General features: G+C 72.6%; 103 protein-coding genes, 1 other RNA gene and 1 pseudogene (1 of these 105 only partly in view). 58 read left to right on the top strand and 47 right to left on the bottom strand.

Annotation, left to right across the window (positions count from 1 at the left end):
• Both RM572_RS12520 and RM572_RS12515 read left to right on the top strand, forming a co-directional pair.
• Positions 1-78: the 3' portion of a DUF397 domain-containing protein gene (locus RM572_RS12520; protein WP_311673390.1), read on the top strand. The gene continues 171 nt to the left of window position 1, outside the view; 78 of the gene's 249 nt are visible here — the last part of the coding sequence; its start codon lies off the left edge, out of view; it ends in the stop codon at positions 76-78.
• Positions 75-695 carry an SMI1/KNR4 family protein gene (locus RM572_RS12515; protein WP_311673389.1) on the top strand — a complete coding sequence of 207 codons (621 nt, stop codon included), beginning with the start codon at positions 75-77 and terminating at the stop codon, positions 693-695. Before RM572_RS12520 ends, RM572_RS12515 begins: the two co-directional genes overlap by 4 nt.
• Before the next feature lie 55 nt (positions 696-750).
• Here RM572_RS12515 and RM572_RS12510 read toward each other — a convergent pair whose 3' ends face one another.
• From RM572_RS12510 to RM572_RS12500, 3 genes are all read right to left on the bottom strand, one after another.
• Positions 751-1,440: a Tellurium resistance gene (locus RM572_RS12510; RefSeq protein ID WP_311673388.1), complete on the bottom strand. Its 690-nt coding sequence runs from the start codon at positions 1,438-1,440 to the stop codon at positions 751-753.
• Positions 1,441-1,592: 152 nt separating this feature from the next.
• On the bottom strand, positions 1,593-1,979 hold the full coding sequence (locus tag RM572_RS12505) for a VOC family protein (RefSeq protein ID WP_311673387.1): 387 nt from the start codon (positions 1,977-1,979) through the stop codon (positions 1,593-1,595).
• The gene (locus tag RM572_RS12500; protein WP_027763014.1) at positions 1,976-2,269 is read right to left on the bottom strand and encodes an ArsR/SmtB family transcription factor; all 294 of its coding nucleotides are present in this window, start codon (positions 2,267-2,269) and stop codon (positions 1,976-1,978) included. Before RM572_RS12500 ends, RM572_RS12505 begins: the two co-directional genes overlap by 4 nt.
• 269 nt (positions 2,270-2,538) lie before the next feature.
• Here RM572_RS12500 and RM572_RS12495 point away from each other — a divergent pair, with 269 nt between their 5' ends.
• Complete coding sequence (locus RM572_RS12495; RefSeq protein WP_311673386.1) at positions 2,539-3,717, top strand: Cmx/CmrA family chloramphenicol efflux MFS transporter; 1,179 nt, start codon at positions 2,539-2,541, stop codon at positions 3,715-3,717.
• A 28-nt stretch (positions 3,718-3,745) separates the two neighbouring features.
• On the opposite strand, the gene RM572_RS12490 is transcribed toward RM572_RS12495, so the two are convergent.
• Positions 3,746-4,750, bottom strand: coding sequence for a hypothetical protein (locus RM572_RS12490; protein WP_311673385.1), 1,005 nt, complete (start codon positions 4,748-4,750; stop codon positions 3,746-3,748).
• A gap of 218 nt (positions 4,751-4,968) precedes the next feature.
• On the opposite strand from RM572_RS12490, the gene RM572_RS12485 reads away from it, so the two are divergent.
• The 4 genes from RM572_RS12485 to RM572_RS12470 all read left to right on the top strand — a co-directional run bounded on the left by RM572_RS12485 (position 4,969) and on the right by RM572_RS12470 (position 7,518).
• Complete coding sequence (locus tag RM572_RS12485; protein WP_311673384.1) at positions 4,969-5,616, top strand: dihydrofolate reductase family protein; 648 nt, start codon at positions 4,969-4,971, stop codon at positions 5,614-5,616.
• A gap of 52 nt (positions 5,617-5,668) precedes the next feature.
• Positions 5,669-6,268, top strand: a complete 600-nt coding sequence (locus tag RM572_RS12480; protein WP_311673383.1) for a dihydrofolate reductase family protein — start codon at positions 5,669-5,671, stop codon at positions 6,266-6,268.
• Positions 6,269-6,613: 345 nt separating this feature from the next.
• A complete protein-coding gene (locus tag RM572_RS12475) occupies positions 6,614-7,021 on the top strand; it encodes a hypothetical protein (protein WP_311673382.1) in 408 nt (135 codons plus the stop codon).
• A gap of 272 nt (positions 7,022-7,293) precedes the next feature.
• Positions 7,294-7,518: a hypothetical protein gene (locus RM572_RS12470; protein WP_311673381.1), complete on the top strand. Its 225-nt coding sequence runs from the start codon at positions 7,294-7,296 to the stop codon at positions 7,516-7,518.
• Between the two features lie 254 nt (positions 7,519-7,772).
• On the opposite strand, the gene RM572_RS12465 is transcribed toward RM572_RS12470, so the two are convergent.
• The 5 genes from RM572_RS12465 to RM572_RS12445 are packed head-to-tail and all read right to left on the bottom strand — an operon-like array spanning position 7,773 to position 13,654.
• Positions 7,773-8,795, bottom strand: a complete 1,023-nt coding sequence (locus RM572_RS12465) for a LacI family DNA-binding transcriptional regulator (protein WP_311673380.1) — start codon at positions 8,793-8,795, stop codon at positions 7,773-7,775.
• Complete coding sequence (locus RM572_RS12460; RefSeq protein WP_311673379.1) at positions 8,792-10,441, bottom strand: glycoside hydrolase family 13 protein; 1,650 nt, start codon at positions 10,439-10,441, stop codon at positions 8,792-8,794. Before RM572_RS12460 ends, RM572_RS12465 begins: the two co-directional genes overlap by 4 nt.
• 47 nt (positions 10,442-10,488) lie before the next feature.
• Positions 10,489-11,319, bottom strand: coding sequence for a sugar ABC transporter permease (locus RM572_RS12455; protein WP_311673453.1), 831 nt, complete (start codon positions 11,317-11,319; stop codon positions 10,489-10,491).
• A 2-nt stretch (positions 11,320-11,321) separates the two neighbouring features.
• Positions 11,322-12,371, bottom strand: a complete 1,050-nt coding sequence (locus RM572_RS12450) for a carbohydrate ABC transporter permease (RefSeq protein WP_311673378.1) — start codon at positions 12,369-12,371, stop codon at positions 11,322-11,324.
• Between the two features lie 14 nt (positions 12,372-12,385).
• Positions 12,386-13,654 carry an extracellular solute-binding protein gene (locus tag RM572_RS12445; RefSeq protein WP_311673377.1) on the bottom strand — a complete coding sequence of 423 codons (1,269 nt, stop codon included), beginning with the start codon at positions 13,652-13,654 and terminating at the stop codon, positions 12,386-12,388.
• Positions 13,655-13,848: 194 nt separating this feature from the next.
• On the opposite strand from RM572_RS12445, the gene RM572_RS12440 reads away from it, so the two are divergent.
• Both RM572_RS12440 and RM572_RS12435 read left to right on the top strand, forming a co-directional pair.
• A complete protein-coding gene (locus RM572_RS12440) occupies positions 13,849-14,877 on the top strand; it encodes a LacI family DNA-binding transcriptional regulator (protein WP_311673376.1) in 1,029 nt (342 codons plus the stop codon).
• A gap of 93 nt (positions 14,878-14,970) precedes the next feature.
• The gene (locus RM572_RS12435; RefSeq protein ID WP_311673375.1) at positions 14,971-15,852 is read left to right on the top strand and encodes a phosphatase PAP2 family protein; all 882 of its coding nucleotides are present in this window, start codon (positions 14,971-14,973) and stop codon (positions 15,850-15,852) included.
• A 75-nt stretch (positions 15,853-15,927) separates the two neighbouring features.
• On the opposite strand, the gene RM572_RS12430 is transcribed toward RM572_RS12435, so the two are convergent.
• Complete coding sequence (locus tag RM572_RS12430; protein WP_311673374.1) at positions 15,928-18,945, bottom strand: bifunctional [glutamine synthetase] adenylyltransferase/[glutamine synthetase]-adenylyl-L-tyrosine phosphorylase; 3,018 nt, start codon at positions 18,943-18,945, stop codon at positions 15,928-15,930.
• A gap of 473 nt (positions 18,946-19,418) precedes the next feature.
• Entirely contained in the window at positions 19,419-20,780 is a 1,362-nt protein-coding gene (gene glnA, locus RM572_RS12425) for a type I glutamate--ammonia ligase (protein ID WP_311673373.1), read from the bottom strand.
• 279 nt (positions 20,781-21,059) lie between these two features.
• Between glnA and RM572_RS12420 the strand changes: the two genes are divergently transcribed.
• Positions 21,060-22,262: an FUSC family protein gene (locus tag RM572_RS12420; protein ID WP_311673372.1), complete on the top strand. Its 1,203-nt coding sequence runs from the start codon at positions 21,060-21,062 to the stop codon at positions 22,260-22,262.
• Positions 22,263-22,368: 106 nt separating this feature from the next.
• On the opposite strand, the gene RM572_RS12415 is transcribed toward RM572_RS12420, so the two are convergent.
• Positions 22,369-23,613, bottom strand: coding sequence for a S8 family peptidase (locus RM572_RS12415; protein WP_311673371.1), 1,245 nt, complete (start codon positions 23,611-23,613; stop codon positions 22,369-22,371).
• A gap of 184 nt (positions 23,614-23,797) precedes the next feature.
• A complete protein-coding gene (locus tag RM572_RS12410) occupies positions 23,798-24,883 on the bottom strand; it encodes a helix-turn-helix transcriptional regulator (RefSeq protein ID WP_311673370.1) in 1,086 nt (361 codons plus the stop codon).
• Positions 24,884-25,031: 148 nt separating this feature from the next.
• Here RM572_RS12410 and RM572_RS12405 point away from each other — a divergent pair, with 148 nt between their 5' ends.
• Complete coding sequence (locus RM572_RS12405) at positions 25,032-26,795, top strand: NAD+ synthase (protein WP_311673369.1); 1,764 nt, start codon at positions 25,032-25,034, stop codon at positions 26,793-26,795.
• A 37-nt stretch (positions 26,796-26,832) separates the two neighbouring features.
• On the opposite strand, the gene RM572_RS12400 is transcribed toward RM572_RS12405, so the two are convergent.
• A complete protein-coding gene (locus RM572_RS12400) occupies positions 26,833-27,753 on the bottom strand; it encodes an endonuclease/exonuclease/phosphatase family protein (RefSeq protein WP_394813594.1) in 921 nt (306 codons plus the stop codon).
• Positions 27,754-28,322: 569 nt separating this feature from the next.
• Between RM572_RS12400 and panB the strand changes: the two genes are divergently transcribed.
• From panB to RM572_RS12380, 4 genes are all read left to right on the top strand, one after another.
• Positions 28,323-29,219 (top strand): 3-methyl-2-oxobutanoate hydroxymethyltransferase, encoded by an 897-nt coding sequence (panB, locus tag RM572_RS12395; protein ID WP_311673367.1) that lies wholly within the window; start codon positions 28,323-28,325, stop codon positions 29,217-29,219.
• A 133-nt stretch (positions 29,220-29,352) separates the two neighbouring features.
• Positions 29,353-30,366, top strand: a complete 1,014-nt coding sequence (locus RM572_RS12390) for an ATP-binding cassette domain-containing protein (RefSeq protein WP_311673366.1) — start codon at positions 29,353-29,355, stop codon at positions 30,364-30,366.
• Positions 30,363-31,226, top strand: coding sequence for an ABC transporter permease (locus tag RM572_RS12385; protein ID WP_311673365.1), 864 nt, complete (start codon positions 30,363-30,365; stop codon positions 31,224-31,226). The genes RM572_RS12390 and RM572_RS12385 overlap by 4 nt, the downstream gene beginning before the upstream one ends.
• Before the next feature lie 28 nt (positions 31,227-31,254).
• Positions 31,255-32,070, top strand: coding sequence for a site-2 protease family protein (locus tag RM572_RS12380; RefSeq protein ID WP_311673364.1), 816 nt, complete (start codon positions 31,255-31,257; stop codon positions 32,068-32,070).
• Positions 32,071-32,107: 37 nt separating this feature from the next.
• Here the strand turns inward: RM572_RS12380 and RM572_RS12375 are convergent, their stop codons facing one another.
• Both RM572_RS12375 and npdG read right to left on the bottom strand, forming a co-directional pair.
• Complete coding sequence (locus RM572_RS12375) at positions 32,108-32,362, bottom strand: hypothetical protein (RefSeq protein WP_311673363.1); 255 nt, start codon at positions 32,360-32,362, stop codon at positions 32,108-32,110.
• A 117-nt stretch (positions 32,363-32,479) separates the two neighbouring features.
• The gene (gene npdG, locus RM572_RS12370) at positions 32,480-33,178 is read right to left on the bottom strand and encodes an NADPH-dependent F420 reductase (protein ID WP_311673362.1); all 699 of its coding nucleotides are present in this window, start codon (positions 33,176-33,178) and stop codon (positions 32,480-32,482) included.
• Positions 33,179-33,358: 180 nt separating this feature from the next.
• On the opposite strand from npdG, the gene RM572_RS12365 reads away from it, so the two are divergent.
• The 4 genes from RM572_RS12365 (at position 33,359) to RM572_RS12350 (ending at position 37,647) form a co-directional block, all read left to right on the top strand.
• Entirely contained in the window at positions 33,359-34,024 is a 666-nt protein-coding gene (locus RM572_RS12365; protein WP_311673361.1) for a hypothetical protein, read from the top strand.
• A 64-nt stretch (positions 34,025-34,088) separates the two neighbouring features.
• Positions 34,089-35,420 (top strand): MFS transporter, encoded by a 1,332-nt coding sequence (locus tag RM572_RS12360; RefSeq protein WP_311673360.1) that lies wholly within the window; start codon positions 34,089-34,091, stop codon positions 35,418-35,420.
• A 194-nt stretch (positions 35,421-35,614) separates the two neighbouring features.
• Entirely contained in the window at positions 35,615-36,037 is a 423-nt protein-coding gene (locus RM572_RS12355; RefSeq protein ID WP_311673359.1) for a hypothetical protein, read from the top strand.
• 134 nt (positions 36,038-36,171) lie between these two features.
• A complete protein-coding gene (locus RM572_RS12350) occupies positions 36,172-37,647 on the top strand; it encodes a SulP family inorganic anion transporter (RefSeq protein WP_311673358.1) in 1,476 nt (491 codons plus the stop codon).
• Positions 37,648-37,770: 123 nt separating this feature from the next.
• Here the strand turns inward: RM572_RS12350 and RM572_RS12345 are convergent, their stop codons facing one another.
• Complete coding sequence (locus RM572_RS12345) at positions 37,771-38,019, bottom strand: hypothetical protein (RefSeq protein ID WP_311673357.1); 249 nt, start codon at positions 38,017-38,019, stop codon at positions 37,771-37,773.
• A 61-nt stretch (positions 38,020-38,080) separates the two neighbouring features.
• Between RM572_RS12345 and map the strand changes: the two genes are divergently transcribed.
• Together map and RM572_RS12335 are read left to right on the top strand one after the other, a co-directional pair.
• Complete coding sequence (gene map / locus RM572_RS12340; RefSeq protein ID WP_311673356.1) at positions 38,081-38,938, top strand: type I methionyl aminopeptidase; 858 nt, start codon at positions 38,081-38,083, stop codon at positions 38,936-38,938.
• Between the two features lie 121 nt (positions 38,939-39,059).
• Positions 39,060-39,728 (top strand): biliverdin-producing heme oxygenase, encoded by a 669-nt coding sequence (locus tag RM572_RS12335; protein WP_311673355.1) that lies wholly within the window; start codon positions 39,060-39,062, stop codon positions 39,726-39,728.
• Positions 39,729-39,808: 80 nt separating this feature from the next.
• Here the strand turns inward: RM572_RS12335 and RM572_RS12330 are convergent, their stop codons facing one another.
• Both RM572_RS12330 and RM572_RS12325 read right to left on the bottom strand, forming a co-directional pair.
• Positions 39,809-42,004, bottom strand: a complete 2,196-nt coding sequence (locus RM572_RS12330) for a HelD family protein (protein ID WP_311673452.1) — start codon at positions 42,002-42,004, stop codon at positions 39,809-39,811.
• 240 nt (positions 42,005-42,244) lie between these two features.
• Positions 42,245-42,796, bottom strand: coding sequence for a TerD family protein (locus tag RM572_RS12325; protein WP_311673354.1), 552 nt, complete (start codon positions 42,794-42,796; stop codon positions 42,245-42,247).
• A gap of 278 nt (positions 42,797-43,074) precedes the next feature.
• Here RM572_RS12325 and RM572_RS12320 point away from each other — a divergent pair, with 278 nt between their 5' ends.
• Together RM572_RS12320 and RM572_RS12315 are read left to right on the top strand one after the other, a co-directional pair.
• On the top strand, positions 43,075-44,259 hold the full coding sequence (locus RM572_RS12320) for a phospholipase D-like domain-containing protein (protein WP_311673353.1): 1,185 nt from the start codon (positions 43,075-43,077) through the stop codon (positions 44,257-44,259).
• Positions 44,260-44,354: 95 nt separating this feature from the next.
• A complete protein-coding gene (locus RM572_RS12315) occupies positions 44,355-44,606 on the top strand; it encodes a DUF4190 domain-containing protein (protein WP_311673352.1) in 252 nt (83 codons plus the stop codon).
• Between the two features lie 79 nt (positions 44,607-44,685).
• Here the strand turns inward: RM572_RS12315 and RM572_RS12310 are convergent, their stop codons facing one another.
• A complete protein-coding gene (locus RM572_RS12310; RefSeq protein ID WP_311673351.1) occupies positions 44,686-46,269 on the bottom strand; it encodes an FMN-binding glutamate synthase family protein in 1,584 nt (527 codons plus the stop codon).
• Between the two features lie 426 nt (positions 46,270-46,695).
• Here RM572_RS12310 and RM572_RS12305 point away from each other — a divergent pair, with 426 nt between their 5' ends.
• Positions 46,696-48,075: a sugar transferase gene (locus RM572_RS12305; protein ID WP_311673350.1), complete on the top strand. Its 1,380-nt coding sequence runs from the start codon at positions 46,696-46,698 to the stop codon at positions 48,073-48,075.
• Between the two features lie 54 nt (positions 48,076-48,129).
• On the opposite strand, the gene RM572_RS12300 is transcribed toward RM572_RS12305, so the two are convergent.
• On the bottom strand, positions 48,130-49,113 hold the full coding sequence (locus RM572_RS12300; RefSeq protein WP_311673349.1) for a GDP-L-fucose synthase family protein: 984 nt from the start codon (positions 49,111-49,113) through the stop codon (positions 48,130-48,132).
• A 112-nt stretch (positions 49,114-49,225) separates the two neighbouring features.
• On the opposite strand from RM572_RS12300, the gene gmd reads away from it, so the two are divergent.
• The 4 genes from gmd (at position 49,226) to RM572_RS12280 (ending at position 53,842) form a co-directional block, all read left to right on the top strand.
• Entirely contained in the window at positions 49,226-50,239 is a 1,014-nt protein-coding gene (gene gmd, locus RM572_RS12295; protein ID WP_311673348.1) for a GDP-mannose 4,6-dehydratase, read from the top strand.
• Positions 50,240-50,376: 137 nt separating this feature from the next.
• A complete protein-coding gene (locus tag RM572_RS12290; RefSeq protein ID WP_311673347.1) occupies positions 50,377-52,479 on the top strand; it encodes a CBM96 family carbohydrate-binding protein in 2,103 nt (700 codons plus the stop codon).
• Positions 52,476-52,970, top strand: a complete 495-nt coding sequence (locus RM572_RS12285; RefSeq protein ID WP_311673346.1) for an RAD23 family protein — start codon at positions 52,476-52,478, stop codon at positions 52,968-52,970. The genes RM572_RS12290 and RM572_RS12285 overlap by 4 nt, the downstream gene beginning before the upstream one ends.
• A 14-nt stretch (positions 52,971-52,984) precedes the next feature.
• A complete protein-coding gene (locus tag RM572_RS12280; RefSeq protein WP_311673345.1) occupies positions 52,985-53,842 on the top strand; it encodes a glycosyltransferase family 2 protein in 858 nt (285 codons plus the stop codon).
• Here RM572_RS12280 and RM572_RS12275 read toward each other — a convergent pair.
• The gene (locus RM572_RS12275) at positions 53,790-54,974 is read right to left on the bottom strand and encodes a glycosyltransferase (RefSeq protein ID WP_311673344.1); all 1,185 of its coding nucleotides are present in this window, start codon (positions 54,972-54,974) and stop codon (positions 53,790-53,792) included. The two genes, RM572_RS12280 and RM572_RS12275, sit on opposite strands and share 53 nt — an antisense overlap.
• A 202-nt stretch (positions 54,975-55,176) precedes the next feature.
• On the opposite strand from RM572_RS12275, the gene RM572_RS12270 reads away from it, so the two are divergent.
• Positions 55,177-56,670, top strand: a complete 1,494-nt coding sequence (locus RM572_RS12270) for a hypothetical protein (protein WP_311673343.1) — start codon at positions 55,177-55,179, stop codon at positions 56,668-56,670.
• Here RM572_RS12270 and RM572_RS12265 read toward each other — a convergent pair.
• From RM572_RS12265 to RM572_RS12255, 3 genes are read right to left on the bottom strand one after another with little or no spacing between them, the layout of a single operon-like run.
• Positions 56,630-57,961, bottom strand: coding sequence for an MATE family efflux transporter (locus tag RM572_RS12265; protein ID WP_311673342.1), 1,332 nt, complete (start codon positions 57,959-57,961; stop codon positions 56,630-56,632). The genes RM572_RS12270 and RM572_RS12265 overlap by 41 nt on opposite strands.
• Entirely contained in the window at positions 57,958-59,736 is a 1,779-nt protein-coding gene (locus RM572_RS12260; protein WP_311673341.1) for a lipopolysaccharide biosynthesis protein, read from the bottom strand. Before RM572_RS12260 ends, RM572_RS12265 begins: the two co-directional genes overlap by 4 nt.
• Positions 59,733-61,022, bottom strand: a complete 1,290-nt coding sequence (locus RM572_RS12255) for a WcaI family glycosyltransferase (protein ID WP_311673340.1) — start codon at positions 61,020-61,022, stop codon at positions 59,733-59,735. Before RM572_RS12255 ends, RM572_RS12260 begins: the two co-directional genes overlap by 4 nt.
• Before the next feature lie 202 nt (positions 61,023-61,224).
• Here RM572_RS12255 and RM572_RS12250 point away from each other — a divergent pair, with 202 nt between their 5' ends.
• Positions 61,225-61,695 (top strand): adenylyltransferase/cytidyltransferase family protein, encoded by a 471-nt coding sequence (locus tag RM572_RS12250; protein ID WP_311673339.1) that lies wholly within the window; start codon positions 61,225-61,227, stop codon positions 61,693-61,695.
• On the opposite strand, the gene RM572_RS12245 is transcribed toward RM572_RS12250, so the two are convergent.
• Positions 61,652-62,398, bottom strand: a complete 747-nt coding sequence (locus RM572_RS12245; RefSeq protein ID WP_311673338.1) for a CDP-alcohol phosphatidyltransferase family protein — start codon at positions 62,396-62,398, stop codon at positions 61,652-61,654. The genes RM572_RS12250 and RM572_RS12245 overlap by 44 nt on opposite strands.
• Before the next feature lie 373 nt (positions 62,399-62,771).
• Between RM572_RS12245 and RM572_RS12240 the strand changes: the two genes are divergently transcribed.
• The 7 genes from RM572_RS12240 (at position 62,772) to RM572_RS12210 (ending at position 68,928) form a co-directional block, all read left to right on the top strand.
• Positions 62,772-63,032 (top strand): cypemycin family RiPP, encoded by a 261-nt coding sequence (locus RM572_RS12240; protein ID WP_311673337.1) that lies wholly within the window; start codon positions 62,772-62,774, stop codon positions 63,030-63,032.
• 224 nt (positions 63,033-63,256) lie between these two features.
• Positions 63,257-64,897, top strand: coding sequence for an alpha/beta fold hydrolase (locus tag RM572_RS12235; RefSeq protein WP_311673336.1), 1,641 nt, complete (start codon positions 63,257-63,259; stop codon positions 64,895-64,897).
• Positions 64,890-65,453: a hypothetical protein gene (locus tag RM572_RS12230; RefSeq protein WP_311673335.1), complete on the top strand. Its 564-nt coding sequence runs from the start codon at positions 64,890-64,892 to the stop codon at positions 65,451-65,453. Before RM572_RS12235 ends, RM572_RS12230 begins: the two co-directional genes overlap by 8 nt.
• Entirely contained in the window at positions 65,450-66,022 is a 573-nt protein-coding gene (locus RM572_RS12225) for a CypD family RiPP peptide-cysteine decarboxylase (RefSeq protein WP_311673334.1), read from the top strand. Before RM572_RS12230 ends, RM572_RS12225 begins: the two co-directional genes overlap by 4 nt.
• Positions 66,015-66,752, top strand: a complete 738-nt coding sequence (locus RM572_RS12220) for a class I SAM-dependent methyltransferase (RefSeq protein ID WP_311673333.1) — start codon at positions 66,015-66,017, stop codon at positions 66,750-66,752. Before RM572_RS12225 ends, RM572_RS12220 begins: the two co-directional genes overlap by 8 nt.
• Before the next feature lie 11 nt (positions 66,753-66,763).
• Entirely contained in the window at positions 66,764-67,381 is a 618-nt protein-coding gene (locus RM572_RS12215) for an ABC transporter ATP-binding protein (protein WP_311673332.1), read from the top strand.
• A 92-nt stretch (positions 67,382-67,473) separates the two neighbouring features.
• Positions 67,474-68,928, top strand: coding sequence for a hypothetical protein (locus RM572_RS12210; RefSeq protein ID WP_311673331.1), 1,455 nt, complete (start codon positions 67,474-67,476; stop codon positions 68,926-68,928).
• Between the two features lie 46 nt (positions 68,929-68,974).
• Here RM572_RS12210 and RM572_RS12205 read toward each other — a convergent pair.
• Positions 68,975-69,919, bottom strand: a pseudogene (locus RM572_RS12205) (cation diffusion facilitator family transporter); the annotation flags it as partial.
• Between the two features lie 301 nt (positions 69,920-70,220).
• On the opposite strand from RM572_RS12205, the gene RM572_RS12200 reads away from it, so the two are divergent.
• The 5 genes from RM572_RS12200 to RM572_RS12180 all read left to right on the top strand — a co-directional run bounded on the left by RM572_RS12200 (position 70,221) and on the right by RM572_RS12180 (position 76,966).
• Entirely contained in the window at positions 70,221-72,728 is a 2,508-nt protein-coding gene (locus tag RM572_RS12200) for a SpoIIE family protein phosphatase (RefSeq protein ID WP_311673330.1), read from the top strand.
• Between the two features lie 5 nt (positions 72,729-72,733).
• Complete coding sequence (locus RM572_RS12195) at positions 72,734-73,870, top strand: substrate-binding domain-containing protein (RefSeq protein WP_311673328.1); 1,137 nt, start codon at positions 72,734-72,736, stop codon at positions 73,868-73,870.
• 25 nt (positions 73,871-73,895) lie between these two features.
• Entirely contained in the window at positions 73,896-74,675 is a 780-nt protein-coding gene (locus RM572_RS12190; protein WP_311673327.1) for an ATP-binding cassette domain-containing protein, read from the top strand.
• Positions 74,669-75,871, top strand: coding sequence for a sugar ABC transporter permease (locus tag RM572_RS12185; protein ID WP_394813593.1), 1,203 nt, complete (start codon positions 74,669-74,671; stop codon positions 75,869-75,871). The genes RM572_RS12190 and RM572_RS12185 overlap by 7 nt, the downstream gene beginning before the upstream one ends.
• Before the next feature lie 105 nt (positions 75,872-75,976).
• On the top strand, positions 75,977-76,966 hold the full coding sequence (locus RM572_RS12180; RefSeq protein ID WP_311673325.1) for a hypothetical protein: 990 nt from the start codon (positions 75,977-75,979) through the stop codon (positions 76,964-76,966).
• A 60-nt stretch (positions 76,967-77,026) separates the two neighbouring features.
• Here RM572_RS12180 and RM572_RS12175 read toward each other — a convergent pair whose 3' ends face one another.
• Entirely contained in the window at positions 77,027-77,764 is a 738-nt protein-coding gene (locus tag RM572_RS12175) for a bifunctional DNA primase/polymerase (protein ID WP_027762970.1), read from the bottom strand.
• A 368-nt stretch (positions 77,765-78,132) separates the two neighbouring features.
• Here RM572_RS12175 and ddaH point away from each other — a divergent pair, with 368 nt between their 5' ends.
• Positions 78,133-78,996, top strand: a complete 864-nt coding sequence (gene ddaH / locus RM572_RS12170) for a dimethylargininase (RefSeq protein ID WP_394813588.1) — start codon at positions 78,133-78,135, stop codon at positions 78,994-78,996.
• A gap of 78 nt (positions 78,997-79,074) precedes the next feature.
• Here ddaH and RM572_RS12165 read toward each other — a convergent pair whose 3' ends face one another.
• From RM572_RS12165 to thrS, 4 genes are all read right to left on the bottom strand, one after another.
• Positions 79,075-80,313 (bottom strand): aromatic acid exporter family protein, encoded by a 1,239-nt coding sequence (locus tag RM572_RS12165; protein WP_311673324.1) that lies wholly within the window; start codon positions 80,311-80,313, stop codon positions 79,075-79,077.
• Positions 80,314-80,534: 221 nt separating this feature from the next.
• Positions 80,535-81,572, bottom strand: a complete 1,038-nt coding sequence (locus RM572_RS12160) for a small ribosomal subunit Rsm22 family protein (RefSeq protein WP_311673323.1) — start codon at positions 81,570-81,572, stop codon at positions 80,535-80,537.
• Between the two features lie 31 nt (positions 81,573-81,603).
• On the bottom strand, positions 81,604-82,224 hold the full coding sequence (locus RM572_RS12155; RefSeq protein ID WP_168711480.1) for an L-threonylcarbamoyladenylate synthase: 621 nt from the start codon (positions 82,222-82,224) through the stop codon (positions 81,604-81,606).
• A gap of 19 nt (positions 82,225-82,243) precedes the next feature.
• Positions 82,244-83,467, bottom strand: a complete 1,224-nt coding sequence (gene thrS / locus RM572_RS12150) for a threonine--tRNA ligase (RefSeq protein WP_311673322.1) — start codon at positions 83,465-83,467, stop codon at positions 82,244-82,246.
• A gap of 266 nt (positions 83,468-83,733) precedes the next feature.
• Here thrS and RM572_RS12145 point away from each other — a divergent pair, with 266 nt between their 5' ends.
• From RM572_RS12145 to RM572_RS12135, 3 genes are all read left to right on the top strand, one after another.
• A complete protein-coding gene (locus RM572_RS12145; RefSeq protein ID WP_311673321.1) occupies positions 83,734-85,110 on the top strand; it encodes an FAD/NAD(P)-binding protein in 1,377 nt (458 codons plus the stop codon).
• A gap of 322 nt (positions 85,111-85,432) precedes the next feature.
• On the top strand, positions 85,433-85,972 hold the full coding sequence (locus RM572_RS12140) for a cupin domain-containing protein (protein ID WP_311673320.1): 540 nt from the start codon (positions 85,433-85,435) through the stop codon (positions 85,970-85,972).
• On the top strand, positions 85,969-86,343 hold the full coding sequence (locus RM572_RS12135) for a rhodanese-like domain-containing protein (RefSeq protein ID WP_311673319.1): 375 nt from the start codon (positions 85,969-85,971) through the stop codon (positions 86,341-86,343). The genes RM572_RS12140 and RM572_RS12135 overlap by 4 nt, the downstream gene beginning before the upstream one ends.
• Here RM572_RS12135 and RM572_RS12130 read toward each other — a convergent pair.
• The 3 genes from RM572_RS12130 to RM572_RS12120 all read right to left on the bottom strand — a co-directional run bounded on the left by RM572_RS12130 (position 86,329) and on the right by RM572_RS12120 (position 89,652).
• On the bottom strand, positions 86,329-87,087 hold the full coding sequence (locus RM572_RS12130; protein WP_311673318.1) for an SAM-dependent methyltransferase: 759 nt from the start codon (positions 87,085-87,087) through the stop codon (positions 86,329-86,331). The two genes, RM572_RS12135 and RM572_RS12130, sit on opposite strands and share 15 nt — an antisense overlap.
• A gap of 103 nt (positions 87,088-87,190) precedes the next feature.
• Positions 87,191-88,351: a serine hydrolase domain-containing protein gene (locus tag RM572_RS12125; RefSeq protein ID WP_311673317.1), complete on the bottom strand. Its 1,161-nt coding sequence runs from the start codon at positions 88,349-88,351 to the stop codon at positions 87,191-87,193.
• Complete coding sequence (locus tag RM572_RS12120) at positions 88,324-89,652, bottom strand: multidrug effflux MFS transporter (RefSeq protein ID WP_311673316.1); 1,329 nt, start codon at positions 89,650-89,652, stop codon at positions 88,324-88,326. The genes RM572_RS12125 and RM572_RS12120 overlap by 28 nt, the downstream gene beginning before the upstream one ends.
• 364 nt (positions 89,653-90,016) lie before the next feature.
• Here RM572_RS12120 and RM572_RS12115 point away from each other — a divergent pair, with 364 nt between their 5' ends.
• The 5 genes from RM572_RS12115 (at position 90,017) to RM572_RS12095 (ending at position 94,447) form a co-directional block, all read left to right on the top strand.
• Complete coding sequence (locus RM572_RS12115) at positions 90,017-90,979, top strand: PhzF family phenazine biosynthesis protein (protein WP_311673315.1); 963 nt, start codon at positions 90,017-90,019, stop codon at positions 90,977-90,979.
• Positions 90,976-92,142 carry a lactate 2-monooxygenase gene (locus RM572_RS12110; protein WP_311673313.1) on the top strand — a complete coding sequence of 389 codons (1,167 nt, stop codon included), beginning with the start codon at positions 90,976-90,978 and terminating at the stop codon, positions 92,140-92,142. The genes RM572_RS12115 and RM572_RS12110 overlap by 4 nt, the downstream gene beginning before the upstream one ends.
• Positions 92,143-92,440: 298 nt before the next feature.
• Positions 92,441-92,866, top strand: a complete 426-nt coding sequence (locus tag RM572_RS12105) for an RlpA-like double-psi beta-barrel domain-containing protein (RefSeq protein ID WP_027762957.1) — start codon at positions 92,441-92,443, stop codon at positions 92,864-92,866.
• 17 nt (positions 92,867-92,883) lie between these two features.
• Positions 92,884-93,501, top strand: coding sequence for a cell wall protein (locus tag RM572_RS12100; RefSeq protein WP_311673312.1), 618 nt, complete (start codon positions 92,884-92,886; stop codon positions 93,499-93,501).
• Between the two features lie 19 nt (positions 93,502-93,520).
• Complete coding sequence (locus tag RM572_RS12095) at positions 93,521-94,447, top strand: MauE/DoxX family redox-associated membrane protein (RefSeq protein WP_311673310.1); 927 nt, start codon at positions 93,521-93,523, stop codon at positions 94,445-94,447.
• A 143-nt stretch (positions 94,448-94,590) separates the two neighbouring features.
• Here the strand turns inward: RM572_RS12095 and RM572_RS12090 are convergent, their stop codons facing one another.
• Both RM572_RS12090 and RM572_RS12085 read right to left on the bottom strand, forming a co-directional pair.
• Positions 94,591-95,169, bottom strand: coding sequence for a putative glycolipid-binding domain-containing protein (locus RM572_RS12090; RefSeq protein ID WP_311673309.1), 579 nt, complete (start codon positions 95,167-95,169; stop codon positions 94,591-94,593).
• A gap of 157 nt (positions 95,170-95,326) precedes the next feature.
• A complete protein-coding gene (locus tag RM572_RS12085; RefSeq protein ID WP_311673308.1) occupies positions 95,327-96,223 on the bottom strand; it encodes a S1 family peptidase in 897 nt (298 codons plus the stop codon).
• Between the two features lie 219 nt (positions 96,224-96,442).
• Here RM572_RS12085 and RM572_RS12080 point away from each other — a divergent pair, with 219 nt between their 5' ends.
• Complete coding sequence (locus RM572_RS12080) at positions 96,443-97,135, top strand: maltokinase N-terminal cap-like domain-containing protein (RefSeq protein ID WP_311673307.1); 693 nt, start codon at positions 96,443-96,445, stop codon at positions 97,133-97,135.
• Positions 97,136-97,247: 112 nt separating this feature from the next.
• Here the strand turns inward: RM572_RS12080 and RM572_RS12075 are convergent, their stop codons facing one another.
• Positions 97,248-98,237, bottom strand: a complete 990-nt coding sequence (locus RM572_RS12075) for a DUF3048 domain-containing protein (RefSeq protein ID WP_311673306.1) — start codon at positions 98,235-98,237, stop codon at positions 97,248-97,250.
• Between the two features lie 155 nt (positions 98,238-98,392).
• On the opposite strand from RM572_RS12075, the gene RM572_RS12070 reads away from it, so the two are divergent.
• Positions 98,393-98,824 carry a VOC family protein gene (locus RM572_RS12070; RefSeq protein WP_311673305.1) on the top strand — a complete coding sequence of 144 codons (432 nt, stop codon included), beginning with the start codon at positions 98,393-98,395 and terminating at the stop codon, positions 98,822-98,824.
• Positions 98,825-99,037: 213 nt separating this feature from the next.
• Here the strand turns inward: RM572_RS12070 and RM572_RS12065 are convergent, their stop codons facing one another.
• On the bottom strand, positions 99,038-100,006 hold the full coding sequence (locus tag RM572_RS12065; RefSeq protein WP_311673304.1) for a hypothetical protein: 969 nt from the start codon (positions 100,004-100,006) through the stop codon (positions 99,038-99,040).
• A gap of 706 nt (positions 100,007-100,712) precedes the next feature.
• On the opposite strand from RM572_RS12065, the gene RM572_RS12060 reads away from it, so the two are divergent.
• The gene (locus tag RM572_RS12060) at positions 100,713-101,276 is read left to right on the top strand and encodes a methyltransferase domain-containing protein (RefSeq protein WP_311673303.1); all 564 of its coding nucleotides are present in this window, start codon (positions 100,713-100,715) and stop codon (positions 101,274-101,276) included.
• 17 nt (positions 101,277-101,293) lie between these two features.
• Here the strand turns inward: RM572_RS12060 and RM572_RS12055 are convergent, their stop codons facing one another.
• The 3 genes from RM572_RS12055 to RM572_RS12045 all read right to left on the bottom strand — a co-directional run bounded on the left by RM572_RS12055 (position 101,294) and on the right by RM572_RS12045 (position 104,291).
• Complete coding sequence (locus RM572_RS12055) at positions 101,294-103,063, bottom strand: hypothetical protein (protein ID WP_311673302.1); 1,770 nt, start codon at positions 103,061-103,063, stop codon at positions 101,294-101,296.
• Positions 103,064-103,268: 205 nt separating this feature from the next.
• Positions 103,269-103,686: RNase P RNA component class A (rnpB, locus tag RM572_RS12050), an RNA gene on the bottom strand.
• Positions 103,687-103,715: 29 nt separating this feature from the next.
• The gene (locus RM572_RS12045) at positions 103,716-104,291 is read right to left on the bottom strand and encodes a Uma2 family endonuclease (RefSeq protein WP_311673301.1); all 576 of its coding nucleotides are present in this window, start codon (positions 104,289-104,291) and stop codon (positions 103,716-103,718) included.
• A gap of 183 nt (positions 104,292-104,474) precedes the next feature.
• Between RM572_RS12045 and yaaA the strand changes: the two genes are divergently transcribed.
• The 3 genes from yaaA (at position 104,475) to eda (ending at position 106,439) form a co-directional block, all read left to right on the top strand.
• Positions 104,475-105,272 carry a peroxide stress protein YaaA gene (gene yaaA / locus RM572_RS12040; protein WP_311673300.1) on the top strand — a complete coding sequence of 266 codons (798 nt, stop codon included), beginning with the start codon at positions 104,475-104,477 and terminating at the stop codon, positions 105,270-105,272.
• Between the two features lie 3 nt (positions 105,273-105,275).
• Complete coding sequence (locus RM572_RS12035; RefSeq protein ID WP_311673299.1) at positions 105,276-105,719, top strand: hypothetical protein; 444 nt, start codon at positions 105,276-105,278, stop codon at positions 105,717-105,719.
• A 72-nt stretch (positions 105,720-105,791) separates the two neighbouring features.
• The gene (gene eda / locus RM572_RS12030) at positions 105,792-106,439 is read left to right on the top strand and encodes a bifunctional 4-hydroxy-2-oxoglutarate aldolase/2-dehydro-3-deoxy-phosphogluconate aldolase (RefSeq protein ID WP_311673298.1); all 648 of its coding nucleotides are present in this window, start codon (positions 105,792-105,794) and stop codon (positions 106,437-106,439) included.
• A gap of 10 nt (positions 106,440-106,449) precedes the next feature.
• Here eda and msrA read toward each other — a convergent pair whose 3' ends face one another.
• The 4 genes from msrA to RM572_RS12010 form a co-directional block, all read right to left on the bottom strand.
• Entirely contained in the window at positions 106,450-107,100 is a 651-nt protein-coding gene (gene msrA, locus RM572_RS12025; RefSeq protein WP_311673297.1) for a peptide-methionine (S)-S-oxide reductase MsrA, read from the bottom strand.
• Positions 107,101-107,201: 101 nt separating this feature from the next.
• Positions 107,202-108,467, bottom strand: a complete 1,266-nt coding sequence (locus RM572_RS12020) for a bifunctional RNase H/acid phosphatase (protein ID WP_311673296.1) — start codon at positions 108,465-108,467, stop codon at positions 107,202-107,204.
• Complete coding sequence (locus tag RM572_RS12015) at positions 108,467-109,210, bottom strand: zinc ribbon domain-containing protein (protein ID WP_311673450.1); 744 nt, start codon at positions 109,208-109,210, stop codon at positions 108,467-108,469. The genes RM572_RS12020 and RM572_RS12015 overlap by 1 nt, the downstream gene beginning before the upstream one ends.
• On the bottom strand, positions 109,207-110,100 hold the full coding sequence (locus RM572_RS12010; protein ID WP_311673295.1) for a Nif3-like dinuclear metal center hexameric protein: 894 nt from the start codon (positions 110,098-110,100) through the stop codon (positions 109,207-109,209). Before RM572_RS12010 ends, RM572_RS12015 begins: the two co-directional genes overlap by 4 nt.
• Before the next feature lie 263 nt (positions 110,101-110,363).
• Between RM572_RS12010 and RM572_RS12005 the strand changes: the two genes are divergently transcribed.
• Positions 110,364-111,491, top strand: a complete 1,128-nt coding sequence (locus RM572_RS12005; RefSeq protein ID WP_311673294.1) for a hypothetical protein — start codon at positions 110,364-110,366, stop codon at positions 111,489-111,491.
• A 387-nt stretch (positions 111,492-111,878) separates the two neighbouring features.
• Here RM572_RS12005 and RM572_RS12000 read toward each other — a convergent pair whose 3' ends face one another.
• On the bottom strand, positions 111,879-112,778 hold the full coding sequence (locus RM572_RS12000) for a MaoC/PaaZ C-terminal domain-containing protein (protein ID WP_311673449.1): 900 nt from the start codon (positions 112,776-112,778) through the stop codon (positions 111,879-111,881).
• Positions 112,779-112,812: the final 34 nt, after the last annotated feature.

The following is a 112,812-nucleotide window of genomic DNA, read 5'->3' as shown; positions in this document are numbered from 1 at the left end:
GACCCCCACGGCCCACAGCTCGCGCTCTCCCCCACCACATGGCGTTCCTTCCTCCTCCTCACCGCGCAGGACGGATGACGCCACCGACCGCCCCGGTAGCCGAGTCCTGGGCGCGCATCGACGCATGGCTCGCTGCCAACGCGCCGGCCGCGCTGGCGCGGCTCCGCCCCGGCGCGGCACCGGCCGCGCTCGCCGCCGCCGAGCGGGCGCTCGGCATGGCGCTGCCCGCCGACCTCGCCGCCTCGCTCGCCTGTCACGACGGCAGCGAACCGGGCTCGGGCGTCCTGCCGTTCCGCGCGGACCTGCTGTCGGCCGAGGGGGTGGTGGAGCAGTGGGAACTGTGGAACGAGGTCTCCACCGAGGAGGACGAGGGCGAGGAGGCCTGGGGCGTCGTCGCGGGGCAGCGCCACTGGCATCGCCTGTGGGTGCCGGTCACGCACTTCCAGGGCGACCTGGAATGCCTCGACATGCGACCCGGCCCCGGCCGGGGACGCATGGGCCTGGTCCCGCACGACGGCCCGGGCACGTTCGACGAGGCCGCCGCCTGGCCTTCCCTCGGCGCCTACCTGGAGACGTTCGCCGACGTGCTCACGACCGGCCGCATGCCGGACCCGCCCCCGTTCGACCAGCCGCACGCCACCCCCACCGGCGAACTCGGCTGGGGCCGACCCACCGGTTCTTCGGCTCCGTCATGAAGCGCGGCGCCGTCCGGACGCGGACGGGCTCCTCGCCGTCTCCGCGCCCCTGGTGCTAGTCCTTCCGCCCGGGAGCCCAGCTCAGCCCCCAGCCGTACGCCTGGTCCAGCACGCGCTGGGAACCCTTGACGTAGCGGACCTCGCGCCGCACGGAAAGGCCCTCGGCGGTGTTCTCGATCAGCGCGACGCCGCAGATCCGGGCGTTGGGGTCGGCCTCGTCGAGCAGGACCTCGATCGGCGCCTGAGCCGGGGCGACCAGCGTCACGACCGCCCGCGCGGCCTCCCAGTTCGGCACGCCCTCGTAGATCATGGCGAAGACCAGGACCCGCTTGAGGGAGTCGATCCGGCCCAGGTCGATACGCAGGTTCTCGCCGCCCGCCACGGCACCGGAACGGTCGTCGCCGTCCAGCTGGAGCACGGTCCGGCCGGAGGAGTCCCGGGCCTCGAAGGCGTTGCCGACTGCCTGGACCGCGCCCTTGGAGCCGTCGGTGAACTCCCACAGACAGCCGAGGTCGAGGTCGATCCCGGACTTCGGCTGCAACGCCGTCTGCAGCTTGGAGAACAGGCCCCGCTTACCCGTCCCGCCTGCCGCGCCCTCGGCGCCACGGGCGTTCCAGTTGAGGTTCACGGTGAGTTCGCCGCCGGAACGGGGCTTGTCGAGTGAGACCTTGGGGGCACTCTTGGTGAGCGTGACCTTCCCGGAGGCGTCGCTTCTCACCGGACCGCCGCTGTCGGATTCCGCCATGTCGGACTTCCTTCCGTGCCGGACTGTACGCAAGCGTCGAGCAGGACACCGGCGCCGGTGCGGCCCGCGTAGGCACCGCCCCGACGGGTCGCTCTCCCCCGCACGGTACTCCCGCTCCGCCTCCGTCCGCCCTCCACGGCGCGGACCCGCAACTACTTGCTGTGCACGATCTGGATCAGGTTGCCGCAGGTGTCGTCGAAGACCGCGGTGGTGACGGGCCCCATCTCCAGGGGTTCCTGGGTGAACTGCACGCCGAGCTCGCGCAGCCGGCCTGCTTCCGCCGGTACGTCGTCCACGGCGAAGGAGGTGGCCGGGATGCCGTCCTGGACGAGCGCGGTCTTGTACGGCTGCACAGCGGGGTGCCCGGAAGGCTCCAGCAGCAGCTCGGTGCCGTCGGGATCCTCGGGCGAGACCACGGTCAGCCAGCGCGCCTCACCGAGCGGTACGTCGTGCTTCTTCACGAAGCCCAGCACCTCGGTGTAGAAGCGCAGCGCCGTCTCCTGGTCGTCGACGAAGACGCTGGACACATGGATCCTCATGGGGTGTTCTCCGGTGCGTCGGGCCGGAGCCATCGCGTCACGATGTGCTCCAGGGGTTCGGTGTTCAGGTCGTGGAACTTGTAGCGGCCCTGGCGCCGCGTCCGGACCAGACCCGCGGATTCGAGCACCGCCAGGTGCTGGCTCACGGCCTGGCGCGACAGCCCCAGGCCGTACTTGGTCACCAGCCGGGTGCAGATCTCGAACAGCGTCTGGCCGTCCCGTTCCGCCAGCTCGTCGAGGATGCGCCGCCGCGTGGGATCGGCCAGCGCCTTGAAGACATCCTCCGCCATGCGCCCACAATAGGCAAGTAGCGACTTGCCTATCAAGCCGACGGCGACGGAAACCGAGGAGCCCGGACGGCGGGCGTGGGGTAGCGTGCGGGCCATGTCGAGTCCCGAGTCAGACGAGATGGGGGCTTTCGGTCACGCCGTCAGCCCCCTGCACCACTGAGCTCACAGCCCTGCCGTTCTCCGCCCCGGCGGAGGACACGTGTGCCCGGGGCGGGCCGCGGTGACGAGATGACCCCTCTCGTTTCTTCTCCTCACCTCGGAGCCACTCGATGCCTCTCCCGCTGTACCTGCTCGCCATGGCCGTCTTCGCCATGGGCACCTCGGAGTTCATGCTCGCCGGCCTCCTGCCGGACATCGCCGCGGATCTCGGCGTCACCGTCGGGACCGCAGGCACGCTCACCTCGGCCTTCGCCCTCGGCATGGTCATCGGCGCGCCGCTCATGGCCGCACTGGCCCGCAACTGGCCCCGGCGTTCCAGCCTTCTCGGGTTCGTCCTCGCCTTCGCGACAGCGCACGTCGTGGGCGCCCTGACCACGAGCTTCCCGGTCCTCTTCGCCACCCGGGTCGTCGCCGCACTCGCGAACGCCGGGTTCCTCGCCGTCGCTCTCACCGCTGCCGCCGCGCTGGTCCCCTCCACCTACAAGGGACGCGCGCTGGCCGTGCTGCTCTCCGGCACGACCGTGGCCACGGTCGTCGGCGTCCCCGGCGGGTCGGTCCTCGGCACGCTGCTCGGCTGGCGGTCCGCCTTCTGGGCCGTCGCCGTGCTCTGCCTGCCCGCGACCGTCGGCATCCTGAAGGGCATCCCAGCCGGACGGGTGCACACGGAGGCTACGGGTCAGCCGCGCCTGCGCGCGGAGTTCGCCCAGCTCACCCGGCCACCGCTGATGCTGGTGCTGGTACTCGGTGCGCTGGTGAACGCAGCGACGTTCGGCGGCTTCACCTTCCTCGCCCCCGTGGTGACCGGCACCGCCGGGCTGGGCGCATGGTGGATCCCGGTCGCTCTGGTGCTCTTCGGTACCGGCTCGTTCGCCGGGGTCACGGTCGCCGGCAGGCTGTCCGACCAGCGCCCCGGGCAGGTCGTCGCGGTCTGCGGTCCGCTGCTGCTCATCGGCTGGCCGACCTTGGCGGCGCTGGCCCACGAGCCGATCGTCCTGCTCCCCCTCGTGTTCGCCCTGGGCGCGCTGTCGTTCGCCCTGGGCAGCACGCTGATCACGCGGGTCCTGTACGAGGCGGCGGACGCCCCCACCATGGCCGGCTCGTACGCGACCACCGCCCTCAACATCGGCGCCGTCGTCGGCCCCCTCCTCGCCGCGACCACCCTGAGCACCGGGGCCGGCAGAGTCGGCCCGCTCTGGGCGAGTGGCCTCCTCATCGCGATCACCCTCCTCATCGCCCTCCCCCTCCGCCCCGTGCTCACCCCCGACCGGAACACCGAAGTGCTCCCGTGACGCACGCCTTCGCCCGACAGCGGCCACCTCAGCCCCCCACACGGACTCTCTCCAACGGGCCGTGCGGTCCCGTACCGAGGGCGGTCCGAACGGCGGCAAGAACCCCTGCGGGCCGGTCACGGAACTGTCGGGGCGACGCATGGAGCACACGGAAGCCGAGGGCGGTGAGCCGGTTGTGCCGGGCCATCGTGGCTTCCCAGTCCGCCACGGCCCAGTGGTGCTCCTTCGAGTCGACCTCCAGCATCACCCCGTGCCGCGGCCAGTACGCGTCCGGCACCGCGAGGAAATCGGCATCCAGGGTGAGCCGGAGGTTCCACAGCGGCCGAGGCAGATCGCTTCGCAGCACCACGCAGCGGGCAAGGCCTTCCACCGGCGACCGCACGCCCTCGCCCACGTCCCTCAGCACCGCGGCGACGTCCGTCCGCCAGGACACGCCGGCGGCTTGCAACTCGCCGGCCAGCCGGTCCGGCGCCACGCGTTTCGTCTGCACCAGTTCGTGCAGGACAGCGGGGGCGTCGACGGAGTGCTCACCGCCCCCGCGAACGGCGTCCGCAGCGGCCCGCCGGAGCGGGGCGACCGGCAGACGCCCCTCCAGGAGCAGCGCCCGCGGCATCCGCTGGGTACGGCGCAACCGCACGCCGTCCCTCGACGCCACTCCGCACCGCTCCGGCACCAGCACGTCCACCTCCCGCACCGCGTCGGGTGGCGGCACGGATCGCAGGCGGTAGAGAGCCAACGCAGCGACCCCCGTGAGGGAGGCGTCTCCGCTCGTCCTTCCGGCCGACGTGGAGAGCGAGCGCCGACCGTCGGCGTACAGGAGCGCCGCACGGTACCGCTGCCGCCAGGTGAGCGGGCCGGAGTGCAGCACGACCACACCGGGCAACGGGCTCTGCCACACCCCGGTGTGGCAACGGTGTGTGATGGTCCGCTGTGGCACGCCCTGGGCCCTCAGCTGGGCACGCGTGACCACGTCGTGCCCACGACGTGGCCGTGCGTCGGTGCGGGCGGGAGCGAGGTGCCGTTCACCAGTCATGATCACGCCCTGCCCAGTGTGCTGGGCCGATGCACCTCAGCTGACCACAGAGCGTGAAAGCTCACCCCTGGGGGTGACTGCCCCCGCGTGGATGTGGCAACGAGGTTGCCACATCCACGCGGGTGCCGTTCCTGGCGTGAGGCGGGTGCCGATGAGTTTCCGGCCCGGCCGCGGTCTGTCCGGGTGAGAGACCGACCAGGGGAAACGGAGCGCAGGTCATGTCATTGGTTCGCGTGCAGAACTTCTCCGTCTCGCTCGACGGATTCGCCACCGGGGAGGGGCAGACCCTTCAGGCGCCGTTCGGTCATGCCGGGGAGCGGCTGCACGACTGGATGTTCGCGACGCGGTGGGGGCGGGCCATGCTCGGCCGGACGGGTGGGAGCGGCGGCGTGGACGACGCCTTCGCCCGGCAGTTCGCCGACGGGATCGGCGCCGAGATCATGGGCGCCGGGAAGTTCGGCCCGCCCGGCTGGCAGGACGACCCGGAGTGGAAGGGCCCGTGGGGGTCGAACCCGCCCTTCCACACGCCGGTCTTCGTGCTCACCCACCGCCCGCGCCCGTCGGTCGAGAGGGAGGGAGGCACGACCTTCCACTTTCTCGACGCCTCACCGGCGGAGGCGCTGGCGACGGCCCGCGAGGCCGCGGGAGGCCGGGACGTGCGCCTCGGCGGGGGCCCCACCATGCTGCGCGACTTCCTCGCCGCCGGCCTGGTCGACCACCTGCACGTCGTGGTGGTCCCCCTCGTACTGGGCCGGGGCGTGCGCCTCTGGGACGGGCTCGAGGCCCTGGAGCGGGACTACGACGTGGAGAGCACCTCGTCTCCGGGCGGAGTCACGCATGTGACGTTCACCCGTAGGGCGGTCTGACCCGGGCGCGGGCGCCGCGTCGCGACCGACAGGACCCGAAGAAGGAGGACCCATGTCGGACCTCATGGTCGACTTCATCATCTCGCTCGACGGCTATGCCTCCGCGGACGGCTGGCCCGGTTTCTGGGGCATGGAGGTCCCCGAGTACCTGGCCTGGCTGGGCGAGGACTCCGAGAACGCGCACACCACGCTCATGGGCGCGACCACGTACCGGCTGATGTCCGGGTTCGCCCAGGAGGCGCCCGAGGACGACCCCGCCTTCGCCGGACTGAACGCGATGCCCAAGGTGGTGTTCTCCTCGACCCTGGAGGCGCCGCTGTCGTGGACCGGCACCGAACTGGTGCGCAGGGACGCGGTCGAGGCCGTGCGGGAGCGGAAGCGGCACGACTCCCGTCCCCTGCGCACCCTCGGCAGCCTGAGCCTGTGCCGCTCGCTGCTCCGGGCCGGCGTGGTCGACCGCTTCCGGGTGGTCGTCTTCCCGGTCGTCACCGGTGCCACCGGCAGGGAGCGCATCTTCGACGGGTACCCGGACATCGCCCTCGACCTGGTCGAGAGCCGCACGTTCGACGGCCGTCTCCAACTGCTCGAGTACGTCCCCACCGTCCTCGACGGACCGCCCGCCGACACCACAGGGTTCGATCACGTTCCCTGAAGTGGGAGTTGTTGATGATGCCCAGGAGTGGGAGGGCTCGTAGGTCACGTCTCCGACGTGGTGCAGCGCTTCGATGCCCCAGTGGCCGCGGATCGCAGCGGCGAGCTCGGCCGGGGTGACCTGGTGGGGGTCGAGGCTGGTGACGGCGGAGATCGTCTCGCGACTCTCGCGTCGGCGGTGATCTACATCACCGGCCGTCGCGCAGGGTGACGATGAGTGCCCTTGAGGCGGCATTTCATCGCGTCTTTCTGGCCCCGCCCGCGCGTTGATGCGCGTGGAGTGACGCCGTCCACTTCTGGCCTGCGATCAAGGTCTGGACTTACCGGATCACTCTCACTACGTTCGTTGTGGATCAAGGGAGGAATCGCGATTTCGAGGCAATTCACTCGAGCGACAAAGGGGCTGATTGTCGCCTCGGCGGCAGCATGGGTCAGCTCACTCATCGTGGCGCACGGTTTTGCTGTAGAGCAGGAGAACACGGAGCAGGGAGGTCTGGGGATCGACTTTACCGTAGGACTCTTCAGCTTCCTGAGTGCGGCCGTGATTGCTCTGGTGGCTTGGGCGGGAATGCGCATCCTGGGAGAAAAGCGAAATGCCCTGCTGATCGGATCGGTAGTGGTTTTCTGGCTCTTTGTCAGCCTCTCACTCGAGCATCCCATGAGTGAGGGGGCTCAATGGCTCACCGTGTGCGCCTATGGCGTTGGCGGTGCCATGGTTTCCTGGATGACCGTCGATGAGTCCGCTGCGCCATGAACGAGAGTCATCACAGGGCACTCAGGCTGCCCATGTCCGCAGGAGTCGTCGTTTTCGCATCTCTGACGATCCTCCTGACAGGTTGCAGCAACAACACAGAAGAACGTCAACCGACGTCCCCGCCCACGTCCACTGCGAGTTCGGACGCGGACCCGTCGCCGTCCACACCGGATGTGACACCGGAGCCGACACCTTCCTTCTCCTGGGACGGGGTGACACGGACCCTCACCTACGGGAACGTCACCATCGCCGCCACACCTGCGGAGGCAGGCGTGAACACCGTGGTTCGTGTCGCCAACACGGGTGTCGAAGAAGCCGCCTTCCAGGTGGAAGTCAGCGTCAAAGTCGGCGGAGAGGTCTCCTCACATCGCTTCTGGTTCCAGGGTGTCCCCCCGGGAGAGACAGGCGAACAAGACGCTACCCTCGCCGGGCAGACCCGAACGGATGACCTCGGTAAGCCGGAAATCTACCTGGACGACCTGCGCCGCATCGGCTGATACGTACACCGGGTTGGGTTGACGTAGCGGGGGACGAAGAGACACCGGGCTCGACGGCGAGGCGCAGGCCGCAGAACTCGCCCCAGCCCAGGACCTGTTACAGCGGCAGCCCCGGGCCCGGCGGTCGCATCGTCCCCGGGTCCTTCGCGCGGCGGTCCGTGGACAAGCAGCCGCGCCTCGACCTCGGCGCCCTGGTTCGGCCTCGGAACGGCTCACGGACCGCTTCGCGGGCTGGAGGACAGCCGAGCTTGAGATCATGCCGTTTCCGGGGCGGCTCCCGTGGAGTTGCGGACGACCAGTTCCGGCTGGAAGACGAACTCGGTGCGCTGGACCGGATTGCCGCCGATCTCCTCCAGGAGGGCGTGCACGGCGGCGTTCGCCATGGCGCGGACGGGCTGGCGGACGGTGGTCAGGGGCGGGTCGGTGAAGGCGTTGAGCTGGGAGTCGTCGTAGCCGACGACGGACACGGAGCCCGGCACGGACAGGCCGCGCTGGCGCGCGGCGCGCACGGCGCCGAGCGCCATCAGGTCGCTGCCGCAGACGATGCCCGTGCAGCCCTCGTCCAGCAGGGCGCCGGCCGCCGCGTGGCCGCCCTCGACGGTGAAGAGGGTGTGCTGGACGCAGCCGGTGACACCGTCGGACGAGGCCAGCGCCGCCGTGAAGCCCTCCGCCTTGCGGAGGGACGGCACGAAGCGGGCCGGGCCGACGGCGAGGCCGATGCGGCGGTGGCCGAGGTCGGCGAGGTGCCGTACGGCCATCCCGGCCGCCGCGCGGTCGTCCGGCGAGACGAACGGAGCCTGGACGCGGTCGTTGTAGCCGTTGATCAGCACGTAGGGCACGCCGCGCCCGGTCAGCCGGGCGTACCGCTCCGGGTCGGCGGAGAGGTCGGCGTGCAGGCCGGAGAGGAAGATGATGCCGGTGACGCCGCGTTCGACGAGCTGGTCGACCAGCTCGTCCTCGGTGGCGCCGCCGGGCATCTGCGTGCCGAGCACCGGCGTGTAGCCGTATCCGCTCAGCGCCTGCTCGATGACCTGCGCGAACGCGGGAAAGATGGGGTTGGTCAGCTCCGGGATGACCAGCCCGACCAGTCCGGCGCTGCGCTGCCGCAGCCGTACCGGGCGCTCGTAGCCGAGGACGTCCAGCGCGGCCAGGACCTTCTGCCGGGTGGCGGCGGCCACGCCGGACTTGCCGTTGAGGACCCGGCTGACCGTCGCCTCGCTGACGTTCGCCTGGAGGGCGAGGTCGGCGAGGCGTGCGGCGGTCGGCAGCGTCGTCATACGGCGGACCACCAGACGGTGGTGTCCGCGGGCAGGGTGGTGCCTTCGGCGGGAGGGTCGGTGGGGAGGCCGGCGCGGCTGGAGAGGAGCCGGCGCCCGGGGAGGGCGGGCAGCTCGACGGGCCGGGTGCCGGTGTTGGCGGTGCAGACGAAGGCGCCGCGCCGGAAGGCGAGCACGCCCTCCGGTGCGGGCAGCCACTCCACGGCGTCGCCGGCGCCCAGGTCGGGGTGCTCCCGGCGGACGCGCAGCGCACGCCGGTACAGCTCCAGGGTGGAGGCCGGGTCGCCGGTCTGCGCCTCGACGCTCAGACTGCCCCAGCTGCGCGGCTGCGGCAGCCAGGTGCCACCGTCGCCGAAGCCGTACGAGGAGCCGCCCGAGGACCACGGCAGCGGCACGCGGCAGCCGTCGCGGAGCCCGTCCTGGCCGTTGGACTTGAAGAAGGACGGGTCCTGCCGCACCTCGTCCGGCAGGTCGGTGACCTCGGGGAGCCCCAGTTCCTCGCCCTGGTAGACGTACGCCGAGCCGGGCAGCGCCAGCATCAGCAGGGTGGCGGCGCGGGCCCGGTCGAGGTCGTCGCCGAGGCGGGTGCGGTGCCGGACCACGTCGTGGTTGGACAGCACCCAGGTGGTGGCGGCGCCGACCGGCCGCATGGAGTCCAGCGACTCGTCGATGACGCGGCGCAGCGCGCCGGCGTCCCAGCCGGCGTCGAGGTAGTGGAAGTTGAACGCCTGGTGGAGCTCGTCGGGACGCAGGTAGAGGGCGGTGCGGTCGGCGCTGGGGGTCCAGGCCTCGGCGACGCCGATGCGGTCGCCGCCGTACTCCTCGAGGATCTGCCGCCAGTCGCGGTAGATCTCGTGGACGCCGTCCTGGTCGAAGAACGGCAGGACCTGGTTGCCGAGCAGCTTGAGCTGGTCGCCGTGTCCCATGTCGGGGAGGCCGTCGGCCTTGACCATGCCGTGGGCGACGTCGATGCGGAAGCCGTCGACGCCCAGGTCGAGCCAGAAGCGCAGCACGGTGCGGAACTCGTCGCGCACGGCGGGGCAGTCCCAGTTGAAGTCGGGCTGCTCGGGGGCGAAGAGGTGCAGGTACCACTCGCCGGGGGTGCCGTCGGGGTTCTTGGTGCGCGTCCAGGCGGGGCCGCCGAAGATGGACTCCCAGTCGTTCGGGGGCTGTGCGCCGTCCGCGCCCTTACCGGGACGGAAGTGGTAGCGGGCGCGGGCCGGCGAGCCGGGGCCCTCGCGCAGCGCCCGCTGGAACCAGTCGTGCTGGTCGGAGGAGTGGTTGGGCACCAGGTCAACGATGACGCGCAGGTCCAGGCGGTGGGCGTCGCGGATGAGCGCCTCGGCGTCGGAGAGGTCGCCGAACATCGGGTCGATGACGCGGTAGTCGGCGACGTCGTAGCCGGCGTCGGCCTGCGGCGAGGCGTAGAAGGGGCTGAGCCAGACGGCGTCGACGCCCAGGCCGGCGAGGTACGGCAGGCGCTGCCGTACGCCGGCGAGGTCGCCCATGCCGTCGGCGTTGCCGTCGGCGAAGGAGCGCGGGTAGACCTGGTAGATGACGGCGTCGCGCCACCAGCCCGGGCGTGTCTCGACGCCCGGTGCACGGCCGGTGGGGTCGGTGGTCGTGGCCGGTGAGAGCTGGGTCATGTCTTCCCTGGGTTCGAAAGGGTGGTCCGTGAACGTGTGCGTGCCGGTCAGGACTTGACCGCGCCGGCGGTCATGCCGGACACGAGGTAGCGCTGTGCGAAGCCGAAGACGAGCGCGGCGGGGACGGCGATGATGACGGCGGCGGCGGTCATCGAGCCCCAGTCGGCGCCGTACTGGTTGACGAAGGTCTGCAGGCCGCCGGCGAGGGTCATGTTCGGTTCGCCGGTCATGAACGCGGTGGCGTAGGCGACCTCGGCCCAGGCGGTGACGAAGGTGTAGAAGCCGGTGACGGCGAGGCCGGGCTTGGCCAGCGGCATGATGAGCCGCCAGAAGGTGCCGAAGGGCGAGAGGCCGTCGACGCGGCCGGACTCGTCGATGGAGACGGGCACGGTGTCGAAGAAGCCCTTCATCATCCAGGCGCAGAAGGGCACCGCGATGGTCAGGTAGGTGATGATCAGACCGGCCGGCTGGTTGAGCAGGCCGAGGGTGGCCATCGTGTTGTAGAGCGGCACGATGAGCACCGCCATCGGGAACATCTGGGTGACGAGCAGCGTCCACAGCAGCGGCCGCATGCCGGGGAAGCGGAAGCGGCTGAGCGCGTAGCCGGTGGTGGAGGCGATGAACACGCCGATCACGGTGGTGCCGAGGACGACGACCAGCGAGTTGCCGAACCAGTCCAGGAAGTGGGTGTCGGCGAGGACGTGGTCGTAGTTCTCGAAGGTGAAGTCCTGCACCAGCGCGGTGCTGAACGCCTGGTTCTTCGGCTTGAAGGACGTCACCACCAGCCACAGCGGCGGGAACAGCGCGATGACGGTGCCGAGCAGCAGACCCGCGTGCAGTCCGGCGGAGGCCAGCGGGCTCCTCGAGTAGGTGCGCATGGTCACCACACCTCTCCCTGCTTGCGCAGCGTCCGGCGGTAGAAGACGGTGAAGACCGAGAGCAGCAGCAGGATGAGCACGCCCCATGCTGCGGAGGTCGCGAAGTCGCGCGGGCTGTTCATGAAGGACAGCCGGTAGGCGTAGGTCACCAGGATCTCGGTGGAGTCGCCCGGTCCGCCGCGGGTGAGCAGGAAGATGACCGGGAACATGTTGAACGTCCAGATGGTGCTGAGCAGGATGACCGTGCTGCTGACCGAACGGACGCCGGGCAGCGTGATGTTCGTGAACCGCTGCCAGGGGGAGGCGCCGTCCATCTCGGCGGCCTCGTACAGCTCGCCGGGGATGGACTGGAGGGCGCCCAGCATGGCGACGATCATGAAGGGGACGCCGAGCCAGACGTTGACGGCGATGACGGCGAGCTTGGCCCAGGTGGGGTCGCTCAGCCACGGCACGGAGTCGATGCCGCCGCCGGAGAGGATCTGGTTGAGGATGCCGTACTTCTCGTTGTAGAGCATCCGCCAGGCGAAGACGGACACGAACGCCGGCACGCCCCAGGGGACGATCATCGCGATGCGGTAGAAGGTGCGGCCCTTGATCTGCCGGTTGAGCATGTTGGCGAGGGTCAGGCCGAGCAGGAAGGTGACGCTCACGCAGCCGACGGTCCAGATGAGCGTCCAGCCCAGGCGGCTCCAGAAGACGGGGCCGGTGAGGATGTCGACGTAGTTGTCGAGGCCGACGAACTCGTAGGTCGCCGGGATGACGTTGACGCCGATGTGTCGTTCGACGTTGGCCTCGTCGGCGTCGGTCAGCGACAGGTAGAGGCCGCGGCCGAGCGGGTAGCCGATGATCACCGCGATGACGGCGACCACCGGGGCGATCATCGTCCAGGCGTACCAGTGCCGGGCCAGCGCCCGGCGCAGCGGCCCGGGGGCCTTGCCGCCGGGGGACTTCGTCGTGTTGTGCTTCGTGTGGGCCCTCGTGCGGTCGCGGCCGCGGGCGGAGTCGTCTCCGCCCGCGACCGTGCCCGCCGACCGGCCGGTGTCCACAGCCATGGGTCGGTCAGCCCTTACTTGTAGTCCTCGAGCAGCTTGCCGAACTCGTCGCCGGTCTTCTGCGCGGCGTCCTTCGGGCTGGTGCCGCCGAAGAGCACCTCGTTCATCTGGACGCGGATGGGCTCGAAGAGGGAGTTGGCCTCGGGGATCCAGGGGCGCTGGTGGGCCTTGTCGACGGCCGGCTTGAAGAACTGCACCATCGTGTCGTCCTGCACCGACTTCTCCTCGTAGACGGAGGCGCGGGTGGGCAGCAGGCTGAGCTCCTCGGTGGTGCGCTGCTGCACCTCGGCGGAGGACATGTACTTGGCGAACTCGTAGGCCGCGTCGAGGTTGGCGGAACCGGCGTAGACGGAGAGGTTCCAGCCGCCCTGCGGGGCGCCCTGGGCCTTGCTGCCGGCCGGGACGGCGGCGACGCCGAGGTTCGCGGAGTCCTCGAACGCCTTCCCCTCCAAGGCGCCCGCGATGTCCCACGGACCGTCGATCATCATCGCGACGTCGCCGTCCTGAAAGGCCTTGAGCCCGTTCTCCTGGCCGCCGGTGGCGTCGGTGACGGCGGCTCCGGAGTCGACCAGGTCCTTCATGGTGGCGAAGGCGCGGGCGCCGCCGCCGTCGTCGATGGTGATCTTCTTGTTCTTCGCGTCGACCATGTCGCCGCCCTCGCCGTAGAGGTAGGGCAGGAACCAGTACGGGTCGTCGCCGCGCAGGTAGAAGCCGTCGGCGTCGGTCTTCTGCTGGACGGTCTCGGAGACCTTCTTCAGCTCGTCGAAGGTCTTCGGCACCTCGACGCCGGCCTTCTCCAGCAGTTCCTTGTTGTAGAAGAGCCCGAGCGTGTCGGTGACCTGCGGCACGGCGTAGGTCTTGCCCTCGAACTTCGTGCTGCCCACGGGGGCGTCGAGGTAGTCGTCGGTCTCCGCGAGGGCCGGGGTGTCGTCCAGCGGCGCGAGGTAGCCGAGGTTGGCGAAGTCGGCGACCCAGGCGACCTCGGTGCGCATCACGTCCGGGGCGCCGGAGTTGCCGCCCGCCGCGTTCTTGAACTTGGCGTTGGCGTCACCGAAGTTGACGTGCACGTACTTCACGTCGACCTTGGGGTGCTTCTTCTCGAAGTCCTCGGCGATCTTCTTGTACGTGCCCTTCTCGGCATCGTTCGAGGTGTCCCAGTAGGTGACGGTGCCGGAGATCTCCCCGTCCGAACCCTTCGCGCTGTCCGTGCCGTCGCTGCCGCAAGCCGTTGCCGCAAGCGCGAGCACCGCGACCAGCGCAGTGGCCCCTATGCCACGCCGCATGTCGTCCTCCCATGGTGTGTGCCCCGGTCACCTTCAGTGGGCGCCCGGCTGCCGAGGAACGTAACAGCGTGCAAGACCTTGCGAAAGACCTTGCGGCAATTTTCTGCAAACCCGTGATGCTCGGCCGCCTGCACGGCGCCCCGCGAGGGGGACGCGCTGTGCACGCGGGGACGCTGCCGGTACAGTTCCGGAGCGTGACCGCACGACTGGCTGACATCGCAGCCCAGGCGGGGGTCAGCGAGGCGACGGTCAGCCGGGTGCTCAACGGCAAGCCGGGAGTCTCCGCGGCCACCCGCGAGTCCGTCCTCGCCGCCCTCGACGTCCTCGGCTACGAGCGCCCGGTGCGGCTGCGGCAGCGCAGCGCCGGCCTGGTCGGGCTGATCACCCCGGAGCTGGAGAACCCGATCTTCCCCGCCTTCGCGCAGGTGATCTCGCAGGCGCTGACCCGCCAGGGCTACACGCCGGTGCTGGCCACGCAGACGCCGGGCGGCTCCACCGAGGACGAGCTGACGGAGATGCTGGTCGACCGCGGCGTCGCGGGCATCATCTTCGTCTCCGGGCTGCACGCCGACACCACCGCGGACCCGCAGCGCTACGAGCGGCTGCGCGGTCAGGGTGTGCCGTTCGTACTCATCAACGGCTTCTCGCCGAAGGTCCGTGCGCCCTTCGTCTCACCGGACGACCGGGCAGCGATGCGGCTGGCCGTCACCCATCTGGTCGCCCTCGGGCACCGGATGGTGGGGCTGGCCGTCGGGCCGCGGCGTTTCGTGCCGGTGCAGCGGAAGACCGAGGGCTTCCTCCAGGCCCTCCAGGAGCAGGCGGGGCTCACGGGCCGGGCGGCGGAACGGATGATCGAGCACTCGCTGTACACGCTGGAGGGCGGTCAGGCCGCGGCGACGGCGCTGCTGGAACGCGGCTGCACGGCGGTGGTGTGTGCCAGCGACATGATGGCCCTGGGCGCGGTACGGGCGGCGCGGGAACGCGGGCTGGCGGTGCCGTCGCAGGTGTCGGTCATCGGGTTCGACGACTCGCCGCTGATCGCCTTCACCGACCCGCCGCTCACGACGATCCGGCAGCCGGTCCAGGCCATGGGGCAGGCCGCGGTGCGGGCGCTGCTGGAGGAGGTCGGGGGCACCCCGGCACCGCACAGCGAGTTCGTCTTCCTCCCCGAACTGGTGGTCCGCGGTTCGACGGCGGCGGCCGCCCCCGGGGCCGCCCCCTGAGCCCTCCCCTCGTCCGGACGGGTGAGGCGGCGACGTGAACACCCGACCGAAGGATGATCGGCGCGGGACCGGAATCTGGCAGACTGTCGTCACATGGGGGCACCGACAGCGAAGGTCAGCGTCGCCCGCCCGTCGGCCGCCGCGACACCTTCCGAGGAGACGCGCGAGGCCGACCGGGCGGCCGGGGGGAAGCACACGTTCGTCACCCGAATGCGACGTCCGCGCAGGCCGAGGATCTGGTTCGAGATCGCACTGGTCGCGGTCAGCTACTGGACCTATTCGATGATCCGCAACGCGGTCCCCGAGCAGCAGGCGGCGGCGATGCACAACGCCGACTGGATCTGGCACGTCGAACACCTGCTCGGCATCGCGGTGGAGCGGTCCGTGAACCACGCGGTCAACGGCGTGACGTGGCTGATCGTGTCGATGAACTACTACTACGCGACGCTGCACTTCGTGGTGACCATCGGTGTCCTGGTGTGGCTGTTCCGCCGCCACCCCGGACGGTACGGAGCCACCCGGACGGTCATCTTCGCGACCACCGGCGTTGCCCTGGTCGGCTACTACCTCTTCCCGCTGGCACCGCCCCGCCTCATGGAGGGCGGCGGGTTCGTCGACACCGTGCGGGTGCACGGCACCTGGGGGTCGATGGCCTCCGGCAACCTCGCCGACATGTCCAACCAGTACGCGGCGATGCCGTCCATGCACATCGGCTGGGCGGTGTGGTGCGGCATCACCCTCGCCGTGCTGGCGAAGCCGCTGTGGGTGCGGGTGCTGGGCGTGCTCTACCCGGTCACCACGCTGCTGGTGATCGTGGCGACGGCCAACCACTTCTGGCTCGACGCCGTGGGCGGCGTGCTGTGCCTCGGCTTCGGCTACGGCCTGGCCTACACCTGGTACGGGCACCTGCCGCACCGGCTGCCCCGGCACCTCGCCCTGGCGCCCGCCGCCTCGTCGCGGCAGGCCACGGCCTGACCCGAACGACCTGCCGCGTACGGCCCGACGCGAACGGCCCGAGGCGTACGGCCCGACCCGCCGGGGCCCGGGGAGTCAGGCCCCGTAGAAGATCCGCTCCATCACCGCGCGGGCGCGGCGGGTCGTACGGCGGTAGTCGTCGACCATCTCGCCCGTGCCGCCGTCGTAGCCGAGGTAACGGCCCACGGCCGCCAGTTCGCGCGGCTCGGACGGGAAGGTGTCTCCGGGCCGGCCGCGCACCAGCATCGCGGCGTTGCGGACCCGGGTCGCCAGCAGCCATGCCTCGTCGAGGGTCTGCGCGTCCTCGGTCTCCAGCAGCCCGGCCGCGTGCGCCGCGGCCAGCGCCTCCCTGGTGCGGGTGGTGCGCAGGCCGGGCTCGGCCCAGGCGTGCCGCAGTTGCAGCAGCTGGACGGTCCACTCGACGTCGGACAGGCCGCCGCGGCCCAGCTTGGTGTGCGTCGTGGGGTCGGCGCCGCGCGGCAGCCGTTCACCCTCCATCCGCGCCTTGAGCCGCCGGATCTCGCGTTCGGCCTCCTCCCCCGGCCCTTCGGCGGGATAGCGCAGCGGGTCGACCAGGTCCGTGAACCTCCGGCCCAGCTCGGCGTCGCCGGCGACCGGCTCGGCACGCAGCAGCGCCTGACTCTCCCAGACCTGCGACCAGCGCTGGTAGTAGGCGGCGTAGGAAGCCAGGGTGCGTACCAGCGGCCCGGACTTGCCCTCGGGGCGCAGGTCGGCGTCGACCGGCAGCGGCGGGTCGGCGGACGGCAGCTGCAGCAGCCGCCGCATCTCGTTGGCCACGGCGAACGCCGCCTTCGACGCCTCCTCGTCGCCTACGCCCTCGCGCGGTTCGTGCACGAACAGCACGTCGGCGTCCGAGCCGTATCCCAGCTCGCGGCCGCCGAAGCGGCCCATGCCGATCACGGCGAAGCGGGTGGGCAGTTCGTCGCCCCACTTGCCGCGCACGGCGGCGCGCAGCGCGCCCGCCAGCGTCGCCGCGTTGATGTCGGACAGCGCGGTGCCCACGCGGTCCACTCCCGGGCCGGGGTCCTCGGGGACCGGCGACTCCTCCGTCCCGTAGGCGCCGACGATGTCGGCGGCGGCCGTGCGGAACAGCTCGCGCCGCCGCACACCGCGGGCCGCGGCGACGGCCTGCTCGGGGTCGTCGGCGCGGTTGACGGCCGCCAGGATCTCCTGGGTGAGCGCGTCACGGCCGCGCGGCTCCAGCCGTTCGGCGGTGCCGAGCAGGGCGACGGCCTCGGGGGCCCGCAGCAGCAGGTCGGGGGCGAAGCGGCCCGCCGAGAGCACCCGGGCGAGGTTCTCGGCGGCGGCGCCCTCGTCGCGGAGCAGCCGCAGGTACCAGGGGGTCTTGCCGAGAGCGTCGGAGATCTGCCGGAAGCCGAGCAGCCCCGCGTCCGGGTCGGCGGAGTCGGCGAACCAGCCCAGCAGCACCGGCAGCAGCGTCCGCTGGATGGCGGCCTTCCGGCTCACGCCGCTGGCCAGCGCCTCCAGATGACGCAGCGCGGCGGACGGGTCGGCGTAGCCCAGGGCCTCCAGCCGCTGGGTGGCGGCGCGGGTGGAGAGCCGGGCCTCACCGGGCGCGAGCTGGGCGACGGCGTCCAGCAGCGGCCGGTAGAAGAGCTTCTCGTGCAGCCGCCGCACCGACGCCGCGTGCCGCCGCCACGCCTTGTGCAGCTCGGCCACCGGCTCGACCCGGAAGCCCATCGAGCGGCCGAGGCGGCGCTGGTCGGCCTCGTCCTCGGGCATCAGGTGGGTGCGGCGCATGCGGTGGAGCTGGATGCGGTGCTCCATGGTGCGCAGGAAGCGGTAGGAGGCGTCCAGTGCGGCGGCGTCCTGCCGCCCGACGTAGCCGCCGGCTGCGAGCGCTTCGAGGGCGTCGAGGGTGGTGGAGCTGCGCAGCGTGCCGTCGGAGCGACCGTGCACGAGCTGGAGGAGCTGCACGGCGAACTCGACGTCGCGCAGGCCGCCCGGACCGAGCTTGAGTTCCCGCTCCACGTGCGCGACCGGGATGTTGGCCTCGACGCGGCGGCGCATCTGCTGCACGTCGGGGACGAAGTTCTCCCGCTCCGCGGCCTGCCACACCATGGGCGCCACGGCCTCGCAGTACTCGCGCCCCAGGGTCGGGTCCCCGGCCACCGGGCGGGCCTTGAGCAGCGCCTGGAACTCCCACGTCTTGGCCCACCGCTGGTAGTAGGCGACGTGGCTGGAGAGCGTGCGCACCAGCGGGCCGTTGCGGCCCTCGGGGCGCAGGTTGGCGTCCACGGGCCAGATGGTGCCCTCGGGGGTGGTGTCCGAGCAGATCCGCATCAGGCGCGCGGCGAGGCGGCCGGCGGCCCGGAGCGCCTTGTCCTCGTCGGCCCCGTCGGCGGGCTCGGCGACGAAGATGACGTCCACGTCGGAGACGTAGTTCAGCTCCCGGCCACCGCACTTGCCCATGCCGACGACGGCGAGCTTGCACACGGCCGCGTCCTCGGGCTCCTCGCTCCTGGCCATGGCGAGCGCGGCGCGGAGGGTGGCGGTCGCCAGGTCGGCCAGCTCGGCGGCGGTCTCGGCCAGCTCGGTGGTGCCGCACACGTCGCGGGCGGCGAGCGACAGCAGGCAGCGGCGGTAGGCGACGCGCAGGGCGTCCGGGTCGCCGGCTTCCGCGAGGGCGTCCTCGAAGTCCGGCAGCCCGGGATGGAGGTCGGCCGACTCGTAGGTGGCTAGCGCCTTCCAGTCGTGCGGGTGGCGGGCGAGGTGGTCGCCGAGCGCCTCGGAGGCGCCGAGCACGCCGAGCAGGCGGTCGCGGAGGGGCTTCGCGGTGAGCAGGGTGTCGAGGAGGGTCTGGGCGCCGTTGTCCGCGCCGTCCACGGCACGTTCGTCCTGCGAGGTCAGCGACTCGACGAGGTGGACGAGGCCGCGCAGGGCGAGGTCGGGGTCGGCGGTGGCGCCGAGGGCGTCCAGGAACAGCTGGTCGTCGTGGACCCCGGCGAGGGCGGGGACGTCGAGGAAGCGGCCCGCGGCGGCGGGGTCGGTGAAGCCGCGGCGGAGCAGCCGCCCGAATCGGGTGTCACGTCGGCCGCCCTGCGTGGTCACTGCGTTCCGCCTTTCGCGGTTGCCTGTCCGTCGTGGCCCCGCTCAGCGCGGGGGCTCTCCCACCCCTACCCGAATCTTCGCAGCCTGCGCCCCTGGGAGCACGGCTGCCGTCCCCGGGCGAGGGGCGTGCCGGGTCGTGTCCGTGGCCGGTCCTGCTCCGCGGTCGTCGTCTGCGGGTGCTCGAAGACGTCGGCAGCCCTCTTGAGGGAAGCGGCGGAAGATGCTGAAATACCGTCACATCGTAGACAGAGGGGGTCGTTCATGAGCGACAAGTGCACCACGTGCGGGGGGAGCGGCATGATCGTCGACGGCAACGGACGCCCCATGCCCTGCCAGAGCTGCGCGGGCATGGGGCGCCGCTGACGGCCGTCAGGCGCCGGCGGTGACGCCCCTCGGGTCCGTCCGGAAGGCGGACCCGAGGCCCCGACGAGCACGGAGGCCGCCTTCTGCCGCGCGCACCGTCCGACCTGGCCTTACAGCACCGGGAGGGACTTGCGCAGCTCGAAGGCGGTGACCTCGGAGCGGTACTCCTCCCACTCCTGCTTCTTGTTGCGGAGGAAGAAGTCGAAGACGTGCTCCCCGAGGCATTCGGCGACCAGCTCGCTGCGCTCCATCAGGGCGATCGCCTCGCCGAGGTTCTGCGGCAGCGGCTCGATGCCCATCGCGCGCCGTTCCGCGTCGGACAGCGCCCACACGTCGTCGTCCGCTCCCTCCGGCAGGTCGTAGCCCTCCTCGACGCCCTTGAGTCCGGCGGCCAGCAGCACGGCGTAGGAGAGGTAGGGGTTGGCGCCGGAGTCCAGGGAACGGACCTCGATCCGGGTGGACCCGGTCTTGCCGGGCTTGTACATCGGGACGCGGATCAGCGCGGAGCGGTTGTTGTGGCCCCAGCAGATGTACGACGGGGACTCGCCGCCCTCGCCCGCGGTGCGCTGGGAGCCGCCCCAGATGCGCTTGTAGGAGTTGACCCACTGGTTGGTGACGGCCGAGATCTCGTCCGCGTGCCGCAGGAGGCCGGCGATGAAGGACCGCCCGACCTTGGAGAGCTGGTACGGCGCGCCGGACTCGTAGAACGCGTTGCGGTCGCCCTCGAAGAGGGAGAGGTGGGTGTGCATGCCGGAGCCGGGATACTCCGAGAACGGCTTCGGCATGAACGTCGCCTGCACGCCCTGTTCCAGCGCGACCTGCTTCATGACCAGGCGGAACGTCATGATGTTGTCGGCCGTGGACAGGGCGTCCGCGTACCGCAGGTCGATCTCCTGCTGGCCGGGGGCGCCCTCGTGGTGGGAGAACTCCACCGAGATGCCCATGTTCTCCAGCATGGTGATGGCCTGGCGGCGGAAGTCCTGCCCGACGTGCTGCGGGGTGTGGTCGAAGTAGCCGGAGGAGTCGGCCGGGGTGGGGCGGCGCCCGTCCACCGGCTTGTCCTTGAGCAGGAAGAACTCGATCTCGGGGTGGGTGTAGAAGGTGAAGCCCAGGTCCGAGGCGCGTGCCAGGGTGCGCTTCAGCACGTAGCGGGGGTCGGCGTACGACGCGGAGCCGTCCGGCATGAGGATGTCGCAGAACATGCGGGCCGTACCGGGTGCCTCCGCGCGCCACGGCAGGATCTGGAACGTGCTCGGGTCCGGTTTGGCGATCATGTCGGACTCGTAGACGCGGGCGAAGCCCTCGATGGCGGAGCCGTCGAAGCCGATGCCCTCGTCGAAGGCCTGCTCCAGTTCCGCGGGCGCGACCGCGACGGATTTCAGGAAGCCGAGGACGTCCGTGAACCAGAGGCGGACGAACCGGATGTCACGCTCCTCGAGCGTGCGGAGCACGAATTCCTGCTGCTTGTCCATTTCCACCCATCCTCGCTGCTCAGAAGCCCTTTCCGACGCCGCCGGGCACACCGCGTCACTGGATCATCCCACCACACGGTTTCCGTCGTGTTTCCCGCCACGCGTGGCACCCGGCCGTGTCCCCCGCGCCTCGCCGGGCCCGGCGAGGCGTCGGAGCCGGGGTCGCCGGAGGTGTTCCGGGTGGCAGGACCGGCACCGGCAGGGCCATACGGGTGTCTCGGAGCGCCCTGAGCGGGAAGGGACCACACCGTGCCCGTACTGTCCGCAACCCTGAAGTCCGTGTCCCGCAAGTCCCTGCGGAAGCTCCGCACCGAAGTGCCCCGGCTGCGCAAGCACCCGGACGTCGTGCAGACGTTCCGGTCCACCACCGCGGCCACTCTCGCCTTCGTCGTCGCACTGGTCCTCACCGATTCCCCGGCACCGCTGCTGGCGCCGCTGACCGCGCTGCTGGTCGTGCAGGTGACGCTCTACGCCACGCTGACCAGCGGCGTCCGGCGAGTGAACGCCGTGGTGGCCGGGGTGACCATCGCGGTGGGCTTCAGCAACATCGTGGGGCTGAGCTGGTGGAGCCTGGCGCTGCTGATCTTCGCCTCGCTGGCCGCGGGCCACCTGGTCCGCGCACACCAGTTCGTGCCCGAGGTCGCGATCAGCGCGATGCTGGTGCTCGGCGTGACCCAGCACACCGACCTGGCCCTGGTCCGCATCGTCGAGACGTTGATCGGCGCGGGCGTCGGCCTGGTGTTCAACTTCCTCTTCGTGCCGCCGGTGTGGGTCGAGCCGGCGGAGGACGAGATCCTCCAGCTGGCCCGCCGCATGTGGTGGCTGCTGCGGCACGTCGGCGACGAGCTGGGCGAGCGTACGCCGGTGGAACGCATCAGCACCCAGCTCCACGCCGCCCGGCGCCTCGACCACGACGTGGGGCTGGTGGACGCCTCCCTCACGCGGGCGGAGGAGAGCCTGCGGTTCAACCCGCGGGTAAAGGAGGCGCTGCTGTCGCGGATCGTGCTCCGCACCGGGCTGGACACCCTGGAGATCTGCGCCGTGGTCGTGCGCACGACGTCCCGCACGCTCACCGACCTGGCCCGGGAACGGCACGACGAGCCGCTATTCCCGCCGGAGACGGTCGCGGCCGTCCGGGAGCTGCTGCGCCACGTCGGGGAGGCCGTGTACAGCTTCGCGGTGCTGGTCACCAGCCCTGTCAGCAGCAGCGCCGAGGAGGCCGAGACGCAGCTGCAGACCGAGCTGGCCGCCTGCGGCGCCGTTCGGGAGCGGGTGGCGCAGCTGCTGCTCGCCCGCGTCCAGGAACACCCGCGCCAGTGGCAGCTGCACGGCGCGCTGCTGGCCGAGTTCGACCGCATCCTGGACGAACTGGCCGTGGAGAAGCGGTCGTTGCGGCTCGCCGAGGAGCTGGACCGGGCGGCCCGGGAGCGCCACGACCGTCGCCGCCGCTTCGCCCTGCTGCCGCGTCTCCGCCGCGGCTGACGCGGAACACGGCCGCTCACACGGAACGCGGCCGCGGGCCCGGAGGGAACCGGGCGGCCGCGGCCGCGTTCTCGCGCTGCTCAGTGGGTCAGGACACCACCGAGTTTCACTTCACCACGTTGAGCAGCAGGTTCGGGGAGCCCGAGCCCGGGTTGCCGACGACGTCCGGGACCGCGGCGTCGGTGAGCGCCGTGGAGACGTCCGCCGGGGTGGCGCCGGTGTTCGTCTCCAGGTAGAGCGCCGCGACGCCCGCCACGTGCGGGGTGGCCATGGAGGTGCCGGATATGGTGTTCGTCGCGTCGTCACCGGTGTTCCAGGCGGCCGTGATGTCCACGCCGGGGGCGTAGATGTCCAGCACCGAGCCGTAGTTGGAGAAGCTCGCCTGGGCGTCGGTGTCGTCGGTGGCGCCGACGGTGATGGCGTCCGGGACACGGGCCGGCGACGAGGAGCCCGCGTCGGAGCTGTCGTTGCCCGCCGCGACGGCGAAGCTGATGCCCGCGTCGATCGCCTTCTGGACGGCCTCGTCGAGGACCGGGTCCTCCGGACCGCCCAGCGACATGTTGGCGACCGACGGGCCGGAGGCGTTCTGGGCGACCCAGTCGATGCCGGCCACGACCTGGGCGGTGGTGCCCGAGCCCTGGTCGTCCAGCACGCGGACGCCGACGATCTTGGCCTTCTTCGCGACGCCGTGCGCCTCGCCGGCGATGGTGCTGGCGACGTGCGTGCCGTGCCCGTTGCCGTCCTGGGCGACGTCGTCGTCCTCGACGGCGTCGTAGCCGTCGACGGCGCGGCCGCCGAAGTCCTGGTGGGAGACGCGGACGCCGGTGTCGATGACGTACGCGGTGACGCCCTCGCCGCCGCCGTCGGGGTAGGTGTAGGTGTCGTCCAGCGGCAGGTCCGTCTGGTCGACCCGGTCCAGGCCCCAGTTCGGGGGGTTGCTCTGCTCGCCGGTGATGGTGAACTTCTTGTTCGCGTACACCTCGTCGACGGCCGGGTCGGCCGCGAGTTCGCGGGCCTCCTGGCCGGACATCGCGACGGCGTAGCCGTCCAGTACGCGGGTGAAGGTGTCCTTCACCGTGCCGCCGTGCTCCTCGACGACGTCCTTGCCGCTCTCGGAGCTCGCCGAGAGGGCGGACTTGTTCATCGTGACGATGTAGCTGCCCGCGACGGCCTTATCCGACTGTGCGCCGATGACCGTGCCCTGCGGCGGGGCGGCGGTGGCGGGGAGGGCGAGGGCGGTACCGACGGCGGCCGTGGCCACGGCGGCCGAGACGGCGACGGCGACCTTGCGGCGCTTGCCGGCCGTGCGGCGGTGCGAGTTGCCCTGCGGGGACCCCTGCTGCTGAGCCATCTGGAATTCCTTTGTGTGGGGATGCGCGCTTGTGGGGAGCGCGTGCTGCGCTGTGGGGCGCGCAGCGATCAGCAGCCAAACGCAATGTCACGAGCAGGACAAGGCACGGAAGGAATCGGACATCCTTCGGGTGCCGCGCGTAGACGGGTCGAGTCGGTCAGCGGGCGGAGCCGTGGCCTCCGCTTCACTCTCCGGGGTCGCCCTGCGGGCGGACGGCGTCCGCCGGGCCCGGCCCGTCGTCTCCGTCGACGGTCGACGCCCCGCGCGTGTCGGCGAGCCAGCCGAGCGCCGTGGCGCGGGCTCCGAGCTGGAAACGCGTGGCCGCGCCGACCTGCTCCATGAGCGCCCGCAGCCGCCGCTGGAACGTGCGGTGGCTGACGCCGAGCTGCCGGGCCATCACCGGGTCGGTGAGCCCGGTCGTCAGCAGGGCGAGCAGCCTGGCGTCGTCCGGATCGGGGCCCTCCCGGTCGCCGTGCAGCGGCTGTGCCCGCTCCCACAGCACCTCGAACAGCCCGCCCAGCGCCTCCAGCAGTCCGGACGGGTGGACCACGACACCGCTGACGACCTCGTACGGCGTGGTGCGCAGCGGGATGACGCCGCACCGGTCGTCGGCGAGCATCAGCTTGGTGGGGGTCCCGCTCATGACACGGGCGTCCTCACCGAGTTCGGCGCAGGCGGCGAGATCGGTGTCGACGCTGTGGAACGGCCCGACGGTCTCCGTGCCGCGCAGGCCGGCGGTGTCGTAGATGACGCGGTAGCCGACGCCGCGACGCATCGTCTCCTCCTGGAGCGGCATCATCCCGGTCCGCGGATCGGTCCGGTCCGGGCCGGTGTTGGCGTAGGGCGGGCGGTCGATGCCGCGCACCTCGTGGCGAGCGCTGCGCTGGAGCTGGTCCACGGCCCGGATCACGGCGGCCCGCCCGATCACCACCTCCACCAGGTCCATGGGGTCGCGGGCACCGGTCGTGGCGCGGTAGCGGGTGGCAAGCAGCTGGACGTGCAGGCGGGCGCGCTGCAGCTGCTCCTCGCGCGCGGTCAGCAGCGTCTCGAAGGCCACGTCCGGCGCGACGGGCAGCCAGCGGTCGGACTCGCCGCGCGCACCGGCGACCCGTTCGACGAGCCGGAGCCGCTCCAGGGAGGCCAGCACCTCCCGGGCGCGAGGGCCGGAAGGCCCCAGGGCGGCGCGGAGTTCGGGCAGGGTGACGGCGCCGTCCACCAGCGCCTCGTACGCCTGCTGCTGCACGGGGTCCAGATCGAGAGCCTCCAGCATGACCGGCATCCTCGTGCTACTGGCGAGTTCGCGTCAATGTCGCGAACTCGCCAGTAGCTTTCTTGGGTCGACCACCGACTCGCTCCGATGGAACGTTTCTCCTCCTTCCCCGGGCGGATCGCGTCAGAAAGACGATTAGGATGGGGGCGTGCATCGACTTCGTATCGCGCTGAATCAGATCGACTCCACCGTCGGCGACCTCGAGGGGAACGCCGACGCCGTCCTGCGCTGGACGCGGCACTCCGTCGAGCAGGGGGCCCACCTGGTGGCGTTCCCCGAGATGATGCTCACCGGCTATCCGGTCGAGGACCTGGCGCTGCGGTCCTCGTTCGTCGAGGCCAGCCGGGACGCGCTGCGCACGCTGGCGCGGCGACTGGACGGCGAGGGACTGGGTGGGGTGCCGGTCGTGGTCGGCTACCTCGACCGGAGCGAGCAGGCACAGCCCCGCTACGGGCAGCCCGCGGGCGCTCCGCAGAACGCCGGCGCGGTCCTGCACGGCGGCGAGGTGGTGCTCACCTACGCCAAGCACCACCTGCCCAACTACGGCGTGTTCGACGAGTTCCGGTACTTCGTGCCCGGCGAGACGCTGCCGGTGCTGCGGGTGCACGGCGTCGACGTCGCGCTGGCCATCTGCGAGGACCTGTGGCAGGACGGCGGCCGCGTCCCGGCGACCCGTACCGCCGGGGCCGGGCTGCTGCTGTCGATCAACGCCTCGCCGTACGAGCGGAAGAAGGACGACACCCGCCTGGAACTGGTGCGCAAGCGGGCGCAGGAGGCCGGCTGCACCATCGCCTACCTCGCGACGGTCGGCGGGCAGGACGAGCTGGTCTTCGACGGCGACTCCATCGTCGTCGACGCCGACGGCAGGGTCCTGGCGCGCGCACCGCAGTTCGAGGAGGGCTGCGTGGTGCTCGACCTGGAGCTGCCCGCGGCCGGGGACGTGCCCGCGGGGACGGTGGACGACGGGCTGCGCGTCGAGCACCTGACGCTGTCCGCGGAGCCACTGCCGGCCGCCGCTCCGGAGGTCACCGGCGAGGAGGCCCCGCGCATGGAGGATCCGGAGGAGGTGTACACGGCGCTGGTCACCGGCCTGCGGGCGTACGTGCGGAAGAACGGCTTCCGCTCGGTGCTGATCGGTCTGTCCGGCGGCATCGACTCCGCACTCACCGCCGCCCTCGCCTGCGACGCGCTCGGCGCGGAGAACGTGTACGGCGTGGCGATGCCGTCCCGCTACTCCTCGGCGCACTCGCTCTCGGACGCGGAGGACCTCGCCCGCCGCACCGGCCTCGACCTGCGCACGGTGCCCATCGCGCCGATGTTCGACGCCTACCTGGCGTCGGTCGAGCTCACCGGACTCGCGGAGGAGAACCTCCAGTCCCGGCTGCGCGGCACCCTGCTGATGGGGCTCTCCAACCAGGAGGGCCACATCGTGCTGGCGCCCGGCAACAAGTCCGAACTGGCCGTCGGCTACTCGACGCTGTACGGCGACTCGGTGGGCGCGTACGGGCCCATCAAGGACGTCTACAAGTCGACCGTGTTCGCGCTGGCCCGGTGGCGCAACCGGGCCGCCGAGGCCGCCGGCCGGACGCCGCCGATCCCGGAGAACTCCCTCAGCAAGCCGCCGAGCGCCGAACTGCGCCCCGACCAGGTGGACACGGACTCGCTGCCGGACTACGAGGTGCTGGACGGCATCCTGGCCCTGTACGTCGACCAGGACCGCGGCCGTGCGGAGATCATCGCGCAGGGCTTCGACGAGGAGACCGTGACCCGGGTGCTGCGCATGACGGACACCGCGGAGTACAAGCGCCGCCAGTACCCGCCCGGCACCAAGATCTCCGCCAAGGGGTTCGGCAAGGACCGCCGCCTCCCCGTCACCAGCCGCTGGCGCGAGACCGGCACCACCGCGAGCTGAGCCGCCCGTCCGGATCGCCCCGGGCCCGCGACTCCTGCTACGGCAGGTTCACGGATGCCGCGACGGGGAGGTGGTCGCTTCCGGTGCCCGGGAGCGACCAGGACGACACCGGGTCGAGGTCCTTGACCATGATCTGGTCGATGCGGGCCATCGGGAAGCTCGCCGGCCAGGAGAAGCCCATGCCGTCGCCGGCCGCGCCCTGGGTGGACCGCATCTGCGAGGTGACGGGCGCCAGGGCGCGGTCGTTCATCGTGCCGTTGAGGTCGCCGAGCAGCACCACGCGACCGACGGGGTCGTCGGCGATCTCCCTGCCGAGCAGCCGGGCGGCGTCGTCGCGCTGGCCGGCGGTGAAGCCGGAGCGGAACTCGACCCGCACGGAGGGAAGGTGCGCGACGTACACGGCCACGTCCCCCTGCGGCGTCTGCACCGTGGCGCGCAGGGCGCGCTTCCAGCCGATGTCGATGTCGACGTGCCGGGCGTCCTGCAGTGGCTCCTTGCTCCACAGGCCGATGGTGCCGATGACGACGTGGTGCGGGTAGGCGGCGGCGAGTTCGCGTTCGTAGAGCGGGATGCGGTCGCCGGCGATCTCCTGGAGCGCGAGCACGTCGGCGCCGGAGGCCGCCAACTGGTCGGCGGCGGCGCCGGGATCGGGGTTGGCCGCGCTCACGTTGTGCGTGACGACGGTGAGTTCGCCGCCGGAGCCGGTCTTGTCGCTGATCAGCCCGCCGAACAGACTCCACCACGCCACGGCGGGCGCCAGCAGCGCGACCAGGGCGGTGGCGGACCGCCGGACCACGGCGCCCACCAGCAGCACCGGGATCAGCAGGCCGCCCCAGGGCAGGAACGTCTCCCACAGGGAGCCGAGGTTGCCGATCACGTTGGGCACCCGGGCGTGCAGCAGCAGGAGGGCGGTCAGGCCGAGGGCCAGGGCGGCGAGCAGGACCCCGCGCCGCCACATGCCGGGGGCGCTCCAGCCGCCGCGGTCCCCTGACGAACCGCCCCGCGGCCCGCGGAAGGAGCGGCGGGGCCGTCCATGCCCCGCGCCGTCGGTCCGCTCGGCCTCCGTCATGAACGCCCGTGCCATGCGCCGTCCTCACTCGCCTCGCCTGTCCGGGGAACGATAGGTGATCGCCGGGCCGCCCGCCGACCGTGCGCGGCACGCCCCCGACCTCGTCTCCGGGCCGTGATCCGTTCCTGTCTGCAGGACGATCACGACCGCGCGCCGGGTTCCGCGAGAGGGCGGGGCGCGCCGTGCTGTGACCGAACACGCATATCCGGGCGCCCTCGCGAACGGCCCGCGCAGCGGCGGGGCCGGCGCCTCTTCCGCACACCCTCCACCAGCGGGTATCACCCTTCGTCGCGCCCGGGAACGCACCGCGCACGGCGGACGGGCGGGCGAGGCGCCGGCAGGGGGCTCCCGGGCGGCGTCAGGGGTTCCCCCCTTCGCCCGAACCGTGCCAGCATGGAACCGAATCCGGGGACGCCCCCAGGGGCGCCACGAGACGACGAGACACAGGAGCCAGTGCGATGACGCCTGCCCAGTCGGTACAGCCTGCCCAGCCTGAGACCTCCGCCCCGTCGGGACCGTCCGCCCAGAACCCCAGGTCGCTCTACGGCGGCGCGCAGAACCGCCGCATCACCGTCCGCGATCTGGCCGCAGCCAAGGAGCGCGGCGAGAAGTGGCCGATGCTCACCGCCTACGACGCGATGACCGCCTCGGTCTTCGACGACGCGGGCATCCCCGTCCTGCTCGTCGGCGACTCGATGGGCAACTGCCACCTCGGGTACGAGACGACCGTGCCCGTCACCATGGACGAGATCGCGATCCTCTCCGCCGCGGTCGTACGGGGCACCCGGCGCGCCCTGGTCGTCGGCGACCTGCCGTTCGGTTCGTACCAGGAGGGCCCCGAGCAGGCCCTGCGGAACGCCACCCGGCTGGTCAAGGAGGCCGGCGTCGGCGCGGTGAAGCTGGAGGGCGGCGAACGCTCGCTGCGCCAGACCGAACTGCTCGTCTCCGCCGGCATCCCGGTCATGTCCCACCTGGGCCTGACGCCGCAGTCCGTGAACGCCATGGGCTACCGCGTGCAGGGCCGTTCCGACGAGGACGCGCACCGGCTGGTCCGGGACGCGAAGGCCGCGCAGGACGCGGGCGCGTTCGCGGTGGTGCTGGAGCTGGTGCCGGCCGAGCTGGCCGCGGAGGTCACCCGTTCCCTGCACATCCCCACGGTCGGCATCGGCGCCGGCCCGGACACCGACGCACAGGTCCTGGTCTGGACGGACATGGCGGGCCTGACGCCGGGCAGGCTGCCGCGCTTCGTGAAGCAGTACGCGCAACTGCGCGAGACGCTGGGCGGCGCCGCGAAGGCGTTCGCCGAGGACGTCACCGGCGGCGGGTTCCCGCAGCCGGAGCACAGCTTCTCCTGACCGCGTCGCCTCCCGTGCGGCACCGGCCCGGGTGCCGGCGGCGCGGGGGCGACGCACGCTCGACGAGCGGCCGGCCTCCCGCCTGTAGGCGGGATGTCGGCCGTTTGTCGGTGGCGCCTGTCACCGTGGTGCCATGACGCGACAGGAAGCCACCGGCCACGGACGCAACGCCGTCGAGGTCCGCGGACTGGTGAAGCACTTCGGGGAGACGCGGGCGGTCGACGGCATCGACCTCACGGTGCGCGAGGGCACCGTCATGGGCGTCCTCGGGCCGAACGGCGCGGGCAAGACGACCCTGGTCCGGATTCTGTCCACGCTGCTGGCCCCGGACGCCGGCACGGCCACCGTGGCGGGCTGCGACGTGGTGCGCCAGCCGCGCCGGCTGCGCCGCACCATCGGACTCACCGGCCAGTACGCCTCGGTGGACGAGAAGCTGTCCGGCTGGGAGAACCTCTACATGATCGGCCGGCTGCTCGACCTCCCGCGCCGCGACGCGCGCCGCCGGGCGGACGAGATGCTGGAGCGGTTCTCGCTGACGGACGCGGCCCGCAAGCCGGTGAGCAAGTACTCCGGCGGCATGCGCCGCCGCCTCGACCTGGCCGCGTCCATGATCGGCCGCCCCCGGGTGCTGTACCTGGACGAGCCCACCACAGGTCTCGACCCGCGCACCCGCAACGAGGTGTGGGACGAGGTCAAGCACATCGTCGCCGACGGCAACACCGTGCTGCTGACCACCCAGTACATGGAGGAGGCGGAGCAGTTGGCGAGCGAGCTGACCGTCGTCGACCAGGGAAAGGTGATCGCGGAGGGCCGGGTGCCGGAGCTGAAGGCGAAGGTCGGCGGCCGCACCCTGGAGATCCGCCCGGCCGACACGGGGGACCTGCGGGCGATGGCCGGCGCGCTGGCCGAGGCGGGTCTGGACGGCATCTCCGGTGCCACGGCCGACGCGGAGCGCGGCGTCGTCAGCGTGCCGATCATCAGTGACGAGCAACTGACCGCCGTGGTCGGGCTGCTGGGCGTGCGCGGTTTCGGGATCGCCGACATCGCCACCCATCTGCCCAGCCTGGACGAGGTGTTCCTGGCCATCACCGGCCAGCGGGCCACCCATCAGGAGTCCGAGCCCGAGAACGAGGAGGTCGCGGCGTGAGCACCGCCACCGTTTCCCCCGAGGCGTCCGGTCCGGGACCGCGCGTCCCCGCCCCGTCCCTCGAGCCCGGCTCGGGCGAGGACCGGATCGGGCTGCGCGCCAACGTGCGGCACGTCGGGGCTCTGGTGCGCCGGAACGCGCTCCAGATCAAGCAGGACCCCGAGTCGATGATGGACGCGCTGCTGATGCCCATCATCTTCACCCTGCTCTTCGTGTACGTCTTCGGCGGCGCCATTTCCGGCGACGCCGACCGGGACGTCTACACCGCGTACCTCATCCCCGGGATGATGGCGATGATGGGCATGAACATCGCCATGGCGGTGGGCACCGGCATCAACGAGGACTTCCGCAAGGGCGTGATGGACCGCTTCCGGTCCATGCCCATCGCCCGGTCCTCGGTGCTGATCGCGAAGGTCGTGGTGGAGATCGGCCGCATGCTGATCGCCATCGTGGTGCTGCTGACGGTCGGTTTCCTGGTCGGCTACGAGCTCCAGGGCAGTGTGCTCGGCATGCTCGCCGCTATCGGCCTGACCACACTCTTCGGCGCGTCCCTGGTGTGGATCTTCATGCTGCTGGGTCTGACCATGCGGACCGCGCAGGCCGTCCAGGGCGTGTCCTTCCTGGTGCTGATGCCCCTGCAGTTCGGCTCGTCGGTCTTCGTCCCGACGGGCACGATGCCGGGCTGGCTGGAGGCGTTCACCGACGTCAACCCGCTCACGCACGTGGCGGACGTGTCCCGCGTGCTGATGGGCGGCACCGGCGACGTGGGCGGGCCGCTGCTGTGGACGCTGGTGTGGTCGGTCGGCCTGACCGCGGTCACCGCCCCGCTGGCCATCAACACCTTCCGCAAGAAGACCTGACCGGCGGGGCCCGGTACTGTCGGGCCCCATGACCTCCGCTGTCGCGCCGAAACGTGAGCACCGCCGTCCGAGCCCGGTCTTCCTGGGCCTGGTGGCGGTGCTCGCGGTGTCCGGCTGGGCCGTGTGGACGGACTTCGCGCGGGCGACCGGCGTCGCGGTGTTCCTGTTCGTGGTCTCCGGCTGGATCGTCTCGCTGTGTCTCCACGAGTACGCCCACGCGCGCACGGCGCTGCATGGCGGTGACCACACGGTGGCCGCCAAGGGCTACCTGACGCTGAACCCGTTGCGGTACACGCACGCGCTGCTCAGCATCGTGCTGCCGGTGCTGTTCGTGATCCTGGGCGGCATCGGCCTGCCGGGCGGCGCGGTGTTCGTCGAGCGGGACCGCATCCGGGGCCGGCTGCGGCACAGCCTCGTCTCGGCGGCCGGGCCGCTGACCAACGTGGTCTTCGCGCTCGCGCTCACGGCCCCATGGTGGCTGGGCACCGTCGACACGATGCCGGCGCCGTTCCGGTTCGCGCTGGCGTTCCTGGCGCTGCTCCAGGTGACGGCGGCGATCCTGAACCTCCTGCCGGTGCCGGGGCTGGACGGCTACGGGGTGATCGAGCCCTGGCTGTCGCCGTCGGCCCGGAGGCAGGCGGAGCCGTTCGCACCGTTCGGGCTGCTGATCGTGTTCGCCTGCCTGTGGATCCCGGGGATCGGGGCCGTGTTCTGGGACGTCGTCGACGCGGTGCTAGGCATGCTCGGCGTGGGGCAGGGCGAGACGTACTACGGGCTGGAGTACTTCCGCTTCTGGGACGGCGACCCGCAGGCGGGCCTCGTGCCGGTGACACTCGGCCGGTGACGCCCGCCCTCCGGGCACGTGCCGAGGGGCGGGCGCGTCACCGCCCGTCGCCGGGGGGCTGCTCCCCACCGGGGCCGCCGCCCTGCGCCTGCTCGCCGCCCTGTGCGGCGCGGAGCCGGCGCCAGTGGTACCACGCCATGTTCGACGTGACGCCCGCGAGCAGCACCCAGGCGATCCCGAACCAGTTCCCGTTCACGAAGGCGACCACCGCCGCGACGACGGCGAGCAGGCACAGGGCGGTGGCGGCCAGGGCGATGGACTTCGAGGGCCTGGGCGGGGTGGAGGCGGGCATGGGGGCTGGGGCTCCCGTCGAGTGGGCAGGTGGGTGTACCGCTCCATTGTCCCCCACGCCCCCCGGGGCGGACCGTGGCGGGGCGCACGTCCCCCGCGCACGCCCCGGCCGGTCGGCTCAGATGTCGGTGAGCCGCACGCCCGCGTGGGCCTTGTACCGGCGGTTGACCGAGATCAGGTTGGCGACGAGCGACTCGACCTGGTGGGCGTTGCGCAGCCGCCCGGCGAAGACGCCGCGCATGCCGGGGATGCGGCCCGCGAGGGCCTGCACGATCTCGCAGTCCGCGCGCACCTCGCCGAGCACCATCACGTCGGTCTCGATCTCCTTGATGTCCGGGTCGGAGAGCAGCACGGCGGAGAGGTGGTGGAAGGCGGCGGTCACACGGGAGTCGGGCAGCAGGGCGGCGGCCTGCTCGGCGGCGCTGCCCTCCTCGGGCACCAGGGCGTAGGCGCCCTTCTTGTCGAAGCCCAGCGGGTTGACGCAGTCGACGACGAGCTTTCCGTGCAGTTCCTCGCGCAGGCTCTCCAGCGTGGCGGCGTGGCCGTCCCAGGGCACGGCGACGATCACCACGTCCGAACGGCGGGCGCACTCCGCGTTGTCCGCGCCCTCGACGCCCTGGCCGATCTCGCCGGCCGCCTCGCGGGCCCGCTCGGCCCTCCGCGACCCGATGATCACCTTCTGGCCGGCGAGGGCCAGTCGGTAGGCGAGTCCGCGGCCCTGGTCGCCGGTGCCGCCGAGCACGCCGACGGTCAGTCCGGAGACGTCGGGGAGGTCCCAGGGGTCCTTCTTGGGCGAGGGCGCTGCTGAGGAAGTCATGGGGCCGATCCTACGGGTTGCGCCGACCGCTTCCTACTGGCGAGTAGCTTCACTGGTCGAGGGCTTCGCCACATCCGTGGCGGCTCTCGCACTCCGGAGCGCGAGAGCCCCTCCCCGTTCGGGCGACGTCTCCCCCGAACCGCGGCGCGCGGCACCGGCCGTACGGCAGCATGCACGCCCATGGATGCCGTACGGGTCGCCCTGCTGCGTGAAGTCCTCGCCGGTACCGAGTGGTTGCCCTCCACCCGGCGCTTCGCCGGGTCGCTGCGCGCCTCCGTCTCACCTCGCGGCGGTGGACTGCTGCTGGTCGGCACCGAGGAGCACGAACCTTGGCACCTGGCCGCCCATCTGGACGACGAGGCCGCCTGGTCCGGGCTCCCCGAGCTGTCGCCCACACTGGTACGCCATCGGGTCCCGCCGGCCGCGCCCGCCCACCTCTCCTGCGGCCTGGCCCGGCTGGAGGCGGCGGGACGCAACGAGACGCTGCTGGTGGTCGCTCCGGGCGAGCCGGGCGACGGCCTGCTGGAACGGGTGCACGACGCCCGGCGGGCCGGCGCGACGGTCCTGGCGCTTGAGGGCGGCGCGTCACCGGACACCAGCGGCTCGCCGGGCACCACCGAACTGGGCGGCATGGCCCACGACGCGCTCACCGCCGACCCGCAGGAGCTCGACCTCGACACGCTCCAGCATCTGGTCAGCGCGGCCGCCGGCGAAGCCGCGCCGGGGCCGGGCGGCCTGACCCGCTGCCCGCGGCCGTTCACCGCGGCACGGCACGCGCGCGGCTTCCGCGACCGCCTCTCCCGGCTCGCCGAACGCCTCACCGCGCCACCGCCGCCGCGCTGGTGAGTCCTCCGGACCAGGTCGATAAGCAGTTGCCCCGTGCAGCGTTCGGGGCGGAGGATGGCCGCTCGTGTCCCTCGATCTGCGCGCGCTGCTGCCCGACCTCTCGCCCTGGCGTTCCTCACGGGACTTCCGCGTGCTGTGGTGTTCGGGGGCCATCACGGTCTTCGGCAGCTTCCTCTCCTTCGTCGCGCTGCCCTTCCAGCTCAAGGAGCTGACCGGTTCGCCGGTCGCGGTGGGCGCTCTCGGCGTGGTCGAGCTGGTGCCGCTGATCGTCTTCGGCCTGTACGGCGGCGCGCTCGCCGACGCCGTGGACCGCCGGAAGGTCATCCTGTTCACCGAGTTCGCACTCGGCCTCGTCGCACTGGGCCTGCTGCTGAACTCGCTGCTGCCCGAGCCGATGATCTGGCCGCTGTACGCCGCGGGCGCGCTGACCAGCTCGCTGGTCGGCCTCCAGCGTCCGGCCCTGGACGCGATCGTTCCGCGCATCGTGCCGCACGACCAGCTCAGCGCCGCCGCCGCGCTCAACTCGCTGCGCTGGCAGATCGGAGGCGTCGCCGGACCCACCCTCGCCGGTCTGCTGATCGCCTACGCGGGTGTGGAGACGGCGTACGTACTGGACGCGCTCAGCTTCGCGGTGTCGTTCCTGCTCGGCCTGCGCCTGCGCCCCTCCCCCGCCGGCCACGACGCGGAGAAGCCGTCGCTGCGCGGCATCCTGGAGGGCGCGCGCTACGCCTGGAACCGCAAGGAACTGCTGGGCACGTACACCGTGGACGTCGCCGCGATGCTGTTCGCGTTCCCCCTCGCCCTCTTCCCCTTCCTCGCGGACCGGCTCGACGCGGAATGGGCCCTGGGCATGATGTACGCGACGCTGCCGCTGGGCGGCATGCTGGTCAGCGCGACCAGTGGCTGGACGCGGAGGATCCACCGGCACGGCCGGATGGTCGCTCTCGCGGCACTGCTGTGGGGAGCGGCGATGGCCGCCGCCGGCGCGGTGCAGAACATCTGGCTGGTCCTGCTGTTCCTCACCGTGGCCGGGGCGTTCGACATGGTCAGCGGCATCTTCCGGTCCACCCTGTGGAACCAGACCATCCCGGACGGGTTGCGCGGGCGGCTGGCCGGCATCGAGCTGCTGTCCTTCTCCGTCGGGCCGCAGCTCGGCCAGCTCCGCTCCGGTGGCATGGCCGCGCTCACCTCGGTGCGCACCTCGGTGTGGGGCGGCGGCCTGCTCTGCGTGGCGGCGGTCGGCGTCCTGATGCTGGCGCTGCCGAAGCTGATGTCCTACGACGCCCGCACCGACCCGCACGCCCGGGCCAAGCGGGAGGCGGCCGGGGCCGCACAGGCCGACACGGCGCAGGCCGGCGGCGGGAACAGCGCCGCGACGGAGCCGGCCGCTCCCTGACCCCCTCGCGCGCCTCCCACAGCTCCCGCCTCGCACCTCCCGCCCACCCGGCCGGGCACAGAAGGTACGACTCCGGACACAGAGTTCACCCGAAAGGCGTCGTCCCGCGGGGAACGCTCACGTACCGTCGAAGCGTTGAGCGCTGAGTGAGCACATGAGGACACTGTGTGACGACGGCGGAGGGGGACGGCCGTATGACACCGCACCATCACCGGGTCGCCGCCGCATGCCTGCTCGTACTGACCGCCATCGTCCTGCTGCTCACCGTTCTGCCGCACCCGCCGTCCTCCCCCGTGGACGACCCGGCCTCCGCGCACCGCGCCGCCGTCGCGGCGCGGGCCGTACCGCAGCCGGAGCAGGCGGCGGGCCACCCGCAGCTCCCGGACGCCCGGCGCCCGTCGGCGCCCGACGGCTGCCCCGCCGATCCGGTCGCGTGGACGTACCGCTCGAGCAGCGCACACTCCGCCACGGCCTGCGCCCGTGCACCACTGGCCGCCGGTGCGACACCACGCCCGGCCGCCACCGTTCCCGCGGCGCACGAAACCCGGGCGGCGGGGACGCGGAGACCGGGCCCGGTGGCCCTCAGCCCCGCCGTACTCCAGACCTTCCGCTGCTGACGGCCCCGCGCGCCGCCGCACGAGCCCGCCGCCCCGCGACGTCCGCCACGCGCGACGCCGCCGGTGCGACCCCTGCCGTGCCCGCCGCGCACCGGCCGACCCTCACGTCGACACGCCAGCACCGGAAAGGCCCCATGAGCGCCACCCTCCTCTCCTCCGCCCGGCGCACCCTGCGCACGGATCTCCCCTCCTCCCTCGTCGTCTTCCTCGTCGCCGTGCCGCTGTGCGTCGGAATCGCCGTGGCCTCGGGCGTACCGGCCGAGCTCGGGCTGGTCACCGGCATCGTCGGCGGACTGCTCACCGGGCTGCTGCCGGGGAGCAGCCTCCAGGTCAGCGGCCCGGCCGCCGGGCTCACCGTCCTGGTGTACGAGGCCGTGGGCGCGTACGGCCTGGCCACTCTCGGCCTGCTGGTGCTCGCCGCCGGCCTGCTCCAGGTCGCGCTCGGCGCGCTCCGCCTCGGGCGCTGGTTCCGCGCCATCTCGGTGGCGGTGATCGAGGGCATGCTGGCCGGCATCGGGCTGGTGATCATCGCCGGCCAGCTCTACACCATGGCCGACCTCGAGGCGCCCTCCTCGGGCCTGGCCAAGATCGCCGGGCTGCCCGGCCTCGCCGCTGACATCCTCGGCTCGGCGCCCGCCCTGACGGCGTTCGCCGTCGGCACCGGCACCGTCGCGCTGATGCTGCTCTGGCAGCGCCTCCCCAGCCGTGTCCGGAAGGTTCCCGGCGCGCTCGCCGCCGTCGCCCTGGCCACCGTCGTCACGACCACCTTCGGGCTCGGCATCGCGACCGTCGAGGTCAGCGGCCTGCTGGACGCCGTACAGCCTCCCGGCCTCACCGGCCTGGGATCGGTGGTGGACGCCGGGATGATCGGGACCGTCCTCGCCTTCACGCTGATCGCCTCCGCCGAGAGCCTGTTCAGCGCGGCCGCCGTGGACCGGCTGCACGACGGCCCGCGTACCGACTTCGACAAGGAGCTGATGGCGCAGGGCGCCGGCAACACCGTGTGCGGTCTGCTCGGGGCCCTGCCCATGACGGCGGTCATCGTGCGCAGCGCGACCAACGTCCACGCGGGTGCGCGCACCAGGGCCTCGCGGGTGCTGCACGGCGTGTGGCTGCTGCTGTTCGCGGTGCTGTTCCCGGCCGCGCTGAGCGTCATCCCGGTCGCGGCGCTGGCGGGCGTGCTGGTGCACGCGGGCTGCAAGCTGCTGCCGGTGCGGCGTCTGGTGCCGCTGTGGCGCGAGCACCGGGGCGAGGCCGTCGTGCTCACGGCGACCGCGCTCGCGATCGTGGCGGTGGGCATGTTCGAGGGTGTGCTGGTCGGCCTGGCCCTCGCGGTCCTGAAGTCCGCCTGGGAGACGTCCCACACCCACCTGGAGGTCGACGACGCCGCGCCCGGCCCCGTGCGGGTCGCGCTGACCGGCAACGCCACCTTCCTGCGGCTGCCCCGCCTGCTGGCCGCCCTGGAGGCGCTGCCGAGCGACCGCCCGCTGGAACTGGACCTGTCGGGCGTCCGGCACCTGGACCAGGCGAGCCGGGCCGCGCTCACCGGCTGGGCCGAGCGGCACCACGAGGAGGGCGTCCCGCCGGTGCGGCTGACTCCGACCCCCTGAGGCACGGGCCGCCCGCGGGGCCCTTTCCCCGCGCCCGGCCGGCTTTCCCGGCGCTCCGGCGCTCCCGGCGTTTCGTCGCCCGGGAGCGCCGGGCACGCCGGGCACGCCGGGCACGCCGGTCCGTCAGGAGTCGGCGCCCTCCGGCCCCGCGTCGCCCCCCGCCGCCGAGCGGTCGCTCCAGCGGGGGTCGTTCTCCCACTTCACGTTGCGTTCCGCGGCCGTCTCCATGGCGTGCGCGGCCTCCTCGCGGCTGGCGTACGGCCCCATGCGGTCCTTGCCCGGGCATTCCGGGCCCTCCTCGACCTTGCCGTGCTCCAGGCAGTAGAACCACTCGCCGGGACAGCCTGCGGACTTCTTCTTGAAGAGTGCCATGCAGTCATGCTGCCCCAGTCACCGGCGGTCAGCCACGAGCGGGCTGGTTAGACTCGCGCACATGTCTGGCCAGCAGCTCCTCGTTCCCGGCACGCTCTCCCCGCAGCGGGCCGTGCCCTCCTCCATTCCGCGCCCCGAGTACGTGGGCAAGCCCTCGCCCGCGCCGTACACCGGCCCCGAGGTGCAGGACGCCGAGACGATCGAGCGGATGCGCACCGCCGGAGGCATCGCCGCCCGGGCCATGGAGGAAGCGGCCCGGCACATCGCTCCCGGGGTGACCACCGACACCCTGGACGAGATCGCGCACGCCTACATGTGCGACCACGGCGCCTACCCCTCGACGCTGGGCTACCGGAAGTTCCCCAAGTCGCTGTGCACCTCGGTCAACGAGGTGATCTGCCACGGCATCCCGGACTCCACCGTGCTCCGCGACGGCGACATCGTGAACCTCGACGTGACGGCGTTCATCGGCGGCGTGCACGGCGACAACAACGCGACGTACCTGGTGGGCGACGTGGACGAGGAGTCCCGCCTGCTGGTGGAACGGACCCGCGAGGCGCTGAACCGCGCGATCAAGGCCGTCCGGCCGGGCCGGCAGATCAACATCATCGGCCGGGTCATCGAGTCCTACGCACGCCGCTTCGGCTACGGCGTCGTCCGCGACTTCACCGGCCACGGCATCAACACCTCGTTCCACAGCGGCCTGATCGTCCCGCACTACGACGACGAGCGGGCCACGACCGTGATGAAGCCCGGCATGACGTTCACCATCGAGCCGATGCTCACGCTCGGCACGTACGAGTGGGACATGTGGGAGGACGGCTGGACCGTGGTCACCAAGGACCGCAGGCGGACCGCGCAGTTCGAGCACACCCTGGTCGTCACCGACACCGGCGCGGACATCCTGACGCTGCCGTGATTGGCGCGCGGCCCGCCGGGGAAGGGTGACCTCGACACTTTCCGACAGCCTGTCGGGAAACCGCCGCCCGGGTGAGGCCCGGCGGCGGAGCCCCCGTCCCGGAGACCCGGAGGCCCCGCCCATGGCCGCGACCGACCTCACATCCGGCACCACCCCGTTCTCCACGCTGATCCGCACCGCGTCGCAGGAGCAGCACACCGAGGCGGAGAACTCGGGCTTCATGGCCGACCTGCTCGGCGGGCGCCTCGGCGTCGCGGCCTACCGCCTCTACACCGAGCAGCTGTGGTTCGTCTACGGGGCGCTGGAGGCGGAGGCGCCCGGCCTGGCCGACGACCCGGTGGCCGGGCCGTTCGTCGACCCGGCGCTGTTCCGTCGCGACGCCCTGGTCCGCGACCTGGACCACCTGCACGGCGGTACGGGCTGGCGGGAGCGGGTGCGGCCGCTGCCGGCGACGGCGGCGTACGCGGAACGCGTCACCGAGGTCGGACGCACCTGGCCCGGCGGTTACGTGGCGCACCACTACACGCGCTACCTCGGCGACCTGTCCGGAGGGCAGGTGATCCGCGGCCGCGCGGAGCGCAACTGGGGGCTGGCGCGCAAGGGCGACGGCGTGCGGTTCTACGTCTTCGAGGCCCTCGGCAACCCGGCCGAGTTCAAGCGGGGTTACCGGGAGCGGCTGGACGCGATCCCGGCGGACGACCTGGAGAAGCAGCGCATCGTGGACGAGTGCCGACGCGCGTTCACGCTGAACACGGCGGTCTTCGCCGACCTCCACGCCCACGCCGCTTAGGGCCTGTCCTGTCCCTACAGCCGTTCCGTCCGGCGGGGCCCGGGGCGCCTCCCCGGGCCCCGCCGTCGGTCAGCCGTCGGTCAGCCGCGGACGCGGAGGACGCCGAGGCGCTGCGTGGCGCGGGTGAGCGCCACGTAGCGGTCGTTGACCGCGAAGCGGTCCGGCTCGACGACCAGCACGGTGTCGAACTCCAGCCCCTTCGCCTGCCGCGCGTCCAGCAGCACGACCCTCCGCGTCAGGTCGAGCTGCTCGCCGTACGTCGCCTCCGGCAGCACCGCCGCCAGTGCGGCGTGCCGGTCGCGCGGCGCCACCACGGCGAGGCGCCCCTCGTCGTCCGGTGTGTGTGCGGCGACCGCTTCCGCGACGGCTCCGGGCAGCGCGTCCTCCGCGACCGTCCGCTCCCACGGCGGCACCCCGGTGGAGCGCACCGAGCGCGGCGGTTCGAAGTCCGGGTGGTCCGCGCGCCGCTCCTCCGCCGCGTAGTCCATGATCTCGGCCGGGGTGCGGTAGTTGACGCCCAGCCGGATGTGTTCCCAGCGGTCCCCGACGTACGGGTCGAGCGCCTCCCGCCAGCTGCGGGTCCCGGTGGAGCTCTGCGCCGGGTCGCCGACGAGCGTGAGGGACCGGGTCGGGCAGCGCCGCATCAGCAACCGCCAGGCCATCGGCGACAGCTCCTGCGCCTCGTCGACGACGATGTGCCCGAACGCCCAGGTGCGGTCGGCCGCGGCGCGTTCCGCGGCGGTGCGGTGGTCGGCCTCCTCCTGGCGTTCGGCCATCGTCTCGGCGTCCAGCACGTCCTGCACGCCGAGGACCTCGGAGTCCTCGTCGTCGACGTCCTCGAACTCGTAGGTCCGGGAGGCGTAGGCGACGTCCAGGACGCCCTGGGCGTAGGCGACCTGCCGGCGCCGTTCGGCGGCCGCCGCGGCCTGCGCCGCGCGGTCGTCCTCGCCCAGCAGTTCGGCGGCCTCGTCCAGCAGCGGCACGTCGGCCGGCGTCCAGGCGGCCGTCGGCGGCCGCCGTACGGCGTGGGCGTCGGTCCCGGAGAAGTGGCCCTCGGGGTCGGCGAGCAGCTCCGCCACCAGGCGCTGCGGGGTGAGCGAGGGCCACAGCGCGTCGACGGCGTCGTGCACGGCGGGGTCGTCGTCGAGTTCGCTGCGGATCTGCGAGACGTCGCTCGGGTCCAGCAGGTTGGGCCCGCCGAAGGGGTCGGCGCCGAGCCGCCCGGCGCGCTGGTCGGTGAGGGCGTTGAGGAGGTGGCCCTCGAAGTGCTCGCGGGCGACGTTGTGCGGGAGTCCGGTGGCGCGCGCCTTGTCGCGGGCGGCGCGTACCGTCTCGCGGTCCAGGACGAGGACGTCGCCGTCGTGGTCGATCTCCAGGACCGGATCGGGGAGCGCCTGCCGGTCGCGTACCGCGCGGGCGATCACCTCGGCGGTTCCGGCTCGGCCCTTGATCTCGGCGGCCTCCTCGGTGTCGGTTCCGGTCGCCGTGACGCCGGGGAACAGTTCGCCCACGGTCGACAGCAGCACACCGGTCTCGCCCAGCGAGGGCAGCACCTCGCCGATGTAGCCGAGGAAGGCCGGGTTGGGGCCGACGATCAGCACGGCGCGGCGGGCCAGCAGTTCGCGGTACTCGTAGAGCAGGTAGGCGGCCCGGTGCAGGGCGACGGCGGTCTTGCCGGTGCCGGGTCCGCCCTCGACGACGCGGACCCCGCGGTGCGGGGCGCGGATGATCCGGTCCTGCTCGGCCTGGATGGTCTGCACGATGTCGTGCATGCGTCCGGTGCGTGCGGCGTCGAGTGCCGCGAGCAGCACGGCGTCGGCGTCGTGCTGCTCGTGGCCGGTGCGTTCGGTGTCGTCGAGGTCGAGGATCTCGTCGTGGAGTCCGGTGACCTCGCGGCCGGAGGTGGCCAGGTGCCGGCGGCGGCGCAGGTCCATGGGGGCGTGGCCGGTGGCGAGGTAGAACGGGCGGGCCACGGGCGCGCGCCAGTCGATGAGGATTGGGGTCCGGTCGGCGTCGTCCTCGCGGACGCCGACCCGGCCGATGTGGTGGTGGCCGCCGTCGCGGAGGTCGATGCGGCCGAAGCACAGGCCGGAGTCGACCGCGTCGAGGGCGGCCAGCAGGTGGGACTGTTCGTGGACGGTGATGTCGCGTTCCAGCCGGGCCTGCTGTCCGGTGCCGGTGTCCCCGAGGGAGTGCCGCACGGTCGACTCGGCCCGGCCGCGCAGCGCGTCGACGCGGTCGTACAGGCCGGCGACGAATCGTTGTTCTTTTCGCAGTTCCGCGTCCGCGGGAAGTTCCGCGTCCGCCTGGTTCTCCCCGTGTACCGGTGCCCCGTTTGACAATGCCACTCCTCGCACGCTAAAGTGTGTTCCGTAAGGCCCTTTGCGGGCCTTTTCTGTTGTGACGACAGAACCACTCAATATACGCGGGAAAGGGCCCTCGCCTCAAGCGAGGGCCCTTGTCCTTTCCGGGCGGCTCCACGGTTCCCACGAAGCGGCGCCGGAGCGAGAAGACGTTCAGACCTTGCCCATGACTCCCGGGAAGTCGTCGGGACCGGCGTCGAATCCCCGCAGCCGGTGACGGAATTCCCAGCCGCTCTCACCCTCCGGCCGGACGAATTCGGCGACGGTCGCGGCGGTGTTCCCGCCGAGGGTCCCCAGATCGTGCACGGCGAGTTCGTCGTAGCCCCGGAAGATCGCGACTTCGGCGTTCTGGACGGCACCGAACGGCTTGCGGCCGTCGTTCTGCTGTATGACGACGCCCACCACGACGCGCGTGTACGCCTCCGCCATCCGGTCGAATTCCAGCTTCATGGCCTCGTCCGTGCCGAAGCCCTGCCCGGTGTGGCTGTCGCGGGTGAGGGTGATGGTGCCGTCCGGTGAACGGCTGTCGAAGTGGACGAGGTACGCCGTCCCGCCGTCCGCGTCATAGACGGCGGCGACCAGGTCGAGGTCGTTGTCCGGCTCCCCCATCGGGCTCGGATCCCACCGCAACCGCACCTCGACCGTGCCGAGTCCCTTGTTCAGTCCGCCGCCGGACACATCGGTTCCGCTGCTGGATTCGCTCACCGCACACCTTCCCCCGAGCCGTACGGGCGGGCGGTTCCCGCCCCTTCACCCACTGTAAGGGTGACAGGCCCGCCCAGGTGACGCCTTATCAGCCGATCTTCGCCGGACCCGGTGCGACCCGGTGCCGCCGGCGCGACGCCCGGCGCGGTGCACGGTGCGACGCGGACCACATCTCCACTCCGCATCCACACCGGAGGACTGGGCAGACGAAGACCTGTGCTGGCGGCTGCACGCTCGCCGCCGCGTTCCGTACCCCGACCAGCGACCAGGAGACGCCCGTGACCACCACCGAGCCGGAGACGACCGTGAAACTACGGCAGCAGCGCCTTCGGCGACGGCTGGAACGGCTCATCGGCATCGCCGCCACGGAGGGCAACTCCGTCCGCCCGCTGCTCAACGGCGACCGCATCTTCCCGGCCATGCTGGAGGCGATCGGTTCCGCCCGGCACACGGTCGACATGATGACGTTCGTCTACTGGAAGGGCGACATCGCCCACCGCTTCGCCGAAGCGCTCGCGGACCGGGCGCGGAACGGCGTCCGGGTGCGTCTGCTGCTCGACGGGTTCGGCAGCAGACTCATCGAGAAGGACCAGCTCACGCGGATGCGGCGGGCCGGGGTCGAGGTCGTGTGGTTCCGGAAGCCGCTGTGGATCTCCCCGCTCAAGCAGAACCACCGCTGCCACCGCAAGGTGCTGGTCGTCGACGAGCGGGTGGCCTTCACCGGCGGCGTGGGCATCGCGGAGGAGTGGTGCGGCGACGCCCGGGACGCGACGGAATGGCGCGACACCCACGCGGAGATACGGGGGCCGGCCGTCGACGGCGTCGCCGCGGCGTTCGCCCAGAACTGGGCCGAGGCGCACGACGAGCTGTTCGACTCCCGGGACCGCTTCCTCGACCAGGAGTCGGAGGGCGACGCCGTCGTGCAGGTGGTCCGCGGGTCGGCGAGCTTCGGCTGGCAGGACATGCAGACGCTGATGCGGGTGGTGCTGGAGTCGGCGGAGGAGCGCATACGGCTGTCCACGGCCTACTTCGCCCCCGACGCGGTCTTCGTCGACCTGCTGTGCGGCGCCTCCCGGCGCGGCGTCGAGGTGGACATCCTCCTGCCGGGCCCGCACACGGACAAGCGGGTCTGCCTGCTGGCCGGCCAGCAGCACTACGAGGCGCTGCTCGGCTGCGGGGTGCGGATCTGGCAGTACCAGCCGACGATGATGCACGCCAAGACCGTCACCGTCGACGGATTCGCGTCGCTGATCGGCTCGACCAACTTCAACCGGCGCTCCCTCGACCACGACGAGGAGGTCATGCTCACCGTCCTCGACCGCGAGCTGACCGCCGAACTCGACCGGCACTTCGAGGACGACCTCGCGGTGAGCACCCTCATGCAGCACACCCGCTGGCTGCGGCGTCCGGTCCACCAGCGGCTCAAGGAGGCCGCCGTACGACCGCTGCACCGCTTCCTCTGAAGCGCGGGAGGTCGCGGGAGGTCGCGGGAGTAGTCCACCGGTTCAGGGGCACAGGAGAGACGACAGCGAGCGAAAGCCGCGGAAGGGGAGGGAACATGACGGGGTACAGCGCGAAGACGTCCGCTTCGGACGGCAAAGGCCTGGCCATCGGCGGCCTGGTGTGCGGCATCGTCGGGGTGTTCTTCGGCAGTCTGATCCTGGGGCCGGTCGCCCTGATCCTCGGCCTCGTGGCGCACCGCAAGGCGGCGTCGGGCATGGCCAAGGCCGCGATCGTCCTCGGCGTCGTGGACATCGTCATCGCGATCGTCGCGATCGCCGTCCTCAGCTCCAGCGGCTTCACCTGGTAGCCGCCCCACCCGACGCACACCCCCGGAACACGCCGGTCCGGCCGCGACCCCCTGGGCGGCCGGACCGGCGTTCCGCCGTTCAGGGGTGGAAGCGGTCCGGGTCCGCGGCCTTCCAGTCGGCGGCCCACGCCTCCGGCGGACTCTCCAGCAGCTCACCCGGGGCGAGGCGCGGGTACAGCTGAGCGCTCGACGTGATGGTCACCGGGTCCACGCGCCGGTGCAGCAGGTCGGGGCGCAGGTCGCGCGGGTCGGCGACGCCCATGGACGCCATGATGCGCTGGGCGCTGTGCACGGTCGCCCGGTGGAAGCGGTGCACGCGTTCGGCCTTGTCCGGAACGTGCAGCGCGCGGGCGCGCCTGGGGTCCTGGGTGGCGACGCCCACCGGGCAGGTGTTGGTGTGGCAGCGCTGCGCCTGGATGCACCCGACGGCGAACATCATGGCGCGGGCCGCGTTCGTGTAGTCGGCCCCCTGGATCAGGCGCTTGACGATGTCCGCGCCGGTGGCGACCTTGCCGGAGGCGCCGACCCGGACGCGGTCCCGGAGACCGGCGCCGACGAGCGCGTTGTGCACGGTCAACAGCCCTTCGGTGAGCGGGTAGCCGATGTGGTCGGCGAACTCCGGAGGCGCCGCGCCGGTGCCTCCTTCTGCGCCGTCCACCACGAGGAAGTCGGGAGTGACGTTCTCCTCGGTCATGGCCTTGCACACGGCCAGGAACTCGCGCCGGGAGCCGACGCAGAGCTTGAACCCGGTGGGCTTCCCGCCGGCCAGGTCCCGCATCCGCCCGATGAAGCGCACCAGTTCACGGGGCGTGGTGTACACCCGGTGGTACGGCGGGGAGACGACCGTCTCGCCCTCTCGGACACCGCGGACGCGGGCGATCTCGGCGTTGACCTTCTCCCCGGGCAGCACGCCCCCGATGCCGGGCTTCGCACCCTGGGAGACCTTCAGCAGCACACACCGCACGGCGTCCAGCTCGGCCTTCTCGCGGAACTGCTCCGGGTCGAAGTCCCCGTCGGCCGTCCTGCAGCCGAAGTAGCCGGTGCCCACCTCCCAGATGAGGTCGCCGCCGTACGTCAGGTGGTGTTCCGAGACGGCGCCCTCGCCGGTGTCGTGGGCGAACCCCCCGGCCGCGGCACCCTTGTTCAGCGCCCGGACGGCATTGCCGGAAAGGGATCCGAAGCTCATCGCCGAGACGTTGAGCAACGACATGTCGTACGGCCGCGTGCAGTCGGGACCGGCGACGCGCACGGTGGGCGGCGTCTGCGGGACCGGGCACGGAGCCATGGAGGGAACCAGGTACTCGTAGCCGTCCTCGTACATCGCCAGTTCGGTGCCGAAGGGGTCCTCGGCGGACGTGCCCTTGGCCCGCTGGTACACGAGGCTGCGGACGTCGCGGTCGAACGGGCGGCCGTTGTAGTCGTGCTCGATGAAGTACTGCTGGATCTCGGGACGGATGCTCTCCATCAGGAACCGCAGGTGCCCCAGCACCGGGTAGTTCCGCAGCACCGAGTGCCTGGTCTGCGCGAGGTCGTGGACGGCGGTGGCGGCCAGGACCGACAGCGGCGCGGCGGGCAGCCACCACCACGGTGAGACCACGCCGGCCAGCACGGCCGACGTGACGGCGACGAGGACGAGCAGTCCGGACAGGACGAATCTGAGCATGGATTCCCTGTGCCCGAGGCCCCGGAACGTACTCGCCGTGCCCCGCGCCGCGGGGCACGGATATCGGCGCGGATCACGGCGAAGGTCCGCGAACGAGGAGGCGAACGGCAACCGCGAACAGAGCCGCGCGATTTCGGACATGAACGAGAAAATGAAGCGAACGCCAGAGAAACGGCGCTGATATGACTTAAGGTCTCTGCCGTTGTGCCGTATCGGCGTGCCGCCTCCTGGGGAGTGGGCGGCACGCCCTGCAGATTCGGTTCCAAGGGTGGGGGGTTCATGCAGCGTGACGCCGTGGGTCTGTCCGGAGGCGGACGGCCCGTGACGGGTTCGGCCGTGCTTCGGGCCGGGCGCCGAAGAGCCATGCGGAGCCGGGAGCGGCAGAAGGCACCGTGGTACGTGCCGGCCGCCCTGGCGACAGACGTCATGGGGACCGCGCTACCGGTCCTCTTCGTGTTCGGTGCCACCGGCCAGCCGCATCCCTTCGCCGCCGCCTTCACCGCGGCCGCGGTGTGGGTGGGCGTACAGGCCGTGTACCGGCGCTACGGGCAGGAGTCGCTGGGCGAGTCCCGGGGCTTCCTGTCCACCCTGCACGACTGGCTGACCCTGCTCGGGCTGCTGGCCGTGCTGCGGGTGTTCACCGCGGAGGACTCGGCACCCGGCGTGGCGTTGCTCGCCCTGGCCCCGGCCCCGTTGCTGACCAGTCTGTGCCGGGCTGTCACCCACCGGCACCTGAAGGCCGAGCGGCGGGAGGCGCACGCGGTGCGCCGGGCGCTGGTCGTCGGCGAGGCCGGGCCCGTGGACCGCGTGGTGGAACAGCTCGCCGCCGGCACCGACCACGCCTACGTGGTGATCGGTGCGGTGACCGTGGGCGCGGGCGGCCCGACGGCCCTGCGCAGCGGCGTGCCGCAGGCCGGACGGCTACCGGAGGGGACCGCGCCGCTCGCACCGGACCCGGCGCCGGCGCCGGACGACGGCACGACCGTGCTGGCGGCCGCCCGCCGCCACCGCGCCGAGCTGGTGCTGGTGGTACCGGGCGCGGCGCTCACCGGCGACCGGCTGCGACGGCTGTCCTGGTCCGTGCAGGACGCGGGTCTCCCGCTGGTCGTCGCGTCCGGGCTGACCGAAGTGGCGCTGCGCCGCGTACGGCTCGCCACCGTGGCCGGACTGAACCTGCTGCACGTGGCGCCGCCCGTGCGCCGCGGCCCGCAGCTGGCGCTGAAGAGCGTGCTGGACCGGGTCGGGGCCGCGCTCGGACTGCTGGTGCTGGCCCCGCTGTTCGCGCTGACGGCTGCCGCCGTGCGGCTGGACTCGCCGGGGCCCGTGCTCTACCGGCAGACCCGGATCGGGCACGACGGGGCGCCGTTCACGATGTGGAAGTTCCGCTCGATGGTCGTCGACGCCGACCGGCTCCGGCTGACGCTGGCCCCCGCCGACGAGCAGGACGGACCCACGTTCAAGATCCGCCGCGACCCGCGCATCACCCGCACGGGCCGGGTGCTGCGCCGCACCTCGCTGGACGAGTTGCCGCAGCTGGTGAACGTGCTGCGCGGCGAGATGTCGCTGGTCGGCCCCCGGCCGCCGCTGCCGGAGGAGGTGGCGGCGTACGACGCGGTGGAGTCGCGACGGCTCGGGGTCAAGCCCGGGATGACCGGCCCCTGGCAGGTCGGCGGGCGCTCGGACCTGTCCTGGGACGAGAGCCTGGCCCTGGACCTGCGCTACGCCGACAACTGGTCGCTGACCACGGATCTGGACGTGCTGGCCCGCACGTTCCGCGCCGTCGTCGACGGACGCGGAGCGTACTAGGTGGCGGGGCGGGAGCCGGCCGTGGTGGAGCGGATGCCGGGGCCCGGGCAGGTCCTAGACGAGGGAGGCCGGGCGGTCCGTCGCCTCCGCCCGGCCGAGGCGGTCGAGCCACCAGCGGTAGGTGTCCCGGATGCCGTCGGCCAGCGGGATCTGCGGCGTGAACCCCAGCGCCCGCAGCCGGGACACGTCGAGCAGCTTGCGCGGCGTCCCGTCGGGGCGGGAGGTGTCGAAGGCGATGCGGCCCTCGAAGCCGACGACGTCCCGGACGGTCTCGGCGAGTTCGCGGATCGTGAGGTCCTCTCCGCAGCCGACGTTGACGGGAGCGTCGTCGTCGTAGGTCCGCAGCAGCAGCGAGCAGGCCGCCGCCAGGTCGTCGACGTGCAGGAACTCGCGCCGCGGGGTGCCGCTGCCCCACAGCACGACCTCGTCCCGGCCCGCGGCGCGCGCCTCGTGGAAGCGGCGGATCAGCGCGGGCAGCACGTGCGAGGTCTCCAGGTCGAAGTTGTCGCCCGGCCCGTACAGGTTGGTGGGCATCGCCGAGATGTACGACGCCCCGAACTGGCGGCGGTAGCCGCGGATCTGCGTGATGCCGGCGATCTTGGCGAGGGCGTAGGGCTCGTTGGTCGGCTCCAGCGGACCGGTCAGCAGCGCGTCCTCGGAGATGGGCTGCGGCGCGTGCTTGGGGTAGATGCAGGACGAGCCGAGGAACAGCAGCCGGGGCACCCCGGCGGCGTGCGCACCGGCGACGACGCTGAGCTGGATGCGCAGGTTGTCCTCCAGGAAGGGCACCGGCTGCCGCTGGTTCGCCATGATGCCGCCGACCTTCGCCGCCGCCAGGACGACCGCGTCCGGCCGGGCGTCGCGCAGGTGGCGCTCCGTCCGTTCGGCGTCGCGCAGGTCCAGTTCCGTGCGGTCACGGGTGAGCACCTCGTGTCCCTCGGCGGCGAGGCGGCGGGCGACGGCGGAGCCGACCAGGCCGCGGTGCCCGGCGACGAAGATCCGGGCGGGGGCCGGCAGCAGCGGTATCGAAGGCGTCATGAACCGGATTCTGCCAGTGGCTGACCGACCACGCGGTGTTCACGCGCAATCGTTCCACATGAGACCACATTGTCACGCTTGTCATGTTCTTTGACCGACCTGGGGGTTGTCGATGACCAAGAGCGCACTGATCACGGGGGTCACCGGCCAGGACGGCTCGTACCTGGCGGAGCTGCTGCTGTCGAAGGGCTACACGGTGCACGGACTGCTGCGCCGCTCCTCGTCCTTCAACACCGCGCGGCTGGACCACTTCTACCAGGACCCGCACGAGGCCGAGCGGCGGCTGATACTGCACCACGCGGACCTGACCGACGGCGTCGCGCTGGTGAACCTGCTGCGCGACCTGCGGCCCGACGAGGTGTACAACCTCGGCGCCCAGTCGCACGTGCGCGTCTCCTTCGACGCCCCGCTGTACACCGGTGACGTCACCGGCATGGGCACCGTGCGGCTGCTGGAGTCCATCCGCGCCAGCGGCATCGACACCCGCATCTACCAGGCGTCCTCCTCCGAGATGTTCGGGTCCGCTCCCCCGCCGCAGAACGAGGGCACCCCCTTCCACCCGCGCAGCCCGTACGGCTGCGCGAAGGTCTTCGGCTACTGGTCGACCGTCAACTACCGCGAGGCGTACGACCTCTTCGCGGTGAACGGCATCCTGTTCAACCACGAGTCGCCGCGCCGCGGTGAGACCTTCGTGACCCGGAAGATCACCCGCGCGGTGGCCCGCATCCGTGCGGGGCTCCAGAAGGAACTGTTCCTGGGCAACCTCGACGCGGTGCGCGACTGGGGCTACGCCCCGGAGTACGTCGAGGCGATGTGGCGGATGCTCCAGCACGACACCCCCGACGACTACGTCGTCGCCACCGGCGAGGCGGCCTCGGTGCGCGACTTCCTCGGCGCCGCGTTCGGCGCGGCCGGCATGGACTGGGAGGAGTACGTGCGCTTCGACGCCAAGTACGAACGGCCGACCGAGGTGGACGCGCTGATCGGCGACGCCTCCAAGGCCGAGAAGGTACTGGGCTGGAAGCCGCGGGTGCGCTGGCCGGAGCTGGCCCGCGTGATGGTCGAGGCCGACATCGGCGCGCTGGAGGCGGAGCTCTCCGGCGAGACGGTCCGCATCGACCGCTGACCCCGCCCCACGGGCCCTCCCGGGTCCCGCAGACCACCGGTGCCGCCCGGCACCGGCAGTACCACCGGAACCACTTGAGCCACCGAACCACTTGAACCACCGGGGCCACCCGGAACCGTGAGAACGAGGTGCAAGCGATGGGCAGTACGAGCAAGACCGGGGGTCGCCGGCGCAGAGCCGGCGCACTCGCCGCGGTACTGGCGCTGACCGCGGCGTCCTGGACGGGCGCACAGGTCACCGGCGCCCCGGAGGCGGAGGCCGTCACCCCGCCGGTCGCGTTCACCGCCGACGACCTGCCGACGTGGCAGACCAACGGCGTGGTCTGGGCACTCGCCCAGGCGGGCGGCGTGGTCTACGCGGGCGGCACCTTCTCCGCCGTCCGCCCGCCTGGCGCGGCGCCCGGCACGGACGAGACGGGAGCGCTCAACTTCGTCGCGCTCAACGCCGCCACCGGCGCCCCGGTCCAGGGCTGCGACCTGTCGTTCACCGTCGGCAGCGGCACGGCGACCGTGCGGGCGCTCGCCGTCTCCCCGGACGGTTCGACGCTGTACGCCGGCGGCAGGTTCGGGGCTGTGAACGGCACCTCGGTCAGCAACCTCGCCGCGGTGAACCTGGACGACTGCTCGGTCCGCACCGGCTTCAAGGTCGGGGTGTCCGCCACCGTGCGGGCGCTGGGCGTCACGGAGGACACCGTCTACCTCGGCGGCGACTTCACCTCGGTGGAGAACAACAGCCGCGGCTACTTCGCGGCGGTCGGCACGGACGGTGCGCTCAAACCCTGGAACCCACAGGCCGACAGCGGGGTGGGACGCGCGCTGGAGGTCACACCCGACGGCGAGAACGTCGTCCTCGGCGGCGACTTCTTCTACGTCCGCGACCGCTATTCGCACGCACTCGCCGTCGTCGACGCCGACAGCGGCGCACTGACCCGGCGGTACGGCGGGAACTTCATCGACGACAACTCGGTCGTCAAGGGCCTCACCACCGACGCCACCGGCGTCTACACCGCCAACGAGGGCACCGGCGGCGGCGTCTTCGACGGCCGCATCGCGCTCGACCTGGACGATTTCGGCCAGCGCTGGCGCGACACCTGCCTCGGCGCCACGCAGGACGTCGTGGTGCACGACGAGGTGCTCTACAGCGCCTCGCACGCACACAACTGCCGCAGCATGGGGCAGTTCCCCGAACTGCACGAGCGTCAGCACCTGCTGGCCGAGTCGGTGCACGACCCGACTCCGCTGCTCAGCTGGTTCCCCGACACCGACGACGGTCCGTCCGGCACCGAGCAGATCGGTCCGCGCGCGATGGTGGTGTCCGCCCGCGGCGGCACCGACTACATGTGGGTCGGCGGCGAGTTCACCCGCATCGTCACCCACGGCAACATGCGGCAGCAGGGCCTCGTCCGGTTCGCGACCGGACCGGACACCGGTGCGCCCACGGTACCCGACGAGGTCGGCGCGGCGAACGTCTCCGACGGCGTGCGGGTGAGCTGGCGGGCCTCGACCGACGAGGACGACAGCGCGCTGACGTACAAGGTCTACCGGAACGGCTCCAGCGAACCGGTGCACACCCTGACCGCCGACTCGGTGTTCTGGGACCGGCCGACGCTCCGCTTCACCGACACCGAGGTGGACGGCGGCACGACCTACAGCTACCGGATCACGGCGAGCGACGCGGGCGGCGCCAACACCAGCCAGGCGTCCCAGAGCGCCACGGTGACGACACCGGGCACCCCCTCGCAGATCACCCTGGAGGTTCCCGCCGAGGCCGACACCTACGTGAACGGCTCCGCGGGGTCCGCCAACTACGGCGGGCACCAGCAGCTCGCGGTGCGCGGCACCTCCGCGTACCAGTCCTACCTGCGGTTCGACCTTCCCGAGGCTCCGGCCGGCATGACGCTGACCGGCGCCACGCTCACCCTCACCACCAGCGGCGACTCCTACGCCGCGTCCGCGGACGACCACACCGTCGTGCCGGTCACGGGCAGCTGGTCCGAGGGCGGCACCACGTGGTCGACCAGACCCTCGCTGGGAAGCACGGTGCTCGGCACCCTGGAGGCCCCGTCGGCGCTCCAGACCGGCTACCCGGTCACGCTCGACCCGGCAGGGGTCGCCGGCTCGCTGGACGGCCCGCTGAACGTGGCGGTGACCAGCCAGGGCACCGACAGCCTGTGGGTGTGGGCCCACGAGGCCGGGGAGAACCGCAGCCCGAAGCTCAGCCTCACCTTCGAGGCGCCGTGAGGGCCCGCACCCTCCGGAACGCCGCGGCGGCCGTCGTCCTGACGGCCGCCGTGGCGGTCGCCGGAACCGGATGCGGCAGCGGCGAGGACCCCGCACCGGACCGCGGGACCACGCCGGGGGCCGCGAGCCCGTCACCGGACGCCTCCGCGGCCGGTCCGGGCGACGGCGAGCCGGCCCCGGAGAAGAAGGAGAAGGGCAGGGCCGCCGAGCAGCCGACGGTGCCGAAGGCGGAACTGACCCCGGCCACCGGAAGCTTCACGGGGAAACAGAAGGAGTACCTGGTCGACCGGGTGCCCGAGGGCTACGAGCCGGCCGCCGTGCTGGAGGCCGGGCAAGCCGCCTGCCAGCGCATCGGACGCACCGCGAAGGTCGACCGGAAGGCGGCCGTCGGCGCGCTGCGGTCCGGCGAGATCGCCGACGCGAAGGACGCCGTCCTGCACCTGTGCCCGAAGCACAAGCCCCTGCTCCAGGCCGCCGGCCTGCTCGACTGAGGAGAGAGAACCGCGTGCGCAAGCTGCCCATCGTCGTCGCGATACCCACCCGGAACGAGGCGGAGAACATCACGGCGGCCGTCCGGTCCGTCGTGGACCACTTCGAGGCCGTCGTCGTGGTCGACTCGGACAGCACCGACGACACCCGCGCCCTCGCCAAGGCGGCGGGGGCGGAGGTCGTCTCCTACACCTGGGACGGCAAGTACCCGAAGAAGAAGCAGTGGTGCCTGGACCACGTCCGCCCCGGGACCGACTGGATGCTGTTCGTCGACGGCGACGAGAGAGTCGGGCCCGAACTGCTCGCCGAGCTGCGGCGCATCTTCGACGTCCCGCCGGGCATGACGGTGCGTCCGGCCGCGTTCGACATCCCGCTGGGCTACTGGTTCGCGGGGCGGCGGCTGCGGCACGGCTACACCATCGTCAAGCGCGCCCTGCTGGACCGCACGCGGGCCCGCTTCCCGGAGCCGGACGACCTGCGGGCGCCCGGCATGGGCGAACAGGAGGGCCACTACCAGCCGTTGGCCGACCCGGTGGTCCGGCTGAAGGGCACCATCGAGCACGAGGACCTGGACCCGGTGCGCACCTGGTTCGACCGGCACAACCGGTACGCCGACTGGGAGGCCTGGCTGGAGCACCACCCCGAGGTGCGGGAGCAGATCCGGAAGGCCAAGACCCGGCAGGGGCAGCTGTTCCACCGGGCGCCGTTCAAGCCGCTGGTCTCGTTCGGCTACGCCTACCTGGTCAAACGCGGTTTCCTGGACGGCCGGGCCGGCCTGGACTACGCGCTGGCCATGAGCTTCTACCGGTGGCAGATCGGGCTCAAGACCCGCGAGTACGGGTGGCTCGCAGACCGCCCGGACGCGCCGCGATGACCCGCTCGTAGATCTCCTGGAGGGTGTCCACGACACCCTCGAGGGTGAAGCTGTCCCCGATCAGCCGGTGGGCCGCCGCCGACGCCTCGGCGTTGGCGGCGGGGTCCAGCAGCTCCAGCACCGCCTGGCCCACGCGCTCGCCGTTGTCCGCGTCGGGACGGCTGTCGACCAGCCGTCCGGCACCGGCCGCGCCGACGTCCGGGGAGAGCCCTCCGGTGCGGGTGACGACCACGGGCAGCCCCACCGACATCGCCTCCAGCACCGACACCGCGAACGGCTCCACGATCGCGGGCAGTACGTAGACGTCCGACGCGCGCAACCGGGCCATGACGGCGTCGTGGTCCAACGGCCCCACGTACTCCAGCGCGTGGCCGACGCCGAGCGACCGGGCCAGCGCGAGCATGTCGTCGGCCATGGCGCCGGTGTCGGGGCCCGCCAGCACGAAGCGCGTGTCGGGGTACTTCGCCAGCACGGTGGGGATCGCGGAGACGAAGTCCTGCGGCCGCTTCCGCTCCTGCACCCGGGCGAGGTAGAGGACGGTGGGCGGCCGCCCGTCCCGCTCCGGCCGGCGCTGCTGCGGTTCGACGCCGTTCACCAGCCGGTAGGCGGGCGCCATCGGCTCGGGCGCCACGACGGCGGCGGTGTCCCGGCGCTCCTGCTCCGTCAGGTGGAGCACCGCGTCGGCCTTCTTCAGGACCCTGCGCAGCCCGAGCACGTCGACAAGCTGCGCCGCGCGCTTCTCGGTCGGGTCGATCATCCCGTGCGTCTGGAGGACCAGCGGACGGCCGCACTGCAGCGCCGCCAGCGCGTAGGGCAGCGTGACCAGGTCCCGCATCAGATGGACGTGCACCACGTCCGCGGAGCGGACCAGGCGGCGCGCGTCGGCCAGCAGGGACGGCGAGGTGATCCCGCTGACCTCGAAACGCGGCAGCACGTGCCGCGCCTGGTACAGCCGGGCCGGCACACCGTCCACCTCACGCGGCATCTCACCGTCGAACCCGTCGCCCAGCGCGACCATCGCCGCCTGCACCCCGCGGGCACGCAGCCCGCGGGACAGGTTGAGCGCCACCCGCGTCGGACCGCCGAAGTCGTGCGTGGGCGTGTGCAGCGTGACGACATGCAGAACCCGCAACGTCTCTCCCCTCCCCTGCGCGCCCTCCCCATGGCGCGCGAAATCCGGATCAGCTTAGCTTCGACCCGCGTTGTCCGGGTGCCGATCGCTACACTGCGGGAGGATCGGGGAGGTTTCGGGGGACTCGGGGAAGTCGTTGGACTCCGGGCTTTCGGGTTTCGGGCTGTCGGGGTTTCCGGCTGTCGGGGAGCGAGGGGGACGCATGGCGGTCGACATACGGCCCGGCGCCGCGGTCCCCGCTCCCGCCGCCGCACCCGACGCGGGCCCGCGCGCGGCCCTGTCCCGGGCGCTGGCCGTGCCCTTCGCGCTCGGCCTGGTCGCCGTACTGCCCGGCTGGGTGGCGACCCAGCCGGGCCCCGGCGCGCACGACGAGGCGTTCTGGCTCCAGCTCACCGTCTGCGTCTACGCCGGCGCCCGGCTGACCGCGATGGTGCTGTCCGCGCGGCGCCGCCTCGTGCAGGGCTCCTTCTGGCTCTTCGTCTACATCGCGATGGGCATCGCCCCGCTCGCCCAGACGGTGCTGGACCGGGTGCCGACACCGGTGGTGGGCCCGCGTTCGGACACCGTCCTGGCCGTCGCCCTGGTCCTGGTGGGCGTCGTCGCCTTCGACGTGGGGGCGCTGCTGGCCCGGCACCGGCCGTCGGTGCGCCGCGTCGTGCCCCGGGCCGCGGCCTCGGTGCACCGCCCCCGGCTGTACGCGTTCGTGGTGTTCTCCTGGGCGGCGAGCGCCCTGATGGTCGTGCGACTGGGCGGCCTGGGTGTGTTCTTCAGCAGTCGGCAGGAGATCAGCGAGAGCGTCGCCGGTGCCCTCGGGCCGGCGGCGGGCGCGGCGGCCGTGTCGCAGGCGGGTTCGGCGTTCCTGCGCGGCTTCGGCACCGTTCCGGCGCTGCTCGCGCTGCTGCTGCTCACCCGCTGGCTGGTGACCTCGCGGACCGCCCGCCGCCGGCCTCTCGTCCCCCTGCTGTGGGTGGTGACGCTCGGCGTGAACGCCGTGGTCAACAACCCGATCTCCAACCCGCGTTACTGGTTCCTGACCGTCCTCTTCGCGCTCCTGTTCACGGCGTTCCCCCGCAGCCCCGTGATGTACCGCAGCGCGCTCGCGCTGGGTGCGGTGGTGGCGCTCGTGGTGTTCCCCTTCGCCGACCGCTTCCGGTACGCCGAGGACAGCGGCCCGGCCCGGGAGACCGAGTCGGTGCTGGTGCCGCTGACCCTCAAGGACTACGACCAGGTCGGGATGATCGCGAACACCGTCTCGTTCGCGGACGCCGGCACCGGCCACACCTACGGCCGGCAGCTCTCCGGGACGCTGCTGTTCTTCGTACCGCGCTCGGTGTGGAGCGGCAAGCCGGAGGACTCGGGCGTGCGGGTCGGCGAGTGGATGGGCATGAACAACACCAACCTGTCCTCCCCCTTGTGGGCCGAACTGTGGCTGGACTTCGGCCCGTTCGGCATGGCCCTCGGCTTCGTCGGAGTGGGCTACGCCGCCTCCCGTGCGGATCGCCGGTACGTGTCGCAGACGCTGGACGACCCCCGCCCGGGCCACGTGATGGCCGTGGTGATCCCGCTCGTCGCCGGGTACGGCTTCATTCTGCTGCGCGGCCCGCTGCTCCAGGCGAGCGGCCGCGTGGCGATCGCCGTGCTGTGCCTGGCCCTTGTCACGACCTTCCGGCCGGATCCGCGGCGGATGCTGCGCTGACGCCGGAGGCGTGCCCGTCCCAAGTACGCACCACGGCCGCGGTCCGCAGCCAGCCGGCCGCCGCCTTGGCCACCGAACCGGCGCACAGCCCCCAGGCCGCGCCGAGTACGCCGCCGAGCGCGTACCCGGCGAGCAGGCAGCCCACCGAGACCGAGGAGAAGACGACCTGGAGCGGCAGGGTGGTGCGCGGCCGCAGCACGCGCAGGGCGAGCAACGCGCAGGTGCCCAGTGCCATCGCGGCGTACTGGCTGCCGGTGGCGGACAGCAGCGCGGACGACGCGTCCCAGGTGTCACCGAGCAGCATGCGCCCCGCGCCGTCCGGCAGCAGCGCCAGCACGACGGCCCACGCCCCGGCGACGGCGGCCAGGACGCCGCCGGTGACCGCGGCCGTACGGGCCTTGCCCACGGGGCTCACCAGCCGGTTCAGCAGGGGTGGGCCGAAGCCGGTGGCGGCGTTGAACAGCACGTTGAGCGGGCCGAAGAGCGTGGTGGCGCCGCGCAGGGCGCCGACCGCGAGCGGCGTGGCCAGCAGGCCGAGTCCGATGACGGCGAGCTGGGTGCCGGCGTTGCCGACGGAGAACTCGACGGCGAAGCGGCGCCCCAGGTGCCCGCGGCGCAGCAGGCGTCGCGGCTCGGTGGCGGCCTGCCGCACGCGCGGCGCGAGCAGCAACAGCCCGGCGACCAGGGCGGGCAGCGCGGACAGCCCCCAGACGGCCACCAGCCGCGCGGGGGACGCCTGGTGGGGCTGCACGGCGAGCACCGGAACGGCCACGGCGAGGCGCAGCAGGTCGGCGACGAGGGCCCGTCCGGGGAGGTGGAGCGCGGAGAAGGCGTAGCGGAGGGCGTCCTGGGTGAGCACGACGGGGAGCACGAGCGCGAGCGCCAGCATGCCGTCCGTGAGCCGCTGCCCGTACCCGTCGACGCCGCTGCTGACGCCGCCGCCCGCACCGGCGCCCGCGGTGAGCGGCCACAGCACGAGGGCCGCGCAGGCACCGAGGACCGCCGCGCCGGAGGCGGTGAAGGCGACGGCGGAGCGGCATGCGGTGCGCACGGCGCGCGTCTCGCCGCGTTCCAGCACCAGTGCCTGCCCCACGTAGGCGGAGGACAGGCCGAGCAGCACCGCGAAGACCGTGTAGACCACGGAGAACACCGCGAATCCTGCGGCCGTCGACTGCCGGGCGGCCACGACGAGGACGGCGATGTTGGTCAGCGCCGCCACGCCCTGGTCGGCGACCGAGCAGAGCACGGCGCGGCGCGCGGTGGGCCGCCGCCCGTCGGGCGCCACGCTCACCTGTGCGGCGCGCCGTCTTCGATGTCGGCGCGGTCGACGATCCGGAGCCCCACCGTGTCCACGCCGACCTCCCGTGCATCCACCGGCTCACGGCGCTGCCGCTCCGCTTCGCGGGCGCCCGCACGGTCCCACTCCCTGGTCACCGAGGAAGCGTCGGACGTGGTGCGGTCGCTGCGGGAGCTCGTCTCCGGAGCCGGCTGCCTGCGCGGGGCGCGGCCCTTCGTCTCCCGCGCCGCGCCGCCCTCGGAGTGCAGCACGGCGCCGAGCAGCACACCGCCGGCCCCGACGACGAGTTCGCGCACCCGGTCCAGGTCGTCGCGCCGCACCTCGCGTGGATCGCAGACCACGAGGACGGCGTCGACCCGGTCGGTGAGCGCGATGGCGTCGGCGTAGGACAGCACGGCCGGGGCGAGGACGACGAGGACCGAGTTGCGGGCCTCGGCCCGGCTGATCAGACGGGTCGCGGCCGAGGAGGTGAGGGCGCGGGGCACGTTCCGCACCCGGCGGCCCGGCACCAGGTCGAACACGCCGGACTCCCCGGCGTCGATCGGCACCCGGCGGCCGGCGGGCCAGTCGCCGACCTCGTCGTCCGCCGACTCGGCCCAGCCGGGCCGCATCCCGTCGGCGTGGTGCAGCTGGTCGCGCAGCACCGGCGTCCGCAGGTTCGCCTCGATGAGCAGCGCGTCCCTGCCCATCTCGGCGAACGCCGCGGCGAGGTTGACGGACGCCGCCAGGACGCTGTCGATGCCGCCGCGCGGCGCCACGACCAGCAGCCGCCTTCGCTGCGCGAACGTCTCGTCGTAGGCGAGGCGGAAGGCCACCGAGCGGTACTCCTCGGCGAGCCGGCCCTCGGCGAGCAGCGGCTCCGGCTGGCCGCGCCGCTGCTTGGGCAGGACGCCCAGGACGGGGGCGCGCAGGGCGCGGACGACGTCCCCGGGGGACCGTACGGTCGGGTCGAAGACCAGCCGGACCCAGGCGGCCAGCAGGCCGAGCCCCACCCCGACGAAGGCGCCGAGCACGAGGAGGAGCACCAGGCCGGGCCCGGAGGGCGCCTCGGGCGCGGTCGCCTCGGACACGACCCGGCCGGGTGTGGTGTCCAGCGCCTCCAGCTGGCTGATCCGGCTGTTGATGTCCGCGATCTGGCCGACGAAGGAGGTGTGGGAGGAGACGACGGAGTCGTAGCCCTCGCCGCCGCCCACGGTGTCCAGTTCGGCGGCCAGCCGGTCCCGTTCCTCCACGAGCGGCTTCCGCTGCTCCTTGTACGAGCCGATCATGTGCTCGATGCGGTCGTCGGTCTCCTGCTGCCGGAAATCGAGGTAGGCGCGGGCGAAGGCGTTGGCGCGCTCCGCGGCTTCGACGGGCGACTCGGCCGTGTACGCGAAGCGGAGCACCACGGTGTTGGGCGGGTTGGTGACCTGGAGGTCCCGCGCCAGGCCCTCCGCCCGGCCGGTGGGCAGCCCGAGGTCCCGGGCGGCCTGCCGCGAGACGACCCGGCTGAGCGCCGTGCGGCGCTCGGAGCCCATGCTCACCTCCCCGTCGGTGCCGAGCTCCTGCATGGCCTGGGAGCTGGGTCGCAGGGCGACCTCGTTGGAGGCCGTGTAGGAGTCGCCGCGGGAGAGGGCCAGCGCGAGCCCGGCGAGCACACCGAGCACCACCCCGACGGTGATCAGCGTGCGGTAGCGCAGCAGCTGCCGGAACTGCTCCCGCAGGAGGTCGGGTTCGTCGTGGGCCTGCACGACCCGGCCCGACACGTCGCCCGGTGCGCCCTCTCTCACAGCAGTGCCTCCTTCTCCCGGGCCGCCACCCGGCCCTCACCGGCCGTCAGCGCCTCGTCGAGCAGTTCGGTCATGCGGCGCAGGCCCGCCGCCCGGCTCAGCCGCGCGGACACGTACGCCGGCCCGCGAGCGCCGACCGCGGCCGCCGCCTCGGCGTCGGACGCGACGGCGCGGACGGCGCGGAGCAGCGCCGCCGGGTCCTCCGGGGGCACCAGCTCGCCCGCTCCGGAGCGGCGCACCTCCTCGGCGGTGCCGCCGCCCGCCGCGACGGAGGCGACGACGGGCCGCCCCGCGGCGAAGTAGGAGGTCAGCTTGGAGGGGACGCTCATGTCGAGCACGGACGCCCGCTGGGTGACGGCGAGGACGTCGGCCGCGGCCAGCACGTCGGGGAAGGCGTCCTCCTCGGCGGGCGGGCGGAACTCCACGTTCGGCAGCCCGGCCGCACACGCGCGCAGGCGGGCGCGCTGGTTGCCGTCGCCCATGAGGACGAACAGCACCTCGGGTGCCTCGCGGGCCGCCTCCACCAGCACCTCCAGGCCCTGCTTGAGGCCCATGTTGCCGGAGTGCAGCACGACGGTGCGGTCCTCGGGCCAGCCCAGGGCCCTCCGGGTCTCGCGCCGGGACGCCCTGGGCGCCGCGACGTGCGACCAGTTGGGCACCAGCCGCACGCGGTCGCGGGGCACGCCCGCGGCGGCCACCCGTTCGACGAAGGACTCGTGGATGACGCCGACCAGCGTCGCGCCGCTGAGCACGTGCCGTTCGACGGCCGCCGCGACGGCCGCGGCCCGGTCGCCGCCGCGGATGCCGCTCTGCGCGGCGGCGGCGCCCATCAGGTCCTGCACCACGGGCACGAAGGGCACGCCGTACCGGCGGGCGAAGTGTGCGGCCAGCACGCCGCCCGCCAGGCTGGGCAGTTGGGCGACGACGACGTCCGGGCGGGCCGTGCGCGGCGGGAGGAGGGCCCCGTGCGCGAGGATCGACGCCTCGTACAGCGCGCGCCGCACGGCGGTCTGCCGGGGCGGCACGGTGTGCCGGCGCCGGTGCACGCGGACGCCGTTCCGCCTCTCCGTGCGGGCCCAGGCGCTCCGGTAGGCCGGGTCGGTGCGCCAGGCGGGGTAGTGCGGCATGCCGGCCAGCACGTGCACCTCCGCGCCCTCGGCGGCCCAGTGCTCGGCGGTCTGCGTGGCGTAGGGGCCGATGCCGGCCTGCTCCGGCGCGTAGTTGGTGGACACCAGCAGCACTCTTCGGCCTGCGAACGCTCCGGGTGCACCCGTCGACGCGGACATACGCGTACCCCTCCCCCTCGATGTGTCCGCCGCGTGGCGCGGCGCCCCCGATACCCCGAAGCGGCAGCCTAGCGCCGCGAGCACATCATCTGCACAACAAGGTCCCGATTTCCTCGGTTTATGGAAAGATCTGCCCGCGAGGGCGCCGGAGGGGACCGGCCTGCCCGACCGGACATCCGGATCCCGTGGGGGGAAGCGGCACATGACGCACACCGTCGGCTACGCGCCGGGCGCGTACGACCTGTTCCACGTCGGCCACCTGAACCTGCTGCGGCACGCCCGCAGCAGGTGCGACTACCTCGTCGCCGGGGTGGTGTCCGACGAGATGGCCGAACGGGCGAAGGGTCGCCCGCCGGTGGTCCCGCTGGTCGAGCGCCTGGAGATCGTCCGCAGCATCCGGTTCGTGGACGCGGCGTTCGTCGAGACGGTGCCGGACAAGCTGGAGACGTGGCAGCAGATCCGCTTCGACGTCCTCTTCAAGGGCGACGACTGGCGGGGCACCGCGAAGGGCGACCGGCTGGAGGCGGACTTCCGCACCGTGGGCGTGGACGTCGTCTACTTCCCGTACACCATGCACACCTCCAGCACGCAGCTGCGCCGCGCCCTGGACGCGCTGGCGCCCCCGGCCGTCACGACGGCGGTCGCGGGGCGGACAGCTCCCGGAACCACTTGACGCAGAACGCGACGAGGAACGCCGCGTGTACGGCGGCGAGGACGGCGTACCCGGTGCGGAACGCCGTCTCGCTGCCCAGCAGCAGGAACACGGCGCAGAACACGCCGTAGTCCACCGGCAGCAGCGCCACCGCCCGCAGCGCCGACGGCGCCGGGCGCGGCGCCCCGGGTGCGGGCCTCGGCTTCAGCTTGTCCGTCAGCAGACCGCCGAAGAAGATCACCACGGCCGCGAACTGGAACCCGAGCGGCAGCAACAGCCATGCCGGGTCGGGCAGATCGAAGAAGCGGAAGAAGGCCACCAGCACCGCCGCGTGCAGCGCGGTGATCTTCGCGCAGTCCACGACGTGGTCCAGCCACTCCCCCGCCGCACTGCTCTCCTTGCGCAGCCGGGCGAGCTGCCCGTCCGCCGAGTCGAACGCGAAGCCGACCGCGAGCGCCGCGTACACCGCGAACGCCAGCGGCCACGACGGCGGCAGCGCCGCCAGCGCGCCGATCCCCGCGAAGCTGAACGCGGCGCTGACGCCGGTCACCTGGTTCGGGGTCAGCCCCGCCCGGTACGCCCCGGCCGCCAGCACCCTGCCCGCCGGCCGGTTCACGTACCGCGAGTACAGCGACACCCCCTTCGCGCTCTTCTGCGCCTCCCGCAACGCCCCGAGCGCCTCCCCGTACGACCCGTACCCGGCCCGCTCCCCCACCTGCGTCATGCTCCCGCCCCTCCCGATCGGCTCCCCACCGCATCCTGTCACCGGCGTCCTCTTCGCGCTCACCGGACTGGCAGCCCGTACGTGTTTCGGCGAGCGGAGGACCGGCAGGGGCCGACCGCCACAGCGTCACCTGCGGAGCAACGCCTTCCGCCAGCGTCGTCAACGAATGAGGCGCGGCAGTCCCAGAGCGGAGTTGTCGGCTCGGCAACAGGGCACGCCTCGCCTGCAAGGCGGTTCACCGGGCATGCACAGAGCCCCAACTCCCGTTCTACATAAGGGCGTTGACGCCATCAGAGCACCTGGTTAGGCTGAGCCCGCAATGCTGAGTTGCCGGCATTGCACAGCACGTTCCATTCAGAGCGAGCGACGGGGGATGAGCAACATATGGTCTGCCACGACCCTTTCGCTCGACATCACGACGAGAAAGGGTAGCGAAATGCGACGTAACTCGGTTGTGACGCAGGAAGAATCTCGTCCGGAGTCCATTGCGACGCAGGAGTTCGCCAACAGCGTCCTGAGCACAGCAGCACCCGGATTCCACTCGGACTCCGAGACTCCCGCCATGGCCACGCCGGCCACACCGACTGCAGCCCAGTTCGTGATCCAGGGCAGCACCATCTGCCTGGTCTGCTGACGGAGAGGCGACCTGCGTGCCGGAGAAGCCCGGAGCACGACGGCTTCTCCGGCACGCACTTTTCGTAGGCTCATTTCGGTGTACGCCCGAGACGGAAAGACAAGGACTTGGCGAGATTTCTACGGCGGAGTCAGAGCTCCTCGAGAGCAACCTCCGCCCAAAAAGCAGCTGATCGCGTCTTCCTGCCGATCGCGATCGGTCAGATTCTTGCGTCAGCGGAGACATTGAGCCTCAAGAAGGTCTTCAACGAGGATGGATATCTCCGCGGAGTCTCGGCCCAGCAATATCCGCCGGGCAGTGTCCGCCACCGGCTGGGACGTGTTCTCGATCACCCTCGCACGCCCAAAATTCTCGCCGGCGTCACACTTGCGGCATCGGCAGGGCTGCCACTTGCGCGGGGCAATCGCAAGCTGCAGATCGCGGCAGCAGCGATCATCGGTACGTGCAATCGGTTGAGTGAGATGCGCACGCCGTACGGCCGTGACGGCGCGGATCAGATGACGGCAGTCATCACGCAATACCGATTGCTTACGGCACTCATAGCTGACGAGCAGAAATCAGATGACATATTTCTGCGTGCTGTGAATTTCCAGGCAGGTCTGAGTTACGCGGTCTCAGGGATATCAAAGGCTTTCGGCAGTAGCTGGCTGCAGGGCGACGCACTTCCGGAGGTACTGCAAACGGAAGCCTACGGCCGGGGGCCTGCTGCAGAAATCCTGAGGAGACATCCGAAACTCTGCAGAGCACTGACCGTAGGAACAGTCGCATGGGAGGCAGCATTCCCCCTCATTTACACGCTGCCGCGATTGCAAGCGACCTATGCGCTCTCCGCAGTCAAGTCCTTCCATGTCGGCGTTGCCGCGACCATGGAACTGCCACGCTTCGTGTGGGGATTCTTTGGCTCCCATGGAGCAGTCGGGTATGCACTGGACACCCGAGGCGAGAAGCGAACATTCGAAAAAAGTGTGCTGGGGATCTCCGCCGGTGTGACTCTGGCAAGTGCGCTGATCGCCCGAGAAAAGCGGAAGATCGCGGATCAAAGGCGACTCGGCCCTAAAGGCGCCAAACGACTTGAGGGCGATTTCGGAGTCGTCGAGTACTACGTCAATCACCCCCCGGGCGGTCCAGATCAGTCCAAGCCCGTGGTTGTTCTGGAATGCGGCCTGGGCCAGTCCCTCGAGTCGTGGGAGTGGGTAGCGGGGCGTTTGGCTGTGAACTACACGGTCGTTCGTTACCACCGCCCCGGATATGGCTTCACGAAGTCCCGCGCATCGAGCGGCGACCTCGTCGCTGCCATCCTGGATGAGCTGGGAGCCGCCGGAGAAGTCATGATCGTCACCCACTCGATCGGTTCTCTGAGCGCTGCCTCGTACGTGACGGACCCCCGTTTCACGGACCGCATACACAAACTCGTCATCGTGGATGGAACCGACCCGGATCTGCTCGGAGCAGACCGCTCGGATCGCAGGCGTCTCGGAAAGTTCATTCAGGCGCAGGTGCACACGCTCTTCGCTGCGGTGACGGGAATCTACGAGTGGGCACCGAATTCGGTAGAGCGCCAGGCAGGCTACACACCAGACGCCCAGTACGCCCACGTCCAGTTCGTTTTCTCGCCGAGGAACATCGTCAACTCGGTCCGCGAGTACACGAAGGTGGACACGGATTTCGCCCTTGCCAACCTCAGGAAGGTGAAGTCGACCCTTCTGATCGCGTCGGGAGAGAACGCTGAGCAACAGTCCCTCCTCGCAGAAAAGATCAAGGCCAGCTTCGAGGTGATCGACGGTTCTGCACATCGTTCGATCATCGGGTACAAGAACTACGCCGAGCAAGTCGAAAGCGCCGTCAGAAGGTTCATCGATGAGTAACCGGATCCGAAGCGCACTCGGCACCCTCGCCGTAGGGATGCTGGCATCGCACCTGGTCTCAACCGTGCTGCAGAACACGCCGGACTCCTACAATCAGGACCTCCGGAAGTTCACGGGTGGTTGGCCCATTCCCGGCTGGCGCTTCTTCGCCCCGAATCCAGGGGTGCAGAACGTACATCTGCTGGTGCGGGAAACCCAGTCCCAAGGCGAACCGCCCACCCCGTGGCGGGACGTCACCCCTGGGGTGACACACGGGTGGAAGCAAGTCCTCTGGAACCCCGGGAGCCGAGGACCGAAGGCACTGTTCGACGCAATGCAGCAGCTCTCGGTCATGAGTTCCAATCAGGCCGACTTCGCGTGGGTCACGCAAAGCCTTCCCTATCAACTCGTCCTCTCAGCAAGCCGGGCAGCGGTGGCGGCCGACGCCGAGGGACTACAGTTCCTCCTGATGAACGTTTTCCCCAGCGCACCGCCCGAGCACAGGATGAAGCCGATCCTCATATCGGAATGGATCCCCCTCGAACCTGCACCCCCGGCGGAGGAACCGCGTAGATGAATGTCGATCGCTTCGAGGGTGACGAACTCCATCTCCACGTGACCGGCTCCATCAGCGCGGCACTGGTACCGTGGTGGGTTCACCTGCTGCGGACGCTACAGGCAGACTTGACGATCAATGTATCGGTGACGCAGTCCGCGAAGCGCTTTCTGACAGTCCGGTCATTGCAGCATCTGGTCGACGGACACGTGTGGACCGACTCCTGGGATGAGCCCGGACTACCAGAGGAAGTCAACAGCGGAAAGAGTGGGAATTCCGCATGTTTCATTCTCTTTCCGGCCACCTTGGACACTCTGATGCGTTTGGCTCAAGGTCGGGCTGATTCACCCGCTCTATTGATGCTGCAGGTCACAGATCGCCCCATCGTGATCGCGGACACGCTTCCCGGGTCGAATGAAATAGTTGAAGGCCATTTGCGCGCACTCCGATCGCGTCACAACATACAGTTCGCACCTCGCGTGACCGGCGTCCGCGCCAGCAGCCGCTCCACTGCCGAGGTGGGCTTCAATCTGCCGGGTGCCATTGCCGTGGCCAACCAGATGATGAAGAAAGGTCATCCCCATGAGTGACCCGAGCGTGTACGACGAGAATGCTCTCGAAGCCTACGACCTGGTGTCTTCTATGCTTTCGCCGGGATCAGGGCTTGCGACGTGGGTCTCCTCTCACCACCCCTTGAAGGGGAAGCTCGTGCTGGACTTGGGAGCAGGAACGGGCGTCTCGACTCTGGCCCTGGCGGACGCCGGCGCAAAGGTGGTCGCGATCGATGCATCACGACCGTCGTTGGACCTGCTGGAGAGCAAGCGAGGCGATCGCGAAATCGAAGTGATCGAAGCCGACTTTCGGGATGTTCACCTCCCAACCAAGTTCGACGTGATCACACTTTCAAGAAATACGTTTTTTCTTGCTCAGAGTCACGATGAGAAGATCGACCTTCTTGGTGTCATCGAACGGCACCTGAAGCCGGAAGGTGCGGCTTTCCTGGATTGCACCGACCCCAGCGAGTACCTGCACGCGGGAGGAGATGCGAGCTCAGTGACATATCCCCTGGGCACGGACCGGATGGTCACGATCACTCATACTGCGGACCGGGCGTCTCAGTCGACCATGAGCATCTTCCTCGTGCAGGGCGCCTCGACATTGTCCGCCTTTCACGAGACGGCTACCTGGGCGACGCTGGCGGAGATCCGGCTCATGGCACGGATCGCAGGACTCGAGGTGACGAGCGTCAGCGGCTCGTACGGCGGCGAGGAGTACACTTCTCGTTCACGAGAAATGCTTGTCGTTCTGGGGCGTCCATGACTCAAGTCCCCGTGATCGCGGCCGAGGAAGCCGCGGTCACACTGAGTGATGTCACCCTGCTCGCTCCCACAACGTTCACCGTGCTGCCGGGCGAGTTCTGGTGTGTCACCGGAAGCAACGGCTCCGGAAAGACGACTCTCCTCCAGACCTTCCTGGGCACGCGTAGTCTGACGTCCGGTTCCTGTTCGGTGTGGGGCAGTCCTGCCAACGTGAGGATGCCCCCGCACCGCCGCGCCGTGGCTTCGCTCGTCGAACCCGTCCCGGTAGCGCGTGACATGACTCTGCGTGAACAGGTGATCCTGGTTGCCGCGTCGTGGTACGGCAATTCCCCGGCGACCGCAGAACGCGCCGACGAGGTCATCGAACGATTGGGGCTGTCCTCGTTGGGTGACCGCTTCCCCCACCAGGTTTCATCCGGGCAAGGACAACTGTTCAGTCTCGCACTGACCTTGGTCCGGCCTGCCGATGTCGTTCTTCTGGATGAACCCGAACGCCATCTCGACGACGTGCGCATCGACATGCTGATCTCACTGATCACCGAGCGCAAGAGCACGGGCACCGCGTTTCTCGCCGCCACCCACGAGCCCGCGCTGGTGGATGCCTGTGATGCTCACGTGGAGCTCGGATGACGGCGTGCGACGTCGCGGCACCCGAGTCCGAGGCTGGTCCCCGCGTTCAGGCCGTATGGCATCGGTACGCACGCCGTGGGGACCGTGCAACGGTGCGCGGGCATGCGTACACGGCCTATCTCGTGCTCCTCTTCGGGCTCGTCTACTTCGTTCCCGTCCTCTACACGGCGAGCACGACTCCGGCGCTCATCTCCGTGGGGTCTCTCGCGGCGGCGACGCCCGTCGCGTGGGCGCTGGCGGCGGCGGTGGCGGCGTGCTGGGGTGCGCAGCTAGCAGGCCGGTTCTGGGGGCCGCTGGTCATCCAGCCCTTTCTGCTGCATGTATTCATGTCCACGGACATCTCCCCAGCGCACTACCTGGGCGCCATCGCACGACGGCGGCTGGCCTTCCTCAGTGCGGCCACCGTGCTCTCGGTGTCTACTGCGACATACCTCACGACCGACCTGTTCGATCGCCTCGGCACGTCCATGCAAGGTCTGGCCGTCGCGGTGGGGCTCGGCGCTCTCACCGCCGCGGCCTGGTTGTGGGGACAGGTCCGGGCGGTGTCGGCGAATCTCAGGCTCGCCACGGCAGTCGGCGCCCTCGCATGCGTGCTGATGGTCCTGAGCCGTGTGGGTGCTCAGGGCGGGGCGGGTCTGTGGCTCGTCGCCGGCGGACTGGCGATCACCGCTGCGGCCGTGGGACGAGCCGCGTTCCGGTCGATCGGAGCGATCGACCTGGCCAGACTCGCCCGCGAGTCTGCGCGTGCCTCCCAGGCTCAAGCCTACGCGTGGACGGGCACCCTTCATCACGCTCTCGATCTGTACCGTCCGGAACCTCGAGGGCGTGGCTCCGCCCTGATCCGTGAGGACGGCCGCCTGCGCGGGCACCTCGCGGCGGGCGCACTCCGCGCACTGCGAACACCTGGCCGCGCGACTGCTGCTGCCGTGCTTCTGCTGACCGGCGGGGTCGTGCTGCCCTTCGGGACATCCGGGTCGAACGGCGGCCTCACCCTGGTGGCGTGGGTCGTCGGATCGGTCTGCGTGTACCTGGGGTCCGGATGGGTGAGCGAGTCGTGGCGTGGCTTGCGTGACGAGTTGACTCTGGTACCGCTGTTCGGAGAGTGGTGGGGTGGCACTCTCACCCGCGCCATGGCATGGCCCGTCGTTGCCGTAACAGTCGTCACGTTCATGGGGACAGGTCTTGCAGCAGCAAGCCAATGGCACCTCTTCAGCGGACAGTTGATGAGCACCGGGCTCCTCACCGCAGGTTCGACGGTGCTGGCGCTCGGCGCCAGGTTCCTGCGAGAGATGAAGCTACAGCTCCCGCTCGAACTGCTCCTCCCGGTGAACACGCCGCTCGGCGACATGTCCGGGCTCCGCATCGTAGCGTGGCAGTTCGACGGAGTGGTGGCCGTGGTGATCGGCGTAGGCGTGATGCACGCGCTCCCGTCTGCCGCCGGTGCAACGGCCCTGGCCCTCGGAATGGCTGCTGCGTGCGTCTGGGGCGGGCTGCGCCGAACGGGCTGGGCTCACCCCGGCCTGGTCTCCCGGCTCAGGCGAGTGTAGGTACTGCAGAGCCTCCCACCCGGGCAGTTCTGGGGGAAGAGTGTGGTCAGTCCGAGGCGCCGTTGAGGTCGTCGTGGAGGAGGCGGGCGCGGCGGCGGTCGCCGGGACCGGCGTCGGTGATGTCGAGGAAGACGTGGTCGAGTTCGGGCCAGCGGTGGACGATGTCGCGCTTGATACGGACCGCCGACTCCTCGACCTCCTCGCTGTCGGAGCCGCCGACGAGGTCGACGCGGGCTGCCAGCAGGCCCGAGCCGGGGCCGAGACGCATGGTCAGCAGGTCGGTGACGGCGTCGATCTCCGGCTGACCGCAGAGGAAGGCGTGGACCTCGCGGCGCAGGGGTGAGTCCATGGCCTGGCCGACGAGCTGGTCCCGGGCCTCGCGGCCCAGGCGGTAGGCGACGTAGACGAGGAGCGCCGCGATGCCGAGGGAGGCGAGGCCCTCCCAGAGGGTGTCGCCGGTGAGCAGGTGGGCGGTGATGCCGGCGAGGGCGATCAGGACGCCGGTGACGGCGGCGCCGTCCTCGCCGATGACGGTGCGCAGGGCCGGGTCCTCCGTCTCGCGGAGCTGCCTGCGGAACGGGCGGCCGGTCGTCCTCGTCTCCCTGCGGACCTGCCACAGCGCGCGGGCCAGCGAGGTGCCCTCCATGAGTCCGGCGGCGACCAGCACCAGAATGGCGATCAGGTACCCGCCGGAGGGCTCGGAGGCGTCGGAGCGCAGGGCGTGGACTCCCTGGTACACGGAGAAGCAGCCGCCCATCACGAAGATGCCCACGGCGGCGAGCAGCGACCAGAAGTAGCGCTCCTTGCCGTAGCCGAAGGGGTGCGAGGCGTCCGGGCGTTTGCGGCTGCGGCGCAGCGAGGCGAGGAGGAACACCTCGTTGAGGCTGTCGGCGACGGAGTGGGCGGCCTCGGACAGCAGCGCGGAGGAGCCGCTGACGAGGCCGCCGACGACCTTGGCCGCGGCGATGACGAGGTTGGCGGCGAGGGCGACGAAGACGGTGCCCTTCGTCTCCCCCTCCTCCTGCGGGCCCGCAGGCCTCTTCGACGGAGGGCTCGACGTCGTCGCAGGCGGTCATCGGCGCAGACTCCCGGTCGGTGGACGGACGGACCCCTCGTTCGGGGGTCCGTGGTGCACGGACCGGTACCCGGCACGGCCGGGCTGATGCGCCGCCCCGGTCGGCACCTGCGGGCCCCGCCCGGCGCTCTCCGGCCCGGGGCGGGACGCCGGGCGGCCGCCCTCGACTGGCCGGGCCCGCCCGGTGCGGCGACGATGGGGACAGGTGGATACCGAGATGCCCGACGCAGGCGGCCGCTCCCGGCCCGGGCCGGAGAGTTCACGCGTGGACCCGGCGCGGGGGCCGGGGTGCGCGCCGGTGGACCCGGAGCCGCGCGACGCGCTGGGGTCCGCCGGGGCGACGCTGGCGGTCGTGTACCTGCTGGACCCGGCCGACGGGATGCTGCGTGCCGCCGGAAGTGTCGGAGGCGCGCCGGAGGAGCACGGGCTGCCCACCGCCTGTCCGGCGGCGGAGTCCTCCCCCCTGGCGGACGCCTTCCGGGCCGGGCACCCCCTGTGGCCGATGTCCGTCTACCCGGAACTGGCGCGCCTTTCACTGGCGGTGCTGCCGCTCGGCGGCGCCTCCGGGCCCTTCGGCTGCCTGGCTGTCGTCGAGACCGGCGGGGAGGGTTTCTGCGCCGAGCGGCGGGCGCTGCTGGAGATGTACGCCGACCACGTCGCGGCGTGGCTGGAGGCGGCCGGGGCGGGCCGCGGCGGCATCGCCGAGAGTGCGCGCGCGGCGGCGGCGCTGGAGGACCTGCGGGTCGGCACGTTCACGCTGCACCTGGGCACCGGCCGGATCGACGCCGACCGGTGCGCCCTGGAACTGGTGGATCTCGATCCGGAGGAGTTCGACGCCAGGATCGAGACGCTGCTGGCGTACACCGTGCCGGACGACCTGCCGGCGCTCATGACGGTGGTCAAGCCGGACCCGACGTCGTACGGGCGCGGCCGGGATCTGGAGTTCCGGGTGCGGCGGCCGTCCGGGGAGCTGCGCTGGCTGCGGCTGCGGGCGCGGGTGCTGCCCGACGAGGAGGGGGGCCCGGGCGGGGACGGCGGGCGGGAGCGGCTGCTGGGTGTGGTCGCGGACTCCTCGTTCCTGCGTCCCGGGGGCGACGACGTGTCCCGGCTGCAGCAGCTGTCCGCCGCGCTGGCCACCGCAGTGACGGTCGGGGACGTGAGCCACGCGGTGGTGGACTCGCTGCGGGAGCCGCTGGGTGCCGCGCGGGTGGCGCTGGCGGAGCTGGCCGGTGACCGCCTCGCGGTCGTCGGGCTGGACCCGCCGGGACCGGGGGGATGGCCGGAGGGCTGGCACGCGGGGTCGCCGGGGACACCGGCCCGGGTGCTGCCGACGTTGGACGCCGCGCTCAGCGAGGGGCGGGCCAGCCTGTGGGAGCCGGGCACCGTGCAGGAGCCGGCGCTCGCCGGCGTCGGCCCGGGGGGCCTGGCCGTGCTGCCGCTGCCGGCCGACGGTCAGGTGGTGGGGGCGTGCTTCGTGGGGTGGGACGCGCCGCACGTCTTCGGCGCGGAGGAGCGCTCGCTGCTGACGGCGACGGCCGGTCTGGTGGGGCAGGCGCTGAAACGGGCGCATGCGCTGGACGCGGAGCACGAGTTGGCCACGACGCTGCAGCGCAGCCTGCTGCCGCGCCGGCTGCCGGACCTGCCGGGCGGGCTGGCGGTGGCCCGTTATCTGCCCTCGATGATGGGGCTGGAGGTCGGGGGCGACTGGTACGACGTCATCCCGCTGGCCGAGGGCCGCGTGGCGCTGGTCATCGGGGACGTGCAGGGCCACAGCGCAGCGGCGGCCACCCTCATGGGTCAGCTGCGCACGGCCATCCGGGCGTACGCGGCCGAGGGGCACCCGGCGGACATCGTCGTCTCGCACACCAACCGGCTGCTCGTCTCGATGGAGACCGACCTCTTCGCCACCTGCACCTACGTCGAGATCGACCTGGAGGAGGGGCACGCCTGGGTGGTGCGGGCCGGACACATCCCGCCGGTGCTGCGGCTCCCGGAGGGCGGCACGGAAGAGGTGGCGGCGGAGGGTGGTCCACCGCTGGGCGTGCTGCCGGACGCCGAGTACCCCCTGACCACCCTCGGGCTCGCTCCCGGCACGGTCCTGGCCCTCCTGACGGACGGCCTGGTCGAGTCCAAGCGCCTCGACCTGGACGAGGGGATGGGCCGGGTGCGTGATCTGCTGGCCGCCGCCGACCCGGCCGCGGCGGAGCGGATGGCGGACGATGTGGTGGGCGGCGTCACCCGGCGGGAGGACGACGCGGCGCTGCTGCTGCTGCGGTTCGACGGCATGGCGTCCCGCCCGATCCGGGCGGGCTGGTCGGTGTGGCGGCTGCCGGACGCCGTGCTGCACGCGCGCCGCTTCACCGCGCGCACGCTGCGTTCCTGGGGTCTGGCCGACGAGGCGGACGTGGCGCTGCTGGTGGTCTCGGAGCTGGTCACCAACGCGCTGCTGCACACCCAGGGCGCCGCGCGTCTGGACCTGATGCTGTCCGGGGACCGGCTGCGGGTGGCGGTGACCGACTCCTCGCCGCGGGCGCCCGCCAAGCCGGTCATCGTGGACTGGGAGGCGACGGGTGGGCGCGGCATCCTGCTGGTCGAGGCGGTGTCCACGGCCTGGGGCTCGGTGCCGGTGGGCGGCGGCAAGCAGGTGTGGGCGGAGGTCCCGGTGCCGCCCCGTGAACCGGGGGACGGCGACCGTCTCGCCGGCCCCCCGGCGGAAGCGTGGTGAGGCCGGTGCCGAACCGTCCGCGCCCCCCGTTCGGCGCATCTGTCCGCACACGGGCCCGGCGCCTCCTCGCCGCTGCCGCCGCCTGCCTGGCGCTCGCCGTCCCCGCGTGCGGCACGGCCGCCCAGTCCGACGGCTCGGCGCTGCCCCCGGCCGACGGCGTCACCACCGTCGGGCTGCTGCTCCCGGACGCCGTCACCGGCCGCTGGGAGGGGTTCGACCGGCCGCTGATCGCCCGGCAGCTGAAGCACATCTGCCCCGAGTGCCGGATCGAGTACGCCAACGCCCGCGGCAACGTGGGCACGCAGCAACAGCAGGTCGACACCATGATCACCGAGGGGGTGGACGCGCTGGTCCTCACCCCGGTCGACTTCCGCGCGCTCAGGTCGTCCGTCAAGCAGGCGGACGACGCCGGCATCCCGGTGCTGTCCTACGACCGGCTGACGGAAGGACCCATCTCGGGGTTCGTGTCCTTCGACGGGGACGAGGTCGGCCGGCTCCAGGGGGAGGCGCTGCTCGCGGCGATGGACGAGCCGCCGGGTGAGGCGCGGGTCGTGATGATGAACGGCGACCCCACGGACCCGAACACGGCGGCGTTCGAGGAGGGCGCCCTCGCGGTGCTGGAGGGCGAGGTGGAGATCGCGAAGGCGTACGACACCCCGCAGTGGAGCCCGCTGAACGCCAACCGGAACATGTCCGGCGCGATCGCCGCGCTGGGCCCCGGCGGCATCGACGGCGTGTACGCGGCGAACGACGCCCTGGCCTCCGGCGTCCTCGCCGCGCTCAAGGCGCAGAACGTCGAGCCGCTGCCGCCCCTGACGGGCCAGGACGCCGAGCTGTCGGCCATCCAGGACATCGTGGAGGGCGAGCAGACGATGACGGTCTACAAGCCCTTCGGCCCGGAGACCCTGGCGGCGGCCGAGATGGCCTTGGCGCTGGCCCGCGGCGAGCCCGTGGACGCGCTGGCGGGGGCGACGGTCGACACCGAGTCCGCGAAGGACGTGCCCGCGGTGCTGCTCAACCCGATCCCGGTCACGGCCGACAACATCGAGGAGACGGTTGTGAAGCGCGGGATGTACACGATCGAGGAGATCTGTACGCCGAAGTTCGTGTCGGCTTGCGAGAGGGCCGGGCTCGTCGGCTAATCGGCAGGGAGAGGAGTGGTGCGCCGTGTCCCCCCTGCCGCTGCTGTCGCTGCGTGGCGTCTCCAAGCAGTTCGCCGCCGTGCACGCCCTCCGGGACGTGGTGCTGGAGATCCGGGCGGGGAAGGTGGTGGCGCTGGTCGGCGACAACGGTGCGGGCAAGTCGACCCTGGTGAAGGTGATCTCGGGGGTGGGGCCGGCCGACCGCGGGATCGTCGAGTGGCAGGGCCGGGCGGTGCACATCCGGCGCCCGCAGGACGCCCAGCACCTCGGCATCGCGACCGTCTACCAGGATCTGGCGCTGTGCGACAACCTGGACGTCGTCGCCAACCTCTTCCTCGGCCGGGAGATCCGGCGGTTCGGAATCCTGGACGAGGTGGAGATGGAGCGCCGCGCCCGGGACCTGCTGGACGCCCTCTCCATCCGCATCCCCGACCTGCGCGTGCCGGTGGCGTCGCTGTCCGGCGGCCAGCGGCAGACGGTCGCCATCTCCCGTTCGTTCCTCGGCGGCCCGAAGCTGCTGCTGCTCGACGAGCCCACGGCCGCGCTGGGCGTCCAGCAGACCACGCAGGTGCTGGACCTCGTCGACCGGCTGCGGGACCGCGGCGCCGGCGTGCTGCTGGTCAGCCACAACATGGGCGACGTGAAGGCGGTGGCCGACGAGGTGGCGGTGCTGCGGCTGGGCCGCAACAACGGCCTCTTCGACGTCACCACCGCGTCCCAGGAACAGATCATCTCCGCCATCACGGGAGCAAGCGGGGACGCCGTCACCCGCGACATCCGGCACCCCGGGGAGGCGGACTGGTGAGCAGGCCCGGCACCACCATCAAGGGCTGGGTCGAGGGCTACCAGACCCGGATCGCCGGGGGCGAACTCGGCTTCGTTCCCGCGCTGATCGGTCTGGTGGTCATCTGGATCGTCTGCCAGAGCCTCAACGCGAACTTCCTCTCCGCCCGCAACCTGTCCAACCTGGGCGTGGACATCGTCGGCACCGGGCTGATCGCGGCGGGCATCGTCTTCGTCCTGCTGGTCGGCGAGATCGACCTGTCGGTCGGTTCGGTCAGCGGCCTGGGCGCCGCGCTGTTCGCCGTGCTGAACGTGCAGCAGGGGGTTCCGGAGTGGCTGGCGTTCCTTTCGGCGGCTCTGTGCGGGGCGGCCATCGGCCTGGTGCACGGCTTCTTCATCGCCAAGGTGGGGGTGCCCGCCTTCGTGGTGACGCTGGCCGGGCTGCTCGCCTGGAACGGCCTGATGCTGTTCGTGCTGGGCCGCAGCGGCACCGTCAACATCGACGACGAGGGCATGGTCGCCATGCTCACCAGCACCTACTTCGAGGAGGTGGCCGCCGCGTACGCGCTGGCCGCCGTCGGCACCGGGCTGTACTTCCTCGGCGCCTGGCTGGACCGCAGGCGGCGCGTCGCCGTGGGACTGCCGCTGCGTCCGCTGAACGAGGTGCTGGTCCGCACGGGCCTGCTGGCGGCGGTCGCGTTCGCGGCCGCGTACGTGCTCAACATGTTCCAGGGGCTGCCGCTCGCCCTGCTCATCCTGGTGGTCGTGCTCGCCCTGATGGACTTCGTGGTGCGCCGGACGGGCTACGGCAGGCGGGTGCTCGCGCTGGGCGGCGGCATCGAGGCGGCCCGCAGGGTGGGCGTACGGGTGAGCACGGTGCGCATCTCGGTGTTCGTCGTGTCCTCGACCATGGCCTCGCTGGGCGGCCTGATGCTGGCCTCGCGCATCACCTCCGCGAGCCAGACCTCCGGCTCGGGCACGCTGCTGATCAACGCCATCGCCGCCGCCGTCATCGGCGGCACCAGCCTGTACGGCGGCCACGGCACGCCGTGGTCCGCGCTGCTCGGCATGCTCGTCATCCAGTCCGTGGCGTCCGGCATGGCGCTGCTCGGCATCCAGGGCTCGGTGCAGTTCATGGTGACCGGCGGGGTGCTGCTCGCCGCCGTCGTCGTCGACTCCCTCTCCCGCCGCTCGCAGCAGGTGCACGGCCGCGCCTGACCGGCCCCGGCGCCGTGCGCAGGGGTGTCCGGGCCGCGCGCGGGCGCGCGCGGTGGCAACGGTAGGGTGCGGTGCTGCGAAGGCGGTCAAGGGGAGGAATCCAGGATGAGGTCCCGGTTGCTGACGGCGGCGACGACCGCGACGGTACTGGCGGCGACGCTGTCGGGATGTATCACGGTGCACGGTGAGACCGCCGTGGTGCCCGCGATCAGCACGTCCGAGGCCAGGAAGGTCCTGGACAGGTTCATCGAGGTCAACAACAAGGCCAACCGCACCTTCGACGCCGAGCTGAACAAGACCATCGAGGGCGGCGCCCTCGGCGCGATAGACCAGGCCGGTCTGCGCGCCCGGGACGAGGTCCACCGGCAGGGCAACGAGGACTTCACCCCGCTGGAACTGACCGACCCGCGGTTCCTCATCCCGGAGCAGGCCGGCTGGCCCAAGTCCTTCGTCGCCGACACCGCCAGCAACCGCGGCAACGGCGGCCGCTGGTACCTGGTGTTCCAGCGCGACGGCATCGACGAGCCGTGGCTGGCCACCTACCTGGCCGTACTGTCCGAGGAGGAGACCCCCGAGTTCGCGACGGACGGGGACGGCCACGTGCAGGACGTGCCGGTCGGCGGCGGACCGGGCGGGGAGCCCGGTGCCGAGAAGCTCGTCGTGCCGCCGGAGAAGGCCAGCAAGGGCTACACCACCTACTTGCAGGAGGGCGGCGAGGGCTGGGCAGCCGGGCCGCACACCAGCGCCTGGCGGGAGGAGCGGGCGAAGAACGCCGAGCAGCCCCGGGTCCGCACCGAGTGGGCGGACCTGCCCGTCCAGCCGCCGCGGTTCACGCCCTTCGCGCTGCGCACCGAGGACGGCGGGGCAGTGGTGTTCTTCGCCTCGCAGCACTACATGAAGCAGACCGCCTCGAAGGGCTACTCCCCCGAGATCGACGACCCCTACGTCGAGGCCCTGATGGAGGGCGAGCCGAAGCAGTCGGTGACGTACGTACGGGTGTCCGAGCAGGCCGTGCTGGTGCCGACGGCGGCGGACGGCGGCGACGTGGAGTTCCTCAGCCGGGTGACCGGACTGACCGGGGTCAAGGGGTCCTGACGGGGTCCTGACGCCCGCGCGGCCCCCGCGTACCGCTGAGGGCCGGCGGCCCGCCGGCCCTCAGCGGGACGGCCAGGGCGCGGCCGGTTCGTGGTCCCGACGGCCACCCGCGTGCACGGCGCAGGCGTCGGTGAGCGTCTCCAGCAGCGTCAGCGGCTCGGGCAGCGCCTCCCCCGGCACCGGCGGCCGCAGCCAGCGCACGTCCGCGTACGGCCGGTCGCCGGGCAGCGTCGCGGGCGGCACCAGGACGTAGCTGCCGCGGCAGTGCCAGCGCAGGCCCGGATGCTCGTCCATGGTCTCCGGGTGGCAGTCCAGCTCGCACGGCCACCACTCGTCCTCGTCGTCCGGGGTGCCGCGGGTCGCGGTGAAGAACAGCATCCGCTCCCCGTCGGAGAGCGCCACCGGCCCGGCCGCGGCGTCGTCGCCCTGCTCGTCGAGCCTCTCCAGCGCCATGCGGCCGGCCTCGACCGGCACGTCCAGCACGTCATGGGTACGGCCGGTGGCGGTGACGAAGTTGGCCTGCGGCTGCGTCTCCGCCCAGCGTTCGATCTGCTCCGGGTCGGTGGTCGCCTGCGTCTGCCAGGCGAACGACACGGGGTGCCGACCGGGCGTGGGGCAGCCGATGCGTACACACGAACAGCCGTACCCCGACGGGTGCGCCGCCGGAGCGAGCGGGAACCCGGCCTCGGCGGCGCGCAGCAGCAGTTCGGCACGGGCGCGGGCGGCGTCCGGACCGGAGCGGGCCCCGTTGCGGGCACGCCGTCGCAGCCACTGGGAGAACCTGCTCTCGCGTTCCATCTACCGCCTACCGTCTCACTCACGCGACCTTCGGCCGTGGCGCCGGGTCACCCGTGGCGACCCGCGCACCCGCCTCACGGACGAGGGTACGCAGTGCCGCACCGCCGTGACGCGGAATCCGTGGATCACGGGGCCGGGCTGTTCCCCCGCACCGCGGGCACCTGCCCCCATCCTGCCTCCTCGCCCCGATCCGTGCGCACCGGGGTCGGGCCACGGTCCGCCGTGCGGAGCGGCACACAGCGGGGCCGGCGGGCGCGCGGCGGCCGGAAGCGTGATACTCCACCACAGGGGAGGACGCCATCCGTGACGGAGGGGGGTGGGAATCCCCGTAAAGACCGTGCGCGACACTCGCAGGAAGCCCGCTGGGAGTGGACCATGGCCTCACCAGTGCACGGCGATCCCGTGAGGAGCAAGAGTTGTTCAAAGCGCGTCGCTACCTGATGTGCCCACCCGAGCACTTCCGCGTCACGTACTCCATCAACCCCTGGATGGACCCGGGGAAGCCGGTGGACCTGCCGCTGGCCGTCGCCCAGTGGGAGGACCTGCGGGACCGCTACCGGGCCCTGGGCCACTCGGTCGAGGAGCTGACCCCCGACCCCGACCTGCCGGACATGGTGTACGCCGCGAACGGCGCCACGGTCGTCGACGGCCGGGTGCTGGGGGCGCGCTTCGCGCACCCGGAGCGCGCGCCGGAGGCGGCCGCGCACGCCGAGTGGTACCGGGAACACGGCTTCGCGGACGTCCGCGAGCCGGAGCACATCAACGAGGGCGAGGGCGACTTCGCCGTCACCGCCTCCTGGCTGCTCGCCGGGCGCGGCTTCCGCAGCAGCCCGCTCTCGCACGGCGAGGTGCAGGAGTTCTTCGGCCGCCCGGTGATCGGGCTGGACCTGGTGGACCCGCACTTCTACCACCTGGACACCGCGCTGTGCGTGCTGGACGACGGCGTCGACGGGGAGGTCATGTACTACCCCGACGCCTTCTCGCGCGGCAGCCGAGCCGTTCTGGAGCGGCTCTTCCCGGACGCGCTGATCGCGAGCGAGGCGGACGCCCGCGCGTTCGGCCTGAACTGCGTCAGCGACGGCCACCACGTGCTGGTCCCGCAGGCGGCGACCGGGCTGTTCGAGCCGCTGCGGGAGCGCGGCTACGAGCCGATCGGCATCGACCTCGGAGAGCTGCTGAAGGGCGGCGGCAGCGTCAAGTGCTGCACGGCGGAGCTGCGCCCGGCGGACTGAGGACGGGACCGGGGGGCGCGCCCGTACGGGGCGCGCACCCCGGCGTGGACCGGCACGCCGCGTCCGCGTGCCCCGCCGTCACGGCGCGGCGGGGGTCGGGGCGTGCCGGTCCACGGCGTCCTGCAGCACGTCGCAGGTGTGCTGGAACTCGACCATCAGGCGGTCCGCCTCCAGCAGGAGCACGCCGTAGGGGTGGTGCAGGTCCTCCGCGGGCAGCCGCTCGCGGTCGCCGAGGTCGGCGAGCCGTTTCCTGCTGTCCTGCGCCGATCCGGCGGCCTGGCACAGCTTCGTGGCCTGGTCCTGCAGCCGGTCCTCGTCCACCTCGCTGAGCAGCCTCGCGATCGTCGCGGCGGAGGACAGGAAGTCCCCGTACACCTGGACGAACCGGCCGTGGTCTCCGCGGCCCCCCTCTCCCTCCCTCTCGCGCCACTGGTCGAGGCTGCGGGTCATGGACGCCACCTGGTGCGCCACCCGCTCCAGGCCGTCGATCACCGCCCGGTAGCCACTGAAGTCCGCCGTCATCCGCCGGCCGGGCAGCAGGCGGCGCGGGTTGTAGAAGAGACTCTCGTAGGCGGTGTCCACCGACGACCTGGCCTGGTCCACGCTGGAGCGGAGGTCGCCGGCCCGGTGGCGCCACTGTCGGGTGCGCTCCTCCTCCAGGCTGTTCTCCTGCAGCGCGGCGAACATGTCGCTCAGCAGGTCGCACAGGCTGTGCGCCAGGGAGCGGACCCCGTACTCCGCGCTGCGGTACCGCAGCGGCGGCACCAGGACCACGTTGACCAGCACACCCACGGCACATCCGACCAGGACCAGGAGAACGATCTCGCCCAGCAGCGACAGGCGCTCGCCGCCGGAACCGGAGGACAGGAAGGCGGAGAAGGCGAAGAAGGCAGCCGTGACGACCTGGCCGCCCTGCGTGCCGAGGGGCCGCCAGCGGCCGATGACCAGGGCGATGAACGCGACGAGCGCGAAGGTCGCCAGGTCCGGGCCCGCCACGAACCCCAGCACCCCCTGCAGGGCGACCCCGACCACCACCGCTCCCACATAGCGCAGCGCCTGGGACACGGACTGGTAGACGGTGACCTGCATCATCAGCACCGCGGAGAACGGTGCGAAGGCGGGGAACTGAGCGTGCATCACCCGGTGGGCGAGCACCCAGCCCACGCACGCGGCGACGGTGCTCTTCGCCACGAGCAGCAGGGTGTTGCGCTCGTGGCTGCCTGCGGACGAGGCGCGCGTCCACCACTGGCGGACGCGGCTCAGGCGGTCGGGCGACGCGGCCCTGCGGGTGCCGACGGCGGCTCGGTCCTGGGACACCGGTTCTGCTCTCCTTCTTCTTCTCGCGTGCGTCACGGCCGGGTCGCTCGTCGGAGCGGGGCGTCCGCGGCCGGGGCCTGCGCCGGCGGGCGGGCCCGGCGCAGTCTCGTGTTTCCGCTCGGCGCCCGCTCATGCAGGCGCGGGGGCGGATCCGGTGCGAGTACGCGACAGGAGGACGGCGAGAACGCTCGACGGAGCGGCCGGGGGGGTGCCGCTACCGGCTATCCGGGCGGGGGCCAGGCGTCGCCCCAGTCGGCGTTGCGGGCGGCGCGGTAGTCCGCGCCGTGCCGCTTGCTGACCGTCGTCCGCCGCAAGCCCTCGTCCTCGGTGCACAGGTCGAGCAGCACCTGTCCCTTGCGGATCTGCGGCTTCCGCACGATGCGGGCGGAAGCCGGGCCGCCTGCGCCCCCGTCAAGCAGCCCGGGGGTCACGGCGGCGACGTACGCGAACTTCTCGTCCTCGTAGGGAAGGGTGCCGCCCTTGACCCGGCGGTGGAGCGAGGAACGGCTGACGCGGGCGGCGAAGTGGCACCAGTCCTCGCCGGGCACGATCGGGCAGCGCCCGCTGTGCGGGCAGGGCGCCAGGACGGTCAGCCCGGCCGCCACCAGCCGGTCGCGGGCTTCGATCATCCGGGCGTAGCCGTCGGGGGTGCCCGGTTCGACGACCAGGACCGCTCCCCGGGCCGCCCGGGCGGCCGCCTCGATGACGGCGCCGCGGTCCGCGTCGGCGAGTTCGTTGAGGACATAGCCGACGCTGACCAGGTCGGCCGGAGGCAGCGCGGCGTCCCCGGCGAGCCGCTGCCGCCGCCACTCGGCGGCGGCCGGCGCCGCGGAACCGCGCTGCGCCGCGAGGTCCCGTCCCAAGGCGAGGGCGGGTTCGGACCAGTCGAGCACGGTCGTGCCACGCGTGGGACCGCCCGGCGGGCCGTCGCCCCAGACCGCGTCGGCGGCCCACACCGCCGCGCCGGTGCCGCCGCCCAGGTCCAGGTGTGACTCCGGCGACCAGCCAGGGGCCCGAACGGCCAGGGCCCGCAGCGCCGCCGCGACGGCCTCGAACGTGGCGGGCATCCGGTACGCGGCGTACGCCACGACGTCCGCGCGGTCGCGGAGGATGGGCGCGTGGGTGGGGGTGGCGCCGCGGTAGTGGCCGATCAGCCGCTCCACGGCCGACGCCGCCCGCCGGGGCGGCAGCCCGTCGACGAGCGCGTCGAGCGCGGCCCTCAGCGACTCCGCGGTCCGCGGTGAGCTGGCCTGTTGCACCGTGGCAGTGTACGGGGTACGCCGTGGACGATCACTCGAAGCGTTCCGTGGAGCCCGCTCCGTGGCGCACGATCTCCGCGTCCCCGCCGGAGAAGTCGATGACCGTGGTGGGTTCGGTGCCGCAGTCGCCCGAGTCGATCACCGCGTCCACGACGTGGTCGAGCCGGTCCTTGATCTCCCAGCCCTGCGTCATGGGCTCCTCCTCGTCGGGGAGCAGCAGGGTGCTGGAGAGCAGCGGCTCGCCGAGTTCGGCGAGCAGCGCCTGCGCGACGACGTGGTCGGGGATGCGCACGCCGACCGTCTTCTTCTTCGGGTGCAGCAGCCGGCGCGGCACCTCCTTGGTCGCGGGGAGGATGAAGGTGTAGCTGCCGGGGGTCGCTCCCTTGATCGCGCGGAAGACGTCGTTGTCGATGTGCACGAACTGGCCCAGCTGGGCGAAGTCGCGGCACACCAGGGTGAAGTGGTGGCGGTCGTCCAGATTCCGGATCGACCGGATGCGGGCGATGCCGTCGGCGCTGCCCAGCCGGCAGCCCAGCGCGTAGCAGGAGTCCGTGGGATACGCGACGAGGGCATCGGACCGGACGGCCTCCACGACCTGGCCGATGCTGCGCGGCTGGGGGTTCTCGGGGTGCACGTCGTAGTACTTCGCCATCCGGCGAGTTTACGCGGCGTCATGCCCTGTCCCACAGGGCTTCGGCGCTGCGGGCGGCGACGTGTGCGCCGATGCCCGCGAGCAGGTCGCTGGACGGCATGGCGGCGAGCCTGCGACCGTCCCGCAGCCGGAGGGCGGCGCGGCCGTCGCCCGCCTCCCGCGGGCCGACCACCGCCTGATACGGCACGTGGCGGGCCCGCCGGACGCGGGCCCCGAGGGTGCCGCGCTCCGGGCCGGCGACCTCGGCCCGCAGTCCCTCCTCGACGGCCCGCCGGGCGAGCGCGGCGGCGGCCGGGTGTTCGGCGTCCGAGACGGGGAGGACGACCAGCTGGGTGGGAGCGAGCCAGGCGGGGAAGGCGCCGCCGTGCCGTTCGAGGAGGTGGGCGACGGCCCGTTCGATGCTGCCGACGACGCTGCGGTGCACCATCACCGGCCGGTGGCGGCCGCCGTCCGCCGCGACGTACTCCAGACCGAACCGCTCGGGCTGGTGGAAGTCGATCTGCACGGTGGACAGGGTGAACTCGCGTCCGGCCGCGTCGGTGAACTGCACGTCGATCTTGGGCCCGTAGAACGCGGCCTCGCCCTCCGCCGCCTCGTACGGGAGGCCGGAGGCGTCGAGTGCCTCGGTGAGCAGCGCGATCGCCCGTCGCCACCGCTCCTGCCCGGCGACGTACTTCCCGCCCGCGCCCGGGAGGGAGAGGCGGTGGCGGGTGGGGACGATCCCCATGGCGCGGTGGGCCCGGCGGATCATCTCCAGCGCGGCGCGGATCTCCGCCGCGGCCTGGCCCGGGGTGCAGAAGACGTGCGCGTCGTTGAGCCGGATGGCCCGCACGCGGCTCAGACCGCCCAGCACCCCGGAGGGTTCGGAGCGGTACATGTCGCCCAGTTCGGCGATACGCAGCGGGAGTTCGCGATGGCTGCGGGAACGGGAACGGTAGATGAGCGCATGGTGGGGGCAGAGGCTGGGCCGCAGCACGACCTGCTCGCCGCCGAGGTCCATCGGCGGGAACATGTCGTCGCGGTAGTGCTCCCAGTGGCCCGAGAGCTCGTACAGCTCCCGTTTGCCGAGCGGTGGCGCGTAGACGTGGCGGTAGCCGGCCCGTCGCTCCTCGTCGCGCACGTACTCCTCCAGCGCGTGGCGCACGGCGGCGCCGTCGGGCAGCCAGTACGGCAGTCCCGCGCCGATCAGGGGGTCGGTGTCGAAGACGTCCAGTTCGCGGCCGAGCCTGCGGTGGTCCTGCACGGTGGTCTCCCTCGGTGTCGGGGACGAGTGACCACCGCACGGCGAAGCCCCGGGGCACTCGCCCCGGGGCTTCGCTTCGGTTCGTCGTTCAGCGCGCCGGGACGTCAGTCCGGCGTCGTCGTGACGGCAGCGCGCTTCATGCCGGGCAGGCTAGCAGCGCGGCTCCGGGCGGGACAGCGGTTTTCCGGGAGCGGGAGGCGGGGTAGAGTAGAGTTCCCTAGTTTTCCGGTCTGCTTGGCCGGAAATTGCGGCCGAGGAGGTTCCGGGTGGAGGTCTCACCGGTGCGGCCCGTCGTGGTGGTCGTCGGCGCGGGAGCGGCGGGCACGCTCGTCGCGCTGCACGTGTGCGACGCCGCGGTGCGCGCCGGACAGCCGCTCGACCTGGTGCTGGTCGATCCCGCGCCGGAGGCGGGCCGCGGCACGGCGTACGGCAGCCGCGATCCGCGGCATCTACTCAACACGCCGGTGGGCGCGATGAGTTGCCGTCCGGATGATCCGGGGCACTTCCGGCGCTGGCTGTGCCGGCACGACGAGCAGGTCGGGGACGGGGACTTCGTCTCCCGCTACCGGTTCGGCTCCTACCTGGGCGACACGCTGGGCCGTGCCGTGATCGGCGCGCGGGAGACCGTGCGCGTACGGCGCCTGCGGGCGGAGGCGGTGCGGTGCGACTGGCCCGACCCCGCCGGGAGAGCCGCTCTGCTGCTGGCCGACGGGCGCCTGGTCCACGCCGACCGGGTGGTGCTGGCGACCGGGCCCGCCGAGGGCGGCGGCTGGATTCCGCAGGAGCTCCGGGAGGCGCCGGGATTCCTGGCCCGGCCGTGGCAGACCGGCGCGCTGGACGCCGTCGCGGCGGCCCGCGACGACGTGCTGCTGGTCGGCGCGGGCCTGACCGCCGTCGACCTCGCGATGACGCTCGCGCGTCCCGGCCGCACGGTGCACGCCGTCTCCCGCACCGGGCTGCTGCCCGCCCGGCACGCGGACGTGCCGCTGCCGCCCGTCCCCTGCCCGCCCGGACTGACGGCGGAACGCTCCCCGGGTCGGCTGCGCGCCGCCGTGGCCCGCCATCTCGCCGGTCAGCGGCGGGAGTCGGGCGACTGGCGCCCGGCCATGGACGGGCTGCGGCCGGTGGTCTCGCGGGTCTGGCAGGGCCTCGGCGCAGCGGAGAAGGCGGAGTTGATGGCGCACGGCATGACCCGGTGGAACACCCTCCGGCACCGCATGCCCCCGGCGACCGCGCGCACCGTGCAACGACTGGAGGCCACCGGCGGGTTGCGGCGGCACACCGGGCGGATCTCCTCGGTAAGCCCACTGGAGACCGGCAGCTTCGCCACCGTCCTGGCCGACGGCGCCCGGCTGACGACCGGCTGGGTGGTGGACTGCACCGGTCCGGGTTCGGAGACCGACGCGGCGCCGGGATCACTGTGGCGCTCCCTGCTGGACTCCGGACTGGCCGTGCCCGGGCCGCTCGGCCTCGGCGTGGCGACCGAGGAGGGACGGCTGCTGGACGAGCAGGGCACGGCGTCGCGTGCGCTCCACACCCTCGGAGCGCCCAGGCGTGGCGAGTTGTGGGAGACCACCGCCATCCCGGAGATCCGCGTGCAGGCCGCCGCCCTCGCCGACGCGCTGGTGGTGTCGTACCGGTAGGCCGCCCCGCCCGTGGCCTCACGCGCCCGCCGGGCGGGTGGCGGGCGCGTGAGGCTACGCGTGCAGCGCCGGGTGGTCGCGGAGCGTACGGGTGTGGTGGCGGCCGCGGAAAAGCCCCGCCTCGCGGAGCCGCACCACGGCATGGTCGGCGGGTGCGGAGCGGGGTTCCCCCGGGTTCGCGACGCACACCCAAGATTTCCCTAGTTTCCCTACTGAATTAGTAGGGTACAGTCGGAGATCAGCGGGTCATCACCGAGTCCGCATCCCGGGCCCGCCGCCCCCACTCACCGTCCGCTCGTACGACCGGCCCTCTGGAGCACCGATGCTCGCCTCCCCCACGCAGTCGCGCCCCGACCCGGACCCGGCCGCGCCCGGGGCCTCGCCCCGCCGCCGGCTCCTTGCCCGGGCCGCGGAACTGGCACGCGATCCCGCCGTGCGCCCGCAGCTGCACCTGGAGGCCGACGTCCGGACCTGGGCCCGGATCGACGGCCCGGACGGCTGCGAGGCCTGGCTCGTCGGCTGGCCGCCCGGCACGGCCACCGGCTGGCACGACCACGGCGGCGCCAGCGGCGCCTTCACCGTGCTCGAAGGGCTGCTGGAGGAGCACACCCCGGCCGCAGAACCCTCCCGGGAGACGGACACCGTGCGGCTGCCGCCCGGCGGGCCGCACCGGCGCGCGCTCACGCCAGGCGCCGGGCGGGCGTTCGGCCCGCACCACGTGCACGACGTGCTCAGCACCGGTACCGTGCACGCGGTCTCGCTGCACCTCTACGCGCCCGCCCTGCCGTCGATGCGCCGGTTCGCGGCGCACGGCGGACTGCTGCGGCTGGTCGACGTCGAACACCCCGGAGCGTGGACATGAGCAGGATCGACGCGCTGCTGGCTTCCGTGCGGGCCGGAATGCGCCGGGTGGACCCGGCGGAGGCCGCAGCGGCGGCCCGGGCCGGCGCGCTCCTGGTCGACCTCCGGTACGCCAGGCTCCGCGACCGCGACGGACTGGTCCCGGGCGCGCTCGTCGTGGAGCGGAACGAACTGGAGTGGCGGCTCGACCCCACCTGCCCGCACCGGCTTCCCGAGGCCACCGGTACGGACCTTCCCGTCGTCGTCTTCTGCGACGAGGGGTACGCGTCCAGCCTCGCCGTCCGCTCGCTGGAGACGCTGGGCCTGACGAACGTCGCGGACCTGCGCGGAGGCTTCCAGGCCTGGCGGGCGGCAGGACTACCGGTGGCCTGACGGCTCGTCGTCCGGCCACGTGCGGCGCAGCACCAGGGTCACGAAGCCGAGGGTGCCACGGTAGCCGTGCAGCCACTCGTCGCGATGCCGCGTCGCGGCCTCCAGGGCGGCGTCCGCGTCGTTGTCCAGGGCCCAGGCGGCGAGGCTGCCGGTCCAGGACCACTCGTAGTCGTCCCACTCCTCAGCCGTGCTGGTGTGCCCGTACACCGGTGTCCAGCCCGCGGCCGTCACGCGGTCGACGGTGGTGGCGAGGTCGGCGTACTCGTCCGCGGCGAAGCCGACGTCGAGGGTGCGGCGGTCGGGCTCGCGTTCCCAGAAGCCGTCGCCGACGAGCACCGTGCCGCCCGGCGCCAGGTGGCGGCGGGCGGCGGCGAGCGTGGGCAGCAGGCCGCCGAAGGCGTGGGTGGCGCCGACGCACAGCACGCTGTCGAACGACCGGTCGGCGGCGAACTCCCGCGCATCGGCGGCGTGCAGGGCGAGGCGGTCGCCGAGTCCGTCGGCGGCCGCGTCCCGGCGGGCACGCTCCACGGTCTGCGCGTCCAGGTCGACGCCCACCGCATGGAGTCCGGGACGCAGGTCCAGGCCGCGACGCAGCCAGGTGGCCCCACCGCAGCCGAGGTCGAGCACCCGTCCCTCGCCCGGTGGCAGCGCCCGCTCCAGGAGCCCTGCCACGACGGCGTCGGCGAGCGGTGCGGCGATGGGGTGGTGCGTGTGGGCGAGGGCGCTGATGCGGGTGCGTTCCATGGCGCGCATTGTGCGGGGCCGGGTGCGCTCCCGTCGCGGGGTTTTCCGGGGCGGTCCCCGCCCCGGAGACACCCCGGTGGGGAGGCCGCCGCGCGGGACCGCCTCAGCGCAGGGCGCGCGCCAGGTGCGTCGCGGCCAGGGCGCGGGGGGCGTTGTCGGCGGGACGGCGCACCGGGTGCACGGTGTTGGCCAGCAGCACGAGGAACGTGTCGGTGACCGGGTCCAGCACCAGGCTGGTGCCGGTGAAGCCGGTGTGCCCGGCGGCGCGGCCCTCGCTCAGCGGCCCCGCCAACTCGCCCATGAACCACGGCTGGTCGACTCCGAAGCCCAGCCCCGGCGGGGCCAGCAGCGCCGCCACCGAGGACGGCGCCAGGATGCGCGCGGTGCCGTACGCCCCGCCGTTGAGCAGGGTGCGGCAGAGCACCGCGAGGTCCCCGGCGGTGGAGAACAGGCCGGCGTGCCCCGCGACGCCGCCCAGGGCGTGGGCGTTCTCGTCGTGCACCTCGCCGCGCAGCATGCCGCGGTCGAGCTTGGCCCACGGGGTGCGCTGGTCCTCGGTCGCCGCGATCCGGGGAATCCAGGACCGGGGCGGCCGGAACCGGGTGTGCTCCATGCCCAGCGGGTGCAGCACGCCCTCGTGCAGCAGCGCGTCCAGACCACGGCCGGTCGTCAGTTCCAGCACCTGCTGGGCGAGGAGCAGGTTGAGGTCGGAGTAGCCGACGGCGGTACCGGGGCGGGTCCGCGGCTCCTCGTTCCACAGCGCGTCGATGCGCTCGGCGCGGGTGGCGCAGGCGTACAGCGGCAGTTCCGGGCGCAGCCCGGAGCGGTGGGTCAGCAGCTGCCGCAGGGTGAGGCCGCGCGCCGGGGCGTCGCGCCCGGCGTGGCGGCGGGCGTAGCGGTCGATCCCGGTGTCGAGGTCGACGGCGCCCCGTTCCACCTGCTGCAGGACGGCGATCGCGGTGAACAGCTTGGTGAGCGAGGCCAGGTCGAAGACCGTGCCCGTCCCGGCGGGCACCTGGCGGTGGCGTGGGAGTTCGGTGCCGCGTCCGGCGTGCGGGTCCCAGGAGGCGTACCGGACGGCACGGCCGGCGGCGTGTTCGACGGCGACGTACGGTCCGCGGCCGGCGAGGACGACGACGCCGGCGCACCAGCGGCCGGGGAGGGCGTCGACGTGTGCGACGAGGGCGTCGAGCCGGGCGGCGTGCAGCCCCGCCCGTTCCGGCGAGGCGGCCGGCCTCAGTCGCGCGTACGCCACGGTCTGCACAAACCCAGGAAACCCCCGACGGCCACGAGCAGCGCGCCGAGTTGCACCAGCGCCATGGGCACGGCCGTGTGCTCGCCGGCGATGCCGACCAGGGGCGAGGCGACGGCGCCGACCAGGAACTGCGAGGTGCCGAGCAGTGCGGACGCCGACCCGGCGGCGTGCGGGGCGCGCATCAGCGCCTGGCTGTTGGCGTTGGGCAGGATCAGCGCCATGCCGGACATCAGCACGAACAGGCCGGTGGCGACCGGCACCAGGCCGACCGGGCCGAAGGCGCCCGCGGTCAGGAGCAGCAGCGCCACCGCGGCGAGGAGGGTGAGGGCGAGTCCGAACGCCATCACCCGGTCCAGCGACACCCGGCCCACCAGGATCTTGCCGTTGATCTGGCCGACGGCCACCAGGCCGATCGAGTTGGCCATGAACAGCATGCTGAAGGTCTGCGGCGAGGCGCCGTAGATCTCCTGCACCACGAACGGCGACGCGGCCACGTAGGCGAACAGCGCGGCGAAGCCGAAGCTGCCGGCCAGCAGGTAGCCGGTGAAGACGCGGTCGGCGAAGAGGCCGCGCATGGTGCGCAGCGCCTCCGGCACCCCGCCCCGGTGGCGTGCGCGCGTCGGCAGGGTCTCGGGCAGCTTGCGGGCCACGATCAGCATCAGCAGCGTTCCGATGCCGGTGAGGACCAGGAACACGCCGCGCCAGTCGGTGAAGCGGAGGATCTGGCCGCCGAGCACGGGGGCGAGGATCGGCGCGGTGCCCGCGATGAGCATCAGGGTGGAGAAGAAACGGGCCATGGCCAGGCCGTCGTAGAGGTCGCGGACGACGGCGCGGGCGATGACGATGCCGGCCGACCCGGCGAGGCCCTGGACGAGACGGAAGCCGGTGAGCGTGCCGATGGTGGGGGCGAACGCGCAGGCGGCGCTGGCCAGTACGTATCCGCCCATGCCGATGAGGAGCGGCCGGCGACGCCCGAACTGATCGCTCATCGGCCCGACGACGAGCTGGCCGACGGCGAGTCCGAGGAGGCAGGTGGTCAGCGTGAGCTGGACGCTCGCCGCCGGGGTGGACAGGTCGGAGCCGACCGCCGGGAGCGCCGGGAGGTACATGTCCATGGACAGCGCCGGGAGCGCGGTGAGACTGCCCAGGATGAGGGTGAGCAGCAGTCCCGCCCGCTGCCGGCGGGTGAGCTTCGGCTCTTCGGCGGCGGGCGGGGCGGCGGGCGCGGTGCGGGGCGCGGGGACGACCGGGGTGGCAGCGGGTGGGGTGGCGGGCGGAGCGGCCGGGGTCGAGGGGCCGGAGTCGGACATGCACCTCTCCAGGAGAAAGTCAACGGCGAAGACATTCTCCCAGGGATCGCCCCGGTGGCCCAGCCGGTTTCGGCTCCCGGTCTCCGGCGGGGTGGGGCCTCGCCGCCGCACAGGCCGCCCGGCACAGGCCGTCCGGCCGGGGCGCACCGGTGCACGGGCCCCGCGGGCAACCATCCTGAACAGCAACGATCCGCGACGGCGCCCTGCGTACCGGGGCGTTTCCTCCGCAGCGGCCGGTGCGCGCGGCGCCCGCGTACGGCGTGCCGCCGGAGGCCACGCGTGACGCGTTCCACATCGGGGTGTCCCGGAGAGGAGGCGGTGACCCGGCCGGAATACGGTGCCGGACCCGGCGGTTGAAACGATCATGACGACGATCAGGGGTGCCGAGGTCCTGCGCTACACCGCCTTCTCCGAGAGCCCGGACGGCGGCAACCCCGCCGGTGTCGTGCTGAACGCGGACGCACTCTCCGATGCCGACATGCTTGCGATCGCCGCCGAGGTCGGCTACTCGGAGACCGCGTTTGTCACCCCGCCGCCCACCGGCCCGGCGGACGCGGGGCCCACGGACGCGGGGCGGGCGTACGCGGTGCGGTACTTCAGTCCGCTCGCCGAGGTGCCCTTCTGCGGGCACGCCACCGTCGCGGCGGCCGTCGCGCTGGCCGAGCGGCACGGACCGGGCGCGATGCTGTTCACCAGCCCCGTCGGTCCCGTCCCGGTGACGGTCGCCGAACGGGGTGGCGAGGACGGCGGTGGCGGCGCCCTGCGCGCGACGCTCAGCAGCGTCGAGCCGCACAGCGAACCGGTGGCCGCAGAGGATCTCGCGGAGGCGCTCGCCGCGCTGGACTGGGCCGAGGCGGACCTCGATCCGCGCGTCCCGCCGCGCATCGCCTTCGCCGGAGCACGCCACCTCGTCCTGGCCGCCGCGACGCGCGGCCGACTCGCCGCCCTCGCCTACGACTTCGAACGTCTCAAGGCGCTGATGCTGCGGCTGGACCTGACGACCCTCCAGCTGGTGTGGCGCGACCCGGGGGACGCGCACACCTTCCACGTGCGCGATCCGTTCCCGGTCGGCGGCGTGGTGGAGGACCCGGCCACCGGGGCCGCGGCGGCGGCGTTCGGCGGCTACGCGCGGGAGCTGGGTCTCGTACCGGCGGGGAGTACCCTCACTCTCCATCAGGGTGAGGACATGGGCCGGCCGGGCGTGCTCACCGTCGACCTGCGGGACGGCGACGCGCGGGTGCACGTGTCCGGTGCGGCGGCCCGCATCGACCGACCGGGACGCGCCCGGGCCCCGGAGGGGCGGCGCGTGGAGGGAGACCCGACGTGAGCGCACCCCGCTTCGGCGACTACCAGAACGAGATCTACCTGCACGGGCTCGAGGACCGGCTGCCGCCCTTCACCACCGACCTGACCGCGCTGGAGTCCTCCGCGCGGGAGCGGCTGGAGGACGGGCCCTTCTGGTACGTCGCCGGGGCGGCGGGCTCCGGCGCGACCGCACGGGCGAACCGGGAGGCGTTCGACCGGCACCGCCTGGTGCCGCGGATGCTGACCGGCGCGACCGTACGCGACCTGGGCACGACCGTGCTCGGGCAGCGGCTCCCCGCGCCGGTGCTGCTCGCGCCCGTGGGCGTGCAGTCGATCGTGCACCCGGACGGCGAACTCGCCACCGCCCGCGCCGCGGCCGGGCTGGGCGTGCCGATGGTGCTGTCCACCGCCTCCTCGCACACCCTGGAGGAGGTCGCCGAGGCGAGCGGCGAGGGCCCGCGCTGGTTCCAGCTCTACTGGCCGAACGACGACGAGGTGTGCGTCAGCATCCTCGAACGCGCCCGCGCGCACGGCTACTCCACGCTCGTCGCCACACTCGACACCTGGACGCTGGCCTGGCGTCCGAACGACCTGGACCGGTCGTACCTGCCGTTCATCCGCGGGGTGGGCACGGCGATCCCGTTCTCCGACCCGGCCTTCCGCGCCGGGCTGGCCACGACGCCGGAGGAGGACGTGATCGCGGCGGTGCTGCGCTGGGTGCCGATGTTCACGGGCACGGACAAGACCTGGGACCGGCTGCCGTTTCTCCGCGAGCACTGGGACGGCCCGATCGTCCTCAAGGGCGTGCAGCACCCGGACGACGCGCGGCGGGCGGCCGACGCGGGGATGGACGGCGTGGTGGTGTCCAATCACGGCGGGCGGCAGGTGGACGGCGCCGTGGCCTCGCTGGACGTGCTTCCCGCCGTCGCCGCCGCGGCCGGGGACCGGCTGGAGGTGCTGTTCGACTCGGGTGTGCGGACCGGCGCGGACGTGCTCAAGGCGCTCTCCCTCGGCGCGCGGGCGGTGCTGGTGGGCCGCTCCTACGCGTACGGGCTGGCGCACGGCGGCGAGGAGGGTGTACGGCACGTTTTGCGCTGCCTGCTCGCGGACCTGGACCTGACCCTGGGCCTGTCCGGGCACCGCTCGCCCGCCGAACTCGGTCCGGACGCGTTGCACTTCGGCTGACCTGGGTGTTCCGGGGGGCGCCGCCGTCGTGGCGCGACTCCACGTGTGCGCGCCCCCTTCCGGTGCCGCGTGCCGCGCGGCATCATGGCGTTGCTCGACCGCACTGCCCGCCCCACGCGGCGCAACCCCCACCTCGCGGTTCGCCGTCGCAACCCGCACCCTCTGCGCACACGGCCACCGCCCGGTCCGTCTCCTGCGGAGTGTCCTGCACCGGCGCAGCTTCAGCGCGCTGCCTTGTCATGCCCACGCCAGTCTGGGTGGCGGCAGGACAGCGGACACGACGGAAGGAGCACCACCCATGGCATGCGGATCCACCTACCTCTGGCGCGGCGAGGCCACCTGGTTCTGCTGCGGCAACGCCTGGGGCCCCTGCGGCTCCGCGGGCGGCGGCGCCTGCGGCAACTGCCGCTCCGCCGCCAACCACGGCGCCTGGCCCTACGCCTCGCAGGCCTGCTACGACATCACCCGCCCCGACCTCTGCGGCGAGGGCAACATCCCGCGAAGAGGCTGCGGCAGCGTGATGAACGTCAAGCACCAGTGCACCGGCGCGCAGGTCTGCATCACCATCACCGACTGCGGCCCCCGCACCAAGAGCTTCTGCGGCGAACAGGCCTGCTGCGGCGGGCAGTGCCGGGTCAACCGCATCCTCGACCTGACCCCGGCCGCCTACTCCGCCATCGGCAGCCTCAGCTCCGGCAAGCTGCCCGTCTGGATCTACGAGTGAGAGAGGGGACGACCGAGATGACCGAGCACACCACCCGGCAGGGCGTCGACCGGCGCCGCTTCCTCACCACCGCGGCCCTCGGCGGCGCCACCGTCGTCGGCGCCTCCGCACTCGGCGCGCTCGACGCGGACGCCGCGTTCGCCGCCCCCACCAAGCCGCTCGACCCCGCCGTCAAGGAGACCTCGTTCGCCGAGGGCCGGGTCATGGGCCGCAACGCCAGCATGCTGGAGGTCGCCGGCTCGCACGGCGAGAGCCACCGCATCCAGCTCACCAACGCCACCAGCATCTGGAAGGTCCACCCGACCACCGCCGACGCGATCGAGCCCGGCGACGGCCTCTACGCCCGGGGCGTGAGGATGCCGGACGGCAGCATCGCCGCCGACGCGGTGTGGGTGAACATCGTCAACCTCGCCTGCACCATCCGCGGCATCGCCAAGGACCGCCTGCACCTGTCCCACGACGACCACGAGATCGTCGGACGGCTGGTGAAGGACACGACCGCCGCCTCGTACGCGGGCGGCGCCCTGACCTCCGACCTGTCCCGGCTGCGCATCGGCCAGTACGCGCAGGTCCTGGGCGCCTGGCGGCCGCGCGACGACTCCATCGACGTCGTCCGCGTCACCGTCGGCCACTGAGGCGGGAGGCGGACACCCGATGAACGCGACGACCACGGCCGTGCCGTTCCTGTCCCTGGTGCCGCTCGCACTGGGCGCCCTGCTGGGGTGGAGCGGCGCGGGGAAAATGTTCGGCCGTTCACCCGAACGGCAGGCGGCGGGCACCGCGCTGGAGCGGGCGTTCGGCGACCTGCGCGGCGCGGTCCGCGCCCTGCGGGCGGTGGGGGCGGCGGAACTCGCCGTCGCCGCCGCCCTGCTGGCGGCTCCCGGCGCGGCCGTCACCGGCCCGGCGGCGTTCTGCCTCGGTGCGGGCTTCACCGGCTACCTCACCTGGGCGAAGGTCACGGCCCCCGAGTCCTCGTGCGGCTGCACGGCGCGCGAGGACGTCCCCGTCGGCCCGCGCGCCTTCCTGCGGGCCGGGCTGGTGGTCGCGGGCGGTGCGGCCGTGGTCGCCGGCCCGGCGTTCGGGTGGCAGCCCTGGTGGGACGCGCTCGCCGGGCACCCGTTCGCGTCCGCGAGCGTGCTGGCGGCGTACGGGCTGGTGGCGGCGGGCCTGTTCACCCCTCCCGACCGCTACCTGCTGCCGCTGCGGCGGCTGCGGCTGCGGCTCCTCGGCCACCCGCTCGGCGGCGACGGGGACCCGGCGCACGTGCCGGTGGAGGCGACCGTGGAACTCCTCGAGCGCTCGCTGGCCTGGGAGTCGGCCTCCGGGATCGTACGGTCCGGGCTGGCCGACCACTGGGACGACGACGGCTGGCGCTTCCTGCACTACACCGGCGCACACGACACCGGCGCACGTGACGCACGGCCGGTGTCCGTGCTGTTCGCCCTGGACGCGCGGGCCACGGTCGACGGCACGCCGGTGCCGGCGGTGCGGGTCACGGTCGTCGACGAGGCGACCGGGCGGCCGGTGGCGGGCGCCCTGCCGGACCTCAGCGGGCGCAGGCCGCTGCCGCTGTCCGGCTGACGGACGCGGTGCGGCGGGCGGCGCTTCCGTCGAGGCGTCGCCCGCCGCCCGCTTCCGCTCGCGTGGGCGGCCCCGGGCCGGACGGGGCGCCGCATTCCCAGACACCCTGGGGCGGCGGTGTGCCGGCGACCCCGCCGTTCCGTTCAGGCCGCCGACACGCGGCGTGCGAGTTGCGGGTAGTCGACGACGAAGCCGTCCCGGTCGAACGTCACGTCGCTGCGGAAGGTGCCGGACGCGAACCGCACCCGCGACCGCCCCGGCCACTCCCCCAGGTGCGTGTAGTGCTGCCGCGACGCCCGCACGACCAGATCCGGCACCGAGATCCAGGCCATCACCAGCGACCGGTCCCCAGGCCGTTCGTGCAGCCGGTGGCGCAGCACCGGCATGGTGTTGGTCAGCGGACACAGCCCCAGATCGCAGTCCAGCGCCTCGCCGAGCCCGGACAGCGGCTCGCCGTCGGCGCTCCACACCCCGTCCTCGTCACGGGTCAGCTCCAGGCGCCGCACCGCGTGTTCGGCCTCCACGGTGACGCGCATCGTACGGGTCACCCACTCCGGGCCGGTCTCCAGCTCGTAGGTGAGCCAGTACGGGTCGGGGCGCAGGCCGAAGGCACGCCCGTGGGCACGCAGGGCGCTGCCGGAGGTCTCCACCCAGGCGGTCTCCCAGCCGGTGGCGTCGCCGGCCGGGACCTCCCACGTCAGCACGTGTCGCCGGGTCGTCATGCGCGCTACCTCCGTCGGAAGGGCGGGCGGCGGGCGGGCGGCCGTCGCGCGTGCAGCGTATCCGGCCCGCCCGGCCACCGCCCGGCCGCCGACCGCTCGCCCCGTCCGCCGGGGCGAGCGGTCGGCGGGCGGGTGCGGACCGCCCGGACCGGATGTGTCAGTAGACCTCCACGCCGTACCGCTGGAGCGGTTCGTTCACCGGCTGGAAGAAGGTCGTCGCGCTGCCGCCGGAGCAGTCGCCGCTGCCGCCCGAGGTCAGGCCGAGCGCCGTGGTCCCGTCGTACAGCGGCCCGCCGCTGTCACCCGGCTCGGCGCACACGGTCGTACGGATCAGGCCGCGCACGACGTCGCCGTTGCCGTAGTTGACGGTGGCGTCGAGGGCGGTGACCTGGCCGCTGTGGGTGCCGGTCGTGCTGCCGCGGCGCTCGACCTGCAGGCCGACCGTCGCCGTGCCGGCCCGGTCGATCTCCTGGGAGCCGGCCGTGCCGGGCGGCTCGGTGGCCGAGTCGTCGTACCGGACGATGCCGTAGTCGTCGCCCGGGAAGCTGGAGCCGGTCGTGCGGCCGAGCACGTTCCCGGAGCCGTCCTCCCACTGCGTGGCCGACTCGGTGCAGTGGCCGGCGGTGAGGAAGTAGTACTCGCTGCCCTTCCGCACGTTGAAGCCCAGCGAGCAGCGCGCCCGTCCGGAGTGGACGGCGTCACCGCCGGAGGCGTACGGCCGGAACTCTCCCTCGGTGCGCTCGACCCGCATCGAGTCGCTCATCGGCGCGCCGACGGCGTCCTTGAGCGAGGCGATCTCCTTGTCGGACACCGTGCGGTCCGCGGTGACCACCAGCGTGCCGGCCCGGTCGTCGACGTGCCAGGCCGTGCCGGCGACGTCCGCCTGCAGGATCGCCTCGCTCGCACGGGCGAACTCGGCGACGGTCGGCGGTGTGGGGGCGTCCGCGCTCGCCGCGGCCGGCAGCGCCAGCGCTGCGGTCACCGCGAGGGCGGAGCCGCGCGCCAGCAGGCGGCGCTTCCCGGATGCGGCGGTGTGGGGGGTGCGCTTGATCACGTTTCCTCCATCAGGAGAGTGGCGTCTGAGGTCCGCCCTCACGGGGTGTGAGCGCGGCCCCGGCAAAGCCCTGGAAGAAGTGCCCCCTTCAACCGTTCCGTCCCCCCGACACGCCGGAGAACGCCCCGGCGCCACGCCGGTCCACCCGACCGGCCCGCCCCGGCTTGCCCCGCCCCCGTACGCCGGGAACAGCCTCGGCACGCCGGGGGTTCAGCAGGCATGTCTGTCATTCACAGGACCACGATGACGCCCACGAAGCTCGAGCTCGTCGCCGCGTGGCTGCCCGGCCGCCCCTGGTACGCCGGCGCCGGGAGCGGCCGGCAGCCGGAACTCGCCAAGGCGGGCGGCTTCCGGCTCGACGACCCGGCCGGCGAGGTGGGCATCGAGTTCATGGTGGTCACGGACGCCTCCGGTGAGCGGCCCGTGGCGTACCACCTTCCGCTGAGCTACCGCGGTGCGCCGCTCGACGGCGCCGAGCACGCCCTGCTGGGCACCTCCGAACACGGCGTGCTGGGGCGACGCTGGATCTACGACGGCGTCCACGACCCGGTACTGGTCGCCCAGGTGCTGGCCCTCCTCCGGGGCCGCGCCGAGCCGCAGGCTCAGAGCGAGTCCGGCACTCCGGACCCCGCCGTCACCGTGCACGGGCCGGCGGACGGTCTGCCGGCCGGGCTGGAGGCGACGGGTGTCGCCGAGCGTCCGCCGCACGGCACCGGCGTGGTCCTGCGCACCGGCACCGAGGACGCGCAGGAGCAGCCGCGCCGCACGCTGACCGTGGCCCGCGTCCTGCCCGCCGGCGAACCCGCCGCCGACCCGGCCGGCACCCTCGCCCGTGTCTCCGCCCCCTGGCACCGTCCGGACGGCACCGAAGCCCGCAGCACGTTGCTGCGGTTGGACGAAGACCCCGCGTGAACGACGGCGCCTGAACGACACCGCGTGAACGAGGCCGGCCGCCGCCGGGAGGGCCGGTCGGCGGCCGGGCAGGCGGCCGGCCCGGGGAACCGCGCCGCGATCCGTGCCCGGTTCACGCCTCCTTGTAGACGATCCACACCTGGCCGCGGTCGAACCGCATCCGCTCGCCGTCCGGGCGGACGAACGCGGTGCCCGACGTCGCGTCGGGGCGCTGCCACGTCGTCTCGTAAGCCCGGCCGCCGCGCAGGACGGTGGCACTCCCCTCCCCCACGGTCTCGATGTACGGCGTGGCGGGGTTGACGTCCGAGGGCCGCATCTCGACCTCCTGTATCACCACGGTGCGGCCGCCGAGGCGACCGCCGTCCGCGGTCTCGGCTGGTGCGCCGTCGAAGGAGGCGAGCCACCTCTCCTCCTCCGCGGACCAGGTGAAGTCCGCACGGAAGGCGGGGTATTCGACACCGGCGGTCGTGGTGGGCTCGCCGTCCTCCGGCGCGTCGTCGGCGAACCGGAAGCCGATGTCGTCGCTCAGACTCGCGTCCGGCGCCTCCGCGAGGACGTCGGCAGGACGCACGTAGAGGTTGTGCGGCGCCTCGCCCTCCGCATCGCGGTAGTACGCGGCGGGGAAGGTGTCGTGCGACAGCGCGTACAGCGGCGAGTTGCGGATGACCTCTTCGACGCCCTCCGCCGCGCCGGAGTAGGCGAGGGCCGGGCGATCGAACATGCGGAGCTGCTCGACGTTGTAGTCGCGGGCGCTGCGCACCGGCCCGACCGCGTCGGGCACGTCGCTCGCGTACACGCCGATGAGACGGCCCAGCCCGCCCTCGACCTGTTCGACGACGACGATGTCCGCGCGGTCCAGGCCGGTGTGCGGCCGGGCGCCGCGGTGGTTGTCGACCTTCACGGCGAGCACGGGCGCCGGTTCGGCCGGCAGTCCGGTGAAGGGCGAGGTGGCAGCGGCGGCGGGGCGTGCGCGGTCGGAGTCCGCGGCGGGACCCGGTGCGGAGTGCGCGGTCGCGCCGAACGTGAGGGCTCCGGCCGCCAGCGCGGCGGTGAGCAGCCGGCCGGCGTACCGGGGGCGGCGAAGCGGGGTGATGCCAGGCATGTGGGGGACGCCTGCCTTCCGTCGGAGGCTTGACTGGACAGCGTCAACATCACCCGGCTTCCGTCGCCACCGTCAACAGGTCCGGCACCGTTCCGCCCCGAATCCTCACGTGTCGTTTCGCGTCCTCCGGCTGCGGGCGTGATGCCCTCTCCGGCATGGAACAGCGCATCAGCCTGCTCACCCTCGGCGTCGAGGACCTGCCGCGCGCCCGCGCCTTCTACGAGGCACTGGGATGGCGTGGCCAGGAGATCGAGGAGACCGTCTTCTTCCAGGCCGGGGGCATCGCCCTGGTGCTGTGGGGACGCGACAAGCTGGCCGAGGACTGCGGCGTCACCGACGACGGCTCTCGCTTCGGCGGTGTCGCCGTGGCGCACAACGTCCGCTCCAGCGCCGAGGTCGACGGGCTGGTCGCCGCGGCAGGACAGGCCGGGGCCACCGTCACCCGGCAGCCTGCGGCGACCGCGTACGGCGGATATGCCGGGGTCTTCCGCGACCCGGACGGGCACGTCTGGGAGATCGCCCACAACCCCGGGTTCGCCCTCGGGGACGACGGGTCGCTCGTGCTGCCGGACTTCGGCGGGACCTGACCGGCGCCGGGAGGCGGCCCGGCGTCCGGGCCCTGGCAGCGACCGAGCACGCGCCCTCCGCCCCCTGGCTCTCGCCCCGGCCCTCAGCCGGACTGGGCGTCATCAGCCGCCGACCCCACCAGCCCAGCCGGTCGTTCGTTGTCCCTACCTCTTGGCGGGTTAGTAGAGCTCCTTGACACCAAGCGTGTGGATTCGATTCCGGGCGACCGGTCGTCAGCCCGCTTCGACGGCGTCTGACTGCGGGTGCCCGTGGCGGCGTTCGTGGGCGCAGAAGGGACACAGGCCGGGAGTGTGGCTGCGATGGGCGCGGTCGCACTCGGGGCAGTTCCGCAAGGGGGCGACGGGAACGGACGGTGGTGGCGGTTCCGGGGAGGGCGCGGGGCGGAGTTCGGCCAGGCGCCAGGCCAGGATGGCTGCGGGGCGGGAGCGGAAGCTCGCCGGCAGGTCGGCGGTGAGGGTGCCGGTGATGCGCGCGGGACGGACGCCCGAGGCGAGCCAGGCGTCGACACCGGGCGCGAGACGGTCGATCTCACGGCGGGACAGGGTGAGCCGCGGGTCCACGGCCCCCAGTTCGGCGAGGATCGTGCGCGCCTGCCGGCTCGCGGGGGCGAACGGCTCGGGGTCCGGCTGGGCCGGTGTCTGGGCACGCGGTTCGGGCTGAGCCATGTGTTCAACCGACGGGGCAGGTGCGGGCGGCGGGTCCGTCCGCTCGCCGGGTTCGGCCTGCGAGGCGGTGGAGGCCGCAGGCCGGGGTTCCGGCTGCTCCGTGCGTGGGGAGGGCAACGACGTTGCCGTTTCCACGCACGACGGCTTGGGCTGCGTCGCTTCCGCAGCGCCGTCAGGGTCGGCGAGTTCGGGAAGGGCGTAGATCAGGGTTCGGGTGCGGAGGCGGCCGTCGGAGCCGCGGAAGAGGCGGCGTTCCAGCCAGCCGTCAGCCTCCAACTCGCGCAGCGCGCGGCTGATGACGGTCTCGCCCTCGGTGAAGTGCTTCTGCAGAGCCGCGATGGTCACCGGGGTGCCGTCGGGCATCGAGTTGATGTAGAGGGCGACGCCCACCGTGACGGCGCTGCCCGGTCGCCTGGCGAGCCGATTCGCGAGGATGGTGAAATTCCCGGCCAGACGCGTCCGGACATGGATCGCGCCGGACGTGGGCATGGGCGCGTTAAGCTGCGTGATAGCCATCGGGAAGGGCCTAACTTCCTTGGTGGTGAGGCCCTCGCGTCCGGGACTGCAATCCTGGCCGGGGGCCGTACTCATGTGCTTGTCGTGGCCGACAGTACCCCCTTTCCACCACCCTGCGTACAGAAGTCACCCTTGTGAGTGACCTTTCCGGGGAGGGTGGGTGGAGGGACGTTCTTGCTCCTGAGTCCTTGAGGGATCTCCGGGCTCACCGGGCCCCGGTTCTCCGGGTCCCGTCCTCCCCCACCGGGCCCCGGAAATCCAGGTGTCGGCCCGACCTGGGGGCTCACCGAACGACCGTCACAGCGAGGACGTCGCCGAGCCCGAGCCCGGGATCACCAACCCGAGCTTCCGCGCCGGCCGTCGCGCCTACCGGCTCGGGGACCAGCGGCATCAGCAACAGCCCGCCCATGGCTGGTAATCACCCCATGCCACCCGTGTGCGGCAGTCGGTAGCCTGGCCGGGGTGAGACCGGCGACCGGTGCGAGAAAGAACGCGGAGCGGCGTGACGTGCGAGGGCACTACGAGGAGCTCGCTGCCGAGTACGACGAGCACTGGGTGTACGGGCCGGACTACGTGCCCTGGATGTCGGCACGCATCGCTGAATCCCTGGGCCTGTCGTCGACCGACCGCATCGCCGACATCGGGTGCGGGACGGGCCTCTTCGCCCGTGAGGTCGAGCAGCTGATCCACCCCGAGCAACCCCCTCGTGTGCGCCGACCCCTCCGAGCCGATGCTGCGCCAGGTAGGCACCGACCCGGCGTCCCGGCTCGCGCCCCTCACCGCATCGGCCGAGGACATCGCCTCCGGCCGCGTCCAGCTTCCCTACCAGCAACTTGACGCGATGTGGCTCAAGGAAACGGTGCACCACATCGCCGAGCCCGCCCCCACCCTGACAGGGCTGGCCGAACTACTTGCTCCCGGCGGCCGAATGCTGGTCGCCATGCTGCCCGCCACCATCGAGTATCCACTCTTCCGCGCCGCCCTGGACCGGTTCGAGGAACTGCAGCCGGACCCGGACCACGTCACGGGCCATCTTCGGGCAGCCGGCCTCGACGCCCGCTTGTTCCACGTCGAGCACGAGCTGCGACTCGACCGCGAGAAGTACATCGCCATGGTGCGGGCGAGGTACATGTCGCTGCTCTCGACCTTCAGTGACAGCGAGATCGAAGCGGGCATCGAGGAGATGCGTGCCGCGCATCCGAAGCCTGTGCTCGTCTTCCCGGACCGGTTCGCTTTCGTCCTGGGCGTGAAGGCAGGGGGCCGGCAGTGAGCAGCAAAGAGCAGGTGTCAGTGCGCATCGCGGGTCGTGGCCTCGGACCCACTCGGTGCCGGAGACCTCATGCCCGTGCTCTCACTCTTCGTGCCCGCCTCGATGGAAGCGTGGCGGCACTGCTGAAGCGCCTCTCGTTCAGAGTCCGGGATGGTCATCGACTCGGCAAGCACGGCTGCCAGCCCGTCCACATGAGTGTGGTCGATGTCGGCGCGGAAGAGCCACCGGATGCTTTCGTCGCGCGTGATGAGGTCGATGGCCGGACGCGTGCTGCTGTCCTTCGCGGTCGCTGCTCGGACGTACCGCACGTGGTCGATCGGGATGTCCTGCCGGATCTCGCCTCGTTCGAGAAAGGCATACGTCTTGGCCGTGATGACACGGCGATCCGTGACGGCGACCATCGATGTTGCCGCAGTCTTGTCCCGCGCTGCCACGAACATCTCCTTCGCTCCGCTGAGGATCGCAGAGATCGGACCGACGGCGTCGAGCTGGTCGGGGAAGCCGAGGACACGTAGTTCCTCGCCGTCCTCGAGAAACCATCGCAGAATACGGAGGTACGGCTCGAGGTCCAGCGATTCGGGTGCGCAGCGGACATCCGGAGCTGCCAGCGGTGGGGCCGGCGGACGGAGGGCATCGGCAAGAGGCTCGATCGCGTCCAGAAGGCGAGCCGAGGTGTGGCGGGCCGCCTTCGACTCCTTCCGCTTCCCCGGCAGTGACAGCGTGTCGCGCCCGGGGAGCGCGGCGATGATCCGCAGTTCCCGCGTCAACGCGTCGACGAGGGTCGTCGCCTCGGCGAGAGTGGAGTCGAACTCCACGCGGGTGTCGCGCGCGATGACCTCGGCGTACTGCGCCTCGGCGGCGTCTTCGCGTCCGGCAGCTCTCGCCCTGGCGGCGCGGAGCGCGTGATACCCGGTCCATGCCTTGAGAGAGGACAGGAGTGCATGGGCGTCGAAGGCGATCGCCTCGGCAGTCGTCTGCAGATACTCACGGTGGTTGCCTGCGCCGGACCGACCGATCTGACTGACATGCTCGCGGACGTTTCCCTGGTAGAGCTCGAGTTGCTTCTGCAGCAGCGCTCCATTGCCCGCGACGTCCTCCCACAAGGACATCGGGACCGCTTCGATCTCTCGAGCCTGGTCGACCGCGCGATCGATGGTGGCGACGAGCCCCGTCAGTTCGGCCCACTGATCCTTGCGGATGGCGGTGAGGACCTGACTCGTCACCGCGAGGTTGGTCCTGACGAGGCCCGAGACCTCACTCAGCATCATCTGAAGGGCGACCATGGCCAGCGCCGGCCCGATCGAGGCCGCGGTCTGCGCCTTGCTCACCGCCTGCACCGGGTAGAAACGGGCCTGGTGCAGGATGCGGCCAGGAACCATCACTGCTCCGAGGTTCCCGCCGTCCTTGGCGGCGAGCGTCGCGCCGCTCCTCAGCAGGGCCTGTGCCGTGTCGCCGAGCCTGTAGAGCCCTTGCACGCCGGCGAAGGCGTTTCCCAAGTTGCCCGCCGCGGTCGCCGCGTTCCCGATCGAGGCGAGGATCGCTGAGATCTGCTTGCGGTCGGCGGCCGGCACGATCCCGAAGTCGATCAGATCCGGCTTCAGCTCCGGCGGGATCTCACCTGTGACGAGAGCGACCCCGGGGAGCACCTCCACGAGGACCGTCGACGCCGTCGTCGAGTCGGTCTCCGGGTGGGGTGTCTGATCGTCGATGACATGGGAGTCGGCGGGATGGCTCCGGCCGTTCTCCTCAGGCTCGGCGATCTTCGTCGAGTCCGAAGAATCCTCCATGCGATCTCCTCCCCACGAAGCACGCGACGGTCAGGCGGCGTCGGCGTGCACCGCCGAAGTCTATGACCCGGCTGCCTGGTTGGGCGTCACTACGGGAGCAGATGGGCCCAGGGCATGGAGGCACACCTGCGCATCCAGGGAACCGCAGCCGGTCACGACTCATGTCGTCCCGGGGAGGGAAGCGCCGGCTTTCGCGATGAGGCGGCAGACGAGCCGTGCTGTACGCCGGGTCCTGTCTCGGGCGGACCTCGCGGTCCGCCCGGAGGCGGTCATCCATCTAGGGCCGCCGTCACCGACGACCTCCAGCGGTCTACCCGCGGACTCGGGCGGGCAGCCCTCGAACATCCGCGCAGCGCCGCGTCCACGTTTCCACGTGGGAGGCGGCACCTCTTGACCTTGCTCCGGGTGGGGTTTACCGAGCCGGCCGGGTCACCCCGGCCGCTGGTGGTCTCTTACACCACCGTTTCACCCTTACCGGGTGCCTCGTGGCCCCGGCGGTCTGTTTTCTGTGGCACTGTCCCGTGGGTCGCCCCAGGTAGGCGTTACCTACCACCCTGCCCTGTGGAGCCCGGACGTTCCTCGGCGGAGCCCGAAGGCCCCGACGCGACCGCCCGCACGACTCGTCTGCCGTACGGCCATGGTACCCGTGTGGTCAGGTCAGTCCGGACGTGTCCAGGTCGAAAGAAAGGGGTGCGGGTAGAGGGACGGGCTTGCCGAAGGGATACGTCAGAGCTTCGCGATAGTCCCCGCCCTCCGGCTCGGCATGCAGAGTGACCTGGCTCCGCTCCCGATCGACCAACAGGTAGAGCGGAATGGCGCCTTGGGCGTAGCAACGACGTTTGGCAGCTCTGTCACGGTCAGCACGCTTCGTCGTGACCTCCGCCACCATGACGAGGAGGTGCACCGGCATCCAGGGCTCGTCGCTGGGAAAGACGTCGTCCTCGCTCAGCGCCCATGTGCCGTCAGGGATCAATTTGTGCACCGGCCCGGTGGGCGGAACGATCTCGATGCCCCGGTGTCCGGAGAAGTCCAGGTCGGCGGCCGCCAGCCGCAGGGTCTGCTTCACGATCCGGTTGATGCAACTCTCGTGGTGGCCGTTCGGCGGCGGCGTCACGACAATCTCCCCCTCGATCAGTTCGGCCCGGAAGCCGTCGGGAACGCCCAGGGCGAGGAAGCCTTCCTGCAAGATCTCTTCTTGCGAAAGCGGCTCGTGTGTCATGACGGCCATGTCACACCCTTTCCTTGGTCGCGACCATGATCGAGGCGCCGAGGGGAACGACGCTCAGGAAATCGACCTTGCTCACTCGATCGTGGCACACCTGCGCCTCTCCCACACGGAGGGCGTGCGTACGCGCCGCGTAGGCTGCGGGCGGGACGCGACGTCGGGCGAGGAAGCCGGGAGGAACGACACGTGCTGGTGCTGCTGCCGCCGTCGGAGGGGAAGGCCACCGTGAGCCGGGGGGCCGCCCTCGCTCCGGGCGGGCTGTCGCTGCCGGGCCTGACGGCCGCGCGGGAGGCGGTGCTCGACGAGCTGGTCGAGCTCTGCTCCGGCGACGAGGAGAAGGCCCGCGAGGTGCTGGGCCTCAGCGAAGGGCTGCGCGGCGAGGTCGCGAAGAACGCGGGTCTGCGTACCGCGCCCACCCGCCCGGCCGGGGAGATCTACACCGGCGTGCTGTACGACGCCCTCGGCCTGGCGTCCCTGAGCCCGGCGGCCAAACGGCGCGCCTCCCGTTCGCTGCTGGTCTTCTCCGCCCTGTGGGGTGCGGTCGGGGTCAAGGACCGCATTCCGGCGTACCGCTGCTCGGGCGGCGTGAAGCTGCCCGGCCTGGGCCCGCTCGCCGCGCACTGGCGCGGCCCGCTCGCCGAGGCGCTGCCGGAGGCGGCCGGGGACGGGCTGGTGCTGGACCTGCGATCCTCCGCCTACGCCGCGATGTGGAAGCCGAAGGGGGCTCTCGCGGAGCGCACGGCCACCGTCCGCGTGCTGCACTCCACCCTCGTGGACGGCCGGGAGAAGCGGACCGTCGTGTCGCACTTCAACAAGGCGACGAAGGGCCGCATCGTCCGCGCCCTGCTGGAGTCCGGCGCGGCGCCGCGCACACCCGCCGAACTGGCCGCCACGCTGCGGGAACTGGGCCATACGGTGGAGGCCGACGCACCGGCCGGGCCGGGCCGGCCCCGGCAGCTCGACGTGATCGTCACCGAGATCTGAGACGTGACCGGGGACGCACACCCTCCGGCATGGCACTTCACCCTGCCCTGGGCCGAACTGGACGTCTTCGCCCGGGACCCCGTGCCGCCCGTGCTGCGTCCCGCCGCCGATCTCGCCGCACGGCTCGAGGACCGCTTCCGCCCGGCGCTGCTCCGCTTCGCCCGCGGCGGCGAGGGCGCCTACGTCGCAGTGTGGCCGCCGGACCGGCCGGGCCCTCCGCAGGACGTCCCGCACCCGGACGATCTGCGGGGCGTCGCCCTCGGCCAGGCGGGCACGCTGTCGTGCCGGGTCTGCTCCGCCCGCGTTCCGGCGCTGTATCCCGAGGCGGGGCTGCCGCTGTTCGGTCCCCATCTCGCCGCGCACCGGCTGATCGGCGGCTGCCCGCAGTGCGGCAGCGGCTTCGCCACGTCGCGCGTCCAGGCCCTCGCCGTGCTGCCCCCGCGCTGACGCAGCGGTGGCGCAGTGGTGGCGCAGTGGTGAGGGCGAGGCCACCGGGGCAGGTCTGCGACCATGGCCGGCATGACCACCACACCGCCCGCAGCGCCGTCACCCGTGCTGGACCTCGCCCCCGTCCTCCCGGTCGTCGTCCTGGAGGACGCCGTCGACGCGGTGCCGGTGGCCCGGGCGCTGGTCGAGGGCGGCCTGCCCGCGATCGAGGTCACCCTCCGCACGCGGGCCGCGCCCGAGGTGATCGCCCGCATCGCGGCGGAGGTCCCGGAGGCGGTGGTGGGCGCGGGCACCGTGCTGTCCCCCGCTCACGTCCGCGCCGCCGTCGACGCCGGGGCGCGTTTCCTGGTCAGCCCCGGCTGCACGGACCTGCTGCTGCGCTCGCTGCGCGAGTCCGCGCTGCCGTTCCTGCCGGGGGCGTCCACCGCGTCCGAAGTGCTCGCGCTGCTCGAACAGGGCGTCACCGACATGAAGTTCTTCCCCGCCGAGGCGGCAGGCGGCGCGCCGTACCTGCGGGCCCTCTCCTCGCCTCTTCCCCGCGCCCGTTTCTGCCCCACGGGCGGCATCTCCGCGTCCACCGCGGCGGACTACCTGGCCCTGCCCAACGTCGCCTGCGTCGGCGGCTCCTGGATGCTTCCCGACGACGCCCTCGCCGCCCGCGACTGGTCCCGCGTCACCCGGCTCGCCCGCGAGGCGGCCACCCTCCACATCCCGGGCTGAAGCGCGTCGTTCAGGACGTTCCCGCCGGGCAGGCGACGCCGGTTCCGCCGAAGCCGCAGTAGCCGAGGGGGTTGTGGTGGAGGTACTGCTGGTGGCGGGTCTCCCCCGGGTAGAAGGGGAAGGCTTCGGCGGACTGGATCTCCGTGGTGATGCCGCCGTGACCGGCGTCCGAAAGGGCCCGCTGGTACGCCACCCGGCTCGCCTCCGCCGCCTCCTCCTGCTGCGGCGCGTGCACGAAGAGCGCCGAACGGCAGTGCGTGCCGATGTCGTTGCCCTGCCGCATGCCCTGCGTGGGGTCGTGGCCCTCCCAGAAGACCCGGAGCAGCTGCGCGTACGTCACCCGCCGGGGGTCGAAGACCACACGGACCGTCTCCGCGTGGCCGGTGCGCCCGGAGGCGACCTCGTCGGAGACGGGGTGCGGGGTGCGGCCGCCCTGGAAGCCGACGAGGGTCGTCCACACCCCGGGCGTACGCCAGAACCGGCGCTCGGCGCCCCAGAAACAGCCGAGGGCGAAGTCCGCGATCTCGGTGCCCTCCGGGTACGGGCCGAGCAGCGGGGTGCCGAGTTCGGCGTGCTTCTCCGGCAGCGGGAAGGCCCGCTCGGCCCGCCCGGGCAGCGCCTCCTCGGGCGTCGGCAAGCGGTGGACGAAGGTGTCGGACATCGGCGGGGACCTCGTGAGACGGGGAGGACGGACGGGGCGTGGTGTGCTCCGTACGGCATACCCGCACCCCCGCCGCACGATGCGAAGCGGCGGGGCCGGGGTCAGCGGAGGTGGGAGGTGTCGTTGAGGAGGCGGAGGGAGGCGTTGCCGTCGGCGTAGTAGGCGACGGCGGTGAGGGAGGCCGCGGCGAGTTCCATGCGGAACAGCGACTCCGGGGGTGCGCCCAGCGCCAGGCGGGCCAGGGTCTTGACCGGGGTGACGTGGGTGACGAGGAGGACCGTCTTCCCCGGATAGCGGGCGAGGAGCTTGTCGCGGGCCACGGCGACACGCCGGGCGACGGTGGCGAAGCTCTCGCCGCCGCCGGTGGGTTCGGCGTCCGGGGAGGCGAGCCACTTCTCCAGGTCGTGCGGGTGGCGGGTGCGCACCTCGGAGAAGGTCAGGCCCTCCCAGTCGCCGAAGTCCGTCTCGCGGAGGCCGTCTTCGACACGGACGTCGCGTCCGAGGCGGGCGGCGACGACGTCGGCGGTCTCGCGGCAGCGGCGCAGCGGCGAGGTGACGACGGCCTGCACGGTGCCGCGGGCGGCCAGCGCGGCGGCGGCCGCCTCGGCCTGCCGTCGGCCGGTGCCGGAGAGTCCGGGGTCGCTGCCGCCGGAGCCCGAGAAGCGCTTCTGCGGGGTCAGTTCGGTCTCGCCGTGCCGGAGGAGCACGAAGGTGGTGGGCGGGCCGAGGTCCGGGCCCCAGCCGGGGGGTGGGGCGGCGGGCGCGGACGGGCGTGCTTCCGGGGCGGCTTCGGCGTCCACGGCCGTGGCGGGGGCGGTGTCCGCTGCCGTGGCGGGGGCGGTCGCCTCTGCCGCACGGGTGGCGGTGCGGTCGGCGCGGGTGTCGAGGTCGGCGCGGGTGTCGAGGTCGGCGGTCGAGCCTGAGGGCGACCACTGCTGCCCGCGCTTGCCGGCGTCCATCGCCTCGTTGGCGAGCCGGTCGGCGTGCTTGTTCTCGGCGCGCGGGATCCACTCGTAGGAGACGGCACCGGGCGGGTAGACGTCGCGCGCCTCGCCCGCCAGGGCGCGCATGTCGGCGTGCTTGATCTTCCAGCGGCCGGACATCTGCTCCACGACCAGCTTGGAGTCCATCCGCACGCGCACCGCCGCCGACGGGTCCAGCTCGCGGGCCGCGCGCAGCCCGGCCACCAGGCCGCGGTACTCGGCGACGTTGTTGGTGGCGCGGCCGATGAACTCGGCGGCCTCGCGCAGCGTTTCGCCGGTGGCGGCGTCACGGACCACGGCGCCGTACCCGGCCGGGCCGGGGTTGCCGCGCGAGCCGCCGTCCGCCTCGACGACGAACGTGCGACCGCTGTGGCCGGGGGCCATCAGAGACCGGACTCGGGCGTGCGGACGAGGATGCGGCGGCAGTTCTCGCACCGCACGACGGCGTCCTCGGCGGCGGCCCGCACCTCGTTGAGTTCGGTGATGTTGAGCTCCAGGCGGCATCCCTCGCAGCGCCGCTGGTAGAGCTTGGCGGCGCCGACGCCGCCCTGCTGCTCGCGGATCTTCTCGTACAGCTTCATCAGGTCGGCGGGCACGGACCCGGCGACGACCTCGCGCTCCTTGCGCACGGACGCGGTTTCGGCGTCGAGGTCCTGGACGGCGGCGTCGCGGCGGGAGGTGGCGTCGCCCGCCTTGGCCTCGACGGCGGCGACGCGGTCGGCGAGTTCGGCGGCGCGCTCCTGCGCGGACTCGCGGCGCTCCATGACCTCCAGGACGACGTCCTCGAGGTCGCCCTGACGCTTGGCGAGCGAGGCGATCTCGCTCTGCAGGCTCTCCAGGTCCTTCGGGTTGGTGACCATGCCGGAGTCGAGGCGCTGCTGGTCGCGTGCGGCGCGCCGGCGCACCTGGTCGACGTCCTGCTCGGCCTTCGTCTGCTCGCGGGCCGTGTCGCTCTCCTCGGTGCGGGCGGCGACGAGGAGGTCGCGGAGCTGGCTGAGGTCGGCCTCCAGGGTCTGGATCTCCTCGTGCTCGGGCAGTGCACGGCGCCGGTGCGCGAGCTGCGCGAGGCGCGTGTCGAGGTCCTGGACGTCGAGGAGTCGGATCTGGTCGGCGGGCGCGGCGTTCAGTTGGGGGCTCCAGTGTTCGTCGGTGCGACGGCGAACCCCGCCTGGGGGGCCGTCGCGGCGGTTGCGGAGGACGCCGCGTGGGCGGTCCAGGGGTCGGTGACCGTGCGGGAGACGTGCGTGCGCAGGCCCCAGCGGTTGCGGTCGGAGACGGCGTCGAGCTCGGCGGCGGCCTGCTCGCACCAGGGCCACTCGGTGGCGAAGTGGGCGGCGTCGACGAGGGCGAGCGGCGAGTGCTCACGGGCCTCGGACGCGGGGTGGTGGCGCAGGTCGGCGGTGAGGTAGGCGTCCACACCGGCGGCGCGCACCTGGTCGAAGAGGCTGTCGCCGGAGCCGCCGCACACCGCGACGGTGCGCACGGGGCGGTCGCGGTCGCCTGCGGCACGTACGCCCTGGGCGGTGGCGGGCAGCCGGGCCGCGGCCAGCGCGGCGAACTCGCGCAGCGGCAGCGGCGTCTCGAGTTCGCAGATGCGGCCGAGGCCGCGCCGTCCGGCGGGGTCCTCGGGGTCCGGCACCAGGGGGCGCAGTACGCGGAGGCCGAGAGCGCCCGCGAGAGCGTCGGAGACGCCGGGGTCGGCGCGGTCGGCGTTGGTGTGCGCGACGTGGAGCGCGACGCCGTTCCGGATCAGGGTGTGGACGACGCGGCCCTTGAAGGTGTCGGCGGCGACGGTGGTGGTGCCGCGCAGGTACAGGGGGTGGTGGGTGACGAGCAGCTCGGCGCCGAGCGCGACGGCCTCGTCGGCGATCTCCTGCACCGGGTCGACGGCGAAGAGGACCCGGGTCACCTCGGTGTCCGGGTCGCCGCAGACCGGGCCGACGGCGTCCCACTGCTCGGCGCGCTCACGGGGCCACAGTCCGTCGAGCGCGGCGATGACGTCGGAAAGTACGGGCACGGGTGAAAGGCTACCTTCCCCCTCCGGGCCTTCGCCCGGCCGCGTACCGGGGCCGTGGGCGGGGGCGTGCGCGGGGGCGAGCGCGGGGCGTGCGCGGCGGCGCTCGTGGGCGCGTGGACGGGCTCCGGGAGCGGGTGCTTGCACACCGCGCGCCCCGTTTCAGCAGAATCGGTTCACCTCCACCCTTATGCGTGAAGGCGCTCAACTCGCGTTGTTCGGCCGGAAGTGCGAGGCATAGCTTCGTCGCAGGAGGTGACCGAACCATGACTGCTTGTGCCGTGGAGGCGACCGCGGGAGACGGCGGTACGACCGGGCACACCGGCTTCGTGATCGCGGCCGACGGTGGCTACGGTGCGCGGCTCGCCCGGCGGTCCGGCGGGGACGGCGGCTCGTACCCGGAGCGCTGGACGCTGGACGGTCCGGAACCGTACGCCGTGGCCCTGCCCGGCACGGGGCCGGAGGAACCCGGCACCCAGCTGCTGCCCCTCGCCGACGGGCGGGTGCTCGTCGCCCGCCGCGAGACCGGCGCGCACCGGCTCGCCCTGCTCTACCCCAGCGGGCCCGCCACCGGCGAACTCACCCTGGGCACCGTCGACTCCGAGTGGCTCACGCTGCTCCCGCCCACGCCGGCCGGACACCTCGCGTACGGGCTGGTGGCCGGACCGGACGGGACGCAGGTCTGGCTGGTCGCGGGGGGCGGCGCGGACGGGCCCCGGCAGGTCGCCGAGGTGGACGGGCGGTGCTCCGGCGGGGTGTGGCTGGACCGCGAGGCACGGCTGCTCGCCCTGGACCGCACCGAGCCCGGCGGCGCCCGCACCAAGACGGTCGTCGTCGACCTGGGGTGCTCCGGCGCGGTGTCGCCGCTCCTCCAGATCACCGAGGAGAGCGACGACCGGCTGCTGCTGGCCGACCCGGACAGCGGTCTGCTCCTGCTGCGGTCCGACGCACCCGGCGAGGAACGCCTCGGCTGGGGCGTGCTGGGCAGCAGTCTCCCGGTGCGGTTCCCCGAGGCGCTGCGCCCCGACGGCGTGCGGCTCACCCCTTTCGCCGTGCAGCCCGGTCAGGTGCTGCTGCCGGAGAGCTGCGCGGTGGCCCTGCGAGTGGACGGGCCGAACGGCACGTGGGCGGGGGTGTGGCGGCCCGCGCAGCGGACGTTGCGGCACGTCGCCGCGCCGCACGGCTGGTTCGCCGGGAGCGGGGTGTGGACGGCGGACGGCGAGCTGCGCCCGCCCTTCACGACCCCCGGCACGGCGTGCGGGGTCGCCGCGGTCGCGGCCGGGCCGGTCCCGGTGCGGGCCCCTGCGGCGGACCGGCACTCCCCCGCCCCGCCCGCTCCCGCGGCGGCGCCCCGGCCCGTGCCGCTCCAGCAGGCGCCGATGGCGCGGGGATGACCCGGGAGGGGGCCGGGGACGTGCGGGGCAGGTCGTCGCCCCCGGCTCCGTGGACGGCAGGTGACGATCGCGCAACCACGGGGGCACGCCACGACCGGCGGGCGCATGACCGACGGGCGGACCGGGTAGCGGGGCTGACCGGGCGCGAGCCCGGACAGCGAACGCCAGAGCACGGAGCGCCATCCTCATGTCAGACGCCGCACGGGAGAAGCCCGCACACGCCGAACCGGCCGCCCGCTCCACCTCCCCGGGACACGGCAGACACCGGGGCCCGGCCGCCGAGGCGGAGGAGCCTCAGCCCACGGCGCCCGGCCCGGGCCGCCACCGCCGCACAGCCGGCGAAGGCTGACGCCTTCCCGGGTCCCGACCACCCGGGCACCGCCCTTCTCAGGCCCCGGCCCCCGCGTGCGCGGCTGGTCCACTCCCACCCGGGCCGAGGAGTTCGATGAGCGCGCCCAGCACCGGGGCGTCGTCCCGTTCGGCGGCGGTGACCTCCGCACGGAGAACGCCCGGCGCCGGGCGGCGGAAGGCGACCCGTAGGGTCTCGCCCGGATAGGCGACACCGGTGAAGCGGGCGGTGCAGCGCCGCACGCGGGTCACCTCGCCCGCGCACTCGGTGTCGACGGCGGCCTTCAGGACGACGCCGTAGCTGCACAGGCCGTGCAGGACGGGGCGCGCGAAGCCGGCGCGGCGGGCGAAGTGGGGATCGGCGTGCAGCGGGTTGCCGTCGCCGCTCAGGCGGTAGAGGAGTGCCTGGTCCTCGCGGAGCGGGCGTTCCACCACCAGGTCCGGGTCTCCTTCGGGCGCGGGCAGGCGGCCGGACGGGCCCCGGGCACCACCGAAACCTCCCTCACCGCGGACGAAGACCTGCGCCTCGCTGGTCCACAACGGGCCCTCCTTGTCCGCCGCTTCGGCCTGGACCACGAGGACCGCGGCCCTGCCTTTGTCGTGCACGGCGGTCAGCGTGGACGTCCGGACGACGTCGCCGCTCACCGGCAGGGGGCGGTGGAGCGTGAGGTCCTGGCCGCCGTGCAGCACGGCGGCCAGATCGACGTCCACACCGGGCGCGGAGACGGCATCCGCCCAGTCCATGGCGCCGCCGGCCACGGTGGCGAAGCCGGGCAGTACGTGCAGCCGGCTCTCCAGGGTGTAGCGGAGTTCGGCGGGGTCGGTGGCGGGGGTCCCGGCGCCGATGCCGAGGTGGTAGAGCCGCACGTCCCGGTCGTCCCAGGTCAGCCGGGTGCTGCGGGGGCCTGCGGACAGGGCGCGGGTGACGTCGATCGGCATGTCCGGCGGCTCCTTCGGCGGCGGGGCGGGCGGG

Origin of the sequence: Streptomyces hazeniae, assembly GCF_031845485.1 — a bacterium.
In the GTDB taxonomy this organism is placed as follows: domain Bacteria; phylum Actinomycetota; class Actinomycetes; order Streptomycetales; family Streptomycetaceae; genus Streptomyces; species Streptomyces hazeniae.
Note: the sequence above shows the minus strand (reverse complement) of the source record. Positions and strands in the feature narration are given on the sequence as shown.

What these genes read in the sequence shown, in the direction of transcription:
- RM572_RS12375 (WP_311673363.1), bottom strand. Translation starts at nt 32,362, where the DNA reads ATGCCCGCCTCCACCCCGCCCAGGCCCTCGAAGTCCATCGCCCTGGCC.
- RM572_RS12455 (WP_311673453.1), bottom strand. Translation starts at nt 11,319, where the DNA reads ATGCGCACCTACTCGAGGAGCCCGCTGGCCTCCGCCGGACTGCACGCG.
- RM572_RS12350 (WP_311673358.1), top strand. Translation starts at nt 36,172, where the DNA reads ATGAGCGCCACCCTCCTCTCCTCCGCCCGGCGCACCCTGCGCACGGAT.
- RM572_RS12290 (WP_311673347.1), top strand. Translation starts at nt 50,377, where the DNA reads ATGGGCAGTACGAGCAAGACCGGGGGTCGCCGGCGCAGAGCCGGCGCA.
- RM572_RS12200 (WP_311673330.1), top strand. Translation starts at nt 70,221, where the DNA reads ATGCCCGACGCAGGCGGCCGCTCCCGGCCCGGGCCGGAGAGTTCACGC.
- RM572_RS12080 (WP_311673307.1), top strand. Translation starts at nt 96,443, where the DNA reads ATGTCTGTCATTCACAGGACCACGATGACGCCCACGAAGCTCGAGCTC.
- RM572_RS12175 (WP_027762970.1), bottom strand. Translation starts at nt 77,764, where the DNA reads ATGGAACGCGAGAGCAGGTTCTCCCAGTGGCTGCGACGGCGTGCCCGC.
- RM572_RS12495 (WP_311673386.1), top strand. Translation starts at nt 2,539, where the DNA reads ATGCCTCTCCCGCTGTACCTGCTCGCCATGGCCGTCTTCGCCATGGGC.
- msrA (WP_311673297.1), bottom strand. Translation starts at nt 107,100, where the DNA reads ATGTCCGACACCTTCGTCCACCGCTTGCCGACGCCCGAGGAGGCGCTG.
- RM572_RS12000 (WP_311673449.1), bottom strand. Translation starts at nt 112,778, where the DNA reads ATGCCGATCGACGTCACCCGCGCCCTGTCCGCAGGCCCCCGCAGCACC.
- RM572_RS12315 (WP_311673352.1), top strand. Translation starts at nt 44,355, where the DNA reads ATGACGGGGTACAGCGCGAAGACGTCCGCTTCGGACGGCAAAGGCCTG.
- RM572_RS12130 (WP_311673318.1), bottom strand. Translation starts at nt 87,087, where the DNA reads ATGGAACGCACCCGCATCAGCGCCCTCGCCCACACGCACCACCCCATC.
- RM572_RS12120 (WP_311673316.1), bottom strand. Translation starts at nt 89,652, where the DNA reads ATGTCCGACTCCGGCCCCTCGACCCCGGCCGCTCCGCCCGCCACCCCA.
- RM572_RS12105 (WP_027762957.1), top strand. Translation starts at nt 92,441, where the DNA reads ATGGCATGCGGATCCACCTACCTCTGGCGCGGCGAGGCCACCTGGTTC.
- RM572_RS12390 (WP_311673366.1), top strand. Translation starts at nt 29,353, where the DNA reads ATGACGCGACAGGAAGCCACCGGCCACGGACGCAACGCCGTCGAGGTC.
- map (WP_311673356.1), top strand. Translation starts at nt 38,081, where the DNA reads ATGTCTGGCCAGCAGCTCCTCGTTCCCGGCACGCTCTCCCCGCAGCGG.
- RM572_RS12380 (WP_311673364.1), top strand. Translation starts at nt 31,255, where the DNA reads ATGACCTCCGCTGTCGCGCCGAAACGTGAGCACCGCCGTCCGAGCCCG.
- RM572_RS12345 (WP_311673357.1), bottom strand. Translation starts at nt 38,019, where the DNA reads ATGGCACTCTTCAAGAAGAAGTCCGCAGGCTGTCCCGGCGAGTGGTTC.
- RM572_RS12400 (WP_394813594.1), bottom strand. Translation starts at nt 27,753, where the DNA reads ATGTGGCGGCGCGGGGTCCTGCTCGCCGCCCTGGCCCTCGGCCTGACC.
- RM572_RS12485 (WP_311673384.1), top strand. Translation starts at nt 4,969, where the DNA reads ATGTCATTGGTTCGCGTGCAGAACTTCTCCGTCTCGCTCGACGGATTC.
- RM572_RS12515 (WP_311673389.1), top strand. Translation starts at nt 75, where the DNA reads ATGACGCCACCGACCGCCCCGGTAGCCGAGTCCTGGGCGCGCATCGAC.
- RM572_RS12045 (WP_311673301.1), bottom strand. Translation starts at nt 104,291, where the DNA reads ATGGCCGTCATGACACACGAGCCGCTTTCGCAAGAAGAGATCTTGCAG.
- RM572_RS12310 (WP_311673351.1), bottom strand. Translation starts at nt 46,269, where the DNA reads ATGCTCAGATTCGTCCTGTCCGGACTGCTCGTCCTCGTCGCCGTCACG.
- glnA (WP_311673373.1), bottom strand. Translation starts at nt 20,780, where the DNA reads ATGGACAAGCAGCAGGAATTCGTGCTCCGCACGCTCGAGGAGCGTGAC.
- RM572_RS12335 (WP_311673355.1), top strand. Translation starts at nt 39,060, where the DNA reads ATGGCCGCGACCGACCTCACATCCGGCACCACCCCGTTCTCCACGCTG.
- RM572_RS12055 (WP_311673302.1), bottom strand. Translation starts at nt 103,063, where the DNA reads ATGGAGGATTCTTCGGACTCGACGAAGATCGCCGAGCCTGAGGAGAAC.
- panB (WP_311673367.1), top strand. Translation starts at nt 28,323, where the DNA reads ATGACGCCTGCCCAGTCGGTACAGCCTGCCCAGCCTGAGACCTCCGCC.
- RM572_RS12075 (WP_311673306.1), bottom strand. Translation starts at nt 98,237, where the DNA reads ATGCCTGGCATCACCCCGCTTCGCCGCCCCCGGTACGCCGGCCGGCTG.
- RM572_RS12230 (WP_311673335.1), top strand. Translation starts at nt 64,890, where the DNA reads ATGAGTAACCGGATCCGAAGCGCACTCGGCACCCTCGCCGTAGGGATG.
- RM572_RS12180 (WP_311673325.1), top strand. Translation starts at nt 75,977, where the DNA reads ATGAGGTCCCGGTTGCTGACGGCGGCGACGACCGCGACGGTACTGGCG.
- RM572_RS12115 (WP_311673315.1), top strand. Translation starts at nt 90,017, where the DNA reads ATGACGACGATCAGGGGTGCCGAGGTCCTGCGCTACACCGCCTTCTCC.
- RM572_RS12095 (WP_311673310.1), top strand. Translation starts at nt 93,521, where the DNA reads ATGAACGCGACGACCACGGCCGTGCCGTTCCTGTCCCTGGTGCCGCTC.
- RM572_RS12305 (WP_311673350.1), top strand. Translation starts at nt 46,696, where the DNA reads ATGGGGACCGCGCTACCGGTCCTCTTCGTGTTCGGTGCCACCGGCCAG.
- RM572_RS12240 (WP_311673337.1), top strand. Translation starts at nt 62,772, where the DNA reads ATGAGCAACATATGGTCTGCCACGACCCTTTCGCTCGACATCACGACG.
- RM572_RS12510 (WP_311673388.1), bottom strand. Translation starts at nt 1,440, where the DNA reads ATGGCGGAATCCGACAGCGGCGGTCCGGTGAGAAGCGACGCCTCCGGG.
- RM572_RS12270 (WP_311673343.1), top strand. Translation starts at nt 55,177, where the DNA reads ATGGCGGTCGACATACGGCCCGGCGCCGCGGTCCCCGCTCCCGCCGCC.
- RM572_RS12445 (WP_311673377.1), bottom strand. Translation starts at nt 13,654, where the DNA reads ATGCGGCGTGGCATAGGGGCCACTGCGCTGGTCGCGGTGCTCGCGCTT.
- RM572_RS12225 (WP_311673334.1), top strand. Translation starts at nt 65,450, where the DNA reads ATGAATGTCGATCGCTTCGAGGGTGACGAACTCCATCTCCACGTGACC.
- RM572_RS12245 (WP_311673338.1), bottom strand. Translation starts at nt 62,398, where the DNA reads ATGACGCAGGTGGGGGAGCGGGCCGGGTACGGGTCGTACGGGGAGGCG.
- RM572_RS12480 (WP_311673383.1), top strand. Translation starts at nt 5,669, where the DNA reads ATGTCGGACCTCATGGTCGACTTCATCATCTCGCTCGACGGCTATGCC.
- RM572_RS12155 (WP_168711480.1), bottom strand. Translation starts at nt 82,224, where the DNA reads ATGGCGAAGTACTACGACGTGCACCCCGAGAACCCCCAGCCGCGCAGC.
- RM572_RS12460 (WP_311673379.1), bottom strand. Translation starts at nt 10,441, where the DNA reads ATGACCCAGCTCTCACCGGCCACGACCACCGACCCCACCGGCCGTGCA.
- RM572_RS12065 (WP_311673304.1), bottom strand. Translation starts at nt 100,006, where the DNA reads ATGGCTATCACGCAGCTTAACGCGCCCATGCCCACGTCCGGCGCGATC.
- eda (WP_311673298.1), top strand. Translation starts at nt 105,792, where the DNA reads ATGACCACCACACCGCCCGCAGCGCCGTCACCCGTGCTGGACCTCGCC.
- RM572_RS12410 (WP_311673370.1), bottom strand. Translation starts at nt 24,883, where the DNA reads ATGCTGGAGGCTCTCGATCTGGACCCCGTGCAGCAGCAGGCGTACGAG.
- RM572_RS12220 (WP_311673333.1), top strand. Translation starts at nt 66,015, where the DNA reads ATGAGTGACCCGAGCGTGTACGACGAGAATGCTCTCGAAGCCTACGAC.
- RM572_RS12490 (WP_311673385.1), bottom strand. Translation starts at nt 4,750, where the DNA reads ATGACTGGTGAACGGCACCTCGCTCCCGCCCGCACCGACGCACGGCCA.
- RM572_RS12100 (WP_311673312.1), top strand. Translation starts at nt 92,884, where the DNA reads ATGACCGAGCACACCACCCGGCAGGGCGTCGACCGGCGCCGCTTCCTC.
- RM572_RS12435 (WP_311673375.1), top strand. Translation starts at nt 14,971, where the DNA reads ATGGGGGCACCGACAGCGAAGGTCAGCGTCGCCCGCCCGTCGGCCGCC.
- RM572_RS12415 (WP_311673371.1), bottom strand. Translation starts at nt 23,613, where the DNA reads ATGGCTCAGCAGCAGGGGTCCCCGCAGGGCAACTCGCACCGCCGCACG.
- npdG (WP_311673362.1), bottom strand. Translation starts at nt 33,178, where the DNA reads ATGACTTCCTCAGCAGCGCCCTCGCCCAAGAAGGACCCCTGGGACCTC.
- RM572_RS12450 (WP_311673378.1), bottom strand. Translation starts at nt 12,371, where the DNA reads ATGGCTGTGGACACCGGCCGGTCGGCGGGCACGGTCGCGGGCGGAGAC.
- RM572_RS12500 (WP_027763014.1), bottom strand. Translation starts at nt 2,269, where the DNA reads ATGGCGGAGGATGTCTTCAAGGCGCTGGCCGATCCCACGCGGCGGCGC.
- RM572_RS12140 (WP_311673320.1), top strand. Translation starts at nt 85,433, where the DNA reads ATGCTCGCCTCCCCCACGCAGTCGCGCCCCGACCCGGACCCGGCCGCG.
- RM572_RS12070 (WP_311673305.1), top strand. Translation starts at nt 98,393, where the DNA reads ATGGAACAGCGCATCAGCCTGCTCACCCTCGGCGTCGAGGACCTGCCG.
- RM572_RS12020 (WP_311673296.1), bottom strand. Translation starts at nt 108,467, where the DNA reads ATGGCCCCCGGCCACAGCGGTCGCACGTTCGTCGTCGAGGCGGACGGC.
- RM572_RS12005 (WP_311673294.1), top strand. Translation starts at nt 110,364, where the DNA reads ATGACTGCTTGTGCCGTGGAGGCGACCGCGGGAGACGGCGGTACGACC.
- RM572_RS12365 (WP_311673361.1), top strand. Translation starts at nt 33,359, where the DNA reads ATGGATGCCGTACGGGTCGCCCTGCTGCGTGAAGTCCTCGCCGGTACC.
- RM572_RS12355 (WP_311673359.1), top strand. Translation starts at nt 35,615, where the DNA reads ATGACACCGCACCATCACCGGGTCGCCGCCGCATGCCTGCTCGTACTG.
- RM572_RS12505 (WP_311673387.1), bottom strand. Translation starts at nt 1,979, where the DNA reads ATGAGGATCCATGTGTCCAGCGTCTTCGTCGACGACCAGGAGACGGCG.
- RM572_RS12300 (WP_311673349.1), bottom strand. Translation starts at nt 49,113, where the DNA reads ATGACGCCTTCGATACCGCTGCTGCCGGCCCCCGCCCGGATCTTCGTC.
- RM572_RS12250 (WP_311673339.1), top strand. Translation starts at nt 61,225, where the DNA reads ATGACGCACACCGTCGGCTACGCGCCGGGCGCGTACGACCTGTTCCAC.
- gmd (WP_311673348.1), top strand. Translation starts at nt 49,226, where the DNA reads ATGACCAAGAGCGCACTGATCACGGGGGTCACCGGCCAGGACGGCTCG.
- RM572_RS12090 (WP_311673309.1), bottom strand. Translation starts at nt 95,169, where the DNA reads ATGACGACCCGGCGACACGTGCTGACGTGGGAGGTCCCGGCCGGCGAC.
- RM572_RS12255 (WP_311673340.1), bottom strand. Translation starts at nt 61,022, where the DNA reads ATGTCCGCGTCGACGGGTGCACCCGGAGCGTTCGCAGGCCGAAGAGTG.
- RM572_RS12135 (WP_311673319.1), top strand. Translation starts at nt 85,969, where the DNA reads ATGAGCAGGATCGACGCGCTGCTGGCTTCCGTGCGGGCCGGAATGCGC.
- RM572_RS12465 (WP_311673380.1), bottom strand. Translation starts at nt 8,795, where the DNA reads ATGACGACGCTGCCGACCGCCGCACGCCTCGCCGACCTCGCCCTCCAG.